The organism is Mycolicibacter minnesotensis, from assembly GCF_010731755.1.
In the GTDB taxonomy this organism is placed as follows: domain Bacteria; phylum Actinomycetota; class Actinomycetes; order Mycobacteriales; family Mycobacteriaceae; genus Mycobacterium; species Mycobacterium minnesotense.
Window position 1 is genome coordinate 1655221 of the sequence record NZ_AP022589.1, and the last position, 114391, is coordinate 1769611.

107 protein-coding genes, 2 pseudogenes and 1 riboswitch (2 of these 110 running past the window's edge) are annotated in these 114391 nt (G+C 66.9%); of the genes and pseudogenes, 61 read left to right on the forward strand and 48 right to left on the reverse strand.

All coding sequences use genetic code 11. The annotated features are described in order from the left end of the window. Together G6N09_RS07700 and G6N09_RS07705 are read left to right on the forward strand one after the other, a co-directional pair. Nucleotides 1–529, forward strand: partial view of a hypothetical protein gene (locus G6N09_RS07700; RefSeq protein ID WP_083027074.1) — the 3' portion only. The gene continues 356 nt to the left of window position 1, outside the view; the window shows 529 of its 885 coding nt (coding positions 357–885); its start codon lies off the left edge, out of view; it ends in the stop codon at nucleotides 527–529. A gap of 245 nt (nucleotides 530–774) precedes the next feature. Next, nucleotides 775–2421: an N-acetylmuramoyl-L-alanine amidase gene (locus G6N09_RS07705; protein ID WP_234807078.1), complete on the forward strand. Its 1647-nt coding sequence runs from the start codon at nucleotides 775–777 to the stop codon at nucleotides 2419–2421. 82 nt (nucleotides 2422–2503) lie between these two features. Here the strand turns inward: G6N09_RS07705 and G6N09_RS07710 are convergent, their stop codons facing one another. The 3 genes from G6N09_RS07710 to G6N09_RS07720 all read right to left on the reverse strand — a co-directional run bounded on the left by G6N09_RS07710 (nucleotide 2504) and on the right by G6N09_RS07720 (nucleotide 5020). Continuing rightward, nucleotides 2504–3334, reverse strand: a complete 831-nt coding sequence (locus tag G6N09_RS07710) for a Cof-type HAD-IIB family hydrolase (protein WP_083027075.1) — start codon at nucleotides 3332–3334, stop codon at nucleotides 2504–2506. Continuing rightward, complete coding sequence (locus G6N09_RS07715) at nucleotides 3334–4128, reverse strand: lysophospholipid acyltransferase family protein (RefSeq protein ID WP_083027076.1); 795 nt, start codon at nucleotides 4126–4128, stop codon at nucleotides 3334–3336. The genes G6N09_RS07710 and G6N09_RS07715 overlap by 1 nt, the downstream gene beginning before the upstream one ends. A 103-nt stretch (nucleotides 4129–4231) precedes the next feature. Continuing rightward, a complete protein-coding gene (locus G6N09_RS07720; RefSeq protein ID WP_083027077.1) occupies nucleotides 4232–5020 on the reverse strand; it encodes a lysophospholipid acyltransferase family protein in 789 nt (262 codons plus the stop codon). Nucleotides 5021–5103: 83 nt separating this feature from the next. On the opposite strand from G6N09_RS07720, the gene G6N09_RS07725 reads away from it, so the two are divergent. Together G6N09_RS07725 and G6N09_RS07730 are read left to right on the forward strand one after the other, a co-directional pair. Next, nucleotides 5104–6663 (forward strand): MBL fold metallo-hydrolase, encoded by a 1560-nt coding sequence (locus G6N09_RS07725; protein ID WP_083027078.1) that lies wholly within the window; start codon nucleotides 5104–5106, stop codon nucleotides 6661–6663. Beyond that, nucleotides 6660–6998 carry a hypothetical protein gene (locus G6N09_RS07730; protein ID WP_083027079.1) on the forward strand — a complete coding sequence of 113 codons (339 nt, stop codon included), beginning with the start codon at nucleotides 6660–6662 and terminating at the stop codon, nucleotides 6996–6998. Before G6N09_RS07725 ends, G6N09_RS07730 begins: the two co-directional genes overlap by 4 nt. A gap of 20 nt (nucleotides 6999–7018) precedes the next feature. Here G6N09_RS07730 and G6N09_RS07735 read toward each other — a convergent pair whose 3' ends face one another. Together G6N09_RS07735 and G6N09_RS07740 are read right to left on the reverse strand one after the other, a co-directional pair. Beyond that, nucleotides 7019–8575, reverse strand: coding sequence for a phytoene desaturase family protein (locus G6N09_RS07735; protein ID WP_083027123.1), 1557 nt, complete (start codon nucleotides 8573–8575; stop codon nucleotides 7019–7021). Nucleotides 8576–8642: 67 nt separating this feature from the next. Next, a complete protein-coding gene (locus G6N09_RS07740) occupies nucleotides 8643–9227 on the reverse strand; it encodes a TetR/AcrR family transcriptional regulator (RefSeq protein WP_083027080.1) in 585 nt (194 codons plus the stop codon). A gap of 79 nt (nucleotides 9228–9306) precedes the next feature. Between G6N09_RS07740 and G6N09_RS07745 the strand changes: the two genes are divergently transcribed. Further along, the gene (locus G6N09_RS07745; RefSeq protein ID WP_083027081.1) at nucleotides 9307–9780 is read left to right on the forward strand and encodes a DUF2834 domain-containing protein; all 474 of its coding nucleotides are present in this window, start codon (nucleotides 9307–9309) and stop codon (nucleotides 9778–9780) included. Between the two features lie 62 nt (nucleotides 9781–9842). Beyond that, nucleotides 9843–10403, forward strand: a complete 561-nt coding sequence (locus G6N09_RS07750) for a TetR/AcrR family transcriptional regulator (RefSeq protein ID WP_083027082.1) — start codon at nucleotides 9843–9845, stop codon at nucleotides 10401–10403. Between the two features lie 3 nt (nucleotides 10404–10406). Here the strand turns inward: G6N09_RS07750 and G6N09_RS07755 are convergent, their stop codons facing one another. From G6N09_RS07755 to G6N09_RS07775, 5 genes are read right to left on the reverse strand one after another with little or no spacing between them, the layout of a single operon-like run. After that, nucleotides 10407–10862, reverse strand: coding sequence for a DUF5078 domain-containing protein (locus tag G6N09_RS07755; RefSeq protein WP_083027083.1), 456 nt, complete (start codon nucleotides 10860–10862; stop codon nucleotides 10407–10409). Continuing rightward, the gene (locus G6N09_RS07760) at nucleotides 10859–11152 is read right to left on the reverse strand and encodes a DUF732 domain-containing protein (RefSeq protein WP_407662675.1); all 294 of its coding nucleotides are present in this window, start codon (nucleotides 11150–11152) and stop codon (nucleotides 10859–10861) included. The genes G6N09_RS07755 and G6N09_RS07760 overlap by 4 nt, the downstream gene beginning before the upstream one ends. Before the next feature lie 35 nt (nucleotides 11153–11187). Then, a complete protein-coding gene (locus tag G6N09_RS07765) occupies nucleotides 11188–14097 on the reverse strand; it encodes an MMPL/RND family transporter (RefSeq protein ID WP_083027085.1) in 2910 nt (969 codons plus the stop codon). Then, nucleotides 14094–14519 carry an MmpS family transport accessory protein gene (locus G6N09_RS07770; protein WP_083027086.1) on the reverse strand — a complete coding sequence of 142 codons (426 nt, stop codon included), beginning with the start codon at nucleotides 14517–14519 and terminating at the stop codon, nucleotides 14094–14096. Before G6N09_RS07770 ends, G6N09_RS07765 begins: the two co-directional genes overlap by 4 nt. Continuing rightward, a complete protein-coding gene (locus tag G6N09_RS07775; RefSeq protein WP_083027087.1) occupies nucleotides 14516–14752 on the reverse strand; it encodes a hypothetical protein in 237 nt (78 codons plus the stop codon). The genes G6N09_RS07770 and G6N09_RS07775 overlap by 4 nt, the downstream gene beginning before the upstream one ends. 148 nt (nucleotides 14753–14900) lie before the next feature. Between G6N09_RS07775 and G6N09_RS07780 the strand changes: the two genes are divergently transcribed. Then, on the forward strand, nucleotides 14901–15509 hold the full coding sequence (locus tag G6N09_RS07780; protein WP_083027088.1) for a TetR/AcrR family transcriptional regulator: 609 nt from the start codon (nucleotides 14901–14903) through the stop codon (nucleotides 15507–15509). On the opposite strand, the gene serS is transcribed toward G6N09_RS07780, so the two are convergent. Then, complete coding sequence (gene serS / locus G6N09_RS07785) at nucleotides 15470–16732, reverse strand: serine--tRNA ligase (RefSeq protein ID WP_083027089.1); 1263 nt, start codon at nucleotides 16730–16732, stop codon at nucleotides 15470–15472. The two genes, G6N09_RS07780 and serS, sit on opposite strands and share 40 nt — an antisense overlap. A gap of 73 nt (nucleotides 16733–16805) precedes the next feature. On the opposite strand from serS, the pseudogene G6N09_RS07790 reads away from it, so the two are divergent. The 3 genes and pseudogenes from G6N09_RS07790 to G6N09_RS19955 form a co-directional block, all read left to right on the forward strand. Continuing rightward, a pseudogene (locus tag G6N09_RS07790) lies at nucleotides 16806–17903 on the forward strand (septum formation family protein); the annotation flags it as partial. Nucleotides 17904–17932: 29 nt separating this feature from the next. After that, nucleotides 17933–18271: a metallopeptidase family protein gene (locus tag G6N09_RS07795; protein ID WP_109558988.1), complete on the forward strand. Its 339-nt coding sequence runs from the start codon at nucleotides 17933–17935 to the stop codon at nucleotides 18269–18271. A 59-nt stretch (nucleotides 18272–18330) separates the two neighbouring features. Beyond that, a complete protein-coding gene (locus G6N09_RS19955; protein ID WP_083027092.1) occupies nucleotides 18331–18519 on the forward strand; it encodes a hypothetical protein in 189 nt (62 codons plus the stop codon). A 19-nt stretch (nucleotides 18520–18538) separates the two neighbouring features. Here G6N09_RS19955 and G6N09_RS07805 read toward each other — a convergent pair whose 3' ends face one another. Next, the gene (locus G6N09_RS07805; protein ID WP_083027093.1) at nucleotides 18539–19228 is read right to left on the reverse strand and encodes a histidine phosphatase family protein; all 690 of its coding nucleotides are present in this window, start codon (nucleotides 19226–19228) and stop codon (nucleotides 18539–18541) included. Next, nucleotides 19225–20082: a prephenate dehydratase gene (gene pheA / locus G6N09_RS07810; RefSeq protein ID WP_083027094.1), complete on the reverse strand. Its 858-nt coding sequence runs from the start codon at nucleotides 20080–20082 to the stop codon at nucleotides 19225–19227. Before pheA ends, G6N09_RS07805 begins: the two co-directional genes overlap by 4 nt. Before the next feature lie 124 nt (nucleotides 20083–20206). Here pheA and G6N09_RS07815 point away from each other — a divergent pair, with 124 nt between their 5' ends. After that, nucleotides 20207–21046 carry a DUF2470 domain-containing protein gene (locus tag G6N09_RS07815; RefSeq protein ID WP_083027095.1) on the forward strand — a complete coding sequence of 280 codons (840 nt, stop codon included), beginning with the start codon at nucleotides 20207–20209 and terminating at the stop codon, nucleotides 21044–21046. A gap of 93 nt (nucleotides 21047–21139) precedes the next feature. After that, on the forward strand, nucleotides 21140–21892 hold the full coding sequence (locus G6N09_RS07820; protein WP_234807076.1) for a CPBP family intramembrane glutamic endopeptidase: 753 nt from the start codon (nucleotides 21140–21142) through the stop codon (nucleotides 21890–21892). 194 nt (nucleotides 21893–22086) lie between these two features. Here G6N09_RS07820 and G6N09_RS07825 read toward each other — a convergent pair whose 3' ends face one another. Continuing rightward, nucleotides 22087–24423 carry a cellulase family glycosylhydrolase gene (locus G6N09_RS07825; protein ID WP_133053098.1) on the reverse strand — a complete coding sequence of 779 codons (2337 nt, stop codon included), beginning with the start codon at nucleotides 24421–24423 and terminating at the stop codon, nucleotides 22087–22089. A gap of 168 nt (nucleotides 24424–24591) precedes the next feature. On the opposite strand from G6N09_RS07825, the gene G6N09_RS07830 reads away from it, so the two are divergent. Then, the gene (locus G6N09_RS07830; RefSeq protein ID WP_083027098.1) at nucleotides 24592–25776 is read left to right on the forward strand and encodes an LCP family protein; all 1185 of its coding nucleotides are present in this window, start codon (nucleotides 24592–24594) and stop codon (nucleotides 25774–25776) included. A gap of 127 nt (nucleotides 25777–25903) precedes the next feature. Next, a complete protein-coding gene (locus G6N09_RS07835; protein WP_083027099.1) occupies nucleotides 25904–26440 on the forward strand; it encodes a ferritin in 537 nt (178 codons plus the stop codon). Between the two features lie 15 nt (nucleotides 26441–26455). On the opposite strand, the gene G6N09_RS07840 is transcribed toward G6N09_RS07835, so the two are convergent. Both G6N09_RS07840 and G6N09_RS07845 read right to left on the reverse strand, forming a co-directional pair. Beyond that, nucleotides 26456–27271 carry a glycerophosphodiester phosphodiesterase gene (locus G6N09_RS07840; RefSeq protein WP_083027100.1) on the reverse strand — a complete coding sequence of 272 codons (816 nt, stop codon included), beginning with the start codon at nucleotides 27269–27271 and terminating at the stop codon, nucleotides 26456–26458. Between the two features lie 4 nt (nucleotides 27272–27275). Beyond that, complete coding sequence (locus G6N09_RS07845; RefSeq protein WP_083027101.1) at nucleotides 27276–28352, reverse strand: DUF4328 domain-containing protein; 1077 nt, start codon at nucleotides 28350–28352, stop codon at nucleotides 27276–27278. Nucleotides 28353–28799: 447 nt separating this feature from the next. Here G6N09_RS07845 and G6N09_RS19490 point away from each other — a divergent pair, with 447 nt between their 5' ends. The 11 genes from G6N09_RS19490 (at nucleotide 28800) to G6N09_RS07895 (ending at nucleotide 35830) form a co-directional block, all read left to right on the forward strand. Then, entirely contained in the window at nucleotides 28800–28958 is a 159-nt protein-coding gene (locus tag G6N09_RS19490) for a hypothetical protein (protein WP_165756606.1), read from the forward strand. A gap of 210 nt (nucleotides 28959–29168) precedes the next feature. Then, nucleotides 29169–29789, forward strand: coding sequence for a superoxide dismutase (locus tag G6N09_RS07850; RefSeq protein WP_083027102.1), 621 nt, complete (start codon nucleotides 29169–29171; stop codon nucleotides 29787–29789). A gap of 256 nt (nucleotides 29790–30045) precedes the next feature. Beyond that, on the forward strand, nucleotides 30046–30582 hold the full coding sequence (locus G6N09_RS07855; RefSeq protein ID WP_083027103.1) for a peptidase: 537 nt from the start codon (nucleotides 30046–30048) through the stop codon (nucleotides 30580–30582). 116 nt (nucleotides 30583–30698) lie between these two features. Further along, nucleotides 30699–31412, forward strand: a complete 714-nt coding sequence (locus tag G6N09_RS07860; RefSeq protein WP_083027104.1) for a TMEM165/GDT1 family protein — start codon at nucleotides 30699–30701, stop codon at nucleotides 31410–31412. Between the two features lie 318 nt (nucleotides 31413–31730). Next, entirely contained in the window at nucleotides 31731–32129 is a 399-nt protein-coding gene (locus G6N09_RS07865) for a helix-turn-helix domain-containing protein (RefSeq protein WP_083027105.1), read from the forward strand. A 62-nt stretch (nucleotides 32130–32191) separates the two neighbouring features. Continuing rightward, complete coding sequence (locus G6N09_RS07870) at nucleotides 32192–32851, forward strand: DUF6474 family protein (protein ID WP_083027124.1); 660 nt, start codon at nucleotides 32192–32194, stop codon at nucleotides 32849–32851. Next, nucleotides 32848–33528, forward strand: coding sequence for a YcnI family copper-binding membrane protein (locus G6N09_RS07875; protein ID WP_083027106.1), 681 nt, complete (start codon nucleotides 32848–32850; stop codon nucleotides 33526–33528). The genes G6N09_RS07870 and G6N09_RS07875 overlap by 4 nt, the downstream gene beginning before the upstream one ends. Beyond that, nucleotides 33525–34070, forward strand: a complete 546-nt coding sequence (locus G6N09_RS07880; RefSeq protein ID WP_083027107.1) for a copper resistance CopC family protein — start codon at nucleotides 33525–33527, stop codon at nucleotides 34068–34070. Before G6N09_RS07875 ends, G6N09_RS07880 begins: the two co-directional genes overlap by 4 nt. A gap of 88 nt (nucleotides 34071–34158) precedes the next feature. Next, nucleotides 34159–34623, forward strand: a complete 465-nt coding sequence (locus G6N09_RS07885) for a hypothetical protein (RefSeq protein WP_083027108.1) — start codon at nucleotides 34159–34161, stop codon at nucleotides 34621–34623. Between the two features lie 2 nt (nucleotides 34624–34625). Beyond that, entirely contained in the window at nucleotides 34626–35099 is a 474-nt protein-coding gene (gene rraA / locus G6N09_RS07890; RefSeq protein WP_083027109.1) for a ribonuclease E activity regulator RraA, read from the forward strand. An 11-nt stretch (nucleotides 35100–35110) separates the two neighbouring features. After that, nucleotides 35111–35830: a YggS family pyridoxal phosphate-dependent enzyme gene (locus G6N09_RS07895; protein WP_083027110.1), complete on the forward strand. Its 720-nt coding sequence runs from the start codon at nucleotides 35111–35113 to the stop codon at nucleotides 35828–35830. On the opposite strand, the gene G6N09_RS07900 is transcribed toward G6N09_RS07895, so the two are convergent. Then, nucleotides 35827–37296, reverse strand: a complete 1470-nt coding sequence (locus tag G6N09_RS07900) for a flavin-containing monooxygenase (RefSeq protein ID WP_083027111.1) — start codon at nucleotides 37294–37296, stop codon at nucleotides 35827–35829. The genes G6N09_RS07895 and G6N09_RS07900 overlap by 4 nt on opposite strands. A gap of 28 nt (nucleotides 37297–37324) precedes the next feature. Here G6N09_RS07900 and G6N09_RS07905 point away from each other — a divergent pair, with 28 nt between their 5' ends. Next, a complete protein-coding gene (locus tag G6N09_RS07905; RefSeq protein ID WP_244959514.1) occupies nucleotides 37325–38008 on the forward strand; it encodes a TetR/AcrR family transcriptional regulator in 684 nt (227 codons plus the stop codon). A gap of 22 nt (nucleotides 38009–38030) precedes the next feature. Here G6N09_RS07905 and G6N09_RS07910 read toward each other — a convergent pair whose 3' ends face one another. Further along, nucleotides 38031–38453: a hypothetical protein gene (locus tag G6N09_RS07910; RefSeq protein ID WP_083027125.1), complete on the reverse strand. Its 423-nt coding sequence runs from the start codon at nucleotides 38451–38453 to the stop codon at nucleotides 38031–38033. Between the two features lie 71 nt (nucleotides 38454–38524). Between G6N09_RS07910 and G6N09_RS07915 the strand changes: the two genes are divergently transcribed. Beyond that, complete coding sequence (locus G6N09_RS07915) at nucleotides 38525–39388, forward strand: LLM class F420-dependent oxidoreductase (protein ID WP_083027113.1); 864 nt, start codon at nucleotides 38525–38527, stop codon at nucleotides 39386–39388. 346 nt (nucleotides 39389–39734) lie between these two features. Here the strand turns inward: G6N09_RS07915 and G6N09_RS07920 are convergent, their stop codons facing one another. Beyond that, nucleotides 39735–40343 carry a TetR/AcrR family transcriptional regulator gene (locus G6N09_RS07920; protein ID WP_083027114.1) on the reverse strand — a complete coding sequence of 203 codons (609 nt, stop codon included), beginning with the start codon at nucleotides 40341–40343 and terminating at the stop codon, nucleotides 39735–39737. 88 nt (nucleotides 40344–40431) lie between these two features. Here G6N09_RS07920 and G6N09_RS07925 point away from each other — a divergent pair, with 88 nt between their 5' ends. From G6N09_RS07925 to G6N09_RS07945, 5 genes are read left to right on the forward strand one after another with little or no spacing between them, the layout of a single operon-like run. Beyond that, nucleotides 40432–40965 carry a DUF4242 domain-containing protein gene (locus G6N09_RS07925; protein ID WP_083027115.1) on the forward strand — a complete coding sequence of 178 codons (534 nt, stop codon included), beginning with the start codon at nucleotides 40432–40434 and terminating at the stop codon, nucleotides 40963–40965. Then, complete coding sequence (locus tag G6N09_RS07930; protein ID WP_083027116.1) at nucleotides 40962–42008, forward strand: acyl-CoA dehydrogenase family protein; 1047 nt, start codon at nucleotides 40962–40964, stop codon at nucleotides 42006–42008. Before G6N09_RS07925 ends, G6N09_RS07930 begins: the two co-directional genes overlap by 4 nt. Continuing rightward, entirely contained in the window at nucleotides 41984–42727 is a 744-nt protein-coding gene (locus G6N09_RS07935) for an ABC transporter ATP-binding protein (RefSeq protein ID WP_083027126.1), read from the forward strand. Before G6N09_RS07930 ends, G6N09_RS07935 begins: the two co-directional genes overlap by 25 nt. Further along, complete coding sequence (locus G6N09_RS07940; protein ID WP_083027117.1) at nucleotides 42724–43893, forward strand: ABC transporter substrate-binding protein; 1170 nt, start codon at nucleotides 42724–42726, stop codon at nucleotides 43891–43893. Before G6N09_RS07935 ends, G6N09_RS07940 begins: the two co-directional genes overlap by 4 nt. Further along, on the forward strand, nucleotides 43890–44711 hold the full coding sequence (locus G6N09_RS07945) for an ABC transporter permease (RefSeq protein ID WP_083027118.1): 822 nt from the start codon (nucleotides 43890–43892) through the stop codon (nucleotides 44709–44711). Before G6N09_RS07940 ends, G6N09_RS07945 begins: the two co-directional genes overlap by 4 nt. A gap of 18 nt (nucleotides 44712–44729) precedes the next feature. On the opposite strand, the gene G6N09_RS07950 is transcribed toward G6N09_RS07945, so the two are convergent. Continuing rightward, on the reverse strand, nucleotides 44730–46181 hold the full coding sequence (locus G6N09_RS07950) for a glutamate synthase subunit beta (RefSeq protein WP_083027119.1): 1452 nt from the start codon (nucleotides 46179–46181) through the stop codon (nucleotides 44730–44732). Then, nucleotides 46174–50799: a glutamate synthase large subunit gene (gene gltB, locus G6N09_RS07955; RefSeq protein ID WP_083027120.1), complete on the reverse strand. Its 4626-nt coding sequence runs from the start codon at nucleotides 50797–50799 to the stop codon at nucleotides 46174–46176. The genes G6N09_RS07950 and gltB overlap by 8 nt, the downstream gene beginning before the upstream one ends. A 215-nt stretch (nucleotides 50800–51014) precedes the next feature. On the opposite strand from gltB, the pseudogene glnA reads away from it, so the two are divergent. Together glnA and G6N09_RS07965 are read left to right on the forward strand one after the other, a co-directional pair. Next, a pseudogene (glnA, locus tag G6N09_RS07960) lies at nucleotides 51015–52471 on the forward strand (type I glutamate--ammonia ligase). Between the two features lie 123 nt (nucleotides 52472–52594). Next, nucleotides 52595–53647 (forward strand): MinD/ParA family ATP-binding protein, encoded by a 1053-nt coding sequence (locus G6N09_RS07965; RefSeq protein WP_109559045.1) that lies wholly within the window; start codon nucleotides 52595–52597, stop codon nucleotides 53645–53647. Here G6N09_RS07965 and G6N09_RS07970 read toward each other — a convergent pair. Both G6N09_RS07970 and G6N09_RS07975 read right to left on the reverse strand, forming a co-directional pair. Next, nucleotides 53635–54090 carry a MaoC family dehydratase gene (locus G6N09_RS07970; protein WP_083028000.1) on the reverse strand — a complete coding sequence of 152 codons (456 nt, stop codon included), beginning with the start codon at nucleotides 54088–54090 and terminating at the stop codon, nucleotides 53635–53637. The two genes, G6N09_RS07965 and G6N09_RS07970, sit on opposite strands and share 13 nt — an antisense overlap. Nucleotides 54091–54107: 17 nt before the next feature. Then, nucleotides 54108–55322, reverse strand: a complete 1215-nt coding sequence (locus G6N09_RS07975) for a CoA transferase (protein ID WP_083027999.1) — start codon at nucleotides 55320–55322, stop codon at nucleotides 54108–54110. A 203-nt stretch (nucleotides 55323–55525) separates the two neighbouring features. On the opposite strand from G6N09_RS07975, the gene ag85C reads away from it, so the two are divergent. Further along, the gene (gene ag85C, locus G6N09_RS07980) at nucleotides 55526–56518 is read left to right on the forward strand and encodes a diacylglycerol acyltransferase/mycolyltransferase Ag85C (protein WP_083027998.1); all 993 of its coding nucleotides are present in this window, start codon (nucleotides 55526–55528) and stop codon (nucleotides 56516–56518) included. A gap of 88 nt (nucleotides 56519–56606) precedes the next feature. Then, entirely contained in the window at nucleotides 56607–57035 is a 429-nt protein-coding gene (locus G6N09_RS07985) for a VOC family protein (protein WP_083028004.1), read from the forward strand. Here G6N09_RS07985 and G6N09_RS07990 read toward each other — a convergent pair. Both G6N09_RS07990 and G6N09_RS07995 read right to left on the reverse strand, forming a co-directional pair. Then, the gene (locus tag G6N09_RS07990; protein WP_083028003.1) at nucleotides 57005–57688 is read right to left on the reverse strand and encodes a YoaK family protein; all 684 of its coding nucleotides are present in this window, start codon (nucleotides 57686–57688) and stop codon (nucleotides 57005–57007) included. The two genes, G6N09_RS07985 and G6N09_RS07990, sit on opposite strands and share 31 nt — an antisense overlap. Before the next feature lie 7 nt (nucleotides 57689–57695). After that, on the reverse strand, nucleotides 57696–58742 hold the full coding sequence (locus tag G6N09_RS07995) for a S1C family serine protease (protein WP_083027997.1): 1047 nt from the start codon (nucleotides 58740–58742) through the stop codon (nucleotides 57696–57698). A 228-nt stretch (nucleotides 58743–58970) separates the two neighbouring features. On the opposite strand from G6N09_RS07995, the gene G6N09_RS08000 reads away from it, so the two are divergent. Beyond that, nucleotides 58971–59453: a hypothetical protein gene (locus G6N09_RS08000; RefSeq protein WP_083027996.1), complete on the forward strand. Its 483-nt coding sequence runs from the start codon at nucleotides 58971–58973 to the stop codon at nucleotides 59451–59453. A gap of 48 nt (nucleotides 59454–59501) precedes the next feature. Beyond that, a complete protein-coding gene (locus G6N09_RS08005) occupies nucleotides 59502–60257 on the forward strand; it encodes a L,D-transpeptidase (RefSeq protein ID WP_046191038.1) in 756 nt (251 codons plus the stop codon). 35 nt (nucleotides 60258–60292) lie between these two features. Here the strand turns inward: G6N09_RS08005 and G6N09_RS08010 are convergent, their stop codons facing one another. From G6N09_RS08010 to G6N09_RS08025, 4 genes are all read right to left on the reverse strand, one after another. After that, nucleotides 60293–60469: a hypothetical protein gene (locus G6N09_RS08010; RefSeq protein WP_163752715.1), complete on the reverse strand. Its 177-nt coding sequence runs from the start codon at nucleotides 60467–60469 to the stop codon at nucleotides 60293–60295. Between the two features lie 323 nt (nucleotides 60470–60792). Continuing rightward, a complete protein-coding gene (gene car, locus G6N09_RS08015; protein WP_163752717.1) occupies nucleotides 60793–64332 on the reverse strand; it encodes a carboxylic acid reductase in 3540 nt (1179 codons plus the stop codon). Between the two features lie 148 nt (nucleotides 64333–64480). Next, nucleotides 64481–66556 carry an SGNH/GDSL hydrolase family protein gene (locus G6N09_RS08020; RefSeq protein ID WP_109558954.1) on the reverse strand — a complete coding sequence of 692 codons (2076 nt, stop codon included), beginning with the start codon at nucleotides 66554–66556 and terminating at the stop codon, nucleotides 64481–64483. 146 nt (nucleotides 66557–66702) lie between these two features. Next, nucleotides 66703–67500, reverse strand: coding sequence for a rhomboid family intramembrane serine protease (locus tag G6N09_RS08025; protein WP_083026695.1), 798 nt, complete (start codon nucleotides 67498–67500; stop codon nucleotides 66703–66705). A gap of 40 nt (nucleotides 67501–67540) precedes the next feature. Here G6N09_RS08025 and G6N09_RS08030 point away from each other — a divergent pair, with 40 nt between their 5' ends. Then, nucleotides 67541–68182, forward strand: coding sequence for a class I SAM-dependent methyltransferase (locus tag G6N09_RS08030; protein WP_083026694.1), 642 nt, complete (start codon nucleotides 67541–67543; stop codon nucleotides 68180–68182). Between the two features lie 19 nt (nucleotides 68183–68201). Continuing rightward, a complete protein-coding gene (locus tag G6N09_RS08035; protein WP_109558953.1) occupies nucleotides 68202–68669 on the forward strand; it encodes an Rv1352/Rv1906c domain-containing protein in 468 nt (155 codons plus the stop codon). Between the two features lie 17 nt (nucleotides 68670–68686). On the opposite strand, the gene G6N09_RS08040 is transcribed toward G6N09_RS08035, so the two are convergent. After that, a complete protein-coding gene (locus tag G6N09_RS08040; protein ID WP_083026693.1) occupies nucleotides 68687–69304 on the reverse strand; it encodes a TetR/AcrR family transcriptional regulator in 618 nt (205 codons plus the stop codon). 296 nt (nucleotides 69305–69600) lie between these two features. Here G6N09_RS08040 and G6N09_RS08045 point away from each other — a divergent pair, with 296 nt between their 5' ends. Next, nucleotides 69601–70272 (forward strand): maleylpyruvate isomerase family mycothiol-dependent enzyme, encoded by a 672-nt coding sequence (locus G6N09_RS08045; RefSeq protein ID WP_083026692.1) that lies wholly within the window; start codon nucleotides 69601–69603, stop codon nucleotides 70270–70272. Between the two features lie 2 nt (nucleotides 70273–70274). On the opposite strand, the gene G6N09_RS08050 is transcribed toward G6N09_RS08045, so the two are convergent. Beyond that, complete coding sequence (locus tag G6N09_RS08050) at nucleotides 70275–70901, reverse strand: hypothetical protein (RefSeq protein WP_083026691.1); 627 nt, start codon at nucleotides 70899–70901, stop codon at nucleotides 70275–70277. Between the two features lie 67 nt (nucleotides 70902–70968). On the opposite strand from G6N09_RS08050, the gene G6N09_RS08055 reads away from it, so the two are divergent. Together G6N09_RS08055 and G6N09_RS08060 are read left to right on the forward strand one after the other, a co-directional pair. Then, nucleotides 70969–73083 (forward strand): MMPL family transporter, encoded by a 2115-nt coding sequence (locus G6N09_RS08055; RefSeq protein WP_083026690.1) that lies wholly within the window; start codon nucleotides 70969–70971, stop codon nucleotides 73081–73083. Then, entirely contained in the window at nucleotides 73083–73703 is a 621-nt protein-coding gene (locus tag G6N09_RS08060) for a TetR/AcrR family transcriptional regulator (RefSeq protein ID WP_083026689.1), read from the forward strand. The genes G6N09_RS08055 and G6N09_RS08060 overlap by 1 nt, the downstream gene beginning before the upstream one ends. Here G6N09_RS08060 and G6N09_RS08065 read toward each other — a convergent pair. Further along, the gene (locus G6N09_RS08065) at nucleotides 73672–74616 is read right to left on the reverse strand and encodes an oxidoreductase (protein ID WP_083026688.1); all 945 of its coding nucleotides are present in this window, start codon (nucleotides 74614–74616) and stop codon (nucleotides 73672–73674) included. The genes G6N09_RS08060 and G6N09_RS08065 overlap by 32 nt on opposite strands. A 10-nt stretch (nucleotides 74617–74626) precedes the next feature. Beyond that, nucleotides 74627–75130, reverse strand: coding sequence for an SRPBCC family protein (locus tag G6N09_RS08070; protein WP_083026709.1), 504 nt, complete (start codon nucleotides 75128–75130; stop codon nucleotides 74627–74629). 88 nt (nucleotides 75131–75218) lie between these two features. Between G6N09_RS08070 and G6N09_RS08075 the strand changes: the two genes are divergently transcribed. Together G6N09_RS08075 and G6N09_RS08080 are read left to right on the forward strand one after the other, a co-directional pair. Beyond that, nucleotides 75219–75821 carry a TetR/AcrR family transcriptional regulator gene (locus tag G6N09_RS08075; RefSeq protein ID WP_083026708.1) on the forward strand — a complete coding sequence of 201 codons (603 nt, stop codon included), beginning with the start codon at nucleotides 75219–75221 and terminating at the stop codon, nucleotides 75819–75821. Then, complete coding sequence (locus G6N09_RS08080; RefSeq protein WP_083026687.1) at nucleotides 75808–76947, forward strand: epoxide hydrolase family protein; 1140 nt, start codon at nucleotides 75808–75810, stop codon at nucleotides 76945–76947. Before G6N09_RS08075 ends, G6N09_RS08080 begins: the two co-directional genes overlap by 14 nt. Here G6N09_RS08080 and G6N09_RS08085 read toward each other — a convergent pair. The 3 genes from G6N09_RS08085 to G6N09_RS08095 are packed head-to-tail and all read right to left on the reverse strand — an operon-like array spanning nucleotide 76944 to nucleotide 80682. Beyond that, nucleotides 76944–79784 (reverse strand): MMPL/RND family transporter, encoded by a 2841-nt coding sequence (locus G6N09_RS08085; RefSeq protein WP_083026686.1) that lies wholly within the window; start codon nucleotides 79782–79784, stop codon nucleotides 76944–76946. The genes G6N09_RS08080 and G6N09_RS08085 overlap by 4 nt on opposite strands. Beyond that, complete coding sequence (locus G6N09_RS08090) at nucleotides 79781–80197, reverse strand: MmpS family transport accessory protein (protein ID WP_407662686.1); 417 nt, start codon at nucleotides 80195–80197, stop codon at nucleotides 79781–79783. The genes G6N09_RS08085 and G6N09_RS08090 overlap by 4 nt, the downstream gene beginning before the upstream one ends. A 23-nt stretch (nucleotides 80198–80220) precedes the next feature. Then, nucleotides 80221–80682, reverse strand: coding sequence for a hypothetical protein (locus G6N09_RS08095; RefSeq protein WP_083026706.1), 462 nt, complete (start codon nucleotides 80680–80682; stop codon nucleotides 80221–80223). 129 nt (nucleotides 80683–80811) lie between these two features. On the opposite strand from G6N09_RS08095, the gene G6N09_RS08100 reads away from it, so the two are divergent. Together G6N09_RS08100 and G6N09_RS08105 are read left to right on the forward strand one after the other, a co-directional pair. Continuing rightward, a complete protein-coding gene (locus tag G6N09_RS08100; protein WP_109558958.1) occupies nucleotides 80812–81381 on the forward strand; it encodes a TetR/AcrR family transcriptional regulator in 570 nt (189 codons plus the stop codon). Nucleotides 81382–81506: 125 nt separating this feature from the next. Further along, nucleotides 81507–82880: an HNH endonuclease signature motif containing protein gene (locus G6N09_RS08105; RefSeq protein WP_083026684.1), complete on the forward strand. Its 1374-nt coding sequence runs from the start codon at nucleotides 81507–81509 to the stop codon at nucleotides 82878–82880. 36 nt (nucleotides 82881–82916) lie between these two features. On the opposite strand, the gene G6N09_RS08110 is transcribed toward G6N09_RS08105, so the two are convergent. Genes G6N09_RS08110 through G6N09_RS08120 form a run of 3 tightly spaced genes read right to left on the reverse strand, consistent with a single transcriptional unit; the run spans nucleotide 82917 to nucleotide 86828 of the window. Next, nucleotides 82917–83525: a TetR/AcrR family transcriptional regulator gene (locus tag G6N09_RS08110; RefSeq protein WP_083026683.1), complete on the reverse strand. Its 609-nt coding sequence runs from the start codon at nucleotides 83523–83525 to the stop codon at nucleotides 82917–82919. Between the two features lie 4 nt (nucleotides 83526–83529). Further along, on the reverse strand, nucleotides 83530–86394 hold the full coding sequence (locus G6N09_RS08115) for an MMPL/RND family transporter (RefSeq protein WP_083026682.1): 2865 nt from the start codon (nucleotides 86392–86394) through the stop codon (nucleotides 83530–83532). Next, nucleotides 86391–86828: an MmpS family transport accessory protein gene (locus G6N09_RS08120; RefSeq protein ID WP_109558951.1), complete on the reverse strand. Its 438-nt coding sequence runs from the start codon at nucleotides 86826–86828 to the stop codon at nucleotides 86391–86393. Before G6N09_RS08120 ends, G6N09_RS08115 begins: the two co-directional genes overlap by 4 nt. Nucleotides 86829–87014: 186 nt before the next feature. On the opposite strand from G6N09_RS08120, the gene G6N09_RS08125 reads away from it, so the two are divergent. From G6N09_RS08125 to G6N09_RS08165, 9 genes are all read left to right on the forward strand, one after another. After that, a complete protein-coding gene (locus G6N09_RS08125; RefSeq protein ID WP_083026681.1) occupies nucleotides 87015–88484 on the forward strand; it encodes a cytochrome ubiquinol oxidase subunit I in 1470 nt (489 codons plus the stop codon). Between the two features lie 45 nt (nucleotides 88485–88529). Continuing rightward, nucleotides 88530–89570, forward strand: coding sequence for a cytochrome d ubiquinol oxidase subunit II (gene cydB, locus G6N09_RS08130; RefSeq protein WP_083026680.1), 1041 nt, complete (start codon nucleotides 88530–88532; stop codon nucleotides 89568–89570). A gap of 56 nt (nucleotides 89571–89626) precedes the next feature. Further along, complete coding sequence (cydD, locus tag G6N09_RS08135) at nucleotides 89627–91237, forward strand: thiol reductant ABC exporter subunit CydD (protein WP_083026679.1); 1611 nt, start codon at nucleotides 89627–89629, stop codon at nucleotides 91235–91237. Further along, nucleotides 91224–92903 carry a thiol reductant ABC exporter subunit CydC gene (gene cydC / locus G6N09_RS08140; protein ID WP_083026678.1) on the forward strand — a complete coding sequence of 560 codons (1680 nt, stop codon included), beginning with the start codon at nucleotides 91224–91226 and terminating at the stop codon, nucleotides 92901–92903. The genes cydD and cydC overlap by 14 nt, the downstream gene beginning before the upstream one ends. A gap of 51 nt (nucleotides 92904–92954) precedes the next feature. Continuing rightward, nucleotides 92955–93983, forward strand: a complete 1029-nt coding sequence (locus G6N09_RS08145; RefSeq protein ID WP_083026677.1) for a fused (3R)-hydroxyacyl-ACP dehydratase subunits HadA/HadB — start codon at nucleotides 92955–92957, stop codon at nucleotides 93981–93983. 471 nt (nucleotides 93984–94454) lie between these two features. Continuing rightward, entirely contained in the window at nucleotides 94455–95726 is a 1272-nt protein-coding gene (locus G6N09_RS08150) for a PPE family protein (RefSeq protein ID WP_083026676.1), read from the forward strand. 68 nt (nucleotides 95727–95794) lie between these two features. Then, a complete protein-coding gene (locus tag G6N09_RS08155) occupies nucleotides 95795–97120 on the forward strand; it encodes a PPE family protein (protein WP_083026675.1) in 1326 nt (441 codons plus the stop codon). Nucleotides 97121–97173: 53 nt separating this feature from the next. After that, a complete protein-coding gene (locus tag G6N09_RS08160; protein ID WP_083026674.1) occupies nucleotides 97174–98346 on the forward strand; it encodes a sodium-dependent bicarbonate transport family permease in 1173 nt (390 codons plus the stop codon). A gap of 14 nt (nucleotides 98347–98360) precedes the next feature. Next, complete coding sequence (locus G6N09_RS08165) at nucleotides 98361–98729, forward strand: DUF732 domain-containing protein (protein ID WP_407662676.1); 369 nt, start codon at nucleotides 98361–98363, stop codon at nucleotides 98727–98729. A 9-nt stretch (nucleotides 98730–98738) separates the two neighbouring features. Here G6N09_RS08165 and G6N09_RS08170 read toward each other — a convergent pair whose 3' ends face one another. The 4 genes from G6N09_RS08170 to G6N09_RS08185 form a co-directional block, all read right to left on the reverse strand. Further along, on the reverse strand, nucleotides 98739–99863 hold the full coding sequence (locus G6N09_RS08170; protein ID WP_083026672.1) for an acyl-CoA dehydrogenase family protein: 1125 nt from the start codon (nucleotides 99861–99863) through the stop codon (nucleotides 98739–98741). After that, entirely contained in the window at nucleotides 99863–101095 is a 1233-nt protein-coding gene (locus tag G6N09_RS08175) for an acyl-CoA dehydrogenase family protein (protein WP_083026671.1), read from the reverse strand. Before G6N09_RS08175 ends, G6N09_RS08170 begins: the two co-directional genes overlap by 1 nt. An 81-nt stretch (nucleotides 101096–101176) precedes the next feature. Next, nucleotides 101177–101692 carry a nuclear transport factor 2 family protein gene (locus G6N09_RS08180; RefSeq protein ID WP_083026670.1) on the reverse strand — a complete coding sequence of 172 codons (516 nt, stop codon included), beginning with the start codon at nucleotides 101690–101692 and terminating at the stop codon, nucleotides 101177–101179. Beyond that, entirely contained in the window at nucleotides 101689–102555 is an 867-nt protein-coding gene (locus G6N09_RS08185; RefSeq protein WP_083026669.1) for an LLM class F420-dependent oxidoreductase, read from the reverse strand. Before G6N09_RS08185 ends, G6N09_RS08180 begins: the two co-directional genes overlap by 4 nt. Before the next feature lie 123 nt (nucleotides 102556–102678). Between G6N09_RS08185 and G6N09_RS08190 the strand changes: the two genes are divergently transcribed. Together G6N09_RS08190 and G6N09_RS08195 are read left to right on the forward strand one after the other, a co-directional pair. Continuing rightward, nucleotides 102679–103518: an SDR family NAD(P)-dependent oxidoreductase gene (locus G6N09_RS08190; protein WP_083026668.1), complete on the forward strand. Its 840-nt coding sequence runs from the start codon at nucleotides 102679–102681 to the stop codon at nucleotides 103516–103518. Next, nucleotides 103499–104113, forward strand: a complete 615-nt coding sequence (locus tag G6N09_RS08195) for a TetR/AcrR family transcriptional regulator (protein ID WP_083026667.1) — start codon at nucleotides 103499–103501, stop codon at nucleotides 104111–104113. The genes G6N09_RS08190 and G6N09_RS08195 overlap by 20 nt, the downstream gene beginning before the upstream one ends. Here G6N09_RS08195 and G6N09_RS08200 read toward each other — a convergent pair. From G6N09_RS08200 to G6N09_RS08210, 3 genes are read right to left on the reverse strand one after another with little or no spacing between them, the layout of a single operon-like run. Next, entirely contained in the window at nucleotides 104066–104794 is a 729-nt protein-coding gene (locus tag G6N09_RS08200; RefSeq protein ID WP_179959884.1) for a hypothetical protein, read from the reverse strand. The genes G6N09_RS08195 and G6N09_RS08200 overlap by 48 nt on opposite strands. Further along, nucleotides 104791–105588, reverse strand: coding sequence for a DUF1906 domain-containing protein (locus G6N09_RS08205; RefSeq protein WP_083026666.1), 798 nt, complete (start codon nucleotides 105586–105588; stop codon nucleotides 104791–104793). Before G6N09_RS08205 ends, G6N09_RS08200 begins: the two co-directional genes overlap by 4 nt. Nucleotides 105589–105633: 45 nt before the next feature. Continuing rightward, entirely contained in the window at nucleotides 105634–106599 is a 966-nt protein-coding gene (locus G6N09_RS08210) for an acyl-CoA thioesterase (protein ID WP_234807049.1), read from the reverse strand. A 456-nt stretch (nucleotides 106600–107055) separates the two neighbouring features. Further along, nucleotides 107056–107227, forward strand: a riboswitch (M-box (ykoK) riboswitch). A gap of 289 nt (nucleotides 107228–107516) precedes the next feature. Here G6N09_RS08210 and G6N09_RS08215 point away from each other — a divergent pair. Beyond that, nucleotides 107517–107816, forward strand: coding sequence for a PE family protein (locus G6N09_RS08215; RefSeq protein ID WP_083026664.1), 300 nt, complete (start codon nucleotides 107517–107519; stop codon nucleotides 107814–107816). A 14-nt stretch (nucleotides 107817–107830) separates the two neighbouring features. Further along, the gene (locus G6N09_RS08220; RefSeq protein WP_083026663.1) at nucleotides 107831–109039 is read left to right on the forward strand and encodes a PPE family protein; all 1209 of its coding nucleotides are present in this window, start codon (nucleotides 107831–107833) and stop codon (nucleotides 109037–109039) included. Here G6N09_RS08220 and G6N09_RS08225 read toward each other — a convergent pair. Beyond that, on the reverse strand, nucleotides 109036–109953 hold the full coding sequence (locus G6N09_RS08225) for a carotenoid biosynthesis protein (RefSeq protein ID WP_163752719.1): 918 nt from the start codon (nucleotides 109951–109953) through the stop codon (nucleotides 109036–109038). The genes G6N09_RS08220 and G6N09_RS08225 overlap by 4 nt on opposite strands. 98 nt (nucleotides 109954–110051) lie before the next feature. On the opposite strand from G6N09_RS08225, the gene G6N09_RS08230 reads away from it, so the two are divergent. Then, complete coding sequence (locus tag G6N09_RS08230; protein WP_083026704.1) at nucleotides 110052–110846, forward strand: DUF1906 domain-containing protein; 795 nt, start codon at nucleotides 110052–110054, stop codon at nucleotides 110844–110846. Nucleotides 110847–111095: 249 nt separating this feature from the next. Here G6N09_RS08230 and G6N09_RS08235 read toward each other — a convergent pair whose 3' ends face one another. Beyond that, on the reverse strand, nucleotides 111096–114391 hold the end of the coding sequence (locus G6N09_RS08235; protein ID WP_163752721.1) for a beta-ketoacyl synthase N-terminal-like domain-containing protein. The gene runs 3985 nt beyond the window's last position; only the last 3296 of its 7281 coding nucleotides appear in the window; its start codon lies beyond the right edge, outside the window; the stop codon is at nucleotides 111096–111098.

A 114391-nucleotide genomic window follows, 5' to 3' on the forward strand; every position in this document is an offset into this window, starting at 1 on the left:
CCCCGGGCTCACCGACCCGTCCCTGACCACGCCGTCGCTGTCGGTCCCGCCGCTGGGAACGCCCGGCGTGTCGACCACGTCCGGCCTGGGCACGCCCGGCCTGACCACGCCCGGTCTGACCACGCCGCCGCTGGACTCGACGCTGACCAGCCCGGGCTTGACCAGCCCGGGCTTGACCAGCCCGGGGCTGACCAGCCCGCTCACCAGCCCGGGTCTGACCAGTCCCGGTTTGACCAGCCCGGGTCTGACCAGCCCGGACACCGGCCTGCTGGGGTCTGACGGCCTGCCGCTCACCTCCCCGCTGGGCCTGGACCCGGGCCTTGACGGCACCTATCCGATCCTCGGCGACCCCTCCCTGGGGATGCCCGAGGAGAAGGGCGGTCTCGTCAGCGACCTGATGAGCGCCGCCAATCAGCTGGGCGCCGGACAGGCCATCGACCTGCTCAAAGGTGTGGTGATCCCGTCCATCGCACAGGCTGCGCAGGGCGCGGGCCCGGCTATTGCCGCCCCGCCCCCGCCGCTGCCCTGACGTAGACATACAGCGGAGCTGTTCCGCCCAACGGCACCGCAGAGTCAGCCCGCACCCGGCGGGCACCTGACGACTCTGCGGTGCCGTTATCCATGGCTGCAGCGGCCTTCGCCGGTAGCCGCGTGTCGCATCACCAACAACACATGACACATACGTAACATCAGCACGTGCTATCCCGTCGTCGTCCCCCGCCGACGATCAAGCTGACCGCGACTGTCGCGACGGTGCTGATCCTGCCGTGGGCAATGAACTCCGGATCGGCACTCAAGACGGCCGACGAGAGTGGGACTCCCCCGAGCGCCGCAGCAACCAAACTGAATCAACAATTGTTGCCCGACCTGGAGCCGGGTGTCACCGTTCGTGAGATCACCCAGGACGAGCCCTTCACCATGGTGGCGCTCACCGGCGCCGACCTGAGCGGGACGTCGGCACGGATCCGGGCCCGAGGCGCAGACGGATCATGGGGCCCCTGGTATTCGACCGCGCACGAGACCAAGCAGGAGACACCTGGCCCCCGAGCTGCCGATGCACCGGCTGCCGGCCCCGACGGAACCGAGCCGGTGTTCGTCGGCCGCACCACCGCCGTGCAGATCGCGGTGACCCGCACCGATCCGAATCCACTCAGAAGCACGGCCAAGGCCAAAGGCCCGGCCACAGCCAAAGGCCCAGCCAAGGCGCAACCGGCCCCGAAGAGGCCGGCGCCCGGACCCGATCTCGGCTACGTACCGGCCACCGCGACACAACCCCTTGCCCAAGGCGTCTCCGCGGTGCTGATCACCCCGCCCAAGGCCCCCGTCGACGCGCAATGGACGCCGCCAAAGGCGGTCCTGGGCCCGGGTCAGCCGCCCAACATCATCCCGCGCAGCCACTGGGGCGCGGGTGCCTACGGCCGCTGCGGCAAACCCGTAGAGAGTGGACCGGTCCACGCGGCCGTGGTGCACCACACGGCGGGCTCTAACGACTACTCCCCCGAAGACTCCGCGGAGATCATCCGGGCGATCTACGCCTATCACACCCGCACGCTGGGCTGGTGCGACATCGGCTACAACGCGTTGGTGGACAAATTCGGCCAGGTATTCGAGGGCCGGGCCGGCGGCCTTGCCCGCGGCATCATGGGCAGCCATGCGGGCGGCTTCAACCGCAACACCTGGGGAGTGTCGATGATCGGCACCTTCGATGACGCACCTCCCCCACCGATCCAGCTCGAGACGGTCGGCCGGCTGTTGGGCTGGCGGCTTGGACTCGATCGCACCGACCCGCGCGGCATGGCCGAGCTGACCTCCGGCGGGGGGTCGTTCACGAACTTTCCGCGCGGCGCGTCGCTGACACTGCCCTCGATCATCGGCCACCGCGATCTCGACGCCACGGAATGCCCCGGCGACCAGGGCTACGTCGCGCTCAACGAAATTCGGGAGATCGCCGCCCGGTTCAACGACCCGCCCGGGCCCGAAGACCTGGCCCGGGTCATGGAGGGCGGCGCCATCCACACCCGCTGGCTGGAACTCGGCGGTATGGAGGGCATGCTCGGTGCGCCCACCTCCCCGGAGGCGATCGGCGAGGGTTCCACCAAGTACGCGACGTTCGAGCACGGCGCGATCTACTGGTCCCCGGAGACCGGCGCACAGCCCATCACCGGTGCCATCTACGAGGCATGGGCTTCGCTGGGTTACGAGCGTGGCGTACTGGGACTGCCGACCAGCGCCGAACTGGCCGAACCGGAGTGGGTGGGCCAGAACTTCCAGCACGGCACGCTGAACTACAACCGGGCCACCGCGACGATCATCCGGGTTGTCGACGGCAATGCCGAAGAGCTGCCCCCGCCGCCCCCGGAGGGCCCGCCAGTGCAGCTGGAACGCTTCTCGCGGGTGATCGATCCCTTCGCCATCGGGTGAAGCCGTCGTTGACGCTGCGGTCGCTGCGTTGACTCTGCTGCTCGGCGCAAAAGTGCGAGTGCCCCCCGCCCTCAGCGCAGAGTCAACGCAGGAAAATCCGCTCCAGGACCCTGGCCAGGCCGTCGTCGGTGTTGGGTGCGGTGATCTCGGCGGCCGCCGCCAGCACTTCGGGGTGGGCGTTGCCCATCGCCACACCATGGCCCGCACGCACCAGCATCGGCACGTCGTTGGGCATATCGCCGAATGCCACCACCTGCTCGACGCCGATTCCCAGCGGCGCGATCAACTCCTCGATACCGCTGGCCTTGGTGATCCCGGCCGGCACCACCTCGATCAGCCCGTTGTTGGTGGAGTAGGTCATCTCGGCGGCCGTCCCGATGTGCGGCCGAAGCTGCGCCGCCATCTCGGCGCTGGACTTCCCGGCCATGCGGATCAACAGCTTGATCGCCGGCTGGGACAGCAAATCCTCCAGCGACACCTCGGTGTTGTCGGGGTTGAGCCAGGCGTGTTCGTAGCCCGGTGAGCTGACGAACTGCGGGGTGGCCGCATCGTGCGCACTCGCGCCGATGCGTTCGACGGCCAGGCCCGCCCCTGGCAGGGCGCGGCCCACTACCTCGGCCAGCTTGACCAGACTGTCCGCCGAGAGCGTCCGCGCCGACACCACCCGATCGGTGGCCGGGTCGTAGATCACCGCACCGTTGGCGCACACCGCCATCGGGGCGAATCCGAGCGCATCGACCACCGGTGCGATCCACCGCGGCGGACGCCCCGTCGCCAGCACGAAGGGCGTGCCGGCGTCCACTGCCGCGCGCACCGCTGCCCGGGTACGCGGAGTGACGCTCTCGGTGTCGTCGAGCAGGGTGCCGTCGACGTCGCTGGCGATCAGCGCCAGACGATCATTGGTGGGCTGCATCAGCGCGCGCCCCGCCCATCTCGGGTCTGCCGACCGCGGCGGCCCTGCGCCTGCTGCACACGTCGACGATCGCGTTCAGCCAGCTCGGCTGCGCGCATCTGCAGGGCTTCGGCCATCGTGGGCGCACCGCCGCCCAGCCTGCGCGGCACCCAGTGCGCCCCGGCGGGGTGTGGGTACTCCATTTGAGCCTCCTCGAGCATGACCGCCATGGTGTTCCGCAGCTCGGCGGTGGTCGCCGTCATGTTCGCGGACGCCGCCATCGGCCGGCCGATCTTGGTCAATACCGGAATATGGTTGCGCCACAGATGCTTCGGGTGATCCTTTGTCCAGACTCGGTGGATGCCCCAGACGATGACCGGGACCAGCGGCACGCCCGCGGCATGGGCCATCCGGGCGGCCCCCGTTTTGAACTCCTGCAGCTCGAAGCTGCGACTGATAGTGGCTTCGGGATTCAAACCGACCAGCTCGCCGTCGGCCAGCCTCCGCACCGCCTCGTCGTAGGCTCCGGCCCCGGCGGACCGGTCCACCGGGATCAGTCTGGCGTGCCTGATCACGTAGTCGACCACCGGCACCTCGGTCATCTCGGATTTGATCAAGTACCGCAGCCGGCGGCGGCGCCGCAGAGCCGCAACCGAAGCCGGGTACCAGTCCAGGTAACTGGTGTGATTGACGGCCACCACGGCCCCGCCAGAGTCGGGAATGTTAGCCAGGCCGTCGATGGTCACGTGCGGCCCGTTGGCGGCGGCCAGCCGCGGAATCACGAGCTCCAGCGCCCGGAAGAAGGGTTCGGCCATGCTCTACTGCTCCGTGCCCGAAGGGTCGGTCCGCACCCCGGCGACCCGCACCGCGGTGCGCGCCGTGAGCTCCATCGCGCGAAAGACCGGCTGCATGCCAGCTCTAGTCCGTGACGCCCGTCGGGCTCGGTGGCTGCTCCTGGCGGGCGGCCCGCTGTTCGGCTTTGCGCGCAGCTTCGGCGGCGTCGAGGTCGAGGGCCTCGGCCGGGGTGGGGGCACTGCCACCCAAACGCCGGGGCACCCAGAACGCCCCCGCTGGATGCTCGGGATAGCCGTCCTGCACCTGCTCCAACAGCTGCTGCATTCGTGTCTGTAATTCGGCGCGCAGATCATCGACCGGCAGCGTCGGGGGTATCGGCTCGCCGATCGCCACGGTGATCGGCACCTTGCTGCGTCCCAGCCGCTTCGGGTGGTCCTTGGTCCAGATGCGCTGGGCTCCCCAGACAATGTGCGGGATGATCGGCACCTGGGCCTCGATCGCCATCCGCGCTGCGCCGCTCTTGAACTCCTTCAGCTCGAAGCTGCGGCTGATGGTGGCCTCCGGGTAGACCCCGACCAGTTCGCCCGCCTTGAGGTAGGAGACAGCGGTGGCATAGGACTCCGCGCCCTGGCTGCGGTCGACCGCGATATGCCTACAGCCCCGCATGATCGGCCCGCTGAACCGGTTGTCGAAGGTGTCCTTCTTCGCCATGAAGCGCACCCGCCGCCGCGGCTTCGCGTCATAGGAGGCAACCCCGGCAAACAAGAAGTCCAGGTAGCCGGTGTGGTTGATCGCGATCACCGCGCCGCCGGTGGCGGGCAGATGCTCCCGACCGGTCACCGTGATCTTCAAGCCCTCATAACGCCAGAGGGTGTGTGCGGCGACGGCGACGGTCCTGTACCAAGGCTCCACAGCACCAAAGCCTAGGCGATGGGGCGGGCCACGCCGCCGGTAAACTCTCCAGGGAGCTCTTTCAGCGTCGGGAGAAGGTACACGTGCAGGTCACCAGCGTCGGGCACGCCGGCTTCCGGATCGAGACCGCCGCGGGCAGCATCCTGTGCGACCCGTGGGTGAATCCGGCTTATTTCGCCTCGTGGTTCCCGTTCCCGGACAACTCAACGCTGGATTGGGATGCCCTCGGCGACTGCGACTACCTCTACATCTCGCACCTGCACCACGATCACTACGACCCGCGTCACCTGGCGGCGCATGTCAACAAGGACGCGGTGGTTCTGTTGCCCGACTACCCGGTGCCGGATCTGCGCCGCGCCTTGGAAGACCTGGGCTTTCACCAGTTCTACGAGACCACCGACTCGGTGCGTCACACGGTGCACGGACCCAAGGGCGACCTGGACGTGATGATCATCGCCTTGCGGGCTCCGGCCGACGGCCCGATCGGCGACTCAGGCCTGGTGGTCTCCGACGGAGTGACCACCGTCTTCAACATGAACGACTCACGCCCGATCGACTTGGACGTGCTGGGCGCCTTCGGCGGTATTGACGTGCATCTGGTCCAGTACTCCGGAGCGATCTGGTACCCGATGGTCTACGACATGCCGGACCGCGCCAAAGAGGCGTTCGGCACGCAGAAGCGCCAGCGGCAGATGGACCGCGCCCGGCAATACATCGCCCACGTCGACGCGACCTGGGTGGTCCCCTCTGCGGGGCCGCCGTGTTTTCTAGACCCCGAGCTGCGCCACCTCAACGATGATCATGGCGATCCCGCCAACATCTTCCCCGACGAGGTGGTGTTCCTGGATCAGATGCGGCGCAACGGCCACGACGGCGGGCTGTTGATGATCCCCGGCAGCACAGCGCGTTTCACCGGCACGCAGCTGGATTCGCTGACGCACCCGCTGTCCGATGAGGATGTCGAAGCGATCTTCACCACCGGCAAGGCCGACTACATCGCCGCGTACGCCGAACGGATGGCGCCGGTCCTGGCTGCCGAGAAGGCCGCCTGGGCGCCGGCAGCGGGGCCGGCGATGCTCGAGCCGTTACGGGCGCTGTTCGAGCCGATCATGGCACGCAGCAACGAGATCTGCGACGGCATCGGCTATCCCGTCGAGCTCGTACTGGACGGTCCGGGCCACACCGAGACGGTGGTGCTGGACTTCCCCAAACGGATAGTGCGCGAGCCGATTGCGGGCGAGAAGTTCCGCTACGGCTTCGGCATTCCGCCCGAACTCGTGCGGACCGTGTTACGCGACGACGAGCCGGACTGGGTCAACACCATCTTCTTGTCCACCCGGTTTCGGGCGTGGCGAGTCGGTGGCTACAACGAATACCTCTACACGTTCTTCAAGTGCCTCACCGAGGACCGGATCGTCTACGCCGAAGGGTGGTTCGGCGAGAGCCACGACGATTCGGCGACGATCACTGTGGGCGACTACCAGATTCAGCGCCGCTGCCCGCACATGAAGGCCGACCTGGCGAAGGTCGGGGTGGTCGAGGGCAAGATCCTGACCTGCAATCAGCACGGCTGGGAGTGGGACCTGGACACTGGCCGCTGCCTGACCACCAAGGGCCACGAGCTGCGCTGCGAGAAGCTATGACCGCCGACTCCTACGATGACGGCTTGGTAGCCCTGGATCGCCGGGCGATCACGCTGCGTCGCTATCACTTCCCGTCCGGCACCTCGAAGGTGATCCCGCTGTCGGCGGTGCGCGACTACCGCGCCGAACCCCTGGGCATGCTGACCCACCGATTCCGAATCTGGGGCAGCTCGGATCTACGGCGCTGGCTGCCGCTGGACATCCGGCGCCCGATGCGCTCCACCCTGATCACCCTGGACCTCGACGGTGACTCCTGGCCGCATCCGGCGTTCACCCCGGCAGATCCGGAGTCCTTCCAGGCGCTGCTCGACCACCTGCTGGCGAATCGGCGGTAGGCGCTCGCCCGCCGGCGCGGTCAGCGGTCGGCCAGCACCTGATGGGCGGCGTTGTAACCCGGGATGAAGGTGATCCCCGGGCCCCCATGACAACCCGCGCTGCCCAGATACAGCCCTTCCACCGGCAGCGGCTGGCCGAGAAAGCCCCGCGGCCCGGGCCGGTTCGGGCCGATCTGATCGGGGTTGAGCAGGCCATGGCAGTAGTCACCGCCGGGCGCACCGAACATGGTGCCCATATGGCGCGGGGTGAATGTGGTGTGCCGGGTAATGCTGCCTTCGAAGTTCGGCGCCAGCCTGGTGATCTTGTCGATCACCCGCTGACCCATCTCGACCTTCATCTCGCCGTAGTTGCCGTCGCCCTCGATGGGGAACCACAGCGCGAACGCCGAAGCGGCATGTTTGCCGGGCGGGGCCAGATCCGGGTCATGTAGCGACGGAATCTGCAGGACCACAGTCGGATCGGCCGGGACGACACCGCGCCGCGCGTCCTCCCACTGCTGCTGCACCTCCTCGGGCGTGCAGAAGATCCCCAAGGACGCCTGCATAGCGGGGTCGTTGAGCGCTTCGTAGGGGGCGGCGAATTCCGGTGCCTGCTCCAATGCGAAATGCATCTGCAGATAGCTGCCACGGTGATCGGTTCTGGCGTAGCGCGCACGGACGTCCTCGGGGACGGCGGCGGCATCGAGCAGTCCGGTGACGGTGACGTCGGGAGCAACGGCCGACACCACCACCGGTGCGCTCACGATCTCCCCGGACTCGGTGCGTACTCCGGTGACCCGGCCCTCGCCGACCAGGATCTCCGAGACCGCGGCGCGCAGTCGCAGCTGACCGCCGAGGCAGGTGAAGGTGTCGTGCAGATGCCCGGTGAGCGCCCCGATTCCGCCGCGCAGCTTCTTCATCAGCACGGTGTTCTCATCGGGCACACCCAGGCCGAATGCCAGGGCCGCGGCGCTGCCCGGCGTGGCGGGGCCGCGGTAGAGGGTGTTGACGGCCAGCACGGTGAAGGATCCGCGCAGCGCGGCGTGCTTCTCCCGGTCGGGCAGATAGCGATTCAGTACGTCGGTGACCGAACCGAACAGCATGTCGTCGATAGCCGATCGCTCGAATTCGCTTTCGGCGCAGGCATACATCTCGTCCAGTGTCTTCGGGGGCCGACCCGCCTCGAATCGGCCCAACGCGCGGGTGGGGGCCTGACTCCACGCCAACAGCCCGGCCATGCCGTTGACGGCTTCGGCGCCGTGCACCTCGGACAGGTGGGTGAACAGCTTCATCGGATCGGTGTATTGGATGAGCGGGTCGTCACCCACACCACGCATCGCCACCGACATCACCTCAAGATCGAGGCTCTCCAATCCGTCAAGGCCCAGCTCCGCGCTGACCGCGGCCGATGTCGGAAACTGCACCGAGCCGGCGATCTCGAACCGGTAGCCGTCGAACAACTCCACCGTAGAGGCCATCCCCCCGGCATAGAGCCCGGCTTCCAGGCACAACGTGCGGAGCCCGGCCCGCTGCAAGATGAGCGCCGCGGCCAGGCCGTTGTGTCCGGCGCCTATGACGATCGCGTCGTAGTCCGTCATCCGTCCGCCCTTTCCCACTTTCCGGGAACGCTGGCACGCGTCGATAGTTTTGTCAATATTGACGTAACTAAAGGTTCCCGAGCGAGTCGAGTCCGGCCCGGCACATCTGAGCGAGGTCGGCCAGCGAGCGGTCCGCGCCCAGCATCCAGACCTCCATCGCGGCGAACACGGCGGCGGCGATACAGCGCGCCGTCACCGCAACCCGCAACGGGTCACCAGCAGACGAGGGCGTTGTGGTCCGCAGCCGCTCGGCCACCGCGTCGGCGAAGTCGGTCTCCACCTGCCGGATGTGGCGCACGATGCGCTCCGGGTCGAGTTCCTCGGCCCGCAGCGCGGCGATCCGCGTCACCGCCTCGACGTCGTAGGGGAAGGCAAAGATCGCTGCCTGCACGGACTCGATCACCGGCTCGGCGGATGGACGCGCGGACAGCGCACTGCGGAACCATTGCAGCCCGGCGTCGTAGTCGGCGAACAGCAGGTCGTGCTTAGAGGTGAAGTGCCGGTAGAAGGTCCGCAGCGACACCCCGGCATCCGCGGCGATCTGTTCGGCGGAGGTGTCCTCCACGCCTTGCGCCAGAAAGCGGACCACGGCGGCCCGGCGCAACGCTTCGCGGGTGCGTTCACTGCGCGCGGTCTGCGGCGCTCGAGGCATGGGGTAAAGATACCTCTCCACCCCACCGCCACGAACGTCAATATTGACAAAACTTCCGCCGCGTGGTGACACTGGCCACATGATCTCGCTCATCGTGCATGCGGTGCTTGGCCTGGCGACCATCTGGTGGATCGTGACCTCCAACCGCGCGGTCTTCGCGAAACCAGAAGGCGGCAAGGCGTTCTCGCCGCTGGAAGTGGCGTTCTACGTGATCGGCATCGCCTCGATCGCGTTAGGCTGGTATTTCAATATCCGGTTCGTCAACGAATACGCGCACGGGCCCAACCACAATCCGATCTGGGGACCGGGCAGCTGGACGCACTACATCCAGTTGATGTACACCAATCCGGCGGCCGGCTCGGCCAGCCAGGATTACACCATCATCAATGTCATCCTGCTGCCGCTGTTCACCATCGTCGACGGCTATCGGCGAGGCCTGCGACGCCCGTGGCTGTACTTCGTGTCGAGTCTGTTCACCAGCTGCGCGTTCGCCTACGCCTTCTACTTCGCGACCATCGAGCGCCAGCACCGGCACGCCAAGGCGGCGCCCTAGCTCCGCCGTGTCGCGGGCGGCCGCGCGCCGCTAGGCTGACCGCGACGAGGAGGAGGAAGGTCGTGGCCAAGCCGGTGGCGCCTCGCGGATCCGCGCGCGAGCGCGTGCTGCAGGCTGCGCTGGACCTGTTCATCGAGCACAGCGTCGGCGGTACGTCCATGCAGATGATCGCCGACCGGCTGGGTGTGAGTAAACCGGCCGTCTACTACCAATTCCGTTCCCGAGACGACATCGTCATGGCCCTGGTGGAGCCGATGTTCGACGACATCGTCCGGGTCATGAAGATCGCTGCGGCCATGCCGACCCAACAGGGTCAACGCGACGTGACGGTCAGCGGCGTGGTCGAACTCTCCGTCCGATACCGCCGGCTGACGTTCCTGTTCTACGACCGCGCTGTGGAGCACGCCGTGCGGTCCCGCGAGGACTTCATGGCCGTCAGCGATGCCGTGGCGGCCATCCTGCACGGCCCTAATCCCGATGCGAGGGCTCGAGTGATCACCACCACGCTGATGGCTGGAACCTTCACCGCGGCAGCCGATCCAGAACTCGCAGACATCGGCGACGAACAGCTGCACGAAATCCTGCTGGACACGGCACGGCGGGTATTGGAGTTGCTCGCCTAAGAGTCAGGCCCAGGTCCACACGGCCATATCCTGCGCGGGGTACTGCTCGCAGACGTCGGTGGTCCGGGCAGCGACCCCGTGGTTATTGAAGAACAACTTGGCCCAATTCGGCCAGGCAAAGGCCAGCTTCTCGTAGTAGATATCGGTGGCCAGATTCTCCGAATAGGCACGCCGGCCGGCGTAATCCATCGCGTAGAACCAGTGGATCCGGTCCTGTACCGCCTGATGTAACTCGGGCGATTTGTTGTTGTAGTCGATCATGTAGCGCTCGTAATACACCGGCGCCACATCGCGGGCCGCCGCCATGATCTGCTCGGCGGTACAGCTGGTGTGCAGCATCCGGTTGGGAATCGGAAAGTTGTCGGTCGCATCTGCCGATGCACTACCCAGTCCGGCGACACCAGCCAGCACAATGGCCGCGAAAGCCCGAGCCGCCTGGTGAAAAGTCTTGCGGATCATTGCTGTCCTCCCGCTTGCTGCAGAACCACCAACTGTTCGGGGCAATAGGCGCTCAGCGCGGATCCGACGAACTGCCAGGCCTGCTCGGCGTCGCTGCCATCGAGGTTCTTACCCACGAACGCCGCCGAGTCGACGGCGTTGTGGTCGATGCCATTGAGCAACCGCTTGCAGGTGAGCTTGCCGATCCAGGCGTTGTAGTCGCGCGCCCCGTAGATGCCATAACCGTGCAACCTCTCGGCGAAATCGGTGTCGGCGTCGGCGTGGCTGGGAGCCGCGAACACCGTTGCCACCACGGCAGCTGCAAGTACGCAGCTTGCGGGCCTCATCACCGGCCCGCCCGATGCACGCCACCGCCGGAATCGACCAGTTCTTCGCTCGGATGCCGCTGCAACGGGGCAGGCCAGGGCGAAGGCTTAGGCCGCTGGCGCGGCACCTGCGGCCACCAGAACCACTTGCCGAGCAGGGTCGCGATCGACGGGGTCATGAAGGATCGAATGATCAAGGTGTCCAACAGCAGCCCCAACCCGATGGTGGTTCCGACCTGGCCGATCACCCGCAGTTCACTGATCGCCATGGTCATCATCGTGAAGGCGAACACCAGCCCCGCCGCGGTGACCACCGATCCACTGCCGCCCATCGCCCGGATCATGCCGGTATGGAGTCCGGCATGGATCTCCTCTCTGAGTCGCGAGACCAGCAACAGGTTGTAGTCGGCACCCACGGCCAACAGGATGATCACCGCCATGGCCAACACCATCCAGTGCACCTGCAGGCCGATGATGTTCTGCCACAACAACACCGACAACCCGAAAGCGCTGCCCAGTGATATGACCACGGTTCCTACGATCACCAGGGCGGCCACCACGGCACGAGTGATCACCAGCATGATGATGAAGATCAGGCACAGTGCCGCGACCCCGGCGATCATCAGGTCGTAGTTGGAGCCCTCCTGCATGTCCTTGAACATCGCGGCGGTACCACCGACGTAGATCTTCGAGCCCTCCCACGGCGTGGTCTTGATCGCCTCCTTGGCGGCGATCTTGATCGCGTCGATGTGCTTGATTCCTTCTGCGCTCAGTGGATCGCCCTCGTGATTGACGATGAACCGCACCGCATGCCCGTCCGGTGACACGAAGCTCTTCATGCCGCGCTGGAATTCGGCGTTGTCGAAGATCTCCGGGGGCAGATAGAAGGAATCGTCGTTGCGGGCCCTATCGAAAGCGTCCCCCATGGCAGCGGGATCTCCCTGAGCTTCCCGAGCCTGCTCGGCCAGTCCACTCTGGGTGGCGTAGGTGGCCTCCATCATCGACTTGGCGTTCTTCATCATCTGGATCATCGGCGGCATGAGCGTGAGCATCTGGGGCAGTTGGGCTGCCATTGCGTCCATGTCCGGAACGATCTGTTTGAAGTTGTCGGTCATGGTGTCCACACCATCCATGGCATCGAAGACCGACCGCAGCGCGTGGCAGACCGGAATGTCGAAACAGTGTGGTTCCCAATAGAAGTAGCTGCGCATCGGCCGGAAGAAGTCGTCGAAGTTGGCGATCTTGTCGCGCAGTTCCTCGATGTCGTCGACCATCAGGTGCATCTTGCCCACCATGCGCCCCATGGTGGCGTTCATCTGCTCCATCAGCTCGATCATCTTGGTCATCGAGTCGATGTTGACCTGCATATCCTCGGCCTGGGCCAGCATGTCCGCCGTGCGATCCTCGTTGAACTTGCGGGTCATGTCCTGACTGACAGCCTGCATTCCGAGCATGTAGCCGAAGGTGGAGTGCTCCATCGGAATGCCCTGCGGCCGGGTGATGGACATGACGCGCGAGACACCCTCTACTCCCGTGACCCGCTTGGCGATTCGCTCGATCACCAGGAAGTCCGCGGAGTTGCGTATGTCGTGATCGGTTTCGATCATCAGCATCTCGGGATTCATCCGCGCCGACGGGAAGTGCCGGTCGGAGGCCAGGAAGCCCTGGTTGGCCGGTAGGTCCGCCGGCATATAGGCGCGGTCGTTGTAGCCGGGCTTGTAGCCGGGTAGGGCGAGAATGCCGACCATGGCGGCCGCCGTTGCGGCGATCAGGATCGGTCCCGGCCAACGGCTTACGGCCGCTCCGATCTTCCGCCAGCCGCGCCCCCGGTCAGCTCGCTTGGGTTCCAGCAGGTTGCCGAACCGACCGGCCACCGCGATGACGGCGGATCCCATCGTCAGCGAGGTGATGACGACGACGGTCATGCCGATCCCCAGCGGAATACCCAGCGACTGAAAGTAGGGCAACCGGGTGAAGTGCAGGCACAGCGTGGCACCCGCGATGGTCATGCCCGAGCCCAACACCACATGGGCGGTGCTGGCAAACATGGTGTAGTACGCCTGTTCCCGGTCCTCGCCGGCGCTGCGTGCTTCCTGATATCGGCCGATCAGGAAGATCGCGTAGTCGGTGGCCGCCGCGATCGCGAGAGTGACCAGCAGGCTGGTGGCGAAGGGCGAGAGCCCGATCAGCCCGTGATAGCCCAGGAACGCCACGATGCCCCGGGCCGATGCCAGCCCCGTCACCACCATCGCCAGCGCCAGCGCCACGGTAGTGATCGACCGGTAGACCGTCAGCATCATGGTGATGATGACCACGAAGGTCAGCGACTCGATGACGTGCATACTGCGGGTGCCGGCCTTGTCCTGATCTGCCGCCAGCGCAGCCCCGCCGGTCACATACGCCTTCACCCCCGGCGGTGCGGTGACGCTGTCGACGGCCTGGTTGACCGCTTTGACCGATTCGTTGGCCAGCGCCTCACCCTGGTTGCCCGCGGTGTAGATCTGCACGTACGCGGCTTTGCCGTCGGGACTCTGGGCGCCGGCGGCAGTAAGGCGATCGCCCCAGAAGTCCTGGACGTGCTCGACGTGGGTGGTGTCGGCCTTGAGTTTGTCGACGATCTGGTCGTAGTAGTGGTGGGCGTCGGCGCCCAACGGCTCCTCGCCCTCCAACACCAGCATGACCGAGCTGTTGGAGGTGAACTCCTTGAACACCTCGCCCTGACGTTTGACCGCGATCATCGACGGCGCCTCGTCGGGCGTCATCTGCACCGCCGCCATCTCGGCGACCTTCTCCAGCTGAGGGACGGTCACATTCGCCAGGACGATGATGCCTATCCAAGCCAGCATGATCGGAACGGCCAGGCGCCGAATCCACCTGGCGATCCAGCCGCGTTCGGCGCTGTGCGGGGAATTGTCGGTTCGGTTGCTCATGCGGATTTCACCAAGCAGAAGGTCAGGGCACTGGCGCCGGTGGAGGTTCTCTCGTCTTTGAGCTCGTCGTCGATGCTGATGCGGCAGCCCAGCGTGGAGCCCTTGCCTTGCGCGTAGAGGTTGGGCGAGACCGCCGACAGCGTGGTGGTCAGGGTCACCGACCAGGGCAGCGTTGCGGCGTCGACGCGCTGCGGTCTGCTGTCGAGGTCGAGGTAGCTGATGTCGGCAGTGGCGCCGGGTTCACCGAAGACCTCGTAGGTGACGACCTTGGGGTTGTACGGCTTGGTGTCGTCGACCTTGGTGCTGATGAGGTTGGAGTTCTCGCCGCCGAAGTAGGTGCGCACCCGAAGGACCGTCATCGTTCCGAGCGCCACCACGGCCACGATGAGCAGCGGCATCCATGCGCGCTTCAACCCCTTCACCGACCAGGCTCCGCCGCGTCGCCAGCTTTGCTGACCACCACCAAGACGTGGGCGTCGGCCGCGAACCGCTTCGCCGTGACGCCCAGTTCGGCGATCGCCTCGAACAAGGGGTGGTTGCCGGCGACGAGTTCCGGCGCGTCGACCACATAGGCGGTCACGCCCGGGGCCATCCGGGCGGCGCCGGGTGGGTCCGAATCAGGCTGGGACAGCCTGTGCACCTTGGGGTTCAGCATCGGGACGCCCTCTCTGCCCAGATCCGCGGTTAAGCACGACGGAAAGTTAAGTTATACGATCAGTAAAGTAGAATCAAGCGATCGGTCAGTAGAACTGTGCGACGTGGCTCACTCCGGTGGGCGGTCGCCCGGAGCAGGAAGGCTTGAGGTGGCGAAGGCCATGGCACCGCGAGGTTTCGCGCGCGAGCGTGTATTAGAGGCCGCCCAGGGCCTGTTCGCCGAGCACGGTGTGAGCGGCACGTCGCTGCAGATGATCGCCGACCGATTGGGCGTCAGAAAATCTGCGGTGTACTACCAATTCCCTTGCAAGGACGACATCGTCGTCGCCGTGTTTCGGCCGGTGTTCGAAGACATCACCCGGGTGGTCGCCATCGCCGAGGCGATCGGATCACGCGAGGTGCAACGCGAGGCCACCATCAGCGGGATCATCGAACTGGCCGTCAGACACCGCCGCACCACCGTCCTGGTGCATACCGACCCCGCAGTCGTGGGGATCGTCGAGGCCATCGGAGACTTCCGGGACGCCTCCCGGCGCCTGCAGACGATCCTGGCGGGACCGGAGCCCGACCCCTCCACACTTATCGCCATCGCGGTTCTGGTGCCCGGACTCCTGGGCGCTGCAGCCGATCCCACGGTGTCAGACATACCCAACGAGGAACTGCACCGCATGCTGCTGGACTGCTCGCGCCGACTCTTCGCCGCGCAGGCCCCAGCGGATCAGGAAGCGGACGGCTCCAAGACCTCCACACCGACATAGGGCACCAGGGCCTGCGGCACCCGGACACTGCCGTCGGGCTGTTGGTGGTTCTCCAAGATGGCCACCAACCAGCGCGTGGTGGCCAGCGTCCCGTTGAGCGTGGCCGCCGTCTGCGGCTTACCGTTCTCGTCGCGGTAACGGGTTGACAGCCGGCGGGCCTGGAAGGTGGTGCAGTTCGACGTCGACGTCAGCTCCCGGTAGGTGCCTTGTGAGGGCACCCAGGCCTCGCAGTCGAACTTGCGCGCCGCCGAGGAACCGAGATCACCTGCGGCGACGTCGATCACTCGATAGGGCACCTCGATACGAGCTAGCATCTCGCGCTGCCAGCCGAGCAGCCGGTCATGTTCTGCCGCGGCGTCTTCGGGCCGGCAGTAGACGAACCCCTCCACCTTGTCGAACTGGTGCACACGAATGATTCCGCGGGTGTCCTTGCCGTAGCTGCCCGCCTCCCGGCGAAAGCACGATGACCAACCGGCGTAGCGCAGCGGCCCGCCCGACAGGTCCAGGATCTCGTCGGAGTGGTAGCCCGCCAGCGGCACTTCGGAGGTGCCCACCAGGTAGAGGTCGTCGGCCTCAAGCCGGTAGATCTCGTCGGCGTGCGACCCCAGAAAGCCGGTGCCGGACATGACTTCGGGTCGCACCAGCGACGGGGTGATCATCGGGGTGAACCCGTTCTCCACCGCCAGTCGCACCGCCAACTGCAGCAGGCCCAACTGAAGCAGTGCGCCACGACCGGTCAGAAAATAAAACCGCGAACCCGACACTTTGGCGCCGCGCCCCATGTCGATCAGGCCAAGCGCCTCACCAAGCTCGAGGTGGTCGCGCGGGTTCGCGATCGCCGGCGGCTCACCGACGACGTCCAGCACGACGAAGTCGTCCTCGCCACCAGAGGGAACCCCGTCGATCACGACGTTGGCGATTCCCATGTGCGCCCCGGTGAAAGCCGCTTCGGCTTCAGACTGGGCGACCTCGGCCGCCTTGACCTGTTCGGCCAGGTCCTTGGCCCGGGCCAGGAGCGTCGGCCGCTCCTCGGGCGACGCCGCGCCTACCGATCGGCTGGCCGCTTTCTGTTCGGCCCGCAGCGTGTCACCCGCCGCGATGGCGGTGCGCCGTGCGCTGTCGGCGGCCAGCAGGGCATCCACCAAGGCGGGATCCTCGCCACGAGCCACCTGGGAGCGGCGGACACGGTCGGGGTCTTCACGCAGCAGCTTCAGGTCGATCACGGCAAAACCCTACAACCTGGCCGGCGGCATCACTTTCGCATCATTTGTCACGCACCCGCGGCTGCCTGTCAGAATGGACCCGATGTCACAGGCAGCCGACCAGCAGAATCCACCCGCCAGGCGGGTGTCGTGGCGGCGCACCCTGCGCGCCGCCCCGACCCGGCGCGCCCTGGTGCTGACCGCGCTGGGCGGGCTATTGATCGCCGGACTCATCACCGTGGTTCCGGTCGTCGGCGACGGCCCCGGCGGCTTGCTGGGCCGGCTCAACGCCGAGCCGGTGCCGGGGGCCGGCGGCAAAGGCGCCGGTCCGGGGTTGGGCCTGGGCACGGTCAAGGGCAACGACGCGATCGACCACGCGGTGGCGGGTGACTGCCTGAATTGGCCGGAGAACGACTTGGACGCGGCGACGATCGTCAGCTGCGCCGAAGAGCACAAGTTCGAGGTGGCCGGGCCGGTCGACATGAAGATGTTCCCGGGAGCCGAATACGGCCCCGACGCTCCGCCACCATCGATGGCCCGCATCGAGCAGATCACCCAAGAACAGTGCGAATCGTCGGTGCGCCGCTACCTCGGCGCCAAGTTCGACCCGCACAGCAAGTTCGTCGCCAGCATGCTGTGGGCCGGGGAACGTGCGTGGCGGCAACACGGTGAACGCCGGATGCTGTGCGGCCTGCAACTCCCCGGGGTAGGTGGGCAACAGACGGCGTTCGTGGGCAAGGTAGCCGACATCGACCAGTCCAAGGTGTGGCCGCCGGGCACCTGCCTGGGCATCGATCCGGCCACCAACCAACCCAACGACGTGCCCGTCGACTGCGCGGCACCACACACCAAAGAGGTCACCGGCACGGTCAACCTGGCCGAACAGTTCCCTGATGCGTTGCCCCCCGAACCCGAGCAGGATGCGTTCATCAAGGATTCCTGCACCCGGCTCACCGACGCCTACCTGGACCCGGTGCAGCTGCGCGACACGACGCTGACGTTGACCTACGCCACCGTGTCGCTGCCCAGCTGGTCGGCGGGCAGCCGCGAAGTGGCCTGCAGCCTGGGCGCCACGCTGGGCAACGGCGGCTGGGCCGCGCTGATCAACAGCGCCCGCGGACCGCTGCTGATCAACGGTCAGCCCCCGATCCCGCCGCCGTCGATCCCCGCCGAACGGCTCAACCAACTGCCCGCCGGTAGCCAGCCACGGTGAGCGTCGCGATGGACCCCAGCCGGTTCGACGAGCTGGTCTCCGACGCCTTGGATCTGATCCCGGCCGAGCTGGCCGCGGCCTTCGACAATGTGGTGATCCTGGTGGAGGGCCGCAACGCCGAGGAGCCCGACCTGCTCGGGCTCTACGACGGCGTGGCCCTGACCGAGCGCGATTCGAGCTATGCCGGGTCACTTCCCGACACCATCACGATCTACCGGGACGCGCTGCTGGAGATGTGCGGGTCCGATGAGGAAGTCGTCGACGAGGTCCGGATCACGGTGATCCACGAGATCGCCCACCACTTCGGCATCGACGACGAGCGGCTGCACGAGCTGGGCTGGGGCTGACGCCACCCGGCGCGGCGCGCCGAAGCCGCCCTGTCGGTGCGCAGTGCTAAGAACAAGGCATGGACGACCACTGCCGAGACTGCCGGGCGGGGTTGGATCACTGCCACGGCTCACTCATCCACCACGCGTACCAGGCGACCGAATGCACCGAGGACGGTTGCCCCGGCGCGGTGCTGCCGCACTCGTTCGCCCTGGATTGCGAGGCGGTCGGCTGCCGCTGCGCGCAGATATTCGCGTTGGCGGTCTAGCCCTCCCCCGCCAGCACGCCTAGCCCATCGGGTCGGTGTCGGAACGCAACGCGTCACCGACGGGATCCGCATCGGGTTCGGGATAGAACGGCGGCGTCAGCGAGCCCCACTGCACACAGCTCCACCGGCCATCGGTGATCGGGGCCAGCACCACGGCCGTGGCGTTCTCCAGGTGGTTGTCCAGCACGAAGCTGCCGTCCACACCGGCGAGCGTTGCCGCCGCCAGGCGGATCGCCGCACCGTGGCTGACCACGACGATGTCGCCGGTCCAGTCGTCGTCGTCCAGGTAGCGCAGCCGCAGGTCCGTGACGACCGGCAGATAGCGGTCGAGCACCTGCGAGGCCGACTCACCTCCGGGCAGCGCTAGGGAGGGCTCGCCGGAGTGCCAGCGCTGATAGATCGCGTTGAACTCGGCGATCGCGTCGTCGTCGCTCCGGTTCTCCAGCGAACCGGCCTGTACCTCGTGGATGCCTTCGAGTGCCCGGGCGGTCACCCCGAGCCGGGCGCTGATCTCGGCGGCGGTCTGAACCGCGCGGGTGGCCACCGAGTGGGCGACCAGCATCGGGCGGTGCGCCCCCTGCGCCGCGAAGGCCCGGGCCTGGTCGCGGCCCAGCGGAGTCAGTTCCGAGCCCGGCGGACGGGTGTCGAGTCGGCGGTCGACGTTGCCGTAGGACTGCCCGTGCCGCAGCAGCACCAGCCGCCCGCTCACGACGACGCCCCGCAGGCGCCTGCGGGCCAGGAACCCAGGTAGCGGAGGTCGGCGCAGCTGTGACGCAGCGCCTGCAGAGCCTGCGCGACCGCCGCGTCGTCGATGTGTCCCACGCAGTCCAGGAAGAACAGATACGTCCCCAGCTCGGTGCGGGTCGGGCGGGACTCGATTCGTGTCAGATCGATTCCGCGACTTCCGAACTCGGTCAGCGCCGCGGCCAGCGCCCCGGGCGCGTTGTCGAGCCGCAGCACCACCGAGGTCCGGTCGGCACCGGTCCGCTGAGGTGGTGTCGCGGGCGCCCCGACCAGCACAAAGCGGGTACGTGCGTTGGGTTCGTCGATGACGCCCGCGGCCAGCGTCCGCAACCCCCGTTGCTCTGCCGCCAGCGCGGTGCTCACGCCGGCATCCACCTCACCGTCGTAGACCTGCTGGGCGGCAGCGGCATTGGAGTTGGCGGGCACGGTCTGCGCCCCGGGGAGGTGTTCAGCCAGCCACCGACGCACTTGCGCGCCGGCCACCGGGTGGGCGGCCACGGTGCGAATGTCGTCCTGTCCACGGTCCGCTGCGACGACGATCGAGAACACCACGTCCAAGGTGGTCTCGGCAAAAATCTGGAGCGGTGAACCGGCCGCGAGCGCGTCCAGGGTCGGCGTCACGCCGCCCTCGATCGAGTTCTCGATAGGCACGCACGCATAGTCGGCGGCGCCGTTGCGCACTGCGTCGAGGGCGGCCGGGGTGCTCTCGACCGGGACCGGTTGGTGCTCGGCACCGGGAACCCGTCCGGCGCCGGTCAACGCGAGCAGCGCCGCTTCGGTGAAGGTCCCCGCCGGGCCGAGATAGCTGATGCGGGTCACCGGACAACCCTATCGGCCGCAGGCCGTCGGCGGGCTCACCGGCGGCACACGCAAGGACCCTTCCTGTTGCGCCCACCGCGGCATCTAAATTAAGTTAGCCTTACCTCACTTCGAAAGGTGATCGATGGCAACCACCACAGCAGCAATGGTCCCGACGTCCGCCGAGCGGATTCGCAGCGCCTGCATCCGGGGGCAAGCCCTTGTGGCGATCGCCGACTCGGCCAATGCCGCGCCGGTCAGCGCGCCGATCTGCCACCTGCTGCGGGACGGCTCCGTGGTGGTGGCCATCCCCCTCGCCGACCCGGTCGCCGAGGCGGCCGCCGACACCGGTGTGCAGGCCATGCTCGAGCTGACCGATCACGCGCCGCTGCGGCTGCGCGAACGCGTCCGTGCGCTGGCATGGATCACCGGACTGCTGCGCCCGGTACCCGAGGACGAGATCGCGGTGCTGCTTGACCGAATCGCAGAGGTTGACCCGAACCCGGCACTTCTCCAGGTCGTCTCGCCGCGGTCGGCGATCCGCCATCACGACATCGGCGCCCGCGACGACGGTGATGCCGACGTCGACTACGTCTTGTTGCGCCTGACTCCGGAGTCGGCGGTGCTGGCCGATGCGACCGGCGCCGAGGCCGTCGACGTCCGGGAGCTGCTCTCGGCGCGCCCCGACCCGTTCTGCGCAATCGAGGCGCATTGGTTGCAGCATCTGGACTCCGCGCACCCCGAGATGGTCGCCCGTCTGGCCGCCGCCAAGCTGCCGCCGCAGCTTCGGCGCGGACAGGCCCGCCCGCTGGCCGTGGATCGCTACGGCATGTGGCTGCGGGTGGAGGCCCCCGACGGAGATCGCGACGTGCGGCTGAGCTTCCCGCAGCCCGTCGAGGACGTATTGAGCCTGAACCGGGCGGTGCGCGCGCTGATGGGCTGCCCTTTCCTCAACGGACTGCAGGCGCGCCGCCTGGAGCGCTAGCGGCGACTGCAAGCGCGGCGCAGCCGGGCGAAGCAGGTCGCCGCCATGAACCAGCGGCGATTCGCGCCCCGGCGAGGCGGCTACCGTGGCGAGGTGACCGAGCCACAGGACCAGCGCTGCGCACTGCGCCTGGAGATCGTCCTTGTACTGGCCGTCACCTACGGGCTCAGCGCCGTCACCGCGGTGCTGCAGCTCGCCGATGCGGTGCTGCGCGACCTCAGCGCCCAACGCATCGCACTCAATCCGCGCCGGTCCTATTTCGACCTGATCGACTTCGGCCTCAACGCCGCGTGGGCGGTCCAGCTGATCGCTTGGGGGGCGTTGGCGCTCTACCTGCTGTGGCGCAGCGGATGGGGCCCTGCCCGCATCGGGCTGGACGGGTGGCCCCGCCGCGGCGACGTAGTCGGCGGACTCGGGCTGGCGGCGCTGATCGGCTTGCCCGGGCTGGGGCTGTACCTGGTGGCACGAAGCCTAGGACTCAATGCCGACGTCATCCCCGCGGCGATCAATGACGCCTGGTGGCGCGCCCCGATGCTGGTGGTGATCGCATTCGCCAACGCGCTTGCCGAGGAAGTGATCGTCGTCGGCTACCTGCTGACGCGCCTGTCGCAGCTGCGGATCTCACCGCGGGTGGCGCTGGCCTGTTCCGCTGTACTCCGGGGCGCCTATCACCTCTACCAAGGCTTCGGGGCGGGGCTGGGCAACATCGTGATGGGCTTGGTGTTCGGCAACGCCTGGCAGCGCACCGGACGGCTATGGCCGTTGATCCTCGCCCACGCCCTGATCGACAGCGTGGCATTCGTGGGCTACGCGTTGTTCGCCCCCAAATTGGGCTGGCTGCGCTAAACGCCCAGCTTCGGCTCTCCTGGCTAGCCGCCGGAGCCCACTTCGGCGCCCCAGCTTCGCCTCTCCTGCGTCGAACCTCGCTAGCCGCCCGAGCCCACTTCGGCGCCCCAGCTTCGCCTCTCCTGCGTCGAACCTCGCTAGCCGCCCGAGCCCACTTCGGCGGCCCAGCTTCGCCTCTCCTGCGTCGAACCTCGCTAGCCGCCGGCGACGGGGTTGACCGTGACGCTGACGCTGCCAGCGCCCGCGTTGGACTCGATCACCAGCACCGAAGCATTGGGCGCCGAAACGACCTGGCCGCCGGTGACGCTGACCTGGTAGCCGTTGGGGAACTGGATTTCCGGCAGGGAGATCTTGGTCTCCGATCCGGCGCCGAAGCTGCCCGAGCCGTCGGCCATGGCGGTGGAGTAACTGAATGAGAAGACGCCGCCGGAGAACGACCACGCGTTCGGGATTCCCGCGATTACCTGCGGGTACGGCTGGGCCAGGGCCGCCACGATCGGCTCATCCACATTGTCGCCGGTCGGCGGCAGGTTGGTGTCGTGCACCAACGACCCCGCCTCGTTGGTGTAACCCCAGTACAACCAACCGAACATGCGCGGGTTGATCGAGTTCAGCTGGCTGGCGATGGTGGGGATGTTGTGGGTGGCACCGAATTCGGTGACCACCGCCGGCACGTCGTAACGGTCGATGTAGCGCTGCGCGCCTTCCATCATCATCCCGTCCCACAGCGAGCAGCCCGCGGCGGTGCCACCGCCCAGCGCGTCGAAGATGCAGTAGTCGTGGAAGGCGAACACGGTGTTGTCGTCGTCGACCGCACCCAAGTTGGTGCCTGCAGTCGCGTTGCCGAACAGCACGTTCGGCTCGTAATACACCGTGGTGGTCGAGTCGACCGAACGGATCGCCGACGTCACCTGGTTGTAGAACGGCGTCAATGTCTGCTGGTCGAAGGCCGGGAAGCCGAGGAAACTGGTCAGCCACGGCGAGCCGGGCCACGGCTCGTTCATGATCTCGTAGCCGGCCACGCCGGGGGTGCCACCCAGGTAGTCGGCGGTGACCTGCCACATCCGGGCGTAGGAGTTCTGCAGCCCGATGTCGTCTACCTTCGTGTTGGTCCAGAACGCATCCCACGCCTGGTTCTGGGCGGGGTTGAGCGCGTAGGCGAACGGGAACGGCTGAGTGTTGTCGTTGTCGGCAGGGTTGAAGAGCGTCGCCCAGTCCGGCGCGCCGTGTCCGCCGATCTGCTCGTTGTAGAGGTCCTGGTGCATATCGATGACGCTGACGATGCCGTGCGACTTGAGCGTCTCGATGGTGTCCTTGACCGAGGCCAGGTAGGCGAAGTCGTACACCCCAGGCTGCGGCTCGATCTCCGACCAGTACACGCCCAGCCGTACCGCGGTGAAGCCGTTGGCGGCCAGGAACGCCGCGTCATCGTCGCCGAATCCGTCGCCGCCCGGCGTCAGCGGCGGCGACTTGTACACCTGGTTGACGCCTTGCAGGATCACCACCCGGCCGTCGATGTCGACGATCCACTGGCCGGCGGTACCCAGTTCTGCCGCAGCCCTGGCCGGGGCACCATCCAGAGCGCCGAAGTGGCCGACGGCGCCGTGCGTGCCCATGGAGCCGGCCAGCCCGCCGGCCCCGCCCAGCGCGGGCAGGTCGCCCGGCCCTTGATAGACGCCGTTGCCGGCGTCTCCGCCGTCGCCGCCGCTGCCGAACCACATCGAGCCGTTGCCGCCGTCACCACCGTTACCGCCGAGGTGGCTGCCGTCGCCGCCGTTGCCGCCGTGACCGCCGATGCCGAGCATCCACCCGATGCCGGCGCCACCGGCGCCACCAATGCCACCGTTGAGCCCGTCGCCGCCATCACCGCCGGCACCGCCGATGCCCATGTACCAGCCGCCGGATCCGCCGACACCGCCAGCACCACCTTCACCGCCATCGCCGCCGGCGCCGCCGTTGCCGAAGAATCCGGCCGCACCCCCGGCGCCGCCGACACCGTCGACCGCGGTGTTGTCCCAGCCGGCTCCACCGTCACCGAACAACCAGCCACCGGCGCCGCCCGCGGCGTTCTCCGCTGTGCCGACAGCTCCGTCACCGATCATCGTTCCCAGCCCCAGCGCGCCACTGAGCTGGTTGGCCCCGTCAACGATCGGGGCCATCCAGGAGCTGCTCACCAACCAGTCGATACCGGTGTACAGCGGGGCGTACACCCAGTTGTTCATCAACGTCGTCGCGTCCGGCAGCACGAAGTTCGGCAACGCCAATGCCGGGTCGGCCAACGCGGTATCCCAGTGCGCCGGGTCGAAGAACGTGTTCCAGGCTGCGGGGCTGAACACCGCATTCCAGTCGAGCCCGCCGGTGGCCCCTTCAACGAACGGCGCCAGTGCGAGCTCGAACACATCGTCAAAGCCGTCAGCGGCCGCCACCGGCGCCGGGGCCAGCGGCGTCAGCCCGAATGCCAGAAACGCCCCCACCGCTGTTCCCAACCCGGCAACCCGACGTGTCCGCTGAGCCCTGAGCTGACGAATCATCTGCGGTAGACCTCTCTCCATGCTCGCTGCAGCGAGTGACGGGGGCATCAAGATAACGATTTGCTCGGAAGATTACTAATAAAACCTGAGATATCCGCGGAATCGGCGGGGCTGGGCCTGCAACGCGCCCCTCCAACGACGCCGCCCGTCGATACGTAGATTGAGCAGGTGAACGGCGATCGCGGACCGGGCCGGCCCTGGCACCATCCGCCACCGGGTCGTGAGCCGCCGCCGCTGCTCTACCGCGACTCCCACGGCCGGCCCGTCCCGCCGGGTCCGCCACGACCCCGGGCGGTTCCGCGGCCCGCCGCTGGACCCGTCCGGCGCCCCATGGCGCAGACTCCGCACCCGGCACCCCGATCGCAGCCGCCCGCGCGGCCGCCCTCCACGCCCCGACGACGCTCCTGGCCGCGGAGACTCGCACTCCTGGCACCGTTAGTGGTGCTGCTTGCGGCAGCGGGACTGCTGGGCAGCGCGGCCTGGCTCGACACCGCGCTGCAACGGACCGCGGCATTCACCGCCTACCCGGATCGGCCGCCGCCGGGCCGTGGGACGACCTGGCTGCTGGTCGGCTCGGACAGTCGCGCCGGGCTCAGCCCTCGGGACCAGCAGAAGCTGAGCACTGGCGGCGACATCGGCGACGGACGGACCGACACGATCCTCCTGGTTCACCTGCCCGAACCGGGATCGGACTCTGCGGCAACGGTGGTGTCGCTTCCACGCGACTCCTACGTCACCATCCCCGGCTACGGCGACGACAAGATCAATGCGGCGTTCACCGTGGGCGGTGCGCCACTGCTGACCCAGACAGTGGAGCAGGCGACCGGCCTGCGGATGGACCACTACCTCGAGATCGGGTTCGGCGGCTTCGCCGCGCTCGTCGACGCTCTCGGCGGTGTCCGGCTGTGCCCGGACGAGCCGATCGACGACCCACTTGCCGGACTTGAACTGCCTGCGGGCTGCCAGAAGCTGACCGGAGCAACCGCACTGGGCTACGTGCGCAGCCGGGCAACGCCGCGTGCCGACCTGGACCGGATGGCACACCAGCGACAGTTCCTGTCGGCTCTGCTGGCTCGCGTCACCGATCCGTCGGTGTGGCTCAACCCGCTGCGCTGGTACCAAGTGCCACACGCCGCCGCGCGCGCGGTGACCGTGGACAACGGGTCCGGCGTGGCGAACCTGGCGGCGCTGGGCTGGGCGTTGCGCGGACCGACCACCGACCTGACCGTGCCCATCGGTGGGTTCATCGAGTCCGATGTGGGTGACGCCGTGCTGTGGGACCAGGGCGCGGCCGCGGAGTTATTCGACGCATTGCGCCGTGATGCCCCGCCTCCATTAGACCTGGACAATTAAGCCCAGCCTCATTACCTATTGGCACTGCATGAATTCAGCCAACCCTATCTTTACTTAGGCAACGCTGACCTGAGTAAGCCTCACCTTGGATGCATACACCCTCTGACCAGGGGTAGCATCGGCAAGCATGAGCGAGATCGACAACCACAAGACGAAATTCCACGCACTGCTCCAAGAGCAGATTTACCACGAATTCACCGCAGCCCAGCAATACATCGCGGTTGCCGTTTATTTCGATGCCGAAGATTTGCCGCAATTGGCGAAATTCTTTTACACCCAGGCCGTTGAAGAGCGCAATCACGCGATGATGCTGGTGCAGTACCTACTCGACCGAGACGTCCGGGTCGAAATTCCCGGGGTCGACGCGGTGCGCAACAACTTCGACGCCCCACGCGAGGCTCTGGCCCTCACCCTTGAGCAGGAACGCACTGTCACTGAGCAGATCAGCAGGCTGGTCAGCGTTGCCCGCGACGAAGGTGATCACCTCGGCGAGCAGTTCATGCAGTGGTTCCTGCGCGAACAGGTCGAGGAGGTGGCCCTGATGACCCGTCTGCTTCGGATAGCCGACCGCGCCGGGCACAACCTGTTCGAGCTGGAGAACTTCATCGCACGCGAGATCACGGTGGGCCAAGAGGCCGGGGCGCCGCGGATCGCCGGCGGGTAGCCCCTCGCCCGCCGATCAGCCCGCCCGCAACCGCGCCTTGGTTCGGGCGGGCTGATTCGTCGCTATCCACGCGACACCAATATCCCGACAGAAATCGATGTCCTCACTGCGGTCGACGGTCCAGCAGTAGAGCGCGCGGCCGCGCGCGGCGGCCTGGTCCACCAATTCCGGATGCTCCCGGAGCGTCTCGATCGACGGGCCGATCGCGGTGGCGCCCACCGTGGTGGCCGTTCCGCCACCGAGGTAGCGGGCCCCCGAGCCGAGCAGCACCGTCGGCAGCAGCGGGGCGGCCCGGCGAATGCGCCACACCGCCGCCGCGGAGAACGACATGACCACAGCCCGCGAGCGTGAGGCCGAGGCCGGCGCGGCAAGGCCGAACCGGTGCAGCAAGGCGAGCACCTCGCGCTCGACCATCGATCCGAAGCGCACCGGGTGTTTGGTCTCGATGAAGATCTTGACCGGTCGGCGCCAATCCAGTATCAGTGCAACCAACTGGTCGAGGGTGAGCAGGCCGGTGTCGCCGAAGCCGCCCTCGCCCAGGGATCCCGGCTGCCCGCCCGTGTGCCAGGCGCCGTAGTCGAGACGCTGCAGCTCCGAGAGCGTCATCTCGCTCACCAGCCCGGCCCCGCTTGAGGTCCGGTCGACCCGTCGATCGTGGACGCAGACCAGATGGCCGTCACTGGTCAGCCGCACATCGCACTCGACACCGTCTGCCCCTTCCTGCAGGGCCAGGTCATAGGCGGCCAGCGTGTGTTCCGGGCGGTCGATCGAGGCCCCGCGATGTGCCACCACAAACGGGTGCTCCGAGACGACATCGCCGGCCGGTGTCATGGGCTTATGCTGCCGGTTCACGCCCGTCGGGCTCAAGAGCCGGGGCCGGTGTCGTGACGAGTTCCGGCTGCGCCGCCTCGGCGGCAATCGGGCGCGGCGGCACCTCGGGGGCCGAGTCTCTGCCGTCAGGGACCACCACCCAGTGCTGGGCGGGCCGACCCATCGACCGCCGCTCAAATCCCTCGACGACGCGGGCCACGGTCACGACGGCCGCCAAGCCGAGCAGGTAAGCCACCACTGTGGCCACCATGTTGTTGGCGATCGCCTGCGCCCCATCGGCCCAACTTGTGGCGGTGGCGAAGATCGCGGCCGCAGTGGCGGCCGCCCATACCGCCCACCACACCACGATGGTCTTACGCAGCGCTGCCAGCCGGTTTTCCCGCTTGGCCAGTTCCATGACAAAGACCGGTGCCCAAGCAAGATTGACCACCGGGACCAGGCACCCGGCCCATACCGCCCGCGCCGGACGCGAATCGGGTAGATGCGCCCGGGTGAAAGCCATCTCGCGGCGGGCAATCAGCCACCTGGTCAGCACTACCGCGCAGTTGACCACCGCCATGATCGCGACTAGTCCGGCGAGCCGGCCCAGCCATACCGCACCGCCGGCGAGCAGCGGATTGAGCAGCCTGGTGCGGTTGACGATCATCAACACGTAGATCAGTGCGTGGATCAGAGCGGCTATGCCCAGCGCAGCGACCGCGCCCCCGAGCGCACGCTCCAGCGAGCGCGCCGTGGGCGCCTGACGTTCTGCCGACTTCGGTTGGGCCACAGCACGAACTGGCGCACCCATCAGGGTCCAGCGCGGCATCACCGAGTAACGCGGTGTGGGCCCCAGCGGCCGCCGCTGCCGGCCCTGCGGCGGTGGCGGACCGGGCCGGACGGCAATCCAGCGATACCCCGGCCCCTGACGCGGCGGCGCACCCCCGGATGCTGCGGGCGGACCCGGCTGGGTCCGCTGCAGCTCAGCTTCTTGTTCCGGTGTCAAAGGCGCCCACAGCGCACCGTTACAGCGCGGGCACCAGCCCCGCTGCTGCTCACGCACGTTCCACCGCGTGTTGCAGCGGGAACACACCTGGATCACCGCACCAGCCTAGCGGCGACCGCAAGGTCGGCGAAGCAGACCGCCGCAGCTCTGGCGAGAGGCGTCGAAGGTACTTCCGGTGGCCAACGGCGAACGGGCCAGCTACCAACGGCTATCCACAGTTTCCACAGTCTTATCCACAAGCAGCGTCAGGGCTGCGGGCAGGGTGATGTGCTCATGTACGGCCAGAGGCAACCCGGCTGTGGATAACGCGCCGAGCTCGGCGCAAACCGACTAACAGCATCGAGCGAAATCGATTGATCCGCTAACCAGCTGCGCGTGACTCCCCTTCCGCGGTTCGACGCGTCAAGATCACATCACCGCAGGTAAGCCGGGTTATCCCGTCAGATTTTTCCACTGAGCGCGTAAACCGCTATGATCACCGTCACAGAACAGATGTGATGCGCCTCACGGGGGTGGGCGCACGGTGAGGTTGGGGGCAGGAGAATGACGACAAGCCCGATCGGACCCGGATCCGTCGCCGCGGCGGCGGGCTGGCATGCGGGATCATCGACGTACAAGCGCGCTTACCTGCTGGCATCGCTGCGCGCAGGCTTGATCGCCCTGGTACTGCTGTCATTCCTGCTTGCGCTCGTCCTGACCTGAATCTCCGCCCGGACGCTGTCATCGGCGTACGCCGAACGTCAGCCTGTCCCGTTGTTGCGGTGCACCCGGTGTTGGAGCAGTGTGGTCGAAGGGTGTCCCATCGCGCCGCGAACGCGGGCGGGAGTGGGGCGCCGCTGGATCGTCAACGCTTGTCGACAATGATCATCGGTGATCGACACCGGATCAGTACCTATCGAAGGAAGGAACCCCGTGGCCGAATACACCTTGCCGGACTTGGACTGGGATTACGGAGCCCTTGAGCCGCACATCTCAGGCCAGATCAACGAACTGCACCACAGCAAGCACCACGCCGCCTACGTCGCCGGCGTCAACAGCGCGGTAGCCAAGCTCGAAGAGGCCCGCGCCAACGACGACCACGCCGCGATCTTCTTGAACGAGAAGAACCTCGCATTCCACCTCGGCGGACACGTCAACCACTCGATCTGGTGGAAGAACCTGTCGCCCAACGGCGGCGACAAGCCGACCGGTGAGTTGGCGGCGGCCCTCGATGACGCCTTCGGGTCATTCGACAAGTTCCGCGCGCAGTTCACGGCGGCCGCCAACGGCCTGCAGGGCTCGGGCTGGGCGGTACTGGGCTACGACACCCTGGGCGGCAAGCTGCTGACCTTCCAGCTCTACGATCAGCAGGCCAATGTGCCGCTGGGCATCATCCCGCTGCTGCAGGTCGACATGTGGGAGCACGCCTTCTACCTGCAGTACAAGAACGTCAAGGCGGACTACGTCAAGGCGTTCTGGAACGTGGTCAACTGGGCCGATGTGCAGGCACGTTTCGCCGCGGCCACCTCGAAGACCTCGGGTCTGATCTTCTAGCCGCCACTGTCGGCATCGGTGGGGCGTTGCGCCATTGGCGCGGCGCCCCATCGTGGTCTACGGCGTTTCCAGCGTCGCCTCTCCTGCGGCGAGCCTCGCTGAACCGCCGGGTTTCTTCACCGTTTTGTTATCGGCCCCCTCGTCGTGTCCCCTTGAATCGTCCGTACGGGTGCCGCATGCTGCCAGATAGCCCCGCCGCTGAAATGCGGGAAGGCGAGTCAGCCACCAATCCACAATGTCGCGGAGGGTGCGCGCGATGGAGACGACAGGGTCCGGTCGGGCGATTGAGGTCGCCCCGTTTCATTCCCGTGGACAACTGCACGGATTCGTGGTTTTCGGCCGCTGGCCGGATTCCACCAAGGAGTGGGCCCAGCTGCTGAGTATCGCGGTCCGGGTCGCTTCTCTGCCCGGATTGCTCTCCACCACAACAGTGTTCGGCACGCGCGAGGAGCTCCCGGACAACCCCGGACCAGGCACCGTGGGGTTACTGATGGCCGAAGGCACTGTCTCCGGCAAGTCAGCGATAGCGCCGGGGTATTTCGCCGGCCGCCAACCCTCAGCGCTGCTGATGCTGCACCCGCCCTCGGAGACCGTGCCCTCATTACCGGAGTGCCGTGGCGCCGCGTCCGGATGCGTCTTGCTGCCAGGCCTGCCCTACCTGGGCCTGCAGCACCGGGCGGCGTGGGTCGAAGCGGAATCGGATGGCACGGTCACGTCCATGGTCAGCCGGGTCAGCGTTGACCCGGTCGCCCATCCCGACACCGCCATCCTGGCTATGTTGCTTGCCGCATAACACAATTCACGTCCCTGACTTCCCCGGCCATCGGTTTCGGGCCGCCGAAATTCGCTGCCCGGTGGCGGCCGCGCCGGAGAGTCACTAGCCTCGGATCTGAGGAAAGGGCGTCCCGCATGTTTGCCGCCATGCTGATCAGCCTGGGCGTGGTGTTCCTCGCCGAACTCGGCGACAAGTCTCAGCTGATCACCCTGACCTACGCGCTGCGACACCGTTGGTGGGTCGTGCTGGGCGGGGTGTCCATCGCGGCGTTCGCCATCCACGGCATCTCGGTGACAGTGGGCCACTTCCTGGGGCTGACGTTGCCGGCGCGACCGATCTCCGCCATCGCCGGCGTGGCGTTCATCGGTTTCGCAGCGTGGACGTGGCGGGAGCGAATCACCTCCACCCCGGGCGAGACCCAGATCCGCGAACCACGATTCGTGCTGTTGGCGGTGGTGTCCTCGGTACTGCTCGCCGAGTTGGGCGATAAGACGATGTTGGCGACGGTCGCACTGGCCAGTGACCGAAACTGGCTGGGTGTGTGGCTGGGGGCAACGGCAGGGATGGTGCTGGCCGATGCCGTCGCGATCGCGGCCGGAACTGTGCTCCACCGCCGGTTGCCCGAGCACCTACTGCACACCGCGGCCGGCCTGCTGTTCCTGTCGTGCGGCCTGTGGATCCTCTTCGACGAGGCGCTCGACTGGCGGCCGGTGGCCATCGCCTCGATCGTCGCCGTGGTGGCGATGGCACTGGGCACAGCCCTGTGGCGCGCTTCGCTGCGCCGCTCCGGACTGGCCGCCGGAGAGGGTCCCACCGCGCAGCAGCAAATCCCTCCGACCGCAGTGTAGACGGTGCAAACTTCACTTCGCCGGAGCGCCTTCCAGCGATAGGGACCAAATGGCCGACGATGGTGGAACATTTAGCCGATCCGCTTCGGTGGGATTGTGCGAGGCGCGACAAGAAATTCCGAGCACAGCGATCTCTACGAATCGTCGAATAGACTGCGGCAAACCCGATCTCACGCATCAAGATCGAGTTCGCAACGCAAACACCCTTGGTTGTGTCGGTAACTATCGCTACGATGATCAGCAAATCACCAGGCGCTACTGCTCTCACATTGGCAGGGCGCTGTCGACCGCCTGCCTACCCCCTTGGAGGTCCTATCGATGAGCGCGACGTTCGCTGTCCGCTTGAACCGCCTTTTCGATGTGGTCTATCCGCCCGGTCGAGGACCTCACACGTCCGCCGAGGTGATCGCAGCACTCAAAGCAGAGGGCGTCACGATGTCGGCCCCATACCTCTCGCAGCTTCGCTCCGGCAACCGGACGAACCCGTCCACAGCGACCATGGCCGCGTTGGCCAACTTCTTCCGGATCAAGCCCGACTTCTTCACCGACGACGCCTACTACACCAAGCTCGACGCCGAGTTGGCGTGGCTGGACAGCGTGCGCGATCCCGGGGTACGCCGCATCGCGACCCAGGCCATCGGACTCTCCCCCGAAGCCCAGGAAGACGTCCTGGCCCACATCGATGAGCTCCGCCGCAAGGAGCACCTCAGCGCCTGAGGTGCTCGCGTCGCGATTAGGGTGACGTGATCGGTTCCAGCGAACTCCGGGAGGCGGCCGCGATGGGCCTGTTCACAAAACGCAAGAGCCGCGCCACCCGGCGCGCCGAAGCGCGTGCGCTGAAAGCCGGCGCCAAGCTCGAGGCGCGGCTCGCCGCCAAGGGTGAGGCGAAACGTTTCAAGGCCACCCAGCGGGCAGATGCCCGCGCATTGAAGGCTCAGGTCAGATCGGAGCGCAATCGCGACCGCACTACCCGCAAGGCGGCCGAAAGCCAACTCAAGGCCGCTCGCGACGGCCGGATCCTGTCACCTGCGCGCGTCCGCCGGACCCTTGTCGTCACCAGAATGCTGGCCCCGGTTGTCGTTCCTGTGGCATACCGGGTGGCAATGGCGGTTCGCGGCCTGATCGACGAACAGCGGGCCGCGCGCCTCGGCGTCCCGCTGGCGCAGATCGGCGAGTTCTCCGGAAATGGCGCTCGGCTCTCGGCCCGGATCGCCGGAGCGGAGAAGACGCTGCGCCTGGTGGCCGACCGCAAGCCCAAGGACTCCGAGACCAAACAGTTCGTCGCAGCGATCACCGACCGGCTTTCGGACCTCTCTACAGCCGTCACGGCCATCGAGACCATGCCGGGGGATCGGCGCAGAGTGGCCTCCGCCTCGATCAGCGACCAGCTCGACGGGATCGACGCGGATCTGATGGCCCGGCTGGGACTCCCGTCATGAGCACCCACATACGCGCCCTCGCCCTGTCCGCGGCGATCGCCGTCGGCTCCTTGGCCGGCGCAGCACCGGTGTGGGCGCATGTACATGCCAGCAGTCCCGGCGCGGTGCGCGGCGGAGTCGCGATGGTGACCTTCGAGGTCCCCAACGAATCGCCGACCGGTTCTGCCACAACGGAACTGACAGTGACATTGCCCGATGTCGCTTCGGCTCGCACCGAGACCAAACCCGGCTGGACGGCGCGGCTGGACCGTGACGCCAAGTCCGGCGCAGTGCGCTCAGTGACATGGACGGCCACGGCCGGCAGTGGGATCGGGGCCGACCAGTTCGGGCTTTTCCGGATCGCCATGCGCCTGCCCGACGCCGAGACAGTGAGCTTTCCCTCGGCACAGCGGTATGCCGATGGCACCGAAGTCCGCTGGGACCAGGCTCCCCCGCCCGGAGGCGGTGAAGCTGAGCACCCCGTGCCCAGCCTGCAGTTGGGGACCGGCCCGACCGCGGCATCCGAACACCACCACTCCCACCACCCGGAGCCGGCTGTCTCCGCCGGCCCGGCTCCGGAGGCTGTGGCCGAACCCGGCGAACACCATGCCGACAACGCGGCACGATTGCTCGGCGGCGGTGCTCTGTTGGTCGCAGCATTGGCCGCCACGATCGCCCTGGGTAGGCGGCGGGCGTGAAGCGGGCGCTCCGCGGCGCAGTGACGGCGGCGCTGCTGCTGGCCGCACTGCTGACGCAGGTGGCACTCCCGGCGGTTGCCGCGGCGCATGCCGTGTTGGTGTCGACGGACCCGGCCCGTGACGCGAAGCTGAATCGCGGTCCCGAACGCGTCAGCGCCGTCTTCAACGAGCAGCTGCAGGCCAATTTCGCCGCCATGACGGTGGTCGGGCCCGACGGGCACCTGTGGTCCACCGGGGAGACACGAGTCGACGGCGCCACCGCGGGCGTCGCGGTTCGTCCACTGGGACCGACCGGGACCTACACCGTCCACTACCGGGTGACCTCCGCCGACGGACATGTGGTGTCGGGGTCGTGGCCTTTCCAACTGACCGTGGCCGGCACCGGCGAACCGGGACCGCCGGTCACCGACCGCCCCGACGCGGCTCCCGCGCTGCCGCGCCGCTACGCCGACCCCGAGGGCGACCTGCCGATTTGGCCCTTCGTGGCCGGCGCTGTGGCGCTCGTGGGCGCCGGTCTGTGGTTCACCCGGCGGCGATCCTGATTTCTGGCCGGCGGTCACCGCTGGTGGATGCTGGCATGATGGGAACGTTGCCGGTGCCCGCGACGAAAACCCGCAGAGGAGCTGTCGTATGACCGAACCGCAAGGCCAGCCCGACCACGAATCCGCCGCCCCGCGCGAGCCGATTGCCCCGGCCGGTGCCGAGCTGCCGGCCGATCCCGCTGCACCGGCCCCGCCGAAGGCTCCCGCGAAGAAGGCCCCCGCCAAAAAGGCGCCCGCCAAGAAGGCCGCCGCGAAGAAGGCGCCCGCCAAGGCGGTCAAGAAGGCGCCGGCAAAGAAGGCGCCCACCAAGAGTGCGCCCCCGGCGCCGCCCGTGCCCGCTCCTCCCGTATCCACGAACGGCGCGGGCCAACTCGCTGAGCGCGCCAAGGAGACCGCCGCCCAGGCGAAGTCCACCGTGGACACTGCCCGCAACCCACTGAGTCCGCCGAGTTCGCCGGCTCGACGTTCGCCTGGCCCGCTCGTGGCCGCCGGCATCCTCGGGGTGTTGGGGCTGCTGGTGCTTCGCCGGCTGCGGCGCGCCCGCCGGGGCTGACGGTGGCCGTACGTTTCCGACCCACGGCCGACCTGGTTGACGAGATCGGTCCCGAAGCACTCAGCTGCGACGTCCAGTTCCGCCAACTCGGCGGCCGCACGGAATTCGCCGGCCGGATCACCACGGTGCGTTGCTTCCAGGACAACGCCCTGCTGAAGTCAGTTCTCTCCGAACCCGGCGACGGCGGGGTGCTGGTGGTCGATGGCGGCGGTTCGCTGCACACTGCGCTGGTCGGCGACGTCATCGCCGAGCTGGCCCGCGGCAACGGATGGGCTGGCCTGATCGTGCACGGCGCGGTCCGCGACGCCGCGACCCTGCGCACCCTTGACCTCGGGATCAAGGCGCTGGGCACCAATCCGCGCAAGAGCACCAAGACCGGCGCGGGCGAACGCGACGTCGTGCTCGACTTCGGTGGTGTCACTTTCGTGCCAGGCGCGGTCGCCCACAGCGACGACGACGGCATCGTCGTCGTCTAGGACCACCGCGAATGGCCGAGACCCTGCGGCAGCGCTGGGACCTGTTGCGTGCACGCGTCGACGACGCGTGCACGGCCGCGGGGCGTTCGCCACACGAAGTCAGTGTGCTGCCGGTCAGTAAGACTTTCGCTCCGGAGTTGATCCGGGACGCCGTCGAACTCGGTTTACACCGCTTCGGCGAGAACAAAGTCCAGGAGATCAAGGATAAGGCTGGACCCCTGGCGGACTGCGGGATCGACTGGGTGATGATCGGGCACCTGCAGACCAACAAGGCCGGTGTGGTCGCGCGGCTGGCTGCCGAGGTGCAGTCGCTGGACCGATCCCGGCTGGCTGTGGCGTTGGATCGGCACCTGCGCGCCGAGAACCGCGTCATCGACGTGCTGGTTCAGGTCAAGACCTCCGATGAGCCCAGCAAGTACGGTCTGGACCCCGCGCAGCTGCTGCCCTTTCTCGACGAACTGGCCGCATACCCCACCCTGAATGTGCGCGGCCTGATGACGCTGGCCATCAATACCGACGACCCGGCAACGATCCGAGGCTGCTTCCGCCGATTGCGGCAGCTACGGGATACCGCCGCCACACACGGCCACGACCTGCCGCGCTTGTCGATGGGGATGAGTGGCGACTTCGCGCTGGCTATCGCTGAGGGCGCCACCGAGGTGCGGATCGGGACCGCCCTGTTCGGCGCCCGACCCTACCCCGATTCCTACTACTGGCCGGAACGCGGTTAGGCGTTCACCGGCGCACGATGCTTGCTGAACTTCAGCGACTCCTCGTCGACCCTGCCGTGCCGGATCAACCGCAGGTCCAGCAGGTAGTTCTGCTTGAGCCGCCACGGCGCCTCGGATCCCGATCGGGGTAGTTCATCCATCGCACGGCGGAAGTAGCCGGGGCTGAAGTCCATGAACGGCTCCTCCTTGATCGCGGAACCGGGGTGCTGCGGTTCGACCCGGTCGAAGCCGTGAGCGTCCATGTAGTTGAGGACGCGGCAGACGAACTCCGAGACCAGGTCGGCCTTGAGCGTCCACGAGGCATTGGTGTAGCCGAAGGTGACCGCGGCGTTGGGCACACCGGAGAACATCAGGCCCTTATAGGTCATCGCCTTGGGCAGGTCGATCGGCTCACCGTTGCGCAGCAACGTCGCGCCGCCCAACAGCTGCATGTTCAACCCGGTTGCGGTGATGATGATGTCGGCCTCCAGTTCCTGCCCGGAGTCCAGCAGGATGCCATTCTTGGTGAACGTCTTGATGGTGTCGGTGACGACATCGGCCTTGCCATCACGGATGGTCTTGAACAGATCGCCGTTGGGGGCCAGGCACAACCGCTCGTCCCAGGGGTTGTACCGCGGGCCGAAGTGCTTCTGGACGTCGTAGCCCTCCGGCAACCGGTGCTTGGCCATGGTCATCAGCGTCTTGCGCATGTACTGCGGGAAGGCGCGCGCCAGTTGGTACTGGAAGGTACTGAAACCGATGGCCTTCCAGCGGTTGACGAAGTGAGCGGCCTTCTGCGGCAGGAAGCGGTTGGCCTGGACCGCGACCGGGTCGACCAGGGGCAGTGCGCCGATGTAGGTCGGTGAACGCTGGAGCATGGTGACATGTCCGGCCCCGGAGTTGGCCAGTGCGGGGATCAGCGTGACCGCGGTGGCGCCACTGCCGATCACCACGATCTTCTTACCGGTGTAGTCCAGGTCCTCCGGCCAGTGCTGCGGGTGGACGACGGTCCCGGTGAACTCGTCGGCTCCGGGGAATTCCGGCGCGTAGCCCTTCTCGTAGTTGTAGTAGCCACTGCACGCGAACACGAACGATGCGGTGATCTGCTCCTGCGTCCCGTTGTTGTCGACGGTGACCGTCCACTGATTGTCGGCGTCGGACCAGTCCGCCGCGACCACCCGGTGTCGGTAACGGATGTGCTTGTCGATGCCGCTTTCGACGGCGGCCTCGTTGATGTAGTTCCAGATGTCGGGCCCCTCGGCGATCGAGTGGGCCGAGCGCCAGGGCTTGAATCGGAATCCGAGGGTGAACATGTCGGAGTCGGAGCGGATACCCGGGTATTTGAACAGGTCCCAGGTGCCGCCGAGATTCTCCCGGCTCTCCAGGATGGCGTAGCTCTTGTTAGGGCAGCGATTCTGCAGGTGCCAGGCCGCGCTGATACCAGAGATGCCGGCGCCGACGATCACAACGTCGAGGTGTTCAGTCATGCCGCCAGGTTATCAACGGTGTGTCGAGATGGTCAACACCCTGTTGATTAAATCGACGTCGTGTAAAGTAACGCTCGTGGCCAGCCCGAATTCGACCCGTCACGGACGCCGCCCGACCCGGCCGTCCGGCGACGATCGGGAGTCGGCGATCCTCACCACCGCCGAACGACTGCTTGAGCAGCGTCCGATCAGTGAGATCTCCGTGGATGATCTGGCTAAGGGCGCCGGCATCTCGAGGCCGACGTTCTACTTCTATTTCAAATCCAAGGATGCGGTGCTGCTCTCCCTGCTGGAGCCGATGATCGCGGCGGCCGATTCGGAGTTCGTCGGGGCGGTGCAGCGATTGCCCAACGATCCGCGCCGGGTGTGGCGCAGCGGCATCAAGGCGTTCTTCATCGCCTTCAGCTCGCATCGCGCAATCGCCCGGGCCGGCACCGAGGCATTGGCCACCAGTCCAGAGTTCCGGTCGATGTGGAACGGCTTCATGCAGCGGTGGATCGAACAGACCGCCGCGATGATCACCGCCGAACGGGGCCGCGGCGCTGCGCCGAACACCATCCCAGCCTTGGACCTCGCAACCTCGTTGAATCAGATGAACGAGCGCACGATGATGGCCGCACTGGTCGCCGAAGAACCGTCCGTTCCCCATGACCGGGTGGTCGATACCCTCACCCACATCTGGGTCAGCAGCATCTACGGCGAAGCCGCCTGACGCCGGCCGCGCTCAGGCGACTTCAAAATCCTCCGACGCCGAAACCGGCCAGCAGGACCGCAAATCCGCCGACCTCCCCGATGACCAGGATCGCCATGCCGACGTGCAACCGCCAGCCAAGCCGCCCGAACTGCTTATCGGTCCCACGTAGGGCGCCGTACAGCATGTAGCTGCCGATCGCGACGACGAAGAAGAACACGATGACCATGGCCGCGGTCATGTTCACCCAGGTAGGCCAAGCACTGAGCTCAACGAAAACCGCGACCAGCAAAGTCGCGAGGGAGTACAGCAGCGCCGCCCGATACGCAATATCGACATAGACGTGCGCCTGGCCGGTATCCGAAGTGGCGATCTGGTGGTGCTTCCACACGCCCAGCACGAGCGCGAACAGAAAGATCAGGCCCGCCGACAACAACGTCACCTTGGTGTCGATGTCCAGATTCATGACCACCGGGTGAGCCTACTGCGGCCACGGCCGGCTCCGCCGACCTCGCGGTCGCCGCTAAGCTCGGCTGGATGCGATTCGCATTCAAAACCTCACCCCAAAACACCACTTGGGACGACATGCTGGCCGTCTGGCGTACCGCCGACGCCATCGACGTCTACGAGTCCGGCTGGACCTTCGACCACTTCTACCCGATCTTCGCCGACCCGACCGGGCCATGCCTGGAAGGCTGGACCACCCTCACCGCGTTGGCCCAGGCCACCACTCGGCTGCGGCTGGGCACCCTGGTGACCGGGATCCACTACCGCCACCCGGCCGTCCTGGCGAATATGGCTGCTGCCCTCGACATCATTTCCCACGGCAGACTCGAACTGGGTATCGGCGCGGGCTGGAATGAAGAGGAATCGGGCGCCTACGGAATCGAATTGGGCAGCATCCGCGAACGCTTCGACCGCTTCGAGGAGGCCTGCCAAGTCCTCATCGGCCTGTTGAGTGCCGAGACCACCACGTTCTCCGGCACCTACTACCAACTCGCCAATGCCCGCAACGAACCCAAGGGCCCGCAACGACCCCATCCGCCCATCTGCATCGGCGGCAGCGGGGAGAAGCGCACCCTGAAGATCACCGCGAAGTACGCCCAGCATTGGAACTTCGTCGGCGGCACCCCCGCCGAGTTTGCCCGCAAACGCGAAGTGCTTGCCGCCCATTGCGCCGACATCGGACGCGACCCGAAGCAGATCACCTTATCGGCGCACCTGCGGCTGCAGCCCGCCCTCGACTATCACCGGGTGATCGACGATGCCGCGGCGCTGGGGGCCGAGGGCCTGGATCTGGCGATCGTCTATCTGCCCGCACCGCATGATCCTGCAGTGCTGGAACCTCTGGCGGAAGCGATCCGTGACTCTGGGCTGCTGGCCCCGACCCCGAGCAGATAGCGGTCAGCAAACTCTCCACCGAGAGCCTCAAGATCCGCTCCCGCGGTCCGGGCGGCGCCTAGGTAGCGAAGCGCAAGAGTTCGTCGGCGGTGATCAATCGTTCGTGCTTAGCGGGGAATTCCCGACTTCTGCGCGGATGGCGCAGCAGCGACCAGGCCATACGGCCCATCCGGTAGCGGTATATCGAGTTGATGTACACGGCGCTGACCCCCGCCCCGGCTCGGACCAGATTGGAATAATGCGGACCATGTTAACACGTCGTTAACGCGGATCACATAGCTGACCATTAGACACCTACCGCAGGGCAAACACAGCCCGACCCGCCGACCGATGTGACAAAAGTTACTTAAGTTGCGTGCGGGGCTCGTGTGGCGATGCGATCGGCAGCCAGTCGGCGGGCCCGGGCGATCGGCGCAACCGAGCGTTCAACCTTGGAACCGACCAGCGCGCCGTCGTAGAGCAGTTGCAGATCGCCCGCACATTCCTGCGGGTCGACGACGCCGGCCTGCGCCAGTAGTCCCGCCAACGTCGCATGCATCCAGCGGCGATGGTCGACCACCGGCTCCAGCTCGGTTCCCGCATAGGCGCCGGCCGCGTTGACGTACAGACAACCGCGGTAGCGACGCTTCTTGGCCGCTGCGGACGCCAGATCGAAGAACAGCAGGATCTGGTCGACGGGATCGCTCAGGGCAGCCGCACCCGAGTGATAGCGCTTGCGATCAGCCTGATCCAAAGCATTTAGATAGGCCAACACCAGCGCGTCCTTGGAGCCGTAGAGGCTGTAGAGACTGGCCTTCGCGACCCCCGCTTCGGCCAGGATCCGGTCGATTCCTACTTCCCGAATATCTTGTGCTGCAAAGAGTTCCGTCGCCGTATCAAGCAGCCGCTGCGCCGGAGGCACTCCGCTCCGGCCGTCCGGTGCGTGACCCCGGCCCACTCCGGTCGTGCGTGTCATGGCAGCAGATTAGCCCAGTCCGCCCAATAGACAGAGTTGTCTAGCGCTGGCACCGTCGTAGCAATCCGACGGCGAAAGGACGCACCCCATGACCCTGTATCTCTACGAGATCGCACCGCTGAGCCTCGACCGCGCCGACACCGACCGGGCCATCAAAGAACTCGACACCCTCATCCACCGCGAGGGCGGCGAACTGATCGAAGCCCAGGTAACCGGTGGCGACCATCGCACCTTTGTCATCGCGGAATTCGCCTCCTGCCAAGCCCCCTCGGTCGACGCGACAGCACTGTCGGTGGCCGAGGCCAGCGGCCCGCACCCGGTGCGACTCGTGGGGGCCGAGCTGGCTGAACTCAAGGCCGCGCGCCCCAAGGCGGGCTACCTCGTCGAATGGGACCTGCCCGCCGACTTGGACATGGACACCTACCTTGCCCGCAAGAAGGCCAAATCGCCGAAGTACGCCGACGTGCCCGAGGTGACCTTCCTGCGCACCTACGTGCGCGAAGACATGGACAAGTGCCTCTGCTTCTACGACGCCCCCGACGAGACCGCGGTTCGCCGCGCTCGCGAGGCCGTCACCACTCCCATCGACCGACTGCATCACCTGGAAGGCGAGCAGCGGTGAGCACGCCGGTGCACCTGGTGCACACCGCACTCTCCGATCTGACCGCGGTAGTCGCAGAACGGGCCGAGGCGCTAGACACCGGCGCCCTGGATGTCCGAGCTGACCTGGCGCGCTTCGGCTCAGCCGACTTCTTCGAGCCCGCCCTGCGAGACGACGGCCTTCCCGAGTTGGTGTCCATGATCGAACACACCGCGGCGGCAAGCCTGGCGGTGGGGTTCTCGCTATGGGCCCACACCATGGCGGTGACCTACCTGGCGCATGCGCCAGCAGCAGCGCGCGAAGGCCGACTGGACGAGCTGCTCAGCGGATCCCGCGCAGGGGTGACGGCGATGGCGGCCGGCCTCAAACAGGTCGCCGGACTGGGCCCGGTTCCACTCGTCGCCGATGGCACCCCGGACGACCTGCGGATCAACGGACCGATTCACTGGGCGTCCAACGTGTTTCAGGACTCGTTGATCGTACTGCCGGCCCGCCGCCCGGACGGCGCCACGCTGGTAGCGGTGGTAGATGCGAATGCCCCTGGCATCACCGCCAATCCACCACCGGACCTGATGGCCCTAGGCGCAACTGCATCGACGTCGCTGCACCTCGATGACGTCCAGGTCCGGCCCGAGCAGGTGCTCACCACCGACCTGGCCTCTTTCGTCAGCACCATCAGGCCGACTTTTCTCCTGTTGCAGACCGCCTTCTGCGTCGGGGTGGCCGCAGCGGCACTCGAGGGTGCCGGTCGAGCCGGCGGCGCGCTCGCCGGGCAGTTCAGCAGCGAACTCACCGAGGTCAGCTCGGAACTTCGCCGACTGCGCGAGTCGCTGTTCACACTGGCCGGACGCTCACGCTCGGCAGGAGTGGCCGAAGTCATTCGGCTACGCCTCGACGGGGCCACGACCGCGCTGGCGGCAACCCGGCTGGAATCCACGTTGGCCGGCGGCGCCGGTTACGCAACCCGCAGCGCCGCCAACCGACGCTTCCGGGAAGCAGCATTTCTCCCCATTCAATCGCCCTCGGAAGGACAACTGCGGTGGGAACTGAGTCGGTACGTATAACCCAGGGCAGCAAGCATTTTGGTGCAGTCTCCGTACTCCGCGACCTGGACCTGTCGGTCGGCGAAGGCGAGTTCGTCGCGGTCCTCGGAAGCAGCGGCAGCGGCAAGTCCACCTTGCTGCGAATACTGTCCGGCCTGGAGGCACTGGACGCCGGCACCATCACCTGGAACTCCGATGGAAACCGGCCCCGCACCGGCGTGGTCTTTCAACGTCCACTTCTGATGCCGTGGCTCACGGTCGCCGAGAATGTCTCCTACGCAAAACGATTCGCTGCTCATCGCGCGGACTTCGACCAGAGCAGGGTCACGGGGTTGATGGCTCGCTTCGGCGTCGACCAGCTGGCAGAGCGCTATCCCGATCAACTGTCTGGCGGCCAAGCTCAGCGTGTGGCCATCCTGCGCGCGGTGGCCACCAACCCGCGGCTGTTGCTGCTCGATGAGCCCTTCAGCGCTCTGGACCCCACCACCCGCGCCGATCTGCAGGGCTGGCTGGCACAGTTGGCTGCCGCCCTGCGGGTGACCGTCGTCCTGGTCACCCACGATGTCGACGAAGCGCTCCGGCTGGCCGAGCGAGTGATCCTGCTCGGCTCTGATGGGCGGCTGCGCGACCAGTGGCAGGTCGCAGGCACTGGGATGGTCGACCACGCCGATCTACGGCAGGAGATTCTGGCCCAGTACGACGCAGACCGCACCAGCGTGGTCGGTGGAGTGCGGTCGTGACCACCCTCTCCCGACGAAGTCTGCTGGTCGGCACGGCCGCAGCTGCGGCGGCCGGCGGTATCTTCGGACTCGGCGACCTGGCCCGCAGTGCCGATGCCGGTCGCGGCGCCGATACCGGCGGGCCCCTGCGCATCGGCTATCTGCCGATCACCGACGCCGCGCCCCTGTTGATGGCGCACAGCGCCGCACTGTATCCGGCCGGCCTGGTCAGCGCGGCCAAACCGGTGATGTTCCGCAGCTGGGCCGCGCTGGGCGAAGCGTTCGTCACCGGCAAGGTGGACGTAGTGCACCTGCTGATGCCGATGGCAGTCCAGCTGCGTTACGCCTTGGGCGGCGGTGTCCGGGTGTTGGGCTGGAATCACACCAACGGTTCCGCCCTGACCGTGGCTCCGCACATCACCGAGGTGGCTGACCTGGCCGGGACCCAGGTCGCCGTTCCGTTCTGGTGGTCCATTCACAACATCGTGTTGCAGCAGCTGCTGCGTGCTCACGGACTGCGCCCGGTGGTGCGCCGCAGCGCTTCTCGCGCCGCAAGGACAGTGGAACTGATCGTGATGAGCCCCTCGGACATGGTGCCCGCGCTGGCCAACCGCTCCATCGGAGGCTACGTGGTCGCAGACCCGTTCAACGCGGTGGCCCAGATCAAGAAGATCGGACACATCCACACCTTCCTCGGCGACGTCTGGCGGGACCACGCGTGCTGCGCGCTCATTACCCGCGATGACGTGATCGCCCAGCGGCCCAACGCCATCCAGCACGTCACCGACGCTGTGGTCGGTGCGCAGCTGCTGCTGAACGCCGATCGAATCGCCGCCGCCAAGGCCCTCGGGGGCGGCAAGTACCTGCCGCAACCCGTCCCCGCTGTACAGCTGGCATTGACCTATCCGGATCCGCCGTATCGGCTGAATCATCCGGACTGGCAGCCCCAGCGGCTCGGCTTCACCCCATTTCCCTTCGCCAGTTTCACCCATCGCCTGATCGAAGCCATGAACGAGACGGTCATCGACGGCGACCGCCGATTCCTCGAGCGGTTGGATCCTGCTCAGGTCCACGACGAACTTGTCGACGATCAATTTGTACGAGCCGCGATGGCGCAGCAGGGCGGCCCCGCGGCATTCGGTCTGGCCGCCTCACTGAGGAGAGAAGAACAGGTGCACGCCTCATGATCACCACCGCAGCGCAGCTCAGTCACCCGCCCGCTCCCGGCGCCGACTCGAACGCAGGCTCCCAGTGGTGGCCCCGTTTATGGCCCCCGGTTGCCAGCCTCGGCGTCGCCGTCACGCTGTGGTGGGCCGCCACCACTGTGCTCTGCGCCCCGCAGTCACTGCTGCGGCAGACCGCCCCGCAGCATGTGGTCCGGGCGCTGGCCGACCTGGTCAGTCGCGGGGTGTTGGCAACCGACACCGCAGTCAGCCTCTACCGGCTGCTGATCGGCCTGCTGATCGCCGCGCTGATCGGCATCCCCACCGGCCTGCTGATAGGCCTGAGCCGCACCGCCGAGCGAGCGGCCAATCCGCTGGTGGCGTTCCTGCGGATGATCTCACCGCTGTCATGGACCCCGATCACCGTGGCGGTGTTCGGCATCGGCAGCCAGCCGGTGATCTTCCTGATCGCCGTCGCCGCAGTCTGGCCGGTGCTGCTCGGAACAGTCGCCGGTGTCCACGCGATCGATCCCGGATACCTGCATGTCGCACGGTCGCTGCACGCCAGCCGGGTCGAGCAGCTGACCGCAGTGGTGCTGCCGGCGGTGCGCGTGCAGGTACAGAACGGTCTGCGGCTAGCCCTCGGAATCGCCTGGGTGGTCTTGGTTCCCGCCGAAATGCTCGGTGTGCGTTCCGGCTTGGGGTACCAGATCCTCAACGCCCGCGACCAGCTCGACTACGCATCGGTGGTCGCGGTGATCGCCGTCATCGGTGCGCTCGGCTACCTGCTGGACCTGGCGGCCCGACTCCTGCTCGCGCCACGACGCAGCCCGCAGCGCTGATCGCCTCGCCGACGGCCGCTACCGAATGGGAGCGGCCGTCGAGACGATCGGCGACGGCAAGGCGGTGCGACCCATCAGGTAACGATCCACACTGGCCGCTGCAGAACGTCCCTCGGCGATCGCCCACACGATCAGGGACTGACCACGCCCCATGTCCCCGGCGACGAAGACACCCGGTACCGCGGTGGCGTAGTCGGCGTCACGTGCCACGTTGCCGCGATCGGTGAACTCGACGCCCAGGTCGGCCAACAGCGGTGCACGTTCCGGCCCGACGAATCCCATCGCGAGTAGCACCAGGTCTGCTTCGAGCTCGAAGTCCGTGCCCTCGACCTTCTCGAAACCACCGCCCTGGCGACGCACCTCGTGCGCGCGCAACCCGGTCACGCGGCCGTCTTTACCGGTGAATTCCTCGGTGTTGACCGAGAACACCCGGTCACCGCCCTCTTCGTGAGCCGACGTGATCCGCATTACCAAGGGGTAAGTGGGCCACGGCGTCGAGGGGTCACGCGTCTCCGGTGGGCGCGGCATGATCTCGAACTGGTGCACGTGCGTGGCGCCCTGGCGGTGCGCCGTGCCCAGGCAGTCGGCACCGGTGTCACCGCCGCCGATGATGATGACCTTCTTGCCGTGAGCGGTGATCGGGGGCTCGGCCATATCGCCCGCCTGAACCCGGTTGGCCCACGGCAGGAACTCCATCGCCTGGTAGATCCCGTCGAATTCACGGCCGGGGATCGGCAGGTCGCGCCAGGCGGTGGCGCCGCCCGCCAACACGACGGCGTCGAACTCCTCGCGCAGTTGCTCGACCGTCAGGTCGACCCCGACGTTGACTCCGGTCTTGAAGATCGTTCCCTCACCGGTCATCTGCTCAAGCCGCCGGTCCAGGATGCGCTTTTCCATCTTGAATTCCGGGATGCCGTAACGCATCAGTCCGCCGATGCGGTCCTCGCGCTCGAAGACCGTCACCGAATGTCCGCTGCGGGTGAGCTGTTGGGCAGCGGCCAGGCCGGCCGGCCCGGAACCCACCACTGCCACCGACTTGCCGGTGCGCACCGACGGCAGGATCGGGTCAGCCCAGCCCTCGGCGAAGCCGCGCTCGACGATCTCGTACTCGACCTGCTTGATGGTCACCGGCGGCTGGTTGATGCCCAGCACACAGGCGGGCTCACACGGTGCGGGGCAGAGCCGCCCGGTGAAGTCCGGGAAATTGTTCGTGGCGTGCAGCCGATCGAAGGCCTCACGCCAGCGACCGGTACGCACCAAGTCATTCCACTCCGGAATGAGGTTCCCCAGCGGACAGCCGTTGTGGCAGAACGGAATACCACAGTCCATGCAACGGCCGGCCTGCTCGCGCACGGAGTCCTCGGCGAAGTCTTCGTAGACCTCATCCCAGTCGCCCAACCGCTCGCTGACCGGGCGCCGCACCGGCAGGACCCGCAGGGGGATGTTGATGAAACCTCTCGGGTCAGCCATGAGCCGCCGCCATAATCGCCTCCTCAGGATCTGTGCCGCTGGCTTTCGCCTCGGCGACCGCGACGAGCACTCGCCGGTAGTCGCGCGGCATCACTTTGACGAAGTCCCTGCCACGGTTGGCCCAGTCGGCCAGGATCTCGCGGGCGGGAACCGAGTCGGTCGCAGCGACATGCGCCGCCAGAATGTCACGCAGCCAGGCCACGTCGTCGGCGTCGAAATCGTCGAATGTGTCGAGGTCGACCATCTCGGTGTTCAGCCGGCCGCCCAACGCCCGATCCGGGTCATAGACGTAAGCCACACCACCGGACATCCCCGCGGCGAAGTTGCGTCCGGTGGGTCCCAGAACCACAACCTTGCCCCCGGTCATGTATTCGCAGCCGTGGTCGCCGACACCCTCGACCACCGCCACCGCGCCGGAGTTGCGGACCGCGAACCGCTCGCCGACCACCCCGCGCAGGAACGCCTCGCCCGAGGTGGCGCCGAACAGAATCACGTTGCCGCCGATGATGTTCTCTTCTGCCACGTAGCCCTCGGGTACGTCCAACGACGGCCGCACCACGATCCGCCCACCGGACAGACCCTTGCCGACGTAGTCGTTGGCGTCACCGAAGACCCGCAGGGTGATCCCGGAGGGAACGAAGGCACCGAAGCTGTTGCCCGCCGACCCGGTGAAGGTGATGTCGATGGTTCCATCGGGCAGCCCCTGGGCACCGTAGGCCTTGGTGACCTCGTAGCCGAGCATGGTGCCCACGGTTCGGTTCACGTTGGAGATCGCACTGCTGAATCGGACCGGGGTACCAGAGTCGAGAGCCTCGCGACTCATGGCGATCAGTTGCTGGTCCAGCGCCTTGTCCAGACCGTGGTCCTGGCTGGAAGTGCAGTACAGCCCCTGGTTCATGAACGCCGAATCCGGTTCGTGCAGAACCGGGGTGAGGTCCAGCCGGTGGGCCTTCCAGTGGGCCCGGGCCAGCGTGGTGTCCAGTGCGTTGACCTGGCCGACCGCCTCGTTGATGGTGCGGAATCCCAATGCGGCAAGGTATTCGCGCACTTCCTCGGCGATGAACCAGAAGAAGTTCTCGACGAACTCGGGCTGGCCACTGAAGCGCTCACGCAACTTGGGGTTCTGCGTCGCCACACCCACCGGGCAGGTGTCCAGGTGGCAGACCCGCATCATGATGCAGCCCGAGACCACCAACGGTGCGGTGGCGAAGCCGAACTCCTCGCCGCCCAGCAGCGCGGCGATCACCACGTCGCGACCGGTCTTGAGCTGACCGTCGACCTGAACCACGATCCGGTCCCGAAGTCCGTTGAGCAGCAGGGTCTGCTGGGTTTCAGCCAGTCCCAGCTCCCAGGGCGCTCCGGCGTGCTTGAGCGAAGTCAACGGCGCGGCGCCGGTGCCGCCGTCGTGGCCGGAGATCAGCACCACGTCGGCGTGCGCCTTGGACACACCTGCCGCCACCGTTCCGACGCCGTTCTCGGCGACCAGCTTCACGTGGATGCGGGCCTCGGGGTTGGCGTTCTTCAGATCGTGGATCAGCTGCTTGAGATCCTCGATTGAGTAGATGTCGTGGTGCGGCGGCGGCGAGATCAGCCCGACACCCGGGGTGGCGTGACGGACTTCGGCGACCCAGGGGTAGACCTTGTTGCCCGGAAGCTGCCCGCCTTCGCCGGGCTTGGCGCCCTGCGCGATCTTGATCTGCAGGTCGGTGCAGTTGACCAGGTACTCGCTGGTCACACCGAAGCGTCCCGAGGCGACCTGTTTGATGGCGCTGCGCCGCCACGAGCCGTCGGCGTCGGGAAGGAAGCGACTGTGGTGCTCGCCGCCTTCACCGCTGTTGGACCGGCCGCCGATCCGGTTCATCGCGATTGCCAGGGTTTCGTGTGCCTCGGCGGAGATCGATCCATAGCTCATGGCACCGGTGGCGAACCGCTTGACGATCTCGGTGGCCGGCTCCACCTCTTCGATGGGCACCGGTGGGCGCTCGCCGAGTTTGAATCGCAGCAGGCCGCGCAGCGTGGCCAAACGTTCGCTCTGGTCGTCGACCAGCTTGGTGTACTCCTTGAAGACCGCGTACTGGCCGGTACGGGTGGAGTGCTGCAGCTTGAACACCGTCTCGGGGTTGAACAGGTGGATCTCACCCTCGCGACGCCACTGGTACTCCCCGCCGACCGGCAGTTCGCGGTAGGCCCGCTCCTCCGGGCGGTCCAGATAGGCCAGCCCGTGCCGGGCAGCCACGTCAGCGGCGATGTCGTCGAGCGTGATTCCACCGATCGGGCAGTACAGCCCGGTGAAGTACTCGTCGAGAACGTCCTGGGAGATCCCGATGGGCTGGAACAGCTGGGCTCCGGTGTAGGACGCCCGCGTCGAGATCCCCATCTTGGACATGATCTTGAGCACACCCTTGGAGGCCGCTTTGGCGTAGTTGTACAACGCCTTCTCGCGGTCTTGGGGCCCTTGCAAGCCGTCGATCACTCCCCGGTCGAGCATGTCCTCCACCGACTCGAACGCCAGGTAGGGGTTGATGGCGGCAGCGCCGAACCCGATCAGCGCGGCCATGTGGTGGACCTCGCGGGCGTCTCCGGACTCCACGACCAAGCCGACCTTGGTGCGGGTCCGCTCGGCGACCAAGTGGTGATGCACTGCGGCCGTGGCCAGCAGCGATGGAATGGGAGCCATCGTCTCGTCGGACTCCCGATCGGAGATCACCAGGAAGCTGGCGCCCTCAGCGATCGCCTCCGATGCGCGCGCGCACACCTGCTTGAGCGCTGCGCGCAGCCCGGCGCCGCCGGCGGCGGGCGGGTACAGGCAGCTGATGACCGCCGTAGACAGGCCGTGCGGGCCGCGGGATCCGATCTGCTGCTCCGGGTCCAGCTTCACCAGCTTCGCCAGTTCGGCGTTGCTCAGAATCGGCTGGGACAGCACGATCTGCCGCCAGGTGGGCTCTTCGGTGTTGAGCAGGTCACCTTCGGGCCCCAGGGCACCCTGCAGGCTGGTGACCACCTCTTCGCGGATGGCGTCCAACGGCGGGTTGGTGACCTGAGCGAACAGCTGCTGGAAGTAGTCGTAGAGCAGCCGCGGACGCGCGGAGAGCGCCGCCACCGGAGTGTCGGTGCCCATCGATCCGATCGGCTCGCCACCGCTGCGGGCCATCGGACCCAGCACCAGATTGAGCTCTTCGTAGGTGTAGCCGAAGATCAGCTGGCGCAGCAGCACCCGGTGGTGTTCCATTCGGGGGGCGTCACCGGGAGGCAGCTCGTCGATGCCGATCAGAGACTCGTCGATCCACTCCTGATAAGGCCGTTCGGCGGCCAGGGTGGATTTGACCTCGCGGTCGGAGATGATCCGCCCCTCGGCGGTGTCCACCAGGAACATCTTGCCCGGCTGCAGTCGCTGCCGGTGTACGACGGTGGCGGGGTCCAGATCCAGCACCCCGGCTTCGGATGCCATGACCACCAGACCGTCTTCGGTGACCCAGATACGCGACGGGCGCAGACCGTTGCGGTCCAGCACTGCGCCCACCAAGGTTCCGTCGGTGAACGTCATCGAGGCCGGGCCATCCCAGGGCTCCATGAGGGAGTCGTGGTACTCGTAGAAAGCTCGGGTGGACGCGTCCATGCTCTCGTGGCGTTCCCAGGCCTCGGGAATCATCATCAGCACCGCGTGCGGCAGGCTGCGGCCGCCCAGATGCAGCAGCTCAAGCACCTCGTCGAACCGTGCGGTATCGGAGGCACCGGGTGTGCAGATCGGGAACAGCTTGTCGACTGTGCTTTTCGCGCCCCCGGAACGTCCGGCACCGAACACGTCGGTGCGGATCAGCGCCTCGCGCGCGCGCATCCAGTTCTCGTTGCCGGTGACGGTGTTGATCTCCCCGTTGTGGGCGATCCGCCGGAACGGGTGGGCCAGCGGCCACGATGGGAAGGTGTTGGTGGAGAACCGGGAATGCACGATGCCCAGCGCACTCTGCATGCGCTCGTCGGCCAGGTCGGGATAGAACGCCTTGAGCTGCGGCGTGGTCAACATGCCCTTGTAGACCATGGTCCGGCCGGACAGGCTGGGGAAGTACACCGATTCCCGGCCGGGACCGTCCTGGCCGGGGCCCTTGCTGCCCAGCTCGTGCTCGGCGCGCTTGCGCACCACATAGGCGCGGCGCTCCAGAGCCATGCCAGACGCACCGCCGATGAACAGCTGGCGGAAGGTGGGCATGGCGTCTCGCGCCAGCGCGCCCAAGGACGAGTCGTCGATCGGCACCTCACGCCAGCCGAGGACCTGCAGGCCCTCGGCCTCCACGATCTTCTCCAAACCGACGCACGCGGCCGCCGATTCTTTGGCCGACTGTGGCAAGAAGGCGATACCGGTGGCGTAGCTGCCTTCGGGCGGAAGCTCGAAATCGGTCACCGCGCGCAGGAAGAGATCGGGAATCTGGATCAGGATTCCGGCGCCGTCGCCGCTGTTCGGCTCGGCTCCTGCGGCGCCACGATGATCCAGATTGATCAACGCGGTGATCGACTTGTCGACGATGTCGCGGCTGCGCCGGCCATGGATATCGACCACCATGGCCACACCACACGCGTCATGCTCGAACGCGGGGTTGTAGAGCCCCACCCGACTGGGCGCCATCGCACCTGACCCTTCGCACGTCTTTGCCCGCGGGCCCGATGGACCAGCGGTCAAGGTGATGTTCCGTGCGACGTTGAACGGCGTTCTTGCCTGAAAAATCTCGACAGGCAACGCCACGATATACCCCTACCTACCTAGCGTGCTAGTTCGCTGGACAGCGGGCCTGCGGTGAGGGTTGTGTTACGCCGACGCAATAACCGGATGATGTCCAGGAAATGTGCCCTACCTATCGTTTGGCTGTCTTAACGCGAAGGAGACCAAAGATGGCCGCCGACCTTTTCAAGCTGATCGCCGACGAGTCGGTTGAGTACGTCGACATTCGATTCTGCGATCTGCCCGGAGTAATGCAGCACTTCTCCATCCCGGCCGCAGCATTCGATGAGAGCGTGTTCGAAGACGGGCTGGCTTTCGATGGATCATCGATCCGTGGATTCCAGTCCATCCACGAATCCGACATGCTGCTACTGCCCGACCCGGAGACCGCGCAGATCGACCCGTTCCGGGCGGCCAAGACGCTGAACCTCAACTTCTTCGTCCACGACCCCTTCACCCGCGAGCCCTACTCACGCGACCCCCGCAACATCGCCCGCAAAGCCGAGAACTACCTGGCCAGCACCGGCATCGCCGACACCGCCTACTTCGGCGCCGAAGCCGAGTTCTACATCTTCGACTCCGTCAGCTTCGACTCCCAAATCAACGGCACCTTCCACAAAGTCGACGCCGCCTCAGGCTGGTGGAACACCGGACGCACCACCGAACCCGACGGCACCCCCAACCTCGGCTACAAAGTCCGCCCCAAAGGCGGCTACTTCCCCGTCGCCCCCAACGACCAATACGTCGACCTCCGCGACGTCATGTCCACCAACCTCACCAACGCCGGCTTCACCGTCGAACGCGGCCACCACGAAGTCGGCACCGGCGGCCAAACCGAAATCAACTACAAATTCAACACCCTGCTCCACGCCGCCGACGACCTCATGCTCTTCAAATACCTCATCAAAAACACCGCCTGGGCCCACGGCAAAACCGTCACCTTCATGCCCAAACCCCTCTTCGGCGACAACGGCTCCGGCATGCACGTCCACCAATCCCTCTGGCAAACCGGCACACCCTGTTCTACGCCGGCCTGTCCGACACCGCCCGCCACTACATCGGCGGCATCCTGCACCACGCACCCTCACTACTGGCCTTCACCAACCCCACCATCAACTCCTACAAACGCCTCGTACCCGGCTACGAAGCCCCCATCAACCTCGTCTACAGCCAACGCAACCGCTCCGCCTGCGTACGCATCCCCATCACCGGCACCAACCCCAAAGCCAAACGCCTGGAATTCCGCTGCCCCGACTCCTCCGGCAACCCCTACCTGGCCTTCTCCGCCATGCTCATGGCCGGCATCGACGGCATCAAGAACAAAATCGAACCCGCCGCCCCCGTCGACAAAGACCTCTACGAACTGCCCCCCGACGAAGCCGCCCAAATCGCCCAAGCACCCACCTCACTGGCCCAAGTCATCGACAACCTCGAAGCCGACCACGAATACCTCACCGAAGGCGGCGTCTTCACCCCCGACGTCATCGACACCTGGATCAACTACAAACGCGACAACGAAATCACCCCCATCAACCTGCGCCCCCACCCCTACGAATTCGCCCTCTACTACGACTGCTGAGGCCGGGCGCACGCTCGACTCGGTCGTTAGGGCTGGGCTCATCGGTGATGGGCACCTGCGCGGCTAAGCTGCACAGTTGTTGGGCCACCCGGCCGTGCCGCTGCCGTATGCCTCGAGGAGCCGATGAACGCAGACGACGATTTTCTGCGGGAGCGGGTGCCCCCGCCGCAGCAGCAGCCGCGGCCGTGGGCCCCGCCGCCACAACAGCCTGCGCCGCAACCTCAACCGGCGCCCTACCTGCAGCCGGGCCCGATGACGCGGCCACAGCCCACCCGCGGCTGGCGACGAGTCGTGCTTTCAGCGACGCTCGGGCTGGTCAACCTGGGGCCGTCGCCTGCGGAGAGGGAAGAAGCGGCATATCTGGCGGCTATCCGGTCACTGCCCAACGGCAGTTACAAGGTGGGCGTTCTCGGTAAGGGCGGCGTCGGCAAGACAACGGTGGCGGCCAGCGTCGGATCGGTGTTCGCGGCCCTGCGCCGCGCCGACCACGTAGTGGCGGTCGACGCAGACACTGCGTTCGGCCGGCTCGGCAGTCGGATCGATCCCCACGCCACCAGCTCCTACTGGGATCTGGCCGCCGACCAGGGCATGCAGTCGTTCTCTGACATCAGCAGCCGGGTGGGTGCCAACGCGGCGGGGCTCTATGTGTTGGTGGGTGAGCCCGCGGCGGGCAAGCGCCGAATCCTCGACGCGGCGTTGTACCGGGAGGCAGCGCTGCGCTTGGACCGGCATTTTACCATTTCGATCATCGACTGTGGCTCGACCATGGACTCGCCGGTGACCCAAGAGGCTCTGCGGGACCTGGACGCTCTGATCGTGGTCTCGTCGCCGTGGGCGGATGGTGCCGGCGCGGCAGCTAAAACTATGGAGTGGCTGGCGGATCGGGGCCAGGGCGGGCTGCTGCAGCGCACCGTGGTGGTGCTCAACGACTCCGACGGCCACGCCGACAAGCGCACCCGCTCGGCTCTGACCGCACAGTTCCTCCAGCATGGCCAGGCAGTGGTCGAGGTGCCGTTCGATCCGCACCTGCGGCCAGGCGGGGTGATCGACGTGATGAGTGAGATGACGCCGGGGGCCCGCCGGCGGTTTCTGCAGATCGCGGCGATCGTCGCCCACTACTTCGCGTCCTGGCCGCGGGGACGGGACGCGAAGCCCGGCCGGTCTCAGAGCACGTAGCGCACGACGCTCTCGGCGACGCAGGCCGGCTTGGCATGGGCGTCGATGGACACCGTGGTCGAGTAGGTCACCTGGTGCGCGCCACCACCGACATCGGCTACCTCCACTACTGACGTCTCGGCACGGATCTTGGAGCCCACCGGGACCGGCGCGGGGAAGCGCACCTTGTTCAGGCCGTAGTTGATCGCCAGCTTGACCCCTTCTACCCGGCTGATCTGTGCCATCAGCTGCGGCAACATCGCCAGCGTCATATATCCGTGGGCGATCGTGGTCCCAAACGGCCCGTTGGCCGCCCGCTCGGGGTCGACGTGGATCCATTGATGGTCGCCGGTCGCGTCCGCGAACAGGTTGACCGCGTCTTGAGTGACGGTCACCCAGTCGCTGTGGCCGATCACCTGACCCGCGCATGCGGCAAGTTCTTCGATTGATCCGAAAGTACGCATCTGCCCTCGCTCCCGTGCTATTCCGTGGCGACCGCGCCCTGATGGCGCAGCCGGTTGATGTCTTCGGCGCTCAGTCCGAGGCGGTCGGCCAGCACCTGCACGGTGTCGGCGCCCAGCGCTGGTGCCACGGCCGCAGGTGGGTGGATACCGTCGATGGACGACGGGAGCCCGGCAGCCAAGTACTCCCCCACCCGAGGCTGATCCAGTTCGGTGAACATGGGGTTGTCGCGCAGGCCTTCGTCCGCCGCGACTTCGGCAAAGCTGCGGTAGCGGTCCCACAGCAGCGATGTCGTTGCCAGTGCGGCCTCGATCTGCTCTGCCGAACGGGCGGTGAACCAGCCGCTGAACAGTCCGGTGAGCAGGTCGCGGTGGCGGTAGCGCTGCCCTTCGTCGTTGAAGTCGATGTCGCGCGCTTGCGCAAGCGCGGCAAGGACTTTCGTCGATCCGGTCAACTCGGCCAGATCGCGAAAGTGTCGGTCGGTCAGGGTCACCACCATGAATGACGTACCGTCTGTGCTGGTGAAGCTCTGCCCGTACTGGCCGTAGATCGCGTTGCCGATACGTTCCCGGCGGACACCGTTGACCATGGCCTCGGTGAGGAAACCCAACGTGCTGGCGGTCCCCAACGCGACGTCCTGCAGCGCCAGGCGGATCCGGCAGCCCTCCCCTGTCTGCGCCCGCCGGTGCAGCGCGGCCGACACCGCGAGCGCGGCGTGCAGTCCGCAGGCGATGTCCCACGCCGGGAGCACGTGGTTGATCGGCGCGGCGTAGTCGGCTGGGCCAGTCACTAAAGGAAAGCCGACACTCGCGTTGACCGTGTAGTCCACCGCAGTGGATCCGTCCGATCGACCGACTACTTCGAGATGGATCAGATCAGGACGCTCCGACGCGAGGGTGTCATGGGAAAGCCACTGCCTGCCAGCCATATTGGTGATCAGTACGCCACTGTCGGCGATCAACCGCTGGACTACTCGCTGGCCCTCGGGAGACCGCAGATCGGCCACCACGGAGCGCTTACCCTTGTTCAGTCCCGCCCAGTAGATGGATGTGCCGTCCTCGGTGACCGGCCAGCGCCGGTAGTCGGCAGCACCGCCGATCGGGTCAATGCGCACCACATCGCAGCCCAGTTGCGCCAGGGTCATCCCGGCGAGTGGTACGGCGACGAAACTGGCGATCTCGATGACGCGAACCCCCGCCAGCGGACTCGGCGCGTCCGCAGCATTCGCCTGCATGAACTGCCCCTCTGTCGATGATTACACCGAACTATATGCCCCCACCGTGGACGCGTCCGGGCAGCGGCGAGTCCGCCCTGAATCTCAATCGTTGCCGAACCGCGATATGAAAACCCGTGGCGGCGAACGGGTCACGGCGGCCACCCGTGTTTGACTCCGTTCAGAAGGGCTAGACCGCACGACATTGGGATGGGACAAGGGCTATGAAGAGCGTTGAGAAGTTACGTAACGCGGCGAGTCGGCTACCGCGCCGGCTGATGGTCGCGGCGGTGGGGGCCGCGCTGCTGGGCGGCCTCGTCGGGGCTGTCGGTGGTACGGGTAACGCGTCCGCGTTCTCCCGCCCGGGCCTGCCGGTGGAGTACCTGCAGATCCCCTCGGCTGCGATGGGCCGTGACATCAAGGTGCAATTCCAGCCGGGTGGCACCCACGCGGTGTACCTGCTCGACGGACTGCGCGCCCAGGACGACTACAGCGGTTGGGACATCAACACCCCGGCGTTCGAGGAGTACTACCAGTCCGGACTGTCGGTGATCATGCCCGTCGGAGGGCAGTCCAGCTTCTACTCGGACTGGTACCAGCCGTCGCAGGGCAACGGCCAGAACTACACCTACAAGTGGGAGACCTTCCTGACCCGGGAGATGCCCACCTGGCTGCAGGCCAACAAGGGTGTTTCGCCCTACGGCAATGCCGTGGTCGGACTGTCCATGGCAGGCGGTTCCTCGCTGATCCTGGCGTCCTACTACCCGCAGCAGTTCCCCTACGCGGCAGCGCTTTCGGGCTTCCTGAACCCGTCCGAGGGCTGGTGGCCCACCTTGATCGGGCTGGCGATGAACGACGCCGGCGGTTACAACGCCAACAGCATGTGGGGCCCGTCGTCGGACCCGGCGTGGAAGCGCAATGACGCAATGCTGCAGATCCCGCGGCTGGTCGCCAACCGCACTCGGATCTGGGTGTACTGCGGCAACGGCACACCGAGCGACCTCGGCGGCAACAACCTGCCCGCCAAGTTCCTGGAGAGCCTGACGCTGCGCACCAATCAGCAGTTCCAGCAGAACTACGCCGCAGCTGGCGGCACCAACGGCGTGTTCAACTTCCCGGCCAACGGGACGCATGACTGGCCGTACTGGAACGAGCAGCTGGTCGCGATGAAGCCGGACATCCTGCGCACGCTGGGTGTGGGCATCGACCCGACCTGATCGAGACCCCCAACACGTCGGCAGCAGTGCGATACCGCACTGCTGCCGACGTGTTGTGGGCCAACCCCGCGTCGTCGATGCTGTCACCATGACGAATCGGTTGGTTGGCATCACGATCGACTGCGCTGATCCCGCACGGCTGGCTTCGTTCTGGAGCGCGATGCTCAACGTGGCCGTGACCGACGAACACAGCGGCGACGGCGAATGGGCCACCGTCGGCTCTCGCCGCGACGCCCGGCCGCGCTTGACCTTCCAGCGGGTACCCGAGCCCAAGACCGGTAAGACCCGGATCCACCTCGACATTCAGGTCGACGCTATCGATGCTGGGCACCAGCAAGTAGCAGCCCTGGGCGGGCGATGGTCCGGCATCCGTCACGACTACGACGAGGGGTCCGTACTGGTCATGCACGACCCCGAGGGCAATGAGTTCTGCATCGTCGAGTACTTCGACCAGCACGGCCAGCCGCCGGGCAGCACGCTACCGGGTCAGCGCCAGAGCCCGCGGCCATCGACATAGCGGTGGCTGTACCAGGTGGCCAACAGGCAGATGACCGTGGCGGTGGCCAGCATCCAGGTACCACCGACGAAGATGCTGATCACGCCACCGATTGTCGCGCCCGAGATGTAGCCGGTCAGCAGCATGAAGTTGAAGAACCAGTCGTGGATGGTTCCGCCGCTGATGTGGCGCTCGATGCCCTGGCCCAGCTTCACCACCGTGCCGGTCACGTAGCTCAGGGGGATCGATACTTCGCCGTCGCGCACGAACGTGGTGTTCAGCGCACCGACACCGAACGCGACCAGCAGGATCGGCAGCAGGGGAACCGGCAAGGCCGGACCGCCCTCGACCCAGTCGACCACCGTCGCAGTCAACAACGACGCACCCGTCAGCCGCAACGCTCCATGGGGCCGACTGCGCCACAGATGCCGGTGGCACAGCGAGGCGATCACCACACCGGAGATGAAGGACACCAGCAGCGCGGCGGCCGAGATCGACATCCACATGCTGTCGGTGAACAACCCCAGCGCTGCACGCCCGGCGTTGCCGGTCATGAAGGTGACGAAGTAGCCCTCGGAGTGGGTGTAGGCCGTGGCGGCCAAGACTCCGGCCAGCCCGGCGAGTACCCAGGACAGCCGCGACTCACTGTTGTAGTGCTCTCGTAATTTAGGCACGTATCCGTCAGCCGACCGGACCGGGAACAAGGGTCACGTCGGCCTGGTGTTCGCCAGTGGCCGGGTTGCGCCAAGTCAGGGTGACGGTGTCGCCCGGATGACGCTGGTCGAGGACGCTGGTCAGGTCGGTCGCCGTGTTGACCGGCAGGCCGTTCACCGAGGTGATGATGTCGTCGCGGGCGATACCGGTGGCCGCGGCCGGCGTGCCGTCGAGCACTTGGGCGACACGCGCCCCACCGTTGCTGTCCACCACACCGACTCCCATGAAGGCGGTCGCGCCGATATGCACGGTGTTCGAGGAGATTCCCGCCCGAATCTGGTTGGCGATGGCCATCGCCTGGTCGATCGGGATCGCATAGCCTTCGCCGCCGGGCTGGGCGAACTTGTAGCTGTCCGATGCCGCGGTGTTCATACCGATGACTTGTCCGGCGGCGTTGACCATCGGGCCACCCGAGTCGCCGGGGCGGATCGCGGTGTCGGCCTTGATCATGTTGGTCAGCGTCTCGGTGGTACCGGTCAGTTCGTCGGCGGCCGAGACCGTCTGGTTCAGAGCGATGACGCGTCCGGGCGCCACGCTGGGCGGGCCGCCGTGGCCTCCGGCGTTGCCCATCGACACCACCGGGTCACCGACGGCGACACGCGAGGAATTGCCGATGCTCGCGGCGGGCAGGCCGTCGGCCCCGCGCAACTGCAGTACCGCGACGTCGTGGCTGCGGTCGAAACCGAGCACGTCGACTTCGTAGGTCTGGCCCTTGACGACGGAGACTGCCGTGAGTGCGGTGGCGCCGGCGACGACGTGATTGTTGGTCAGCACCACACCGCTGGGATCCAAGACGATGCCGGTTCCGGCTCCGACCGCGCTCTGATAGTCCAGCTTGGCGTCAATGTTGACCACCGCGGGACCAACCTGAGCGACCATGGCAGCGGGGTCGAGCGGAGCGGCAGGCAGCCTGGGGGAGGCCTGAACCGGAGCTGCCATCAGCCCGGCGGTGGCTACGGCCACCGTCGTCACGCTGAGCAGCCGCCAACGGCCGGGGCGATGCGCTCCGCTCATACGTCATACCTCCTGCAGTCGGGTGACAATCCAGGCCACATCTGCCCGGCCGTCCCGGGATGTCGCAGATGCTGGACTCGCGAAACAAGAACCACCAGCGTACCGGAACCGCCGTAACGGCCGGCAAACGCCGGACGCATTCGTCTCGACGCCCCGCCGCAGTTCTTGTGCGCAGCCCCCGTTACGGGAAGGCTGAACTCCGCAGGCGCCCACAACGAGAGGACGACCATGTCGACAATCGACGGGCTACCCGCCCACGTCGTCCTGCTGCACGTCGTGGTGTCGCTGGTGCCCCTGACCGCAGTCCTGCTGATCGTGTGCGCGCTGTGGCCCGCCGCGCGCCGCCGGTTGATCTGGCTGGTGGTGACCTTCTCCGCCGTCACGCTGGTGGTCACGCCGCTGACGATCACGGCCGGCGAATGGTTGGCCGACACCGGCAAGTTCGCCGGCTCACCCGAGCTCGACGCCCATATGGCCGCCGGGGAGTACGGCCTCTACATGGCGTTGGGCCAGGCCGTCGCCGCGGCGCTGCTGGCCGGGCTGCACCTAGCGCTCACCCGTGGCCGAGCGGTGGGGACGCTGCTTCGGCTGGGGATTGTCGTGGGCGTCATCACGCTGGCAGGCGGGTCGATGTTGGCGATCCACAACATCGGTTCGACCGGGACCAAGGCAGCCTGGGGAAGTCTGCTCGCACCGTCCGAGGATCACTAAACCTGCGCCGACGGGGTCGCTGTTGGCACAATGGACGCCATGCGCAATGTGAGGCGGGGAATTGTGGCCATCGCCGGGTCGGTGGCCGTGACTGTCGGCTCTCTGGGGGCATCGGCCGGCATCAGCGAGGCCGCCCAGGTGCCGCCGGAGTTGGGGCCGGCGATCGCCGCCATCGAGCCGGCCGCCGGCTCCGTCGTCGGCGTGGCGTACCCGGTGATTGTGACCTTCGCCGGGCCGGTCAGTGACCGGGCGGCCGCCGAACGGGGAATCCATATCAGTTCCACGGGCAACACCGCCGGACACTTCGAGTGGTCGGGCAACGATGTCGTGCAGTGGATACCCGACGGCTACTGGTCGCCGCACAGCAAGATCAGCGTGGATGCGCACGGTATGTCAACGGGTTTCGAGACCGGCGACGCGGTGGTGGGGCTCGCGGACATCTCCGACCACACCTTCACCGTCAGCGTGAACGGGGAGATCCAGCGGATCATGGCGGCATCGATGGGTAAGCCCAAGCGCCCCACCCCGATCGGCTCATTCACCGCTTTGTCGAAAGAGCGCACCATCAAGTTCGATTCGCGCACCATCGGCATTCCGCTCAATGACCCGGAGGGCTATCTGCTCAACGGGGAGTACGCAGTTCGCGTCACCTGGAGCGGCGTGTACGTGCACTCAGCGCCATGGTCGGTGGGCTCTCAGGGCTATTCGAATGTCAGCCACGGATGCATCAACCTCAGTCCTGAAGACGCTGCGTGGTACTTCAACTCGGTCCACCTGGGCGACCCGATTATCGTGCAGGCCTAGGCGACTCGGGTATCGAGTCGCCTAGGCACAGCACGTCAGCAAGCGCCGAGCACTGCGGTCGGCATGTGCGCCACGTAGCGCTGCGCACGCTGCTCGCGACGGACCTCGCGGCGAGCGGCAATGTGGTCACGCAGCCGGCGGACCATGCGGTTGCCCGCCTGACGCTGCGCCGAGCTGTCGAGAGCCAGAACACTGATGGTGATGAAAGCCATGATTTTCTCCTGCCGGGAAACTCACCGGCCGACACAACCCGTCACGGGTGTGCCGAACTCGCGGTTCAGGCCGCAGCGGAGGCGCCGGAGCCGGTGAGGAAAGAACGGATGGTCGAACACGGATACGGATGTGGACCGTCACTGGAACTCACTTCGCCCTCACCTCCTTCCGGCCGAGACACACGGGCATGTCGTGGGAATTACCTACCATGGTCCCATCGAAATACAGGACCGTCAAACGCAAACGGACTCCGGCGGCGCCGGACACCGAACGAACAGCGGACCGGCGCCGCACGAAATCCTTTAGCGGAGAACGTAATTCATCACTTCGCTGACAACAGTCCGAGCAGTTCCAGATCGGTGACGTATTTGACGACCACCGCGGGCGTGACGTGCGGAATATCGGAATGCGCGGGGTCAGGACCGATCCCGGCAGACCGCACCGCTGCCCGGAACCTGTCCGTCGGAGCGAACGACCCGCAGATCGGCGTCTGCGGCTTCTGGTAGTTGTGCAGTAGGGGCAGCAGGGAGGCCTGCCGCTGCCGTTCCGGCAGCGCCCGCAGCGTGGTCTCGAAGCGCTGCAACCAGTCGCCGTAGTCGGCGATCCGGCGAATCGGGTAGCCGGCCTCGATCAGCCAGTCGACGAACTCGTCCATGCCCAGTCCGTCGTCGTAGGGGTTCATCACGTGATAGGTGGTGTAGCCGCCCGTCGCGGATGCGCCCAGCGTGGTGGACGCCTCGGCGATGAACTCCACCGGCAACCCGTCGTAGTGAGCCCGCTGCCGCTGACCGTCGGCACCCAGTTCGTAGAACGAGCCGGGCGCCACCCCGGCGGCGACCAGACTGAACATCATCCGGGTGAACATGTCCGGCAGGTTCAGCTGACCGGCGTAGCTGGTGTCGGCCAGGATCATGTCGCAGCGGAACACCGCGACCGGCAGGCCGCACAAGTCGTTGGCCTCGCGCAGCAGAACCTCGCCGGCCCACTTGCTGGTGCCATAGCCGTTGGCATAGCCATCGTTGATCGCCCGAACCGGACTCATCACCCGCACGTCGGCGTCTTCGGTGAACTTGCCCACCGGAATCTGGTCACCGACACCGATGGTGGAGAAGTAGGTGAACGGCTTGATCTTGCCGGTGAGCGCCACTCGGATCAGCTCAGCGGTTCCGACTGCGTTCGGACCGAACAGCTCGCTGTAGGGCAGCACGTGGTTGACCAACGCCGCCGGGTCCACGATGACGTCGACGGTGTCGGCCAGGCGCTGCCAAACACTTTGGTCCAAGCCAAGATTCGCCTCGCCCTTGTCTCCGGCGATCACCTCAAGATGGCGGGACGCCAGCTCGGTGTAGCGGGCCAGCAGCCGCTCGTCGCCGCTGTCGAAGACGCTGTCAAGACGACGACGGGCATCGGCATCTGAGCGCGCGCGCACCAGGCAGATCAGGGTGCCGTCCACGGCCGCAAGACGTTCCAGCCACTCCAGGGCCAGATAACGACCGAGGAATCCGGTGGCACCGGTCAGCAGCACCGTGCGCACCTGCGCGGAAGGGCCGGGCAGCGTCGGCGCCGCAGCCAGGGTGGCCGCATCGAGGAACTTGTCCAGCGTCAGGTCGGCGGCGGCCACCTCAACCGCATCGCGGCCGTGCACCGAGGCAAACGTCGGCCGCTTGACCCCGTCGGGCCCGCCGCTGCGCTCGGCGGTGATGTAGTCGGCGATCGCAGCCAGATCGTTGGCGGGGCTGACGATCACACCCACCGGCACATCCACCTCGAAGATGTCGCGCAACAGGTTTCCGAAGGTGAGCGCCGACAACGAGTCACCGCCCAGGTCGGTGAAGTGGGCGTCCGGGGCCACGTCACCCGCCGAGGCCCCCAGCAACGCCGCGGCGGCGCGGCTGACCGTCTCCAAGGCCGGCCGCTGGGCGCCGTGCTGACGCAGGCGACTCAACTCACTGGCCTGCCCTTCGGCCAGCTCGGCGTAGCGGCGCTCGAGGCGGTCGCCGTAGTGCGCCTTCAACTTGGGCCAGGCCAGCTTGCGGATCCCGGTCAGCAGTCCGTTCTCCAGCGTGAACGGCTCGGTCTCGACGATGAAGTCCCGGGGAACCTCATAGGACTGCAGGTCGGCGTCCTTGGCCACTTGCTGCAGCGACTCGGCGATGCCCGCCTTAAGGGCGGCCTCGGTCTCGAAGCCCGCCTGAGCCTCGGGGGTCGGGACCACCACGGCCAGCAGATAGGGCTGGGCACTGTTGCCGTAGACGTAGATCTGGCGCACCAGCGGGCTGTTGCCGAACACCGCTTCGAGCTTCGCCAGGGTGACGAACTCACCCTGCGCGAGTTTGAGCACGTTGTTGCGCCGGTCGACGTAGACCAGCTGGTCGGGCGCGACCTCGGCCACCACATCGCCGGTCCGGTAATAACCGTCGGCGTCGAACACCTCGGCAGTCACCTCGGGCCGCCGGTAGTAGCCGGGGAAGAGGCTTTCGGTCTTGACCAGCAGCTCGCCACGCGGATGGGGGGTATCGGTGCCGAAGTAGCCCAGATCGGGCACATCGACCAACTTGTAGTCGATCACCGGCGGCCGCTGCACCTCGCCGTCGAAGAGCACCATGCCCGCCTCGGTGGATCCGTAGCCGTTGAGCACGTGCAGCTCGGTGAGCTGATCGACCCAGGACCGCAGCTCGTCGGAGATCGGCGCCGAGCCCGTCATCGCGAAGATGCACCGACCACCGAGCAGCTCGTGGCGCATCTGCGCCATCACCTGAGCTTGGGCCGCGGGGTCTGCCCCCACGCCGTCGACTTCGCTGCGGAAATGCTGGTAGAGCATCTCCCAGATCCGCGGCACGAAGTTGAGCTCGGTCGGCCGAACGAGCGCCAGGTCGTCGAGGAAGGTGGACAGGTCACTGCGCGCGCTGAAATAAGCGGTGCCGCCGTTGCCGAGGGTGCCATAGAGGATGCCGCGGCCCATGATGTGGCTCATCGGCATGAAGTTCAAGGTGATCGAGGCCGCGGTCGGCCCGAACCAGTTCTTCGACGAGCGCACCCACATCCGGGCCACGTTGCTCTCCGGGTACATCGCACCCTTGGGAGCGCCGGTGCTGCCGGAGGTGTAGACCAGCAACGCCAGCCCCTCGGCGCCTTCCGCGCTGTCGGCCGGGGTCTGCACCGGCAGGGACAGTGCCCGGCCGCGGGTCAGCAGGTCAGTCAAGGACTCCACGACCACCTCGAGTCCGGCCAGTCGCGCCCGCGCCTGCTCCAGCGCCTCGCGGTGGTCGTCGACCTGCTGGTGGTAGTCGAAGACCACCAAACGGGTGGGGGCCGGACCCCTCAGCACCAACTCGACGGCATCGGTCAGGGAGTCCACGCTGGCAGCGATGACCCGGGGCTCGGTCTCGGCCACGATCGGCGCCAGTGTGGACAGCGCAGCCGAGGTCTGCAGCGGCACAGACACCGCGCCGATCTGACCCAGTGCCACGTCGATGACGGTGTAGTCGACGCTGGTGAAACCCAGCACCGCGACCCGGTCACCCGGGCGCACCGCGCCGGCTGTCAGGGCGGCCGCAGCGGCCCGGACGCGGGAACCGAGCTCGCCGTAGGTCAGGGTTTCGTAGCGCGGAAGCAGCGACGCGACGGTACGGCCGGTGGCCGCATCGGTGACGTAGTCGACGGCACGCTGGCCGAGCGCTGGCCGTTCGGCGTAACCGTCCAAGACGGTTCGCACGATCTGGGCCAGCCGCGGCTGTCCTTCGAGGGCGGCGGCGAGGGCGGGGTCGGGCTGGGCAGCGGCGAACTGCGGGTCGGCGGCGACCAGCTCGGCAACGCGGTGGGCGAGTTGCTCCTCGTCTGAGATGGAGGAAAAAGTGGACATGATCAAACCTCTAATGGATATCTCGCGAAAGTTGATTTTTAAGGCGCACGGCGTGCGTCGATGCAAACTACGTTAGCAAAACTAACTTAATTTCAGCTGGCCGAACGGGTGTGACGTTGCCCTCACGAAGTGCGTACCGCGTGACGGGTCAGCTCAGCGACTCCTCCAGCCACGGGAGCAGCCACTTAACGCCTTCGGGCGTGAGGTGGATGCCGTCGCTGCGGACCTTGATGCCGTCGACTTTGGCGGTGTAGGTACCCGCCGGCCCAAGCTTCTTGTTCAGGTCCATCACCGTCACGGCTTCGCGCCCGGCGACCTCGCGACGCAGCAGGGCATTCCAGCGGTCGACGCGCTCCGGATTGTCTTCCGGCCACAGGCTGCCGTCGGGCCGCTCGCCGTAGCGGCTATAGGGCACCGTCGTCACCACCACTCGGCTGCCGGCGGACTCCAGCACATCGAGCGCGCGACGCAACTCAGCGATCAGGTAGGCGTCGAAGGTCGGGTCACCGATGTGCGACCACTGGCCCTCGTTGACTCGGTCCACGGTCTCCCAGCGGCCTACGAACAACAGCACGACGTCGGGCTGGTCCGCCTTGACCTGCCGAGTCCAGCGAGCCGGCCACCCGTCACATTCCTTGCCCTGATCGATGGTCTTGCCGGCCCAGCGGTAGGGACCGGCCCGCACGATGCTGCAGCCCACGACCGTGTGGTCGATGAAGTCATAGCCGGGGGTCTCCGGCAGATAGTGCATCAGGGTCCAGCCGATCGAGTCACCGAACACCGACACCGTGCGCGGACGGTTGGGGTCATGCCGCACAGGTTGAGGCCGTGGCCGGGCAGGATCAGAGCGTCGCGCCGGGGGCGACGGCGACACCACCGCGGCCGCCGCCACATCGGGGGTCACGCCGTTGACGGCCGTGGGTCGTTCGACGACCGGCACCACCAGGACCGTGACCGCCACCGCGGTGCCGCTGACGGCCGCCCCCAGCGGCAACAGTGACACCCGCGCCGGACGCCATCGACGCAGAGGCTCCTCCAGGACCCACCACGACACCGTCGCCAGCGCCAGCGTGGCGGCGCACCGCACGCCGAACAGCGCCCACCCCGACCATCCGGTGCGCTCGCCGTTGAGCACCAAGAACACCGGCCAGTGCCACAGGTAGACCCCGTAGGAGATGGTCCCGAGCCAGACCAGCGGAGGCCAGGCCAAAACCCGGGCGAGCAGGCCGCTCTGGTGCAGGGCGACCGGGGCAATCACCGCGATCGCGGCGACGGCGACCAGGGTGAGCAGCCCGCCGCGGAACTCGGCAGCGGTGCCGGTGGCGCGATGAGCTGCTGCCGCCAGCACGGTCAGGCCCACCAGCGGCAGCAGCCGCGCCACCCACACGGCGCGGCGGGTCCGTAACACCGACCAGCCGGCCGTCAGCGCCGGCCAGTCCCCGACCAACAGGGCCGCCGCCGCGGCACCGATCAACAGCGCCTGCGCGCGGGTGTCGGTGCCGAAGTAGACGCGGTCGCGGGCAGCGTCAGAGGCCAGCAACTCTGCTGCCGTCGCCGACACGGCCGCACCGGCGCTGGCCAGCAGGAAGACGGTGAGCCGCACGCCGCCGACGGTGGCCCACCCGCCACGACGGCGGGCGCGGGCCGCCAGCAGCAGTGCGATCGCGATCAGCAGGAGCGGCCACAGGAAGTAGTACTGCTCTTCGACACCCAGCGACCAGGTGTGCTGCAGCGGTGACGGGGTTCCGGCTTCGGTGAAGTAATCGGTGTGCTGGGCGACGAACCGCCAATTGGCCACCCAGAAGAAGGCGGCGATCGCATCTTCGCGCAGGCCGACCACCGCCTCCGACGGCAGCAGTTCATGAGCTATCGCGACGGTCAGCACCATGAGGACCAGCGCGGGCAGCAACCGGCGGATACGCCGGATCCAGAAGCCGGTCAGGTCGATCCGGCCGGTGCGGCCGAGCTCGTCGATGAGCAGGGAGGTGATCAGGAACCCACTCAGCACGAAGAAGAGGTCGACGCCGATGAAGCCGCCCGACAGCCCGGGGATGCCACCGTGGTCGGCCAGCACCAAGGCGACGGCCAGCGCACGCAGGCCATCCAGGGCGTGGATTCCCGGGCGCCGCCGTTCCCGCCGAATCCGGTCCGCGCCGCGCGCGGTGGTCAACCGGGCGGCACGCGGGGCCGGCGCAACCCAGCGGGATTTCCCCGAGGTGCGCATTGAGGTGGCCTGGCGAGTCCGGCTCCCGGCCGGTCGACTCATGACATCTTGGTCGCCGTTGGCGCCGATTGGTCGATCCTCTCGCTGGTGGACCAACGAAAGCTTAGGGGGCGACCAAGGGACTCAGTGGGATGACACGCTCGCGATCAGGAGACCAATTCGGCAGTGCGCCACCAGATCAGGACGACAAGGACCGCCAGCACCACGACTACGGCCGCGGCCTGAAGTCGACCGCGGTAGGCCAACGGCGGGTAACCGTAGACGGAGGCGGTCACCAAGCCGGTGATCAACCCGCCGAGGTGGCCTTGCCAGCTGATGTTCGGCACGGTGAACGTGAAGACCAGGTTGATGACGATCAGGGCGCCGATCCAACCGACGTCGACGTTCAACCGGCGGCCCAGGATCAAGGTGGCACCGAACAGCCCGAAGATGGCGCCGGAGGCCCCGGCCGTCGCGGCGTTCAGCGGCGCCAACAGGTAGGCCGCAACCGAACCGCCCAACGCGCTGAGCAGATACAGCGTGGTGAAGCGCACTCGGCCGAGACCGCCTTCGAGTGCCGGCCCCACCACATACAGCGCCCACATGTTGAGCAGCAGGTGCATGGGACCGTAATGCAAGAACGCCGAGGTCAGCAGGCGGTAAATCTGCCCGTCAGCCACCGCCGGTGTCCAGAGCACCAACTCGGACTCCAGCTCATGCGACGACAGCTGGCCCACAAAGGCGAGCACGCTCAACGCGATCAGCCCGTAGGTGACCACCGGTGTGTCGGTGATGACACGAGTCAGCCGACCCGCCCGGGGCGCCGGCGCAGCGCCCTCCTTCGCACAGTCCAGGCAATGCTGGCCGACGGAGGCGCCTCGCATGCACTCGCCGCAGATGTGGCGGTCGCACCGCGTACAGCGCAGCGCGGTGGCCCGGTCGGGGTGCCGATAGCAGACGGTCATGGTTACACCTTGTCAGAGCGTTGCACTGTAGATTCATGCCATGTCCACTCCGGCTCCTCGCCAACCGCTCAATGACGTCGTCACCCGGTTTTGGAGCTTTGCCGCGCCGGCCTACGACGCCGGCTTTCTGCAGCGGTGGGTCTATCGGCCCGCCCAGGACGAATTGATCGCCGCGCTGCGGTCCCGCCATCCGGCCCGGGTGGCGGACATCGCCTGCGGAACGGGCATCCTGGCCGACCGCATCGAACGCGAACTGTCCCCCGAGTCGGTCTATGGGGTGGATATGTCCGAGGGCATGCTCAACGAGGCCCGCGAGCGCTCGCCGCGGGTGCAGTGGTTGACCGGCCCCGCCGAACAGCTGCCGTTCGACGACGGTGCGCTGGATGCGGTGGTCACCAGCTCGGCATTCCACTTCTTCAACCAACCGGCCGCGGTCCGGGAGTTCTATCGGGTGCTGGCGCCGGGCGGCATCGCGGCAGTCACCGCGATGAGCCCCCGTCTACCCGATCCGATCAAGCAGCTGTCGGGGATCGCGTGGAATCCGGCGAAGCAGCCCACGCCCCGGGAGATGAGCACGCTGTTCACCGACGCCGGCTTCACCGTGGCCGAGCAGCATCGGGTCGCGCGTCCGGCCTGGACACTGGTGGTGTCGGACCTGATCACGGTGGGCGTCAAGAACTAGCGCGGTACCGTCGTTGGGTATGAGATCGATCAAGCCGGCCGGCACGGCGGCATTCACCCTGGCCGTCACCCTGGCCGCGGCCTGTGCTGCCGCCGGGATCGCCGGGGCAGAACCGGCCCCCTCCCCGGCACCCCCGCCCGCGCCCGCGCCTAAGCAGGTGATCGAGGGCGACGGGACGTTTGCGGTGGGGACCGATATCGTGCCGGGCACCTACCGCTCCGACGGGCCGCGGGACGGCAATGCCTGCTACTGGCGCCGGATCGGCGGCGAGAAAACTCTCGACAGCGCGATGACGAAGAAGCCCCAGGTCGTGCTGATCGAGCCGACCGACACCGCTTTTCGGACCGACCGCTGTCAGACCTGGCAGCTGACGGAATGCCCACCCACCTGCGCACCGGTCCCGCAGCCGTCGGCCGGGCTGCCCGACGTGCTGAAGGGCTTCGTACCGCAGGCCCGCCCGCCCGCTCCCACTACCGGGGGCGGATAGCCCGCGCCGGTAGCACTTCAGACGCGTTCGGTCTCGGCCAGCATCAGCGTTGCGCCGTCGACCAGCGTGCTGATCACGTCATCGGTACTGAAGTCGCTGAGCCACAGATTCGGGGCGTCACTGCGGTGCGTCATTGCGACACCGTGCACCGCCACCGACAACGCCGCGGCGATCCGATCAGAATGAGGGTCGGCCTCCGAATCCGGCTCCTCGCCCCGGCACGCCAGCAATCCCCTGGTCACGATGGCCAGTGCCCGCCGAGCGGCCGGCGAGGCGTGACTGTCCTGGGTCATCAGGGCATAGCGCAAGGGATGGCGCTGCGCGAACGACACATACACCCGGCAGCCGATGAGCACCCGCTCGCGAGGGTCGTCGGCCTGCTGCACATGGTCGGCGATCTCGTCGGAGACTTGGACCCAACTCGACTCGGCGACCGCCTCGAGCACGCGCTCCAGGTCATCGAAGTGGGCATATACCGATGGCGCGGCGATGCCCGCCTCCCGGGCGATGCGGCGCAGGGAGACTTCGGCCTCGCTGTCCGCTCCGTCGATGACCCGCACGGCAGCAGCCAGAATCTCGTCGCGCAGTAGCGCGCCGTGACCTCGAAGGTTGCGCCGACGTGGGGGACTTGGCACGCCGTGATCCTAACGTTGCGTTAGTTGTTGCCGTGCGTGTTCTGAAGAACAACCCATGTTCCGATATGAGTTGAGACCATCTAAGTTTGCGCGCGTTTGTTTACGCACGTAATTCGGCGCCAGCCGTGGCCGCGCCGCCGAAGCTCCGCGAACCGCCGGGCAATCCGCGCAGAAGCCCCCGGTCTTATCATTACGCCAACGTATTCTTAGTTTTCTTAATTTATCGGTATGGTGAATCCCTGCGGGCCGTGCACGGCCCGGGAATCGCTTGATGACGCACCACTTTTGGAGGCCACATGCTTGACGACATCTATCGGTCCGCCCGCGGCAGGATCAGCACACTGGCCGCCGAACTCACCGACGAACAGCTGGCCACCCCGGTTCCCGCCACCCCTGGGTGGTCGGTGCACGACGTCTTGGCCCATCTGACCGGCGGCGCCGCCGATGTCTTGGCCCAGCGACTCGATGGAGCACCAGGTGAATACTGGACCGCGCGGCACGTCGCGGAACGTCGTCACCGCCCGGTCGACGCACTGCTCGCCGAGTGGGAGAGCGCGGCGCCGGCGGTCGAGGCGAGCCTGCCGGAGCGGTTCGCTGGGCCGAACCTCGCCGCGGACGCGATCTGCCATGAGGGGGACGTGCGGGAGGCGCTCGGACTGCCGCAGATTGACCGCGAGCACTGGCAGCCATTCCTGGACGTCCTGGGTTACCTGCCAGCCCGACGCCTGGCGGACACCCATACCCTGCTGATCAGCGACGAGCTGGGGCACGAGTGGCGCTGCGGTTCAGGTGAATCCGTCACCGAATTGCGGGCCGCGGGCTACGAGCTGCTGCGGGGGCTGTTCAGCCGGCGCTCCCGCAGTCAGATCGCCGGCTGGGACTGGTCCCCCGAACCGTCGGCGCACCTGGTCGACAGCTTCGGAGTCTTCGGCCACCGCGACGACGATCAGCCGATTCCGGCCTGCTGAGCTCAGTCGCCGCAGGAGGTCAACTTCGGCGGGGAGAACGCCACCGAGCCGATCCCACCGTCCAGCGCCCCGTTCGCCGCCAGACGCACCGTGGTGACGTAGGTACAGGTTTGAATCTCGGTGGACAAATTGAGATAGACCACGTTGTAGGTGTAGTCGAACGAGCGCACCAACCGCTTGGCATCCCAGGGCACGTCCAGGACGAAACCGAGCGATGAGTCGAGCGTTCGGATCCAGATTGCCCGCGAACCGGTCTCTCCGATCGACGGGACCACCGAAAACGGGGAGCCATCCGGCGTAGTGCCGGAGACCCTGAGGCTGTCGATGCGGTAGCCGGTGGCCTCCGCCGGTACCGGGTCACCCGGCTGAATCCGCGTGGTGAACTGGATGAAGTATGAGGTCCCACCGCTGGTGGCGGCCGTGGTGGAAAAGCTGGTCCAGCTGAATTCCTGCGGCAACTCGGCCGCGCACTTGTCAGTCACCGCGCCGGGATCCGCACACCCGGTTGAGCCCGCAGGCGCCGCCCCGGCCCGGGGACCGGCGTACGACGCCGCGAGGACCGGCACCGACCAGGCCAGCGCGCGCAGCACGACGCGTCGCGGAATCGCCGATTTTGCGAGGCCGGTCATCGGCCCACAGTACCGACCGGGGCGGTATCCGGTTGTTCGAGAAGTGCAGGGGTGCCATGCTCGCCGGATGGTCTGGAAGCGATTGTCCGCCGCCGTCACGGGCCGCCGATCCTGGCTCGTAGCCCTGGTGCCGATCCTGATCGCAGTCGCGCTGATGGTGCTCAGCAACGCCGACGGCGACGCCACCCGATCCCCCGAGTCGCTGCCGCCCAGCGCGGAGTCCGCCCGCGTTGCCGCTGCACTGTCCACCTTTGCCGGCGGGCAGCAGGCGACCATGCTGATGGTCACCACCCGCACCGACCGGGCGCCGCTGAGTGCGGATGACCTCGCGGCGGTCACCCAGGCCCGCGACCGGCTGTCCCGGGTGCCCGAGGTGCTCACCGGCTCGCCCTCGCCGGTGGCGGCCTCGACCGATGAGCAGGCGGCGCTGGTAGCAATACCGCTTAACCCGGAGTTGTCCGGCTTCGCGCTCACCGATGCGGTCAAGGCCCTACGGTCCGCCGCCGTCGACGGTCTGCCTTCTTCGCTATCGGCCCAGATCACCGGCGGGCCGGCCTTCGGCGCCGACATCGCCGACGCCTTCACCGGCGCCAACGTGACTTTGCTTGCGGTCACCGCACTGGTGGTGGCGTTGTTGTTGATCGTCACCTATCGATCCCCGGTGTTGTGGCTGGTGCCGCTGACGGTGATCGCGTTCGCCGATCGCGTAGCCACCGTGGTGGGTTCCGATGTCGCGCGCGCTGCGGGGGTCACCTTCGATGGTTCCACTGCGGGCATCACCAGCGTCCTGGTCTTCGGGGCCGGGACGAACTATGCGCTGCTGCTGATCTCGCGCTACCGCGAGGAGCTGCGCACCAGCCCCGATCATCGCAGCGCCCTGCGCCGCGCAGTGGCCGCCGCCGCGCCGGCGATACTTGCCAGCAACGCCACCGTGGTGCTGGCGCTGCTCACGTTGATCCTGGCGGTCACCCCGAGCACCCGCAGTCTCGGTATCTGCGCCAGCTGCGGGTTGGTGGTGGCCGCCGCATTCGTGTTGCTGCTCTTGCCGCCGCTGTTGGCATTGTTCGGCCGGAAGGTGTTCTGGCCGTTCATTCCGCGCGCCGCGGATGCCCCGGCGCCGCCGGCCGGCGCCTGGCACCGTGTCGCCGATGCGGTCGCGCGCCGCCCGGCCCTGGTGTGCACCGCGGCGGTCGCTGTCCTCGCGGTGGCGGCCACCGGCCTGCTGGGTGCCGGAATCGGGTTGTCGCAGACCGAGCAGTTCCGGTTGCGGGCCGACTCGGTGATCGGATTCGACACCTTGGCGGAACACTTTCCCGGCGGCGCCGCGGGTCCGACCGTCGTGATCGGCCCCACCGCCCGGTCGCAGCAACTCAAACGGGCCATCACCACGGTCCCCGGGGTGGTCTCTGTGGCCCAGACCGGGTTGTCCGAGACCGGCCGGACCATGTGGTCGGTGGTGATCGACGCAGCACCGGCGACCGATCAGGCCTTCACCATCGTTGCCGGACTGCGGGATTCCACTCAGCAGGTAGACCCCCGCGCCCTGGTGGGGGGACCCGATGCGCAAGCCCTCGACGTCCGCGACGCCGCGGTACGCGACCGCTCGCTGCTGATTCCACTGATCCTGCTGGTCGTCCTCACAGTGTTGTTCGTCCTGCTGCGGGCGGTATTGGCTCCGCCTGTCCTGGTGGCGGCCACCGTGCTCAGCGCGGTGGCGGCCCTGGGACTGGGCTGCTGGGCCAGCGTGCATGTATTCGGATTTCCCGCGCTGGACAACAGCACTCCGCTGTTGGCATTCCTGTTCCTGGTGGCACTGGGTGTGGACTACACCATCTTCCTGGTGACCCGCGCCCGCGAGGAGACCCCGGATCACGGCACCCGCGACGGCATGGTCCGTGCGGTATCGGCCACCGGAGGGGTGATCACCAGCGCCGGCATCGTGCTTGCCTCGGTCTTCTGCGTGCTCGGCGTCCTACCGCTGATCGTCCTGACCCAGCTGGGCATCATTGTGGGCCTGGGCATTCTGCTGGACACATTCGTGGTCCGCACCCTGGTGATTCCGGCATTGTTCGCGCTGATCGGCGACCGGATCTGGTGGCCCAGCATTCCCGGCGCGGCAGATGGCGCGCTCCCCGATCATCGTTCACCGGCTCATCCGGCACGCATGACCGAGGACCGCTGATGCGCACCCGGGGCTGGGGCGGCCATGTTCCCGCCAGCGACGAGGAGGCGGTGGCGCGGATCCTGCACGCCACCCGCCGGACCATCGACGAACGCGGCGAGCAGACCAGCATCGCCGACGTCGCCCGCACCCTCGGCGTCACCCGCCAGACCGTCTACCGCTACTTCCCCAGCACCGAGGAACTGCTGGCCGCCACCGCAGCCGACGGTGCCGGTACCTTCCTGGACCAGCTCGCCGAGGCGCTGGCCGGCATGACCGATCCCGGCGACGCCGTCGCCGAGGGCGTGGCCCTGACCCTGGAGCGCCTCCCCCACGACCCGTATGTCGGCCTACTGCTGCGCACGCAACAGGCCAGCGCCTTCGCCGTAACCGTCACCACCGAGACCGGCCGCAGTTTCGGGCACTCGCTGTTGGACCGCCTCGACGTCGACTGGAGCGGGTTCGACGAGCGGAGCATCGACGACATCATCGAAATGGTGCTGCGCACCCTGCAATCGTTCATCCTGGCGCCATTGCCCGCGCCGGGTGACGAGCTGCGTCGCCTGCTGCGCCGATGGATCGCCCCGGCGGTGAGTGCCGCCCGTACCGCTACGCCGGATCGCGTGTCAGCGAGTAGCTGACGCCGGTGAGTTCTTCGGCGCGCTGCCAGAGCCGCAACTGGCTGTCGGCGTCACAAGCACGGCCGGCGGCGCGCACCAATACCGGCGGGCCGATCTGCTCGAAACGTCCTCCCGGTCCGTAGAACTGCCCGCCGACTGCCGCCGGATCGGTCGCCGCCCGCAGCATCGGCAGCGCCCCCTCTGCGGGCCCCTGAGTGAACCAGCCGGTCAGAAAGCGAAACCTGCTGTTGAATACCCAGCGCACCGCCCCGGACTGCTCGCGCAGAATCGACGTGCGGGAGCCCCCGGGGTGTGCAGCCAACGCCATGGCCGAGCTGCCCGTGAGCTCCAGCCGCCGCTGCAGTTCGTAGGTGGCCATCAATTGGGCCAGCTTGGACTGCGTGTAGGCGCGGGTCGCGGCAAACGACTGCTGCGACTGCAGGTCGTCGAACGCGATCACACCGCTGCGATGCGTTTTGCTGCTCACCGCAATGATTCGCCCGGCGGGGGACGCGAGCACCTGGTCGAGGAGCAGCCCAGTCAGGGCGAATGGACCCAGAAAGTTCGTGCCGAAGTCGCCCTCGAATCCGTCGACCGTCACCTGCCGGGTCTGGTGCATGACACCGGCGTTGTTGACCAAGGTGTCGATCACCGGGTAGCCGGCCCGCAGCTCGTCCGCACAGGACCACACCGACGCCAGGTCGCCGACGTCGAGACGAACCACGTCCACCTGCGCTCCCGGCGCCGAACCGAGAATGTCGCGCCGGGCCTCGGTGGCCGCGTCGACGTTGCGGCAGGCCAGCACGACGGTGGCTCCCAGCATCGCCAGTCCCCGTGCGACCTCCAGCCCGACGCCGGTATTGGCCCCGGTCACCACTGCGGTGCGGCCGGCCTGCGGAGCGCCCTGTTCCAACGACCAGTCGCCGGTGCCCATCCGCCGCCGCCTACCCGCGACTCGTCGTCGCGAAACGCTGATCGGTGTAGCGGCGCAGGTTGGTCAGGAATCGACGAAACGCCAGGTTCATCAGCGGGCGACTGACCGGCGAGAACCACGCTGCCGGGCCGGTCAACCGGTTAGCCAGGGTCCAGGTGAGCCGGCACCCCTGGGGCGTGGGCACGATCCGGTAGTCCTCGACGAACACCGCGAGCGCCGAGGTCGAGCTCGCGTTGAAGCGAAACGCCATGTGCTGCGCCGGTTCCCAGGCCAAGAACTCCTCGTCCCCCACGATGCCGCCGCGCATGTCGACGACGCGAGTGGTGCCGACACCGTGCGGTTCGGGACTGGTCCACGTCACCTTGGTAATGACACTGGCCCAGTGCGGCCAGGCTTCGGCGTCGGCCAGTACCTCCCAGACCTGCTCGGGTGTCACGGCGAGGTCGACGCTGTTACTGAAGCGCTGGGGCGCACGCTCGAGGAATTCGAGGCCGACCTGCTCACACGCGTGCATCCGAGACAACTGCTGATACCTTTCGCTGGCGGTGGCGCCGTGACGTTCAACGTTGATCAATTTGTACACATCTCGATAATGTGTGCAAGTGCCCGGTGCGAGGTCGTCGAAGCGGTTCCCCCCGACGCTGCTGTTGGCCGCCGCCGACACCCTGCGCCAACTGGGTCCCCGGCGATTCAGCCTGACCGCGGTCGCGGAAACGGCCGGCGTGTCGCGTGGGACCGTGCACAACGCCTTCGGGACGCGCGATGCCGCCCTCACCGCGACCCTCGACCATCTCTCGGCGGCATTCATCGAGACCATGGCCGCCGAGGTCAATAAGCTGGCGACCCTGGCCGAGCAGGTTGCGGCCGCAGCGGTCCTGATCTCAGCGCATCGCCGAGGGTCGACGGCCGAGCCACGCACTATCGATCAGAGCGCGCTGGTTCTGCTCCTCGACCACGGCGGCGATGACCTGGTGCAGCGCTCCGTGGCACAGTGGATTCCCCTGGTCCGCGCCGCGCAACGTCGCGGCGAGATCGCCGAGACCGTCGATGCGGGTCGCGCCGGTGAATGGATCGTGCGCATGCTGTTCAGCTTCGAGCTGCTGCCACCGATGCGGGTGAATCTCGACAATCCCCGCGCCGTGCGCCGATTCGTCAGCGACCACATCATCAACGGACTGACCGGAGGCACCTGTGACTCGCCCTGAATCCTTCCCACTGCGCGTTCCGGAGGCTGAGCTTGAAGACCTCCGGCGGCGGCTCGCCAACACCCGTTGGCCGGCAGAGATCGGTGGCGCGGCATGGAGTTACGGCACCGATCAGGGATTCCTGCGGTCGGTGGTGGACCACTGGCTGAACCACTACGACTGGCGCCGGGTCGAGTCCGAGGTGAATACGTTCGGGTCTTTCATCACCGAGGCCGCTGAACAGCGGGTCCACTTCCTGCACCTGCGGTCATCGGAAGCCGACGCCATCCCGCTGCTGGTCACCCACGGCTGGCCCGGTTCCATCGTGGAGTTCCTCGACGCAGCACCGCTGCTGCGTCAGCGATACCACGTCGTGGTCATGTCGATGCCCGGGTACGGGTTCTCCGGACCCACCCGTGCGATCGGAGTCGACGTCGCCGCCGTGGCTGCCGCCGGGGACGACCTGATGGGACAGCTGGGCTATCACCGCTACGTCGCCCAGGGCGGCGACTGGGGCGCGCTGGTCACCCGCCACCTCGGGGAGCACTACGCGGGCCGCGTCGCGGCCATTCACACCAACATGTGTTTCGCCCCACCGGATCGGGACAAACCCGAGCTGGCGGCCGCGGTGACACCGGCCGAGCAGGCGGCCATCATCGACTCGGTGCAGCGCACCGCCGATGGCACCGCGTATCTGAATCAGCAAGCGACGCGCCCGCATTCACTCGGTTTCGGCCTTGACGACTCGCCGGTGGGTCTGGCGGGCTGGATCCTGGAGAAATTTCACGCCTGGTGCGACATCCGAGATGGCATGCCGATCAGCACCGACCGGCTGATCGACAACCTGATGTTCTACTGGCTGACCGTGACCGCCACCTCGTCGGCCCGGCTGTACTGCGAATCCGCCCGCGCGGGTAACGGGGCGCTCAGCACGTGGCGGGGACGGGTCGCTGTGCCCACCGGCTACGCGGTGTATCCGTATGAACTGCTGCAGACTCCGCGGGCGTGGGCCGCCAACCGCTACAACCTCGTTCACTACAGCGTGCAGGACCGCGGCGGTCATTTCGCCGCCTTCGAGCAGCCCACGCTCTTTGCCGCCGACCTGGCGACCTTCGCCGACGTGCTGGAGCAGCAGAGGGTGTTCTAAGTACGAGTGGCCGGCGCGGCACTCGCCCGCTGACGCAGCGGGCGTTGCCGCACGAACGTCGGCCACCAGAACCACGGCCCGTAGATCCGCACCAGTGACGGCACGATGAACGACCGCACGATCAAGGTGTCGAGCAGCAGACCGATACAGACGGTGGAACCGACCTGTCCGATGGTGCGCAGATCGCTGGCGAGCATGGCCAGCATGGTGAACGCGAACACCAGACCCGCCGAGGTCACCACCCCACCGGTAGAGCCCAGGGCCCGGATCAGACCGGTGTTCAGCCCGGCCGGGAGTTCCTCTTTGAGCCGGGCTATCAGCAGCAGGTTGTAGTCCGATCCCACGGCCACCAAGATGATGAACGTCAGCGGCAGGATCAACCAGTGCAGGTGCAAGCCGATCAGATGCTGCCAGATCAGAACGGAAAGCCCGAAGGCGCCCGCATAGGAGAACGCGACGGTTCCGGGAATCACCAACGCCGCCACCAGACTTCTCGTGATGACCAGCATGATCAGGAAGATCAGCACGAAGGCGGCGATCGCGGCGATCAGCAGGTCTGACCGCGAATACTGCTGGATGTCTTTGTTGTTCGACCCCGAACCGCCGATGTAGATCTTCGCGCCGGCCAGTGAGGTCTCCTTCAGCGCGATCTGGATGGCATCGGGAAACCTCTCGACGTGCTCGATGCCCTCGGGGCCCATCGCGTTGCCCTCGTGGGTGACGATGAACCGGGCGGCCTTACCGTCTGGGGACATCATCAGCTGCATGCCGGTCTTGATGTCTTCGTTGTCGAAGGCGGGGCGCGGAATGTAGAAGAAGTCGTCGCTGCGGGACGTGTCGAAGTCGTTGCCGACATTGATCATGTCGTCGAAGGTCTGGTCGGTGTTCGCGGCCGCAATACTGCTGGGGCCATAGGTGTTCACGATCAGCGACCGGAGGGAGATCTGGTCATCGGCCATGATGTTGAGCTGGGCCACCATCTGGGGCAGTAGAGAGTCGACGACTTCCAGTGAGGTCACCGCATCCTTGATGTTGGCCGCCAGCTTGTCGACGCTGTCCATCATGTCCCACAGCGATCGAAACGCCCAGCAGACCGGGATGTCATAACAGTGTGGCTCCCAATAGAAGTAGCTGCGGAGCGGCCTCATGAAGTCATCCAGGTTGGACAGTTGCTCGTCCATCTGTTCGGTGAGTGCCTGCATCTCCTCCATGGTGAGCACCGTGGAATGCATTTCGTCGGCCAACTTCTGCGTCAGCGCGATGGTGGTCTGCAGCACCTCGACGGTGTGCCCCATGATCTGCGCCTGCTTGTCGGTGTTGGCATTCTGCTCCCGGGTGAACGGCAGCTGCTGACCGTTGGCGCTGCCCTGCACGGTGAACAGGTACGGCAGCGAGGCGTGCTCCAACGCCCGCCCCATCGGCCGAGTGATGCTCTGCACCATGGCGACTCCGGGCAGCCGGATCAGGGCCTTGGCGACTCGGTCCAGGGAGATGAAGTCGGCCGAGTTGCGCATGTCGTGATCGGACTCGACCATCAGCATCTCGGAGAACAGCTTGCTCCTGGCGAAGTGGCGGTCGGCGGCGGCGAAGCCCTGATTGGCCGCGGAGTTGCGCGGTTGGTAGGTCCGGTCGTCGAAGCTGACCTGGTAGGTCGGCACGAATACCGCGCCGGCGGCCACCAGCGCGGCGCTGGCGGTCAGGATCGGCTTGGGCCACCGCACGACGCTGGTGGCGATCCGCCGGTACAGCCGTGCCTTGGCGGTTCGTTTCGGATCGAAGAGCCCGAACAGGCTGCCCACGCTCAAAATTGCCGGACCCAGGGTCAATGCGCCCATGACCGTCAGCACCATGCTGATGGCTACCGCCGGTCCCATGGTGTTGAAGTAGTTCAGCCGGGCGAAGCTCAGGCAGAAGGCGGCACCGGCGATGGTGAGACCGGAGCCGAGGATCACGTGCGACACACCCCGATAGGCCGTGTAGTAGGCGTCTTCTCGACTCTCACCGTTGCGCCGTGCCTCGTGGTAGCGGCCCATCAAGAAGATCCCGTAGTCCGTCCCCGCACCCAGGGTCAGCGAGACCACCATGTTGACCGCGAAGGACGACAGCTGGATGTAGCCGAAGTGCCCCAGTGCCGCGATGACCCCCTTGGCGGCCAACATCAGGATCAAGACGCCGAACAGCGGCACCAGCATGGTGACTAACGAGCGATAGACCAGCAGCAACATGAAGATGATGAGGAAAATCGTGGCGATGGTGATGTTGTTCAGGCTTGAGTTCGCCGTCGCCACCGTGTCCGCGGCCAGGGGCGCGGCGCCGCTGACATAGACCTTGAGTCCCGCCGGCGGGTCGGAGGTCGCGACTGTGTGGCGCACGGCGGCAACGGACTCGTTGGCCTGCATCTGCCCGATGTCGCCGGCCAGGCGCAACAGTACGTAGGAGGCCTTGCCGTCGAGGCTTTGAGCTCCGGCCGCGGTGATCGGCTTGCCCCAGGTGTCCATCACGTACTGAACATGATCGGTGTCGGCACGCAGGGTGCGCACCAACTCGTCGTAGTAGGCGTGGTCCTTGGGACCCAGCGGACGGTCGGCCTCGAGTACCAGCATCGTCATGCTGGTCGAGGTCGACTCCTCGAACTTGTCACCGATGGCCAGCATCGCGGCCTGCGACGGCGCATAGGTGGGCACCATCGGGCCGGCAAGTTCTTCGGCGACCTTTTCCACTTGCGGCACAAAGGTATTGGTCGTCATGGCCAGTAGGCCCCAAAAGACGATGATCGGTATGGCCAGGAGGCGGACCAGGCGCGCGACCAGGGGCCGCTTGGCTGACTGCTCGCTCATGCGGACTTCACCCGGCAGGTGATGTCGGCGTTGGCATGGGTGTTGGTGTGCTCGTCGCGGATCACGTCGTCCACGAGGATCCGGCACCCGACGAAGTCGCCGTGCACCTGGACCGAAATGCTGCCCGAGACCACCGACAGCATCGTCGACTCGTCGTAGTTCCACGGAAGCGAATCCGGCTCGACGGTGTGGGGATGGCCACTGATGTCCACGTAGGAGATCAGTGCACTGTCCCCGGCAGCGCCGAACACCTCATAGGTGAGCTTCTTCGGGTTGAACTGTTCGGGCGCCTGCGGCGGGTTGACGGTGAGAACCGGCCCCGGAGCCGACATCTGGTGGACCTTCCACATGGACAACGCCCCCAGGCTCAGCGCGACAACGGCCACCAGCGGCATCCACACCCGCGCCAGCACCGACCTGCGCGGCGTGCCCGGACTCACTCGCCGTCCTTGACCGCGGTGGCTGGGAGACGCTTCTTCAATGTGCGGATCCGGAGAATCTGGGCGGTCATGTTCAGTGCGCCGAACATCGGGATCACGCCGATGAATGTTCGCTCCGACGGGGTCGCGCCGTGCAGTTGCTCAAGGCTGCCGAGCACGTAGACGCAGCCCAGCGAGAAAGTGGCCGCGGGAATGCAGAAGGCCAGCGGAGTGCGCAGATCGTTGACGGATCGCGTCGCGAATTCCAGCTCTTCGCCGGAGAGCGGCTGGTTTGTCCGCACCTTGGTCAGTACCGCTCTGCGAGCGCCGATTCCTTCGCTGATCGGCAGCGCGGGGCGACTTCGCAGTTGCCGGATGTAGACGAACAGGCCCGTGGCGAAGACCAGCAAGGCCACGAAGGCGACGGCCGCGAGATCGCCGAACAGGCGCCAGTCGGTCCCGAACATGTTCCAGTTCATCGCCCGCGTCACCCCCCATCCGTCGTCCGCCACCGGACGGAAGCCGATGGCTGCTTAGAAATGCTAAACGTCCCGTAATAGGACGTCAACATCTCATAAAGAGACGAAGCTGTGGTTATGATGGGAATCATGAATGAGCCCGGCCAGGGACTAACCGGCGCGCAATCTCGCACTCGGACGGCCATTCTGGACGCGACGGCCTCGGTGCTCGCTCGCGATCGCACCGCCACGCTGCCCGAGATCGCCGCAGCAGCCCAAGTGGCTCGATCCACCCTGCATCGCTATTTCGTCGACCGCGAGCGGTTGATCTACGAGACCACCCTGGAATCGATCCGCATCGTCGGCGACATTCTCGCTTCCGCGGGGACAGCGGAGGGGCCTGCCGTCGAGGCGATGCGACGGGTGATCACCGCACTGGCTCCCGAAGGTGATCGGATCGTGTTCCTGTTCGCCGACCCGGCCGTCCTCCGCGATGTCCCCGCCGAGCACCTACCCGACTCCGCGCCGATCCTCGAACTCATCGCCCGCGGCCAGCGGGAAGGCACCTTCGATCCTGAGCTGACCCCGGAGTGGATCCGGATCGCGCTGTTCGGACTCATGGTCAAGGCCTGCAGCGAGGCCGCGCACGGCAACATCCCGCGCCACAGCATCGTGCCTACACTCACCCGGATCTTCGAGCGCGGCGTGACAGCCGGCTGACCCGCAGTGGCGGCGAAAGCGTTGCCCTCCTGGAGGTCTGTGGATGAACCGCCGACTGTGGATAACCTCAGCTAGCCCGGTCGACGAGCCCGCAATCTGTCGGGGCCACACCATAGATTTCGGGTATGAGTACGGTCACCGCCGAGGCGCCACCTGAGGTGCTTGGGGCGTTCGCGGCGCTCGACGCAGCGGTGGCCGGCCTAGGCGAACTGAACTTAGCCGAGCTGTCGCCGGCACTGCGGCTACGCGCACTCGATCGTCTCGAGGCCGCCATGCGCGTGCAAAAGGCGCACAGCCACAGCATCATCGCCGGCCTGGCCGATGCCGATCCGGCACGCATCGGCGGTGCGCTACGCCGGGTACTGGCGGACTCGCTGCGGATCAGCTGCGCCGAAGCGCGTCGGCGGATCCGCGATGCCGGCCAACTCACCCCCCGGACCACCCTCTCGGGCCAGCCGATGCCACCCGAACTGCCCGCCACCGCGTGCGCCTGGCGCCGAGGCGCGCTTGATCCCGAGCATCTGCGGGTGATCCAGGAGTTTCTCCGCAGCCTGCCCCAATCCACTCCCGCGCCCACCGTCGCGGAGGCCGAGCAGTTTCTCGCCGAGCAGGCCACCAGCCTGCGCCCCGACCAGTTGGCGAAGGTGGCCGACCGCTACGCGTTGCTGATCAACCCCGATGGCGCCTTCACCGACGCCGACCGTGCCAAGCAGCGCAGCTTCAGTTGGTCGGAACAGCGCCGCGACGGCATGAGCACCGGCCGGTTGACCGCGTCACCCGAACTGCGCGCCAACCTCGACGCGTGGATGGCGCGGTTTGCCAGCCCCGGAATGTGCAATGCAAGTGATGAAACCCCTTGTGTCACAGCAGACCCTGCCGACGAAGCGCGCGACGCTGATCTGCGCACCCCCGCCCAGCGCCGGCACGACGCACTCAACGCCCTGGTCCGCAGCCAACTCGGCAACCCCCAACTCGGCGTCCATCACGGACTGCCGGTCACGGTCATCGTCACGACCACCCTCAAGGAGCTCACCGATGGTGCGGGGCTGGCAATCACCGGTGGCGGGACCTTGCTACCGATGCGCGACGTCATTCGCATGGCCAGCCACGCCCACCATTACCTGGCTGTCTTTGATGACCACCAGAGCCGGCCGCTATATCTGGGCCGCACCCGTCGCGTCGCTTCCCCGGACCAGTGGATCGTGTTGTACGCGCGAGATCGCGGCTGCACGGCCCCGAATTGCGATGTGCCCGGCTACCACACCGAAGCGCACCACACGCGGGAGTGGCACAGGGGTGGCCAGACCAATGCGGATGAGCTGACATTGGCCTGCCACGCCGACCACAAACTGGTGGACAAGGGCTGGCGAACCGTCAAGCGCCGCGACGGCAAGGTCGAGTGGCTCCCGCCGCCGCAGCTGGGTTTGCCTGCCGGCACCAACGACTTCCACCATCCGGAGCGATATCTGCCGAACGGGCCACCGGATCGAGCCGCTTAACTGCGATGTCGAACACGGCAGTGACCCGCCGCCTGCTCAGGCCGTGAACGGGCCACGAAGCGCCGGCAACACCAGGGCGTCGATGACATTCCGAACAAAAGCGGCGTCCAAGTTCTGGCCGCGGACAACCTGCAGCAGTCCCATCGCCAACACCACGTCGGCGACCATCGACCAGTCCCGCTGGGCGTCGATCTCCCCCCGAGCCGCCGCCTGCGCCAGAATCTTGGCGACCAAACCCTTGCCCTTGACCAACACCAGATCGTCGACGGCGGCGGCAAGGCCGGGCTCATGGGCGGCTTCCAACGCGACCCGCAACACCAGGTCGTTGGGCACGGGATCCTGGTCGGCACGCCCGATCTGTTCGATCAGGGCGTCCAGATCACCGACCAGACTGCCGGTGTCCGGCACCTCCCTGGTCAGCAGATCAGGGCGCCAGTAGATGAGCGCGTCGGTGATCAGCGCCGCCTTCGACGACCACCTGCGATAGATGGCCGCCTTCCCGACGCCGGCGCGCGCCGCGATGTCGTTCATGCTGGCCGCGTCATAGCCGTTCTCCGAGACGACCGCCAGCGCGGCGTCCAGGATCACCGGATCGCGGGACCGGTCCAGCCGGCCATCGGTGCGTTGACGCAGTCTGGACTCCATCGCGTCACACCGTCGTCGGTTGTGGAATCGGCGTGGTCTCGGCGGCCGGCTCCGGCGTTGGCCGGTCTTTCATCGCGAAGGTGTTCAACGGCCACCAGAACCACCGGCCCAGCGCCGCCGCGATCGACGGCGTCATGAACGCGCGCACGATGAACGTGTCGACCAAGAGGCCCAGCGCGATCGCGGTGCCCAACTGGCCGATCACCCGCAGTTCACTGACCATCATCGAGGCCATGGTCGCCGCGAACACCAGACCCGCCGCCGTCACCACCCGCCCCGAGGCACCCATGCCGCGGATGATCCCGGTGTTGAGGCCGGCCCCGATCTCTTCTTTGAGTCGCGACACCAGCAACAGGTTGTAGTCGGACCCGACGGCCAGCAGGATGATCACCGTCAGCGGCAGCACGATCCACTGCAGGCCCACCCCGAGGATGTCCTGCCACAGCAGCACCGACAGCCCGCACGCCGTACCCAGGGACGCCAGCACCGTACCGACGATCACCAGCGACGCCACCAGGCTCCGGGTGATCATCAGCATGATCGAGAAGATCAGGATCAGTGTGGAAAGCCCGGCGATCATCAGGTCGATCTTCACGCCGTCCTGCATGTCGCTGTACATCGAGGCGGTGCCGGCCAGTGACACCTTGGACCCTTCCAGCGGGGTGCCCTTGATCGCGTCCGCGACGGCTTCGTGAATGCCCTGGACGTGCCTGATCCCGTCGACCGATGCCGGGTCGCCCTGGTGGGTGATGATGAATCGCACGGCGTGGCCGTCGGGCGAGACGAACATCTTCAAACCCCGGATGAAGTCGGGGTTGTCGAAGACCTCCGGCGGCAGGTAGAAGGAGTCGTCGTTCTTGGCCTCGTCGAAGAACTTGCCCATCAGGGTCGAGCCTTCGGCGTTCTCCTGCAGATGGTGCTGAATTCCCGACATCGAACTGTGGGTGGCGAGCATGAAGCCGCGCATCTTCTTCATCGAGTCGATGGTCTTGGGCAGGTCTTCGAGCATCTGCGGCATCAACACATCGAGCCGGTCGACGTCTTTGATGGTGGTGCCCATGTCATCGGTCATGGCGTCGACGTCGTCGAGCATGTCGAACATCGACCGTGTCGAGGCGCAGATCGGGATGTCGAAACAGTGCGGCTCCCAATAGAAGTAACTGCGCAGCGGGCGGAAGAAGTCGTCGAAGTCCGACACATGCTGGCGCACGGTCTCGATGTCGACCTGCAAGGTGTGCATGTGGGCGGTCATGTCATGGGTGTTGTCGACCACCTGCTGCATGACCCCGTACATGTGTTCCATGGTGGCCACAGTCCGGCCCATCTCGTCGGCCTGCTCAAGCATCGAGGCCATGGAGTCGTTCATGAATTTCGCCGTCTGTAGCTGGCCGGAAGCCTGCATGGCGATTTGAAACGGGATGGAGCTGTGCTCGATCGGCGCCCCGAGCGGCCGCGTGATGGTTTGGACCCGCCCGATGCCCCGCTCATGGAAGACGCTCTTGGCGATCCGGTCGATCACCAGCATGTCCGCCGGGTTCCGCACATCATGGCCGGCATCGACCATCAGCAGTTCCGGGTTCATGCGCGCCTGCGAGAAATGCCGCTCGGCAGCTGTTTGCGCCACGTTAGCGGCGATGGTCTCCGGGGTGAAATTCCGGTCGTTGTAGTTGGGCACGTAGGTGGCCAGGGCCAGGAAGCCGATTGCCGCGATAAAGGTCGTCACCACGATGATCGGCTTGGGCCACCGCGTCACCAGGGTGCCGATTCGGCGCCAACCACGTTCGGAGACTTCGCGTTTGGGATCGAAGATGCCGAACTTGGAGGCGACCACCAGCACCGCCGGGGCCAAGGTGAGGCCGGCCACCATGGTGGCCACCAGCGCGATGGCGCACGGCACGCCCATGGTCTGGAAGTACGGCAGTTTGGTCGCGGTCAGGCACAGGCAGGCGCCCACGATCGTCAGGCCCGAACCCACGATCACGTGCACCACGCCGTTGTAGGCGGTGTGGAAGGCCTCTTCTCTATCCTGGCCACGGGAGCGGGCTTCGTGATAGCGGCCCAGCAGGAAGATGAAGTAGTCGGTGCCCGCGGCGATGGTCAGCATCGTGACCATGCTGACCGCATACGGGGTCAGGCCGATGATGTCGAGGTTGCCGGCCGTGGCCACGATGCCTTCGGCGGCGTACAGCTCGAAGCGGACCAGGATCAGTGCGACGATCGCCGATCGCAACGAGCGGTAAATGACCAGCAGCATCAAGAAGATGACCCCGATGGTGACCGCCGTCATGAGTTCCATGCTGTTGTGGGCAGCGATCAGGGTGTCGGTGTTGAGCACGGTGTTACCGGCGACGTGCGCCTGAACCCCCGGCGGCGCCGGCACCCCGTTGACGATCTTGCGCACCGCAGCCACCGACGCGTGACTAGGCGTGGTGCCCTGGGCGCCATCGAGGAAGACCTGCACATAGGCGGCCTTGCCGTCCGGACTCTGGGAGCCGGCGGCGGTGAGCGGATCGCTCCAGAAGTCCTGCACGTTCTGCACATGCTTGTCGGCCTTAAGCCTGGTGACGATCTCGTTGTAGTACTCGTGGGCACTGTCGCCGAGCTTGTCGTCGCCTTCGAGCACCACCATCGCCGTGGAGTCGGTGTCGAACTCCTCGAACTTGTGACCGATGGTCATCATGTCCTTGTAGGCGGGCGCGTCTAGCGGTGCCATCGGCACCGAGTGCTTGCCCGCCACCACGCCGAGTTCCGGGGTGAACACCGTGGTGCCGATCGCGATGAGCAACCAGAACACGATGATGGGGATCGCCATGACCCAGAGCAGCCGGGCGAAGCGGGACCGGGGCGGATGGGACAGCGGGTTGCTCATACGGATTTCACCAAGCAGTAGATGAAGGGCTTGTATTCGTCGATGCTGCGGTCGTCACGAACCTCGTCGTCGACAATGATCCGGCAACGCAGGTGCTCTATGGCGGTGTCGCCCTGGGCGACGATGTTGGCCGACATCGACGGCAGTGTGGTGACGATGGTGTGCGACCACGGCAACGGGGCATCTTCGACGAGGTGCGGCTGCCCGTTCTCGTCGAGGTAGTTGGCGCTGATGGTGCCGCCCGTGGGGCCCGTCAATTCGTAGGTGATGTGTTTGGGGTTGAACGGTTTGGTGTCGTCGGCGTTGGCATCGGACGTCGCCACTCGGGCACCCGCCCCGAAACTGCTGCGCACCCGCAGAACCACATAGGCGCCGAGCGCGATCACCACCACAAGAAGCAGAGGTATCCACAGCCTCTTGATCACAGCGAACACGCACCATCTCCTTTTCGCGCCTGCCGCAGACGGAACCCCGGTTCCGTGGCGGCCGGACAGGACTGTACCGCACGGTGCCGGCGATCAATTCGTGGTCGCAGCAGGTGGGGCAACCCTCTAGTGCCAGGGCGGCAGAACTACTACACTCGGTCGTAGCATCGGCTCCGCAGCTCCGGGAGATCGCCCATGGATGTCGTCGACGTATCGCGGTGGCAGTTCGGCATCACCACCGTGTATCACTTCATTTTCGTACCGCTGACGATCGGATTGGCCCCCTTGGTGGCGGTCATGCAGACCGTGTGGGTGCTCACCGGCAACGTCGCCTGGTACCGGCTGACGAAATTCTTCGGCAAGCTCTTCTTGATCAACTTCGCGCTCGGGGTCGCCACCGGGATCGTGCAGGAATTCCAGTTCGGTATGAACTGGAGCGAATACTCACGCTTTGTCGGTGACGTGTTCGGCGCACCACTGGCAATGGAGGGGCTGGCCGCCTTCTTCTTCGAATCCACGTTCCTGGGCCTGTGGATCTTCGGCTGGAGCCGATTGCCACGGGTCGTGCACCTGCTGTGTATCTGGATTGTCGCCATCGCCACCAATGTGTCGGCGTTCTTCATCATCGCGGCCAACTCCTTCATGCAGCACCCGGTCGGAGCGCATTTCAATCCCGAGACCAAACGCGCCGAGCTGGACAGCATCGTGGCGTTGTTCACCAACAACACCGCCCAGGCCGCCCTGTCGCATGCGATCACCGGAGCGTTCTTGACGTCCGGAACCTTCGTCGCCGCAGTGAGCGCCTGGTGGATGATTCGGTCACGGACGGGCGACACCGCACCGAACGCGACGGGCGATGCGGCCACCCTGTACCGGCCGGCGGCCATCCTCGGGTGCTGGGTCGCACTGGTCGCCGCGGCCGGACTGTTCTTCACCGGCGACATCCAGGGCAAACTGATGTTCGTTCAACAGCCGATGAAGATGGCCTCGGCAGAATCGTTGTGCGACACCGCCACCGACCCGAGCTTCTCCATCCTGACCGTGGGACGGCAGAACAATTGCGACCACCTGACCCGGGTGCTCGAGGTGCCCTATGTGCTGCCGTTCCTGGCCGAGGGCCGATTCACCGGGGTTCGACTCGACGGCGTCCGTGACATCCAGCAGCACTACGAGGAGAAGTTCGGCCCCGGCGACTACCGGCCGAATCTGTTCGTCACCTACTGGTCGTTTCGGGCCATGATCGGGCTGCTGCTGGTACCGGTGCTCTTCGCGATGGTCACGTTGTGGCTGACCCGCGGCGGCCGGATTCCCCACCAGCGCTGGCTCTCCTGGTTCGCGCTGCTGACCATCCCCGCGCCGTTCCTGGCCAACAGCGCCGGGTGGGTGTTCACCGAGATGGGCCGTCAACCCTGGGTCGTGGTCCCCAACCCGACCGGCGACCCGAACGTGCGACTCACCGTCGCCCAAGGAGTGTCGGGCAACAGCGTCGGAGTCGTCGTCACCTCGCTGGTGATGTTCACCCTGGTCTACGCGGTGCTCGCCGTCATCTGGTTCTGGTTGATCCGACGCTACGTGGCCGAAGGGCCACTCCAACACGACGCCGAGCCCGCGCCGCCGTTGCCCGCCGACGACAGCGACGTGGCCCCACTCTCGTTCGCCTACTAATCCGGCGGCCTGGCCGGAAAGAGCCCAAAAAAGGAGGTCGTCGCGGTGGACCTACATCAGGTGTGGTTCCTACTGGTCGCGGTGCTGTTCATCGGGTTCTTCGTGTTGGAGGGCTTCGACTTCGGGGTGGGCATGTTGATGGCGCCGTTCGGCCGGGCGAGCGTGCACGCCCCAGAGGCACACCGACGTGCCGCGCTGAACACCATCGGGCCGGTCTGGGATGGCAATGAGGTGTGGCTGCTCACCGCGGGCGGGGCCATGTTCGCCGCCTTTCCGGACTGGTACGCCACGGTGTTCTCCACCCTGTACCTGCCCCTGCTGGCGATCCTGTTCGGCATGATCGTGCGGGCCGTCGCCATTGAGTGGCGCGGCAAGATCAACGATCCGCAATGGCGGGCTTGGGCCGACCGCGGCATCGCGGCAGGTTCCTGGCTGCCCGCGATTCTGTGGGGCGTGGCGTTCGCGGTCCTGGTCCGCGGCCTGCCGGTAGACGCCGACCACCATGTCCGCCTGGCCCTGGGCGACGTGCTCAACGCCTACACGCTGCTCGGTGGGCTGGCTACCGGCGGACTGTTTCTCTTCTACGGTGCGGTCTTCACCGCACTGAAGACCGCGGGGGAGATCCGCGACGACGCGCACCGCTTCGCCGCGCGGTTGTCACTACCGGCGACCGCGTTGGTCGGCGGTTTCGGGCTGTGGACCCAGCTCGCCTACGGCACCGGATGGACCTGGCTGGTGCTGGGAACCGCAGTGCTGGCGCAACTGGCCGCGGTGGGGCTCACGTGGCGCCGGGCGTCCGACGGTTGGGCGTTCGCCTGCACCGCAGTGGTGGTCGCAGCCGTGGTGGTCTTGTTGTTCGGCTGCCTGTATCCCGCCCTGCTGCCCTCCACCCTGGATCCGCAGTGGAGTCTGACGATCTACAACGCCTCCTCGACTCCGTACACGCTGAAGATCATGACGTGGGCCGCGGTGATCTTCGCCCCGCTGACCATGCTGTATCAGGGTTGGACCTATTGGGTATTCCGGCAACGGATTTCGGCGGATCAGATTCCGGCGTCCATCGGGCTGTCCAGGCAGCCGTCCTGAGTCCCCGAAGCTCCCGCGCTCCACTGGACCCGCGCCTGTGGCGGCAATCTGGCGCCATGCGCCGATTCCTGCTGGCCATGGTGGGTTGCGGAGTCGTGATCTCGGGGTGCGCGATCGGATCCGCGATCGTCTTGGCCCACATCGTGTCTCAGGTGATCACCGAACCGTCGACACGTTCGGTCGGCCATTGGTCACCGCTGCTGGCCACCCTCGCGCTGTTGTGGGCGGTCCGCACGCTGGCGCACTGGCTGCAGGCCCGCCTGGGGCAGCGCGGCGCCACCACCGTGATCGCCGAGTTGAGCGGCCGGGTACTGGGCGCGGTCACCGCACGCTCCCCCGGCCAGCTGGCCACCGAACGGGACGCCGCGGCAACCGTCGTCACCCGGGGACTGGACGGCCTGCGCCCCTACTTCACCGCCTATCTGCCCGCACTGGTGCTCGCTGTCGTTCTGACCCCGGTCACGGTGCTGGTCATCGCCGGATACGACCGGCAAGCGGCGGTACTGGTCGTGATCACCCTGCCGCTCATCCCGGTCTTCATGGTCTTGATCGGCCTGGCTACCGCGGATCGCTCCACCGCGGCCTTGTCCGCCATGACGACGTTGCAGGCGCGGCTGCTGGACTTGATCGCCGGCATCCCCACCCTGCGCGCGCTCGGCCGGGCCGACGGGCCGCAGCAGCGCATCGCCGAGCTGTCCGACGCGCAGCGCCGCTCCACGATGGCCACGCTGCGGATCGCGTTCCTGTCGTCACTGGTGCTGGAACTGCTCGCCACCCTGAGCGTGGCAGTGGTGGCCGTCAGCATCGGCCTACGGCTGGTCTTCGGCGAGATGAGCCTGACCGCGGGACTGACCGTGCTTCTGCTGTTGCCCGACGTGTATTGGCCGCTGCGCCGAATCGGGGTGGAGTTTCATGCCGCCGAGGAAGGTCGCGCCGCCGCAGAGCAGGCCTTCGCCTTGATCGGCGAGCCGGCTGCGCCGACCGGGGACCGCACCGTGACGGCGCGCGGCGCGGCCATCCACCTCGATCAGCTACGCGTGGCCGGCCGTGACGGCGATGCACCGGCCGGCCTGACCGCGAGGATCGAACCCGGGCAGGTCACGGTGCTGACCGGAGTGAACGGTGCGGGAAAGAGCACCACGCTGGCAGCCCTCGCAGGTCTGGCCGCGCCGACCTCGGGACAGGTCACGGTGGCCGGCGTCAGCGTCACCGCCCTCGACCTGCCGGCATGGTGGGCCCAACTGAGCTGGTTGCCGCAGCGTCCGGCGCTGGTACCGGGCACGGTCGCCGACAACCTGGCGCTGTTCGGTGAACTCACCGATTTCGGGGCGGCCAGCGCCGCGGCAGGGTTCGAGGAGGTGCTCGCGGAGCTGCCCGACGGCCTGCAGACCCAGTTGGGCCGCGGCGGTGTGGGGCTGTCGTTGGGGCAGCGACAGCGACTGGGGCTGGCGCGGACGCTGGGGTCGGCGGCACCGGTGCTGTTGCTCGATGAGCCCACTGCGCACCTGGACGCCGCCACCGAACAACGGGTTCTGCGCGCGCTGGTCACCCGCGCGCGATCCGGCGCGACGATCGTGGTGGTGGGCCACCGGCCCGCGGTGCTCGCCATCGGTGACCAGGTGATCACCGTGCGCAGTGAGAGGCCCGCCCCCTGTGCACACTGCTGATCCCCTGTTGTCGGCCATCGGCCTGCTGCGACCACGCCTACCCCGGTTGCTGGTGGCGTGGCTGCTCGGAACGTTGTCCCTGTGCAGCGCACTCGCCTTGGCGGCGGTCTCGGCATGGCTGATCACCCGTGCCTGGCAGATGCCGCCGGTGCTGGACCTGTCGATCGCGGTGGTGGCGGTCCGGGCCTTGGCGATCTCCCGCGGCGTACTGCACTACTGCGAGCGGCTGGTGAGCCACGACGCCGCACTGGCCGCCGCAGGAACCGCCCGCGGGCAGCTCTACCGGCGCCTGGCAACCGGACCGGCCGAAGCCGCGGCGCGATTGCCCAGTGGCGAGTTGGTGGCGCGGATGGGAGCGGACGTTGACGAGCTGGCAGGCATTCTGGTCCGCGCCCTGCTCCCCATCGGGGTCGCGGCGGTCCTGGCCGTGGCCGCCACCGCGGTGATCGCGGCGATCTCCCCGGCCGCCGCCACGGTGCTCGCGGCCTGTCTGCTGGTGGCCGGGGTCGTCGCCCCGTGGCTTTCCGCGCGGGCGGCCACCGCACAGGAGCACACCGCCCGGGGCCACCTCGCCGAGCGCGACGTCGCGGCGATGTCGGCGCTCGAGTACGCGTCCGAGCTGCGGATCGCCGGCCTGCTCCCCGCCGTCATTGCGGAGTCGCAACGCCGACAGCGGGCGTGGGGGGCGGCCCTGGACGAAGCAGCCAAACCGGCCGCGATCGCCGCCGCCCTGCCCACCGCCGCCATCGCGGTCAGCGTGCTGGGCGCGGCGGTGGCCGGGATCGGGCTGGCCGACGCCGTCGCACCCACCACCGTGGCGATCCTGATGCTGTTGCCCCTGTCGGCCTTCGAGGCGACCACCGCGTTGCCGGGCGCCGCCGTCCAGCTGACCAGATCGCGGATCGCCGCGCGGCGGCTCGCCTCCGTGGCACCAGCACTCTCCGACTCAACGGACCAGTCGGCCACTGGCCGGCAGGACTGCACCCTGACGCCGGCGCTGCATGCCGACCTGCAGGCCGGACATCGTGGCGAGCAGTCCGTCCGGGTGCGCCTGGATCTGTCACCCGGGGATCGGGTCGCGGTTACCGGACCTAGCGGGTCCGGCAAGACCACCCTGCTGATGACCCTGGCCGGTCTGCTGCCACCGCTGAGTGGGCGTATCTCCGTAGCCGGCCACACACTGGCGGCGCTTCCCGAGGCCGACCAGCGGCGCACGGTCAGTTTCTTCGCCGAGGACGCGCACATCTTTGCGACCACCGTCCGCGACAACCTGCTGGTGGCGCGCGGCGACTGCCACGATGACGAGCTGGCCGCCGTGTTGGGTCGGGTGGGGCTCGGGCCGTGGTTGACCGGACTGCCCGACGGGCTGGCCACCGTGCTGTCCGGCGGCGCACAGGGACTGTCGGCGGGTCAGCGACGGCGGTTGCTGCTGGCCCGAGCGCTGCTCTCGCCGGCCCGGATCCTGCTGCTCGACGAGCCCACCGAGCACCTGGACAGCACCGATTCCGAAGGCCTCCTGCGAGCTGTGTTGGCGGTGCCGGGACTGTTCGGCTCCGACCGGACGGTGGTGGTGGCCACTCACCACCTGCCCGAGGGTGGCAGCTTTCGGCAGGTCCGCCTGCCTCACGAGGGCAGCGCCGGGCCGGCATCCGCGGCGCCCGGTTAGGGTGCTTGAGTCGGCTTCCGCAACCAGTCGATAGAACGGTTGACTCAACTCATGACCGCAGCAGAGACGTCGGCGCTGGAATCCCGGGTCGGCCACTACTACCAGATGGACGGCACCTACCTGGTGGGCCGGGAGAAGGTGCGTGAGTACGCGCGCGCCGTGCAGGACTACCACCCCGCACACTGGGACGTGGCCGCCGCCGCGGAAATGGGTTATTCGGGACTGGTGGCACCGCTGACGTTCACCTCGGTCCCGGGCATGAACTGCAACCGTCGGATGTTCGAGTCGGTGGTCGTCGGCTACGACACCTACATGCAGACCGAAGAGGTGTTCGAGCAACACCGCCCCATCGTCGACGGCGATGAGCTGCATATCGACGTGGAACTGACCTCGGTGCGCCGGATCGCCGGCCGTGACCTGATCACCGTGACCAACACCTTCACCGACACCGCCGGTGAGCGGGTGCACACGCTGCACACCACCGTCGTCGGGGTGACGGCCGAAGACATCGACCCGACCGTCAAGACGGCCGTGCACAACGCGATGATGCACGACGTCAACATTCTGGACGTCGGTGAATCCGACGCCGCCTACCAGAAGACGGTGCGCCCGGAGGGTGCGGTGCGTATCTCCGAGGGCGGCCTGACCCGGACGCCGGCGACTCCCTCCTTCGACGAGGTCAAGGTCGGCGACGCGCTGCCGGTGCGCCACACCCGCCTGGCCCGCGGCGACCTGGTCAACTACGCCGGGGTGGCCGGCGACGCCAACCCCATCCATTGGGACGAAGACATCGCCAAGCTGGCCGGGCTCCCCGACGTGATCGCCCACGGCATGCTGACCATGGGCCTGGGTGCAGGGTTCGCCTCCGCCTGGACCGGCGACCCGGGCGCCGTGACCCGCTACGCGGTGCGGCTGTCCGCCCCGGCGATCGTTTCGGCCAAAGAAGGCGCTGATATCGAGTTCAGCGGCAAGATCAAGTCGCTGGACCCGGCGACCCGCACGGGTATCATCCTGGTCGCCGCAAAGTCCGAGAACCGGAAGATTTTCGGCCTCGCCACCTTGCACGTCCGATTCCGCTGACCTGGCGCCCCTTCGGGCTTCCGCGGGCCTGACAGGCCCCCCGCAGCACAGCGACAGCGAAGATCCAGTTCGCTGACAGGTAGTTTCCAGCAAAGCGTCGCTAGTATCAGTCCACTGAGACGACGTTTGCGAAGGTGATTCCGCTCGACGGTAAGGGGCGTTGACCGGTACCGATATGCCGGCCGATGTCGCAACCGGAAAACCAGAACCGGTTGCGAATTCTCCTCTTTGAGAATCAGCGAGCAAACGACCCGTCAAAAAGCCCATGTGAGCGGGCCACCGCCACGGCTAGCTTGATGACAGCTGTCTCACAACAGTTTTCAAAGGTTGACTGGTACGAATATCAACTGAAAAAGTCGCACGCTTTTTACATCGCAGGAACTCTTAATAGACAACGGCCGTCTAGAGTTTCGGTTTCGACGGCGATTGAGCGTCGGCAGTCAGAACGCGTGACGTAAGGAGTCACTCGAAATGGATTTTGCTGCACTGCCGCCGGAGGTCAACTCCGGCCGGATGTATGCGGGTGCGGGCTCCGGGCCCCTGCTCGCGGCCGCCTCCGCCTGGGATGCCCTCGCCGCCGAACTGGGTTCCACGGCATCGTCCTACGAATCCGTGGTCTCGAGCCTCGCCGGAGAGTGGTCGGGCCCCTCGTCCACCTCGATGGCCGCCGCGGCCGAGCCCTACGTGACCTGGATGAGCACCACAGCCGCACAGGCCGAGTTCTCCGCCAATCAGGCCCGCTCCGCTGCCGCTGCCTACGAGGCGGCGTTCGCCGCCACCGTGCCACCGCCGGTGGTCGCCGCGAACCGGACCCAGCTGGCCACCCTGGTCGCGACCAACTTCCTGGGTCAGAACACGCCGGCGATCGCGGCCACCGAGATTCACTACGCCGAGATGTGGGCCCAGGACGCCGGTGCCATGTACGGCTACGCCGGCTCAGCGGCGGCCGCCACCCAGCTCGCCCCGTTCAGTCAGCCCCCGGAGACCACCAACCCCACCGGTGCGACCAACCAGGCGGCGGCGTCGGCGGAGGCCACCGGAAACTCGGCGGCGTCGAACATCACGCAGCAGCTCTCCCAGCTGGTCAATGCGATGCCCCAGGCCCTGCAGTCGCTGGTGTCCAACCCTTCCGCAGCCACGGTCCCGCCGTGGTTCTCCACCAACCTGACCAACTGGAACACGGTCTGGAGCACGCTGACCGGCCCGTATAGCCCGCTGCTGGGCTGGACCTCCCTGATCGGTGGGCCCTTCCTGTCCGCCGGCCAGATCTACTCCTGGCCGATCAATGCCATGGCCGTGTCGTCCTACTTGGCCGGCCCCAAGGCCATCACCGGGGCACTTGTGCCGCTGGCCCCCCTGGCGAATACGGCCCTGCCGGCATCAGCCATCAGCAGTGCCACGGGTGCGCTGGGCAACGCGGCGACCGTCGGCAAGTTGTCGGTACCGGCCTCCTGGACAGTCGCCGCGCCTGCCACCAAGCTCGTCAGCATGGCATCGTCCCTGCCGGCGACGCTGGAAGCCGCTCCGATGGCCGCGGTCGCCGGCCAGGACGCCATGTTCGGCGAGATGGCCCTGTCCAGCCTGCTGGGACGAGGCATGGGAGCCACCGCCACCAACAGTGTCGGCGCGGCCACCCGGTCACTGCGCAACGGCGGCGGGGCCGATGCCTTCGGTCCGATCCCGCCCGGTGAGGCCGACCCCGCGGCCGCCACCATCATCGTGATCCCGGCGCTGGATGAATGAGACGGCGATGACCAGACGTGCTCCCTGCCCGCTGACCCAGTCGCACTCGACTAGATAAGGGTGTCGAAATGTACTTCTCCTTACTTCCGCCAGAGATCAACTCCGGCAACATGTATGCCGGTGCCGGCTCTGCTTCACTGACCGCGGCCGCCACGGCGTGGGGACGTCTTGCCAGTGAATTAGGCGCTGCCGCATCCGAATACGATGCCGTACTGGCCTCGCTCGCGAGCGAATCATGGACCGGTCCTTCGGCAGCGGCGATGACCTCCGCCGCCGCGCCGTATACCGCCTGGATGTCGTCCACCGCGGCCACCGCGGCTCAGGCTGCCGCCCAGGCGCAGGCCGCCGCCACCGCCTACGAGGCCGCCCACGCGGCCACCGTTCCGCCGGAGGTCGTCACCGCCAACCGCACGCAGAACCAGATGCTCTACGCCACGAACTACCTGGGACAGAATCTCGCTGCCATCGCCGCCAATGAAGCGCAGTACATGGAGATGTGGGCCCAAGACGCCGCGGCCATGGAGACCTACGCCGCGTCGGCCACCGCTGCCACCAAGGTCACCGCCTTCACCGAACCACCGCAGACCACCACCGGGTCCGCCGCGGCGACATCGGCGAGCAGCGTCGGTTCGGCGGCGACCACGGCGGGAAGCAGCCAGATCCTGCAGTTCTTCGCCGACATCGCGACCCAGTACAACACCTTCATCAACAGCGCGCTGGCCTCCCTGACGGGCAATCCGACCGCCGGCGCGACCTTCTCCGCGATGTTCGCCGCACTCAAGGCGCCGATCGGTCTGACCACCCAGTTCAACGACACCTCGCTGCTGGTCAACTGGCCGATCGGGGCCTTCACCAAGTTTGCGACACCGCTGGGCCGGGCTTTCGAAGGCCTACCGGTCACCGGTCTGGGCGCCGGGTTGCACGCCGGAGCCGCCTCAGCCGGTCTCACCTCCTCGGTGTCTGCCGGCATGGCGGAGGCGAACCTGGTGGGCAACCTGTCCGTCCCACCGAGCTGGGCCTCGGCAAGTCCCGCGATCCGGCTGGCGGCCACCGGCGTTCCCGCCGCGGGCCTGGCCGCCGCCCCCGCCGCGGGAATGGCCGGTGGGCTGCTCAACCAGGCGGCGCTGGGCAGCATGGCCGGCGGCGCCCTGGGCAACGCCACGCCCCGGACCGCTGGAAGCGGACGCATCCGAATCCAGGGCGGCAAGGCCAAGACGCCGGTGAAGCTCGACGCGGTGATCGCCAAGCTGCAGAGTCAGCCCGAGGCGGTCCAGCACTGGAACGTCGACCAGGCCGGACTCGACGAGCTACTCGAAGAACTCTCGAGAAAGCCCGGCGTGCACGCCGTACACCTCAAGGGCGCCAAGAAGGCAGCAGCAGCACCGCTGAGCTGACGCCACCGGGCCACGCCCCAACCCGCCCCCACCTTCCCCCGAAAGAGAGAGTCATGCTTCTCGAGTTCTGGCACAACTTCACGCACAACCTGTTCAAGCCATTGCTGTTGTTCTTCTACTTCGGCTTCCTGATCGCCATGGCGAAGGTGCCCTTCGAATTCCCGAACGCGCTGTATCAGGGGCTCACGATGTACCTGCTGCTGGCCATCGGCTGGCACGGTGGCGAGGAACTCGCCGAGATCGACGTGTCGCAGATCGGCGGAATCCTTGGATTCATGGTCGTCGGATTCGCGTTGAACTTCCTGATCGGAACGATCGCCTACCTGCTCCTCAAGTACATGACGCGCATGCGGGAGGTCGACCGAGCAACCGTGGCCGGGTATTACGGCTCCGACTCTGCCGGCACCTTCGCCACCTGTATGGGCGTGCTCGCCACCGTCGGGATGGCCTTCGACGCCTACATGCCGGTGATGCTGGCCATCATGGAGATCCCCGGCTGCCTGGTGGCGCTGTTCCTGGTCGCGCGGTTGCGACACAAGGGCATGGACGCCACCGGGAACATGCCCCACGAGCCGGGCTACACCGTGCCGGCGGGCGCCCGCCCCGCGGTGGTGGCGGCCCATGGCGCCGATCCGACGGGTGGGCTGTCACTGGAGATGACGCCGGAGCGTCGCGAGGAGGCGGAGGGAGCCCCCAACGGCCGCCTGATCAACAAGGAGCTGGTGCGCGAGGTCTTCCTCAACCCCGGCATCTGCCTGCTGCTCGGTGGCATCATCATCGGCTTCGTCAGTGGCCTGCAGGGCTCCAAGGTCACCGGCGTCGACGACCCGGTCTTCGTCACCGCATTCCAAGGGGTGCTGTGCCTGTTCCTGCTGGAGATGGGGCTGACTGCCGCACGCAAGCTGAAGGACCTGCGGGCCGCCGGCCGTGGCTTCATCTTCTTCGGCCTGCTGGCTCCCAACCTGTTCGCCACGCTGGGTCTGTTTGTGGCGCACACCTACTCGCAAGTGACCGGCATCCACTTCCAGCTGGGCACCTACATCCTGTTCGCTGTGCTGTGCGGTGCGGCGTCCTACATCGCCGTACCGGCGATCCAACGCATCGCGATTCCGGAGGCCAGCCCCAGCCTTCCGCTGGCCGCATCACTGGGCCTGACGTTCTCCTACAACGTGACGATCGGCATCCCGCTCTACATCGAGCTCGCCCACGTCATCACGGGTCAGTAAGGGGGATTGCGCACATGACGGCATCGAGCAGGCGCGTCGGTTGGAGCAAGAACATCATGCGCGGCGTGTTTTTGGCATTGGGTGTTGCCGTCACCATCGTTGGGGCCGCGCCGGCGGGCGCGGACCCCGACGGCGGCGGCGACGGCGGCGCTGGAGACGCCGCCTTCTTGGCGGCGTTGCGCGCCGCGGGGCTCACCTTCTCCAGCGACCAGCAGGCAATTGTGGCCGGCCATGCGGTATGCAGCATGGCCAACAACGGCGAGCCTGGGTTGTCGGTCGTCAAGCAACTCACGACCGACAACCCCGGACTGAGCATGGACGCCGCCTCGCAGTTCGCGGCGGCCGCCGCGAAGGCGTACTGCCCGCAGCACCTGCGGAAGTAGCCGGACCGGCTAGGCCTTCGTCAGCCCGGCGTACCGGGCGATGTGGGAGTCGGTGGTGCCGAATTCGTACTGGATCGCGGTGAGCCGCTTGAAGTAGTGGCCGATCGCCAACTCTTCGGTCATGCCCATGCCACCGTGCAGCTGGACCGCTTCCTGACCCACGAAGCGGGCCGCTCGGCCGATGGTGGCCTTGCCCGCCGACACCGCGCGCGCACGGGTCTGCTCGTCGGCGTCGAGGTTGAGGATCGCCAAGTAAACCGCGGCGGCAGACTGCTCGACCTCCATGAGCATGTCCACCATGCGATGCTGCAGAACTTGGAAGCTACCGATCGGCTGGCCGAACTGCTGACGCTGCTTGCAGTATTCGACGGTGTCGGCCAACACCTTGCGCATGCATCCGACGGCTTCGGCGCAGATCGCGGCGGCACCCTCGTCACGGGCCTGCGCCAACGACGATCCTGCCGCGCCCCGCTCACCCAGCAACGCCCCGGCGGGCAGCCGCAGATCGGTGAACACGATGTCGGCCGCGCTGCGGTCATCGATGGTGCGGTAGGGGTGCAGCTCGATACCCGCGGCATCGGCCTCGGCGAGGAACAACGAGATTCCGTCGTCGCCGTCGATCCGCGCGGTGACCAGCAAGTGGGTGGCCAGGGGCGCCGCCACCACCATGATCTTCGCGCCGTTGAGCACCCACCCGTCACCGTCGGGGCGCGCGAGCGTGGCCACGTCCTGCCAACGGTCGGCCGAATCCGGTTCGGCGGCAGCCAACGCCGTCACGGCGGTTCCGGCCACCAGGTCCCTGAGCACGTCGGCGGCCACCGGGCTGCCCGAGCGCTGCAACAGTCCACCGGCGACGACGACAGCGTCGACGTAGGGCTCGATCACCAGCGCGTGGCCGAGCGCCTCGGCGATGACCATGAGTTCTACTGCGCCGCCGTCGATTCCGTCGAACTCCTCGGGAAACGTCGCGCCCAGAATGCCCAATTCACCGGCGAAGGCACGCCAGATGTCGGGCTGCCAGCCGGCGCCGGTCTTGGCGGCGGCACGGCTGGTCTCCAGGTCGTAGCGCGCGGCGAGGAATTTGGTGATTCCGTCACGCAGCATCTGCTGCTCGTTGTTCAGGTTGAAGTCCATTAGAGTCCCAATGCCGCCTTGGCCAGAATGTTGCGCTGAATTTCGTTGCTGCCGGCGTAGATCGAACCGGCCCGGTCGTTGAAGTAACGCAGCGGTGCCACTGCCTGCCACGGTTCGCCGGACGAGTAACCGTCGGCGGGGGGCTGGTAGTCGGCGATCGGCCCGCCGGGCGCGGTGACGTGCGGCTGGTAGATGCGCCCGCGCGGTCCAGCCGCCTCCAACGCCAGCGCGGTAAGTTCCTGGCTGAGTTCGGTGCCCAAGATCTTGAGCATCGACGAGGACGCCCCGGGATTGCGGCCCTCGGCCACCGCGGTGAGCACCTGGTATTCCAGGATCTCCAACACTTCGGCGCGGATCCGCGCGTCGGCCAGCTTGCGGACGAAGGCGTCGTCGTCGGCCAGGCTGCCACCGCTCGGCCCAGGCTGACCCTTGGCCACGGTGGCGACGTCTTCGGCCATCACCTGCAGACCGGGCGCCACCGCGCCACCGCCGCGTTCGAACTCCAGCAGGTATTTCGCCACCGTCCACCCGGAGTCGATCTCCCCGATGACATTGGCTTTGGGAACCCGAACCTCGTCGAAGAACACCTGGTTCTGGATCTCTTCACCCGAGGTCATCACCAGGGGACGGATCTCGATGCCAGGCGAGTTCATGTCGATCAGGACGAAGGTGATGCCCTGTTGCTTCTTGCCGCCGCGCGAGGTGCGGACCAGCGCGAACATCCAGTTCGCCTCGCCGGCGTGAGTGGTCCAGATCTTGCTGCCGGTGCAGACCAAGTCGTCGCCGTCGTCTTTGGCCGCCATCGTCAGGGCCGCCAGATCTGAGCCGGCCTCCGGCTCGGAGTAGCCCTGGCAGAAGAACACCTCCCCGGTGAGGATCCGGGGCAGGAAGTACTCCTTCTGTGCATCCGTTCCGTACCGGACGATCGCGTGCGCGACCATCCTGATACCCATCGGCGACAGCGCCGGGGCACCGGCAAGAGTCGATTCGCGGCTGAAGATGTAGTGCTGGGTCAGGCTCCAGTCGCAACCGCCGTGCTCCACCGGCCAGGCCGGCGCCGCCCAGCCCCGCTCATGCAGAATCGCCTGCCACGCCATGCTGGCCTCATGATCGGCGTAGACGCTGGTCATGAGCCGGCCCGCGCGGCGCAGTTCCGGGGTCAGTTTCTGATCGAGGAACTCCCGTACCTCAGCTTGAAATGCCCGGTCTTCCTCCGACCACCGCAGATCCATTAATCTCCCCTGCCGTGCCGGCGTTAGGCGTTTTCCGCGGGAGTCTAGCCGCCGTCTCGGGCCGGACCGATTCCGGCCGCCTCAGCCCCTGAGTGGGCGGTCCGGACGGATGCGTCCCGCGATGCCGTCGGACAACAACGCGCGGCTCTCGGCGGTGCCATCGAGCAACCGGGTGATTCGACGGCGGATCTGCCACCCGCCGGGCGCGCCGGCCACTCGCGAAAGGTGAAAATAGTTCGCGCCGCCGCGCGCGACGCGAAACCCGCTGCCCTGTTTGACCAGCAGCGTCGACTCACAGACCGCGATTGCCTCGTCGCCGGTGACAGTGACCACCGCCGGGCCCAGGAAGTGGGTGCACCCGTGCGTGATCAGGCCCTGGTGACCCGGCGAGCGGACCATGGCCGCTATCTCCTCGCGCCCGTTCATCAGCCAGTCTTCTACGTCGTACACACCGTCCTCGCACCACAGCGCCGCAGTGGATTCGGCATCACCGGCATCGACCAGCGGACCGTAGGAGGCGATCAGCCGCTCGATGGCACGCTCATCCTCGATCCGCTGCAGGCGCCGCTGCAGATCGGCCAGCTGTGGCTCGGTCACCGGCCCTCCCGATACGACGGGTCCGCCAGCTCGGCCAGCGCGCGTAGCTGGTCCTGATAGTGGGCCGCGGAATGTGCCGCGATGGAGGCGTTGACCTCGGTGGCACCGAGATCCACCAGCCGGCCGAGTCGGTCCAGGGTCTGCTGGGGGGAGCCGATCGGATCCAGGGGCGGCGTCGACAAGGCCACGGCGAAGCCCTCCGGGAGATCCACCGCGCCAAGATATTCCGTCAGCGTGGCGACGCTGAGGCCAAACGGTGTCCACCCGTCGCCGAGCTGCATCGCGCGCCGAAGTGAGCGACGGGTGTGCCCACCCACCCAGATCGGCACCCGCGATTGGACCGCGCAGGGCTCCACGACCATGTCGGCGAACTGGTAGTGGCTGCCGTGATAGACGGGCCGGGTCTGCGACAGCGCCGCCCGCAGTGCCGTGAGAGAGTCGTCGGCACGCGCGCCACGGTCGTCCCAGGCGCTGCCGAGCAGGTCGAACTCCTCGCGCAGCGATCCGACTCCGACACCCAGGATCAGCCGGCCGCCACTGAGTCGGTCGAGGGTCCCATAGCGCTTGGCGATTTCCAGTGGGTGGTGGTAGCCCAGCACCACCACAGAGGTGACCAATCGGATCTGGCTGGTGCGGCCCGCCAGAAACGCCAACGTGGCCAACGGATCCCAGTATGTGGTGCCGCGGCCGGGGGCGGCATGGGCGGGGACCGCGACATGCTCAGAACAGGTGAGGTGGGTGAATCCCAAACGGTCCGCGAGGGCGGCGATCTGGGCAAGGTCGTCGACTCCGGCAGCGGCCTCCCAGCTGGATGCCACCCCGGGAATCTGGATCACCACCGGCGTGGCCAGGCCGAGTCGCATCAGCGGGCCCGTGCCCGGCGGCCGCTGTAGCGCAATGGTTCTGAGCCTTCCGTTGGGTCGCGAGGGTGAGGTAGCCTCGGCCGAAAAGAAACTAGAATTCATTTTAGTTATAGGGAGGGTCAGTTGTCTAGCGGTGATCAGTCCGGGTGGGCGCTGCAGTACGGTCCGTGGGCCGTGGTGGCAGGCGGCTCCGAAGGGGTCGGCGCCGAGTTCGCGCATGTGTTGGCCACCGCCGGCATCAACCTGGTCCTGATCGCACGTAAACCGGCGCCGCTGCGCCACACCGCCGATCGATGCCGCGCACTGGGCGTGCAGGTCCGGGAACTCACCGTGGACCTGGCCCGTCCGGATGCCGTGGTCCAAGTCGCCGAGGCGACGTCGGAACTTCAGGTCGGCCTGCTGATCTACAACGCCGGCGCCAACACCCACAGTGCAGAGTTCCTCGACGGGGATCTGGCGGCGTTCGAGCGCGTCCTGGACCTGAACGTGCGGACTCCGCTAGGGCTGGTCCATCACTTCGGCACCGCGATGCGCCTACGGCAGCGCGGCGGGCTGCTGCTGGTCGGGTCGCTGGCCGGATACCTCGGGTCGGCACGTCAGAGCGTCTACGGCGGCGCGAAGGCGTTCTCCCGGATCTACGCCGAAGGACTGTGGCTCGAACTGCGCGACGCCAACGTGCACGTTCTGGAGTTAGTTCTCGGGGTGACCAGGACTCCGGCCATGCAGCGGGCCGGCCTCAACTTCGACATTCCCGGGATGCGGGTCTCCGATCCCGCAGATGTCGCCCGCGAGGGTCTCGAGGCACTGCCCCACGGCCCCGTGTACGTGATCGCGGCGCACGCCGACAGCCCCGCCCTGCGTGCCACCTCGGATCGGTCTGCGGCGGTGCTCGCCTCGCATCGAATGATGCGGCGGTTGCTCCCATCGGCCCCCCACGAGTCCGATGCCCCGCCCGCCGATTGAGCGTCAGGCCGCGATTCCCAGCACTGCCGCTCAGCGGCAACGCTGCGACCGCATCCTTGCCACCGCAGCCCGGCTGGGTGCACGCGACGGCCTGGCGGCGGTCCGGATGCAGGACGTGGCCGATCAGTCCGCGGTGTCGATCGCGACCGTCTATCGGTACTACCCCACCAAGCATCACCTGTTCAGCGCACTGTTGTTGCACTACACCGGCAACGCCGGGCCCACACACCGGCCGACCGGATCTCCGGCAGAAGACGTCACCGATCTGATGGTGGGCATCTGCCGATCGATGCTCGCCCGCCCACGGCTGGCCCACGCCATGATCACCTCGGTCAATGCCCGCAGGTCCGAGTCCAGCGCGGCCGGTGACTTCGGCCTGCGCGACGGCATCCTGTCTGTTGCCGGGATCTCGCAACCGGCGCCGCAAGACAGCCAGCTGGCACTGCTGGTGGAACAGTGCGCCTACGGGATCCTGTCCTGGGCGGTAATGGGTGCGACGACTCCGGAGCAGGCTGAACGCGACATGCGGCGGGCCTGCCAGCTCCTGCTAGCTCCCTGGCGAGTCGACCCGCACACCACCGCGGCGCGGGCCTGACAGCGGGCCCGTGGTCGAGGCATGACCCGGGTGGGGCATGGCCAGCGCGGTCCCCAGAATCCAGGCGAACAGCACCGCCGGCATCGCGGTGATCGTCGGGCCCTCCAGCGACAGCGCGCCGGTCCGGAAGACGAAGCTCAGGATCAGCACCGGGTGGGCCACCGCGGCCACGACCGCGAGGTGCCCGGTGTAGGCCGGAAGCACTCCCCGCACGTAGACCGCGATGGCAAACGCGACCAGCGCGACCACGATGGGCATGCCCGACATGGCCAATAGGCCGAATGTCAGGTCGTAGAGCAAGGAGGCTGTGTCGGCGCTGCGCCGCCGGTACAACAACAGGTCAAAGGCGGTGAACCCGCTGAGCAGCAAGGTCACGCTCACGATGTACCCACCGGCGAAACAGGTCGGCAGGATCGACTTCACCGGAACCCGGTCGCGCAGGTAGGCCCAGACCGCGGCGCCGAAAACCAGCCACAACGTGACGCCGATGGTATTGAGCGTCATGGTCAGCACCAGTCGGTCGTGGTGCGCCGATGCCCACCGCGCCACATCCACGGATTGCGTCCGGGTAGCCGGGAAGGTCCAGATCGGATACACCAGGAGGGTGAGTGCGGGCAGAACCACACCCAGAACTCCGGACCACCGCGCCACCCGTGCTGCGTCCCAGGATCTGTCGATCATGACTGTCCCCCCTGTTGTCGGGCTAGGTCCCATTGACCGAAGTCGGCGGCCAAGACGTCGTCGACGTCCACATGCACACCACCGATGACAAATCCCGGCTCGGTCGCGGTGACGATTTCGCGCTGGAAGAGCACGGCCGCGGGTACACGTTCCCCGTGCGACCACGCTCGGGTCTGCCATGCCCACCGGTACCCCGCGCTGGTCGATTCTCCGATCACCTCGTCGGCGATGGCCCAGCTGCACTGACGGGCACCGCCGTAGATTCCGGTGCGGTCGGCACCCAGCACCGAGTTGATGCCGCGAAACCATTGGACCGCAACGTTTTTCCACGTCGTGGCGTCGATGTCCTCGTCGACACTGAAGAAGATCGGCGCGGTCGGTGGGCCCCCCGCGGCGGCGTGCAGCCGTAACGCCGTGCGGGCATCCGCCACGCCGCCGTCATAGCCCCGGGTGAAGTCCGACGGCGAGTGCGCCCATCCCGGCTTGCCGTACTGATAACAGCTGGCCACCTGCAAGCCCGCCGCCCGCAGCGAGTCGGCATAGTCACGGGTGACGGGCTTGAAATCAAAGGTGGCACCCGGCCGCAGTTCGGAGACGTAGACCAGCGCCCCATCGAATCCAGCGGCCTTGATCTGCTCCGGCTGTACGAGGCGGTCGGCAAAGTCGATGACCTGCAATCCGGTGGCTCCGGCCCGCGCTACGCCGCCCGTCGCCCCGAGGGCGCCGGGAAGGGCCAGTGCTGGTCCGAGTAACGCGGCATACCTGAGCACGTCGCGCCGCGAAGCGGTACGCATCACAACCGAGAAGGGTACCGGCCGCAGGTCTCCAGAACGTGGCGATCAGGTGCGTTCGGTTCGAGCCGGCGCAGCGCCCGCCCGCACCAGGACTTCCTGCGCGGTGCTGGCCACGTGCCGACCGCTGGCATCGACCAGGGTGCCGCGCACCAGGGCACGGTGTCCTGCGGTAGCGACGGTCTGCTGGGTGTAGAGGTGCCAACGGTCGAAGTGCACCGGGCGGTGCACCCATAGCGTGTGATCCAGCGTGAGCCCGGTGTGGGTGGCATGGTCGACGCGCTGCGGATAGCTGCGAAACGCGGTGTCTACCAGGAGGTAATCACTGGCGTAGGCGAGCAGGAACGCGTTGAGCTGCGAGTCACCGGCGGCAGCACGCGGCAGGCGCATCCAGTGGTTACGCGGGCCTGGCGCCTGGCGACCGCCGAGGAAGACCGGCGCTTCGGCGGTGCGCATCTCCAGCGGCGGGGGTTGCTCGATCCAGGCGGTTCCCCGGTCGGCTAGGTGTGGCGGGGCGTTGAGCACCCAGTGCTGCAGCAACGGAAGGTCCTCGGGTGCGAGGCCGGGCAGCGGCTGGGGTGCGCTCTCGTCGGTGTCGGCGCTGGTGTCGAACGACACCGTGGCGATCATCCGGGTCCGGCCGTCCTGCTGCACGGTGACCTGCCGCGCCGACATGGACCGACCGTCACGGGTGCGCTCGACGGTGATCTCCACCGGCAATCCGGGATCGCCGGGTCGCAGAAACGAGGCGTGGATGGAGTGGGCGGTGAGCTCGGGGACCGTGGCGGCGGCCGCGGCCATCGCCTGAGCGAAGAGCTGGCCCCCGAATACGCGGCCGAACCGGGCGGCTTCGTTGCCCGCCCGAAAGCGGTCTGAGCCCAGCGGCTGCAGGCTCAACACCTGCTCCAGCCGGTCGAGCGCGTCCAGCGTGGCGCGTTCGAGCTGACTTCCCGACCCCAGCAGCGGGCCGCGGTAGTCGGGGCGCGCGGAGACCTCGGACGCCGATGTCTGCACGATTTCCTCCTCACCCGCTGTGGCCCGTTCGCGGCGGACTGCCGACACGGGTAGCCGGTGATGTGACTGCTGGTCCATTCAAGTTAATCCGAGCGACATAGGTCAAGGGCGTGGGGCTGACCGCGCACAGGCAACCACGTGATCTCAGAGCCGCCGGGGACGCTGCCGAAGGTCGCCGTGTGATTCACCGAATCGTCTTTCTAAGAAGCCGACTTGCTGTCGGTTGAGCAGGGCTACCTCGGAATCTGTTGGTATTTTTCGCAGTTCACCGCAACGGTCGCATCGACGCTCTTACCAACACCACATAGATCGCGATTGGCAAACTTTGAGGCACAACGAAAGCGGCCTGGATACAGGGCAATTCGACATCCACGTCCGCTTTTTGGCAACACATCTCGTCGTTCGGCACCGCCCATTCGAGTTGACTCGCCCCAACGTTGATGCCACCATGGCCGCGACGCACCTCGCTAGGTGAGGCGTCTGTACGGATACAGGCCACTGACCCCAAACGTCGAGAGACGCCCCGGGTCAGGACAGCTCTTCCCGAATTAAGGGTTGGGCCCAAGTGGCTTTCGGCTTAGTGCCGGATACGGCGTGCAGTGCCAAAACTCTGTCGAGAGGGTGCCGTCCGGCCGACGCTGCGCTGGTTCGGTTTGTCCCGCTGTGTAAGTCACAACGGCATCCCCGTGTGCCCTGGCCGTGAGGAGGTGGGAGCGACATTGAGTCCGAGCGATAGTCCTTATCCGAGACCGATGACCATTTCATTCGAATCCTGCCCCGGCACTGCTGTCACCTACTGAGTCGGTTCACGCCCTACCGCGTCAACGCTGTCTACATCGAGAGATAACGCTGCTTTTGCGTGCGTTTGTCTTTGTAGCGCAGCGCGATTCGTCATGCAATCCTGAAAGAGAGTCCCCATGTCTTTTGTATCCGCACTGCCCGAAGAGCTGATGGCTACCGCGGTCGACCTGCGCGGTGTCGGCGATACCGTGTCCGCGCAGAGCGCTGCTGCCGCAGCCTCGACTACCGGGGTGCTACCCGCGGCCGCCGATGAAGTCTCGGCACTGACCGCAGCTCAGTTCGCACGGCACGCCCAGATGTACCAAGCGATCAGCAGGCGAGCTGCGGTTGTTCATGAGTTGTTCGTCGACACTCTGCAACGCAACGCACGAGCTTACGCAGCCACGGACGCCGCGAACGTTATCTTGTTCTCCTGAAAGGGTTTTAACCAATGGACTACGGATCAATTCCGCCAGAGATCAATTCGGCGCGCATGTACGCCGGTCCGGGATCGGGCCCGATGCTGGCCGCCGCGGCCTCCTGGAATCTACTTTCCGCGGAACTGCGTTCGGCTGCAACATCTTTCGAGTGGCTGGTAGCCGGCCTGGCCAGTCAAGGATGGTGGGGGCCATCCGCATCGGCGATGACTGCGGCAGCCGAGCCCTACTTTGTGTGGTTGAGCGTAACCGCCGAGCAAGCCGAGCAGACCGCGGCGCAGGCGTACGCCGCGGCCGAGGCGTACGCTGCTGCCCACGCCATGACGGTGCCGCCCGCTGCAATCGAGACCAACCGCGTCTTGTTGGCGTCGTTGGTCAAGACCAATGCCCTAGGACAGAACACCCCGGCTATCGCAGCGACCGAAGCTCGCTACGGCCAGATGTGGGCGCAAGACGCGGTGGCGATGTACAGCTACGCCGCTGCGTCAGCCACCGCTACACAATTGATCCCCTTCGCTGATGCTCCCGAAACCACTCATCAAGACGAAGGCGCGCCGAATGCCGGCGGCGTAGGCCCCACAAATGCCCACGCCCAGCTGCCCGATGCGTTGCGGAACATGGCCTCACCGGCAGTGGGAACGCGTCCCACGGATCCGGACTGGCACTGGACGAAGTTCTTCGACGGCCTCTTCGACGGAACGTGGGGCCACGATGACGGGTCGGGCCTGAACATCAATGCCCAGTTGTGGAACACCATCGCCGCGACCGGCATTTTCGACCCCGGCGGCAACATCGAAGGCTTTACCGGGCTGGCCACGCTCGGGTTTCTCGCACGCGGCATCGACGGTGGCACGGCCGCACTGACCCACGGCGGGATCGGCCCCACCACCGGCATGACACTGGCGTCGACGGCCGCCGCCGGACTGGAGACCGCCGCCCGCCCCCTAGGCGGCGCCGGCTCCCCGGTGGCTGCTGGCATGGGCCGGGCCACCCTGGTCGGTTCGTTGTCCGCGCCGGCCAGCTGGGGAGCGGCGAGCCCGAGCGGTGCTCCCCTGGCTGCGACGGGTAGTGGCTGGTCCGTGGCCCCGGAGAGCAGGTCGATGACAGCCCTGCCGCCACCGATTCCTCCCGGTGGTGCCGGCCGCAACGGCGGTCACGGTCTGGGCACGCCGCGTTATGGCGTCAAGCTCACCGTGATGCCGCGGCCCGTTGGGGTCGGCTAGCCGGCGTGGGTACTCGAGTCATCGATGGCTGGAGATGCTGCCGGGGTGTCCTGATAGAGCCGTATCACGCTGACGACCACGACCAGGCCCATCATGAACCACGTCATCTCAGAGCACGTCTCGTAGATGTCGGACAGGGCAACGGGCGCGCCCTGGATAGTCGTGGTGGCATCGCCGGCACGCAGCAGCCCGAGGTTGACTTGCAGGCCCATGCCGAACCAGATGACCGCCGGCATCAACAACGCCGACCGGGTCGAGGACGTGGGTTCCCGTCGCCACCGTCGTTCGATCAGCGCAAAAGTCTGAAACAGCACCCACCCGGTGATCAGCCATCCGGCGTAGTTGCTCAACGGGACGCCCAGAACGCCACTCGGTTCCCGGTAGGCGAACATGTGGCGTACGTAGGCGCCGATCGGATCGATCACCAGGTCATAACCGCCGACGACGAGGGTAGCGACGACCGGTGTCAGCACCACCGACAGCCATCGACTCTGGAATTCACCCACGATCACCCTGGCGAGAATCCACGCCAACCAGGCCAGAATCACCCAGGCCGCCACAACCACGAACGGCACGCCGAACGCACGGGGCCCGTCCGCGTAATGAACGAAGTAGCCGAACGGGAAGCCGGTCGCGATACTGCATGCCTCGAAGCCCAGACCCACGGTCACGGCGACAGCAAAGTAGGCGATGGCCCCGGCGGGCCGGTAGAGCGTCAACGCATGGAGCAACACGAACGTCGCCAAGGTGGCACCCGAGATAGCTTCGGCGACAGCGGATATCGATCCGGCACTCAGAGCCGTCGTTACCGTCGCAGCGAGGCAGATCGCGACAACGCACCACCCTGCGAGCACCAGCGGGCTCTTGGGCACGCGCGGAGCCGTCGGCGAGGCATGGCTGACGGGCGTCGACACGCACGAATCGTATCCGTCCACGACTCGTTGCAAGGGCGCACGGATGCTCTCGGCGCGGGCAGCACCGTTTACAGCAGTCACATTGTTAACATCGGCGCGTGTCTGACTCTCCACGGACTGCACTTCCTCGCAACCACGTTTCCCGACGTGACGCACTGCGGTACGCGTCCGCCGCGGCTCTCACCGGGCTGGGCGCAGCGTCCGTCGGCGCACCGCTGGCTTCGGCCGCGGCTCCCACGCTCATCGACTACGCCATGCGCCAGATTCCCGCAGCGGACATCCGCGCCGCCGGCCACGCCGGAGTCATCAACTACGTGTCGACGTCGCGGCCGGGCTCGAATTTCGGCGCCAAACCGATCACCCGGCCCTACGCCGAGTCACTCACCGCGGCGGGGCTGGTGATCGTCAGCAACTTTCAGTACGGCAAACCCGGCGGCACCGCGCCGTCGGACTTCACCCGGGGGTATCCCGGCGGCGTCGCCGACGCCCGCACCGCCTGGCAACTGCACAGCGCGGCCGGCGGCGGTCAGACTGCACCGGTGTTCTTCAGCGTCGACGACGACATCGATCGCAATACCTGGAATAGCGTTGCCCTGCCATGGTTTCAGGGCATCAACTCGCTGCTGGGAGTGCAGCGCACCGGGGTCTACGGGGGCGTGAACGTCTGCCAGTGGGCGGCCGCCGACGGTGTCATCGGGGTCTCTCGGACTCCCGGCAAGCGGTGGGCATGGCAGACACGGTCCTGGTCGCGTGGACAAGTCGACCCCGCGGCGGTGCTCTACCAGCGGATCGTGAGTACCGCGTCGACTCCGGGGCCGATCGTCGGCGGGATCGAAGTGGACGTCAACGACGTCTTGGCCCAGGACTGCGGCCAGTGGAACCTACATCCGTGAGGCTGGCAGCTCAGGATTTGCTGGACACGAACAGTGCCAGGGTGATCGCCACAACACATGCGAGGGACGTGTAGACACCCAGGGACGCTGAGGCCATGAGGAGGCTCCTGTCTGCGAAGACGTGGTCGGAATACATTGACGGCCGATCTACGTCCAGCTGCGCAGCTAGACGGCCGTGCCGCGATCGCCAACTAAGCTAGCCGCCTGCCTCAGCCGTCGTCAAACACGACGCCGAGGCCGGGCGCCCGTTCAGGACGGGCTGGCCTCGCCCGCCCGCACCATCTCCCATTCCCCGTCGGAGACCAGATTCCGCCAGTCGACAGGCAGGGCATCCAACGCGTCCTCGATGCAGAACCAGACCGATTCCAGCGGCGACGCTCCCGGAGCCGCGGCGGTGATCCGACTCTCCACGTCGTAGTTCGGCGCATGCGGTGCGTCGCTGAACGGTGCGAGCCCGTTGATCGCGTCCATGACGTAACGCCGCAACTCGGCGTAGGGCATTCCGCGCAGCTCCTCGGGCAGGATCGGGCGGCCGAAGATGTAGTCCTGGGCGGTATGGCCGTAGGGCACCTCGAGCTTGTGCGGCAATGGCTCCTCGGGCAGTCCTCCCGCGAAGTACAACGGCACGATCGGCATCGACATCTCCAGCGCCATGTCCAGGAGCGTGGACGTCAGTCGCTCAACCCGCTGACCCGAGCTGACGCTGCGTGTGCCGTCGGCATGGACCATCACCGATACGCCGAGGGAGGCCGCCTCCCGCTTGAGTTCGTCCACCAGAGCGAAAAACTCCTGCGGCTGCTGCTGGTCGAAATAGCGGAGGTGCCCCAGTTCCTTGCCCGCGGCGGCGTCGATCATGCGCAGCAGGTTTCCCACCCAGCCGGTCTCGTGCTTGGCGTGTCCGATGGTGACCACCTTGGTTCCGGTCAGCCAGGATCCGATCGTGGTGCCGAGCAACGATTCGACCTGCACCTGGTGATTGGCCAACACCAACACCGGACGGCCGTAGACGGCCGCCATCGCGGCAGGGTCGGTCACCACGACGTGCCGCACGTAGCGGGCCAGTACCGCGCCGAGGGCAAGCTCGCCAAACCATCCGTCGGGCATGCCCGCGCTCTGTGTCCACCACGCTCGGATCGGCTCCCAGTCGGTCACCGAAGTCGCACGCGCACGGCACGCACCCGGACCCAGGGTCTCGACCTCGACGGTGATCCGCTCCAGCGGCAGCGCCGGACAGCTCACCTGACCATCGACGACCTGAACCTGGCAGGGGTGGATGGCGTTGTGGACGGCGTCGGCCACCGCCTCCTTGGTCGCGATCTCGACCATCAGCGCATCGCCCTGAGCGTCAGATCCGTAGACCGCCTGCAAGGTGCCTTTGAACCAGTCCAGAGTTGCCATCCGGGCGGCGTCGAGTGCCAGCACACCGCGGCCCAGTCGCTCGCTCAACGATAGCCCGGGGACCGCCCGCCGTTCTCCCATGAACGCGCGCCGCTCCGGCCCGCCGACCTCCGCCAATGGCCCCTTGCTCAGCAGAAACTCGGCCATCCGGATTCGCGCCCACGGCCGTCCTCCGGCACTGAGCCACAGGTCGAACGTCGGCATGCGGCCTTCGTCGTCATCGAAGCCGACGAATCGGGCTTGCACGTCAACGGTTCCCGCCACGGGGGTCTCGGCGTAGAACCGAGCCGACAGAATGCGGCGCGGAAACCCCACATCGGGGTCGAGCGCATGAGCGTAGGAGGCCGGGTCGGCGGTGCCACTGGTCCACACGCTCATGGCCGTGTGCGGTACGACATGCAAGGCACCGTCGAGCAGTCCCGGCTGCAACTCACCGATCGGAACGGCGCAGCGATCGATGGCGAGGGTTCCACTGGAACCGTTGCGGCCGATCCGGGCGCCGTCGATCAGGGTCGCGAACGCCGGACCGTGAAAGACGGTTCCGTCATAGGGATCGGCGTAAGGCACCGCACCGTCCAGCGGCGCCGGCAGCTCCGGCTCGCCGGTGTAGGAAGCGGCGGTGACGACGTGGGCGTGCGCGTGAATCTCCCAGCGGGACAACTCCGCTCGTGGTGCGTCCCGCCACACCTCCAGGCGGCCGCGGAAACGGCCACACTCGGGCAGCTGCTCGAGCACCACCCGCAGCTGCTTCGGGGCGTCGACGACGACCCACCGCACCATCTGGACGTCGGTGACCTCGACCACCTTGGCGCCACCGGTGGCCCGGACCGCGGCCTGCGCGAACAGGTCCATCACCGACATCATCGGCAGCGAGGGAATGACGTAGGTGGGACAGTGGTCGACGACCCACGCGTCGGTGGCCGGGTCCAGCGTCACGTCCATCGTGGTTGTCGTGGCCACCGCTGCGGGCGCAGGCGCCACCGCGGTCGTGGGTATCGCCGCGGCCTGCGCCGGCGACCTCTGCTCACCGGTACCGACGACGATCCGCATGCCCAGGTTGCTGGCGGTGTAGATCCGTTTGTCGTCCACCCACAGCGACGCCTCGGCCACCGCGAGGATGCCGGCGTCCTCTCGAACGATCCTGGTGATCTCCACCTGCGCCGTGATCTGCTTGTTGGTGGGAATGATCTGACCGCGATAACGCCATGTCATGGCGTCATGAAGGGCGGCCGGCTCGAACCGCGCCGACGGTCCCGCCTCCTTGCCCAGGCCGAGGTCCAACATCCCGAACTGCAGGAGCTGCAACAGCATTTCGATACCCAGCGATCCGGGTTGGACCGGGTCCTGGAAGAAGTGCGCCTTGAAATACCACTCGCCGGGGTTGACGTCTTTGACCCCGCGCCATTGGCCCAGCCCGGCGGCGCCGCCGGAAGGCCAGCGCCCGGTCACCCGGTCGACCATCAACAACATGGGCTCGGCCAGCCGCGCTCCGGCACCGAAGAACTCAGCGGGCTGCGTGGTCAGGTCGACCGCAGGCGCCACGCTGGCCTGAGCCAGTGCGGCACGTTGTGCATCACTGACCGGCAGGCCCACCTGGTTCTGCAGCGCTTCGCGTTTGAAGTAACCGAACACGGTGTCGAAGGTGTAGACGGGTCCGTCGTCGTCGAGGACCTCACCGTCGAAAGCGACGATGATGGTTCCGGCGGCCTTGGCGAGGCTCTTCAGCTTCACCTTGATACGCAGCGTTCCGGTAGCCGGAGTGACTTCACGGTGCTGGGTTCCGGTGCCGTCGAGGTTGCGGAAGAACAGGTCCGCCTCGCCGTCCAACGGACAGCCCACATAGCTGGCCAGCCAGCCGCATGGCTGCAGCGCGACCTCCATGAGCACCGCGTTGGGCATCGTCTCATGCCCGTTGGCCGCACCGTTCTGGACGAAGTACCAGGCGTCGGCGGGGACGTCGTACTCCACGACGACTTCGGCACCGGCCTTCATCACGCCGGTCTCGCCCACCAGTTCGGTGACCCGGGACATGAAGTGATACGGCGGGCCGGGCAGCCGGGCCGCCTTGCGCGGAGAGTCGAACTTCTCGAACAGCGGCCCGAACGCCATGGACGGCTTGGCGATCGCGCTGGCCAGCATCGCCTGGT

Bases quoted from the DNA above. Each gene is read 5' to 3' on its own strand.
- G6N09_RS08155 (WP_083026675.1), top strand. From the start codon at position 95,795: ATGTACTTCTCCTTACTTCCGCCAGAGATCAACTCCGGCAACATGTAT.
- G6N09_RS19955 (WP_083027092.1), top strand. From the start codon at position 18,331: ATGGACGACCACTGCCGAGACTGCCGGGCGGGGTTGGATCACTGCCAC.
- G6N09_RS07970 (WP_083028000.1), bottom strand. From the start codon at position 54,090: ATGCGTACTTTCGGATCAATCGAAGAACTTGCCGCATGCGCGGGTCAG.
- G6N09_RS08160 (WP_083026674.1), top strand. From the start codon at position 97,174: ATGCTTCTCGAGTTCTGGCACAACTTCACGCACAACCTGTTCAAGCCA.
- G6N09_RS08150 (WP_083026676.1), top strand. From the start codon at position 94,455: ATGGATTTTGCTGCACTGCCGCCGGAGGTCAACTCCGGCCGGATGTAT.
- car (WP_163752717.1), bottom strand. From the start codon at position 64,332: ATGTCCACTTTTTCCTCCATCTCAGACGAGGAGCAACTCGCCCACCGC.
- G6N09_RS07825 (WP_133053098.1), bottom strand. From the start codon at position 24,423: ATGATTCGTCAGCTCAGGGCTCAGCGGACACGTCGGGTTGCCGGGTTG.
- G6N09_RS08085 (WP_083026686.1), bottom strand. From the start codon at position 79,784: ATGAGCGAGCAGTCAGCCAAGCGGCCCCTGGTCGCGCGCCTGGTCCGC.
- G6N09_RS08025 (WP_083026695.1), bottom strand. From the start codon at position 67,500: ATGACCGTCTGCTATCGGCACCCCGACCGGGCCACCGCGCTGCGCTGT.
- G6N09_RS19490 (WP_165756606.1), top strand. From the start codon at position 28,800: ATGACGACAAGCCCGATCGGACCCGGATCCGTCGCCGCGGCGGCGGGC.
- G6N09_RS08045 (WP_083026692.1), top strand. From the start codon at position 69,601: ATGCTTGACGACATCTATCGGTCCGCCCGCGGCAGGATCAGCACACTG.
- G6N09_RS08175 (WP_083026671.1), bottom strand. From the start codon at position 101,095: ATGGATCTGCGGTGGTCGGAGGAAGACCGGGCATTTCAAGCTGAGGTA.
- G6N09_RS07865 (WP_083027105.1), top strand. From the start codon at position 31,731: ATGAGCGCGACGTTCGCTGTCCGCTTGAACCGCCTTTTCGATGTGGTC.
- gltB (WP_083027120.1), bottom strand. From the start codon at position 50,799: ATGGCGCCCAGTCGGGTGGGGCTCTACAACCCCGCGTTCGAGCATGAC.
- G6N09_RS08010 (WP_163752715.1), bottom strand. From the start codon at position 60,469: ATGGCTTTCATCACCATCAGTGTTCTGGCTCTCGACAGCTCGGCGCAG.
- G6N09_RS07920 (WP_083027114.1), bottom strand. From the start codon at position 40,343: ATGACACGCACGACCGGAGTGGGCCGGGGTCACGCACCGGACGGCCGG.
- G6N09_RS07985 (WP_083028004.1), top strand. From the start codon at position 56,607: ATGACGAATCGGTTGGTTGGCATCACGATCGACTGCGCTGATCCCGCA.
- G6N09_RS07795 (WP_109558988.1), top strand. From the start codon at position 17,933: ATGGACCCCAGCCGGTTCGACGAGCTGGTCTCCGACGCCTTGGATCTG.
- G6N09_RS07965 (WP_109559045.1), top strand. From the start codon at position 52,595: ATGAACGCAGACGACGATTTTCTGCGGGAGCGGGTGCCCCCGCCGCAG.
- G6N09_RS07995 (WP_083027997.1), bottom strand. From the start codon at position 58,742: ATGAGCGGAGCGCATCGCCCCGGCCGTTGGCGGCTGCTCAGCGTGACG.
- G6N09_RS08205 (WP_083026666.1), bottom strand. From the start codon at position 105,588: ATGCGTACCGCTTCGCGGCGCGACGTGCTCAGGTATGCCGCGTTACTC.
- G6N09_RS07915 (WP_083027113.1), top strand. From the start codon at position 38,525: ATGCGATTCGCATTCAAAACCTCACCCCAAAACACCACTTGGGACGAC.
- G6N09_RS07860 (WP_083027104.1), top strand. From the start codon at position 30,699: ATGTTTGCCGCCATGCTGATCAGCCTGGGCGTGGTGTTCCTCGCCGAA.
- cydD (WP_083026679.1), top strand. From the start codon at position 89,627: ATGCGCCGATTCCTGCTGGCCATGGTGGGTTGCGGAGTCGTGATCTCG.
- G6N09_RS07765 (WP_083027085.1), bottom strand. From the start codon at position 14,097: ATGAGCAACCGAACCGACAATTCCCCGCACAGCGCCGAACGCGGCTGG.
- G6N09_RS07730 (WP_083027079.1), top strand. From the start codon at position 6,660: ATGACCGCCGACTCCTACGATGACGGCTTGGTAGCCCTGGATCGCCGG.
- G6N09_RS08060 (WP_083026689.1), top strand. From the start codon at position 73,083: ATGCGCACCCGGGGCTGGGGCGGCCATGTTCCCGCCAGCGACGAGGAG.
- G6N09_RS08215 (WP_083026664.1), top strand. From the start codon at position 107,517: ATGTCTTTTGTATCCGCACTGCCCGAAGAGCTGATGGCTACCGCGGTC.
- G6N09_RS08195 (WP_083026667.1), top strand. From the start codon at position 103,499: ATGCCCCGCCCGCCGATTGAGCGTCAGGCCGCGATTCCCAGCACTGCC.
- G6N09_RS08050 (WP_083026691.1), bottom strand. From the start codon at position 70,901: ATGACCGGCCTCGCAAAATCGGCGATTCCGCGACGCGTCGTGCTGCGC.
- G6N09_RS07945 (WP_083027118.1), top strand. From the start codon at position 43,890: ATGATCACCACCGCAGCGCAGCTCAGTCACCCGCCCGCTCCCGGCGCC.
- G6N09_RS07705 (WP_234807078.1), top strand. From the start codon at position 775: ATGAACTCCGGATCGGCACTCAAGACGGCCGACGAGAGTGGGACTCCC.
- G6N09_RS07735 (WP_083027123.1), bottom strand. From the start codon at position 8,575: ATGACGGACTACGACGCGATCGTCATAGGCGCCGGACACAACGGCCTG.
- G6N09_RS08115 (WP_083026682.1), bottom strand. From the start codon at position 86,394: ATGAGCAACCCGCTGTCCCATCCGCCCCGGTCCCGCTTCGCCCGGCTG.
- G6N09_RS07755 (WP_083027083.1), bottom strand. From the start codon at position 10,862: ATGATCCGCAAGACTTTTCACCAGGCGGCTCGGGCTTTCGCGGCCATT.
- G6N09_RS07925 (WP_083027115.1), top strand. From the start codon at position 40,432: ATGACCCTGTATCTCTACGAGATCGCACCGCTGAGCCTCGACCGCGCC.
- G6N09_RS08030 (WP_083026694.1), top strand. From the start codon at position 67,541: ATGTCCACTCCGGCTCCTCGCCAACCGCTCAATGACGTCGTCACCCGG.
- G6N09_RS07975 (WP_083027999.1), bottom strand. From the start codon at position 55,322: ATGCAGGCGAATGCTGCGGACGCGCCGAGTCCGCTGGCGGGGGTTCGC.
- G6N09_RS07895 (WP_083027110.1), top strand. From the start codon at position 35,111: ATGGCCGAGACCCTGCGGCAGCGCTGGGACCTGTTGCGTGCACGCGTC.
- G6N09_RS07815 (WP_083027095.1), top strand. From the start codon at position 20,207: ATGGCAACCACCACAGCAGCAATGGTCCCGACGTCCGCCGAGCGGATT.
- G6N09_RS08145 (WP_083026677.1), top strand. From the start codon at position 92,955: ATGACCGCAGCAGAGACGTCGGCGCTGGAATCCCGGGTCGGCCACTAC.
- G6N09_RS07745 (WP_083027081.1), top strand. From the start codon at position 9,307: ATGATCTCGCTCATCGTGCATGCGGTGCTTGGCCTGGCGACCATCTGG.
- ag85C (WP_083027998.1), top strand. From the start codon at position 55,526: ATGAAGAGCGTTGAGAAGTTACGTAACGCGGCGAGTCGGCTACCGCGC.
- G6N09_RS07905 (WP_244959514.1), top strand. From the start codon at position 37,325: ATGGTCAACACCCTGTTGATTAAATCGACGTCGTGTAAAGTAACGCTC.
- G6N09_RS07775 (WP_083027087.1), bottom strand. From the start codon at position 14,752: ATGCTGAACCCCAAGGTGCACAGGCTGTCCCAGCCTGATTCGGACCCA.
- G6N09_RS08070 (WP_083026709.1), bottom strand. From the start codon at position 75,130: ATGCACGCGTGTGAGCAGGTCGGCCTCGAATTCCTCGAGCGTGCGCCC.
- G6N09_RS07875 (WP_083027106.1), top strand. From the start codon at position 32,848: ATGAGCACCCACATACGCGCCCTCGCCCTGTCCGCGGCGATCGCCGTC.
- G6N09_RS08200 (WP_179959884.1), bottom strand. From the start codon at position 104,794: ATGATCGACAGATCCTGGGACGCAGCACGGGTGGCGCGGTGGTCCGGA.
- G6N09_RS08055 (WP_083026690.1), top strand. From the start codon at position 70,969: ATGGTCTGGAAGCGATTGTCCGCCGCCGTCACGGGCCGCCGATCCTGG.
- G6N09_RS08125 (WP_083026681.1), top strand. From the start codon at position 87,015: ATGGATGTCGTCGACGTATCGCGGTGGCAGTTCGGCATCACCACCGTG.
- G6N09_RS07835 (WP_083027099.1), top strand. From the start codon at position 25,904: ATGAGCGAGATCGACAACCACAAGACGAAATTCCACGCACTGCTCCAA.
- G6N09_RS08000 (WP_083027996.1), top strand. From the start codon at position 58,971: ATGTCGACAATCGACGGGCTACCCGCCCACGTCGTCCTGCTGCACGTC.
- G6N09_RS07910 (WP_083027125.1), bottom strand. From the start codon at position 38,453: ATGAATCTGGACATCGACACCAAGGTGACGTTGTTGTCGGCGGGCCTG.
- G6N09_RS08110 (WP_083026683.1), bottom strand. From the start codon at position 83,525: ATGGAGTCCAGACTGCGTCAACGCACCGATGGCCGGCTGGACCGGTCC.
- G6N09_RS07710 (WP_083027075.1), bottom strand. From the start codon at position 3,334: ATGCAGCCCACCAATGATCGTCTGGCGCTGATCGCCAGCGACGTCGAC.
- G6N09_RS07885 (WP_083027108.1), top strand. From the start codon at position 34,159: ATGACCGAACCGCAAGGCCAGCCCGACCACGAATCCGCCGCCCCGCGC.
- G6N09_RS07740 (WP_083027080.1), bottom strand. From the start codon at position 9,227: ATGCCTCGAGCGCCGCAGACCGCGCGCAGTGAACGCACCCGCGAAGCG.
- G6N09_RS08165 (WP_407662676.1), top strand. From the start codon at position 98,361: ATGACGGCATCGAGCAGGCGCGTCGGTTGGAGCAAGAACATCATGCGC.
- G6N09_RS08035 (WP_109558953.1), top strand. From the start codon at position 68,202: ATGAGATCGATCAAGCCGGCCGGCACGGCGGCATTCACCCTGGCCGTC.
- G6N09_RS08170 (WP_083026672.1), bottom strand. From the start codon at position 99,863: ATGGACTTCAACCTGAACAACGAGCAGCAGATGCTGCGTGACGGAATC.
- G6N09_RS07950 (WP_083027119.1), bottom strand. From the start codon at position 46,181: ATGGCTGACCCGAGAGGTTTCATCAACATCCCCCTGCGGGTCCTGCCG.
- G6N09_RS07840 (WP_083027100.1), bottom strand. From the start codon at position 27,271: ATGACACCGGCCGGCGATGTCGTCTCGGAGCACCCGTTTGTGGTGGCA.
- G6N09_RS08100 (WP_109558958.1), top strand. From the start codon at position 80,812: ATGAATGAGCCCGGCCAGGGACTAACCGGCGCGCAATCTCGCACTCGG.
- G6N09_RS07715 (WP_083027076.1), bottom strand. From the start codon at position 4,128: ATGGCCGAACCCTTCTTCCGGGCGCTGGAGCTCGTGATTCCGCGGCTG.
- G6N09_RS08095 (WP_083026706.1), bottom strand. From the start codon at position 80,682: ATGAACTGGAACATGTTCGGGACCGACTGGCGCCTGTTCGGCGATCTC.
- G6N09_RS08105 (WP_083026684.1), top strand. From the start codon at position 81,507: ATGAGTACGGTCACCGCCGAGGCGCCACCTGAGGTGCTTGGGGCGTTC.
- G6N09_RS07870 (WP_083027124.1), top strand. From the start codon at position 32,192: ATGGGCCTGTTCACAAAACGCAAGAGCCGCGCCACCCGGCGCGCCGAA.
- G6N09_RS08220 (WP_083026663.1), top strand. From the start codon at position 107,831: ATGGACTACGGATCAATTCCGCCAGAGATCAATTCGGCGCGCATGTAC.
- G6N09_RS08020 (WP_109558954.1), bottom strand. From the start codon at position 66,556: ATGCGCACCTCGGGGAAATCCCGCTGGGTTGCGCCGGCCCCGCGTGCC.
- G6N09_RS08185 (WP_083026669.1), bottom strand. From the start codon at position 102,555: ATGCGACTCGGCCTGGCCACGCCGGTGGTGATCCAGATTCCCGGGGTG.
- G6N09_RS07855 (WP_083027103.1), top strand. From the start codon at position 30,046: ATGGAGACGACAGGGTCCGGTCGGGCGATTGAGGTCGCCCCGTTTCAT.
- G6N09_RS08065 (WP_083026688.1), bottom strand. From the start codon at position 74,616: ATGGGCACCGGCGACTGGTCGTTGGAACAGGGCGCTCCGCAGGCCGGC.
- G6N09_RS07900 (WP_083027111.1), bottom strand. From the start codon at position 37,296: ATGACTGAACACCTCGACGTTGTGATCGTCGGCGCCGGCATCTCTGGT.